This window comes from Mesorhizobium sp. WSM4809 (assembly GCF_055811655.1).
This window is the reverse complement of sequence record NZ_JBVVQW010000004.1, coordinates 398,741-514,083: the sequence shown is the minus strand read 5'-3', so window position 1 is coordinate 514,083 and position 115,343 is coordinate 398,741. Positions and strand designations below refer to the sequence as shown.

Below are 115,343 nucleotides of genomic sequence, written 5' to 3'. Positions count from 1 at the left end.
GACGGCCGGCCCTAGGAGCGCTCCCGCGTGGCTGGAAGGCACCGGCGTTGCCGTTTCACGCGCGTCGGCGCAAACGCCGGAGATCAGTGCTGTGAGCGCGGCGACGGCTTATCACGAGGCCATCGAAGCGATGCGCTGGGCGCGGCGCCTGCTCGCTTCTGGCGTGTCGCCATCCGAGATCGCCATCGCGACCACGTCTCCCGCCGAGTATGACGATCATTTCCTGGCCCTGCGCGCCGACGCCAATATCGACCTGCATTTCGTCCACGGCGTCCGAACCGTGACCACCCGCGAGGGGCAGGCGGCTGCGGCGCTGGCCGACATCGTCGTTCGCGGATTGTCGCAGTCGCGCCTACGGCGCCTCGCGGCACTGTGCCGGGACACGGGCCCTTTCGAGGTGCTGCCTGAAGGCTGGCTGCGCGTCCTGCCGGCAGATGCCCCGCTCTCGACGACCGGCGCCTGGAACCGCTTGCTGGCCCGGCTGACGCCGGAAGACTGGCCCGGCGGCACGGACCATGCCGCGGCGCTGCGCACAGCGGTCGAGACGTTGGCAAAAGGACCGGACGCCGCCAGCGAGATCGGTGACGTCTTCCTCAAGGGCCGCGCGCTCGCAATATGGCGCAAGGCGTTGCTCGCCGGCCCCGCCGCCTCGATCGACGCGACACTGCAGACATTGAAACGGGACGACGGACTGGAAGCGTGCGTTTCTGTCGCCTGGATGCCGGCCAGTGCGCTCGCGGCGTCGCCCCGCCGCTTCATTCGGCTCCTCGGGCTCAATTCCTCGCGCTGGCCGCGAGGGCTTGCCGAGGACCGGCTGATCCCGGACCACATCATCCCGACCTCCGTGCTCGATCCGCTTCCGGTGAATCTCGCCGACCGCCGCGACTTCGAGACGATCCTCGCAACGACGGCTGCTGAAGTCGTCCTCTCTCGTGCCCGGCGCGACAGCGACGGGCGCCTCCTGGGACGCAGCCCGCTGCTCGCTGGACATGGCGATGAAACCTACCTTCGCCGCAACGCGACGCCGGTTCATGCCTTCAGTGAGACCGACCGCCTCATGGCCCGGCCTCAGGAGTTCGCCGCCGATCCGCAATCTATCGGCGCACAAGGCTGCTGGCGCGACTGGCGGCAGTCCCAGATCACCCCCCATGACGGGCTCGTGCGCGCGGACCATCCGCTGGTGCTCGCCATCCTTGGTCGCACCCAGTCGGCCAGCTCGCTTCGCCGCCTGCTGCGCAATCCTCTCAGCTTCGTGTGGGTCTATGCGTTCGGATGGCGCGAACCGCACAGCACCGCCGAACCGCTCGTGCTCGACGCGCTCGGGACCGGTGATCTTGTCCACATGGTTCTCGACCGTGCGCTGAGGGACCTCGAAGCCGGAGACGGACTCGCATCCGCCGGTGCGGAGACCGTCGAAGCGGCGGTGGCCCGTGCCGCGCAAGCGGTCGCCGCCGATTGGGAAAGCTCGCGGCCGCTTCCTCCCGCCGTCATCTGGGGCCGCAGTCTCGAGGATGCCCGCGTGATGGCTGGCCGAGCCCTGTCCTATGGCGACGATGTCTTGCCCGGCGCGCGCTCTTATGGGGAAGTCCCCTTCGGCGGCTCGGCACCAAAATCCGACGCAAAGACGCCGTGGGATGCGAGCGCGCCCGTCACGATCCCCGAGACCGGCTTCAACATCGCCGGCTATATCGACCGGCTCGACATCTCGGGCGACGGTAAGCGCGCGCTTGTCCGCGATTACAAGACCGGCCGCCCGCCGCGGGGTGACATCCGGCTCAACGGCGGTCGCGAGCTTCAGCGCTGCCTCTACGCGTTCGCCGTAAAGGCGCTCCTCGGCGACGACGTCGCCATCAGCGCCTCGCTGCTCTACCCGCGCGAGCCCGTCGATCTGCAGCTCGACGATCCCGAGGCCGTGCTCGCGGAGATTACGGGCTATCTCAGCGCGGCAAGGACCAGTCTTGCTGGAGGTGCGGCCCTGCAAGGCCCCGACACCGGGGGCGATTATGACGACCTCGCCTTCGCCTTACCGGCCAATGCCAGCGCCACCTATTACAAACGCAAGATGGCCGCCGCGACAGAACGGCTTGGCGAAGTCGCTCAGGTCTGGGAGGTGGAATAATGAGCAAGTTGTCCAAGAAGCTGAAGGATGACGGCGCGCGCCGCGATGCGATCAGCCTTCATGATCGTTCGATCCTGGTCGAGGCCGGCGCGGGTTCGGGCAAGACAGCCGTCATGGCCGGCCGCATCGCCGCCATGCTCGCAGAGGGCGTCTCGCCGCGTTCCATCGCCGCCGTCACCTTCACCGAACTCGCCGCGAGTGAGCTGCTGTCGCGTGTCCGTGAGTTCGTCGCCGACCTCTCGGCTGGCAAGATCGCGACAGAACTGCGCGTGGCGCTGCCCGATGGGCTGACCCAGGCCCAACGCGACAATCTCGCTGCAGCCAGCGCCGCGATCGACGAAATCACCTGTTCCACCATCCACGGCTTCTGCCAGCGTCTGATCAAGCCCTATCCAGCGGAGGCCGACATCGATCCCGGCGCCAGCGTCATGGATCGCAACCAGGCCGATCTCACCTTCTTCGAAATTGTCGACGGTTGGCTGCGCGAGAGCCTGTCCGGCAGCCAGGGCGGCGTTCTTGCCGAGATGGTGTTGCACAGCCCCGGTGAAACCGTGGCGCTCCTCCACAAGATCGCCGAGAATCTGCGCCGCCGCCGCACGCTCATGGCTCCGCCCGTCTCGCAGCTTGACGACCATCTGCAGGCGTTCCGGCGGGCCGCGGCGGATTTCGCGGGTTTCATGGGCGCCACGTCGGCGGCCGAGCCGGAAACGGTAGTGATCGTCGAGCGGCTGACCGAGATGGCAACCGCCTTGGCAAGCGGTTCCGATCCCGCAACGCCCATGGGCCTCGTCCGGCTCCTGACCTCGCGTCCACACCCGGGCCTGTGCACCAAGGCTGGTGCCTTCGCCTCCTACCGGAAGAAGGGCAAATGGCTCGCCGCGGCAAAGCAGGCTGGTCTCTCCAAGGCCGACGGCGACCGGCTGAACAACGCCGCCGACGCCCATTACACCGGATGCTGCGACGCCTGGGTTTCGCTTCTTCAGGCTGCGGCAGGTCAGGGTCTGAAGGCGCTGATCGAAGAAGCGCGTCCGATCCTGCAGCGCTATCGCGACCACAAGCGTGCAAGCGCCCAACTCGACTTTGACGATCTGATTTTCGCCGCGCGCGATTTGCTGCGCGATCATGACGCCGTACGCCGCGCACTGGGCCAGCGTTTCGCCCATGTGCTCGTCGATGAGTTCCAGGACACCGATCCACTGCAAACCGAGATCTTCTGGCGGCTGTGCGGCGAGCCCGATCGCGATGACGACTGGACGCGGTTCCGAATCCGGCCGGGAGCGCTCTTCCTGGTCGGCGATCCCAAACAGGCGATCTATCGCTTCCGGGGCGCCGATGTTGGTGCTTATGTGCAGGCACGCAACGCCTTCCGCGCCCAGGACCCCGACAGCCTCCTGTCGATCTCTACCAATTTCCGCTCCTGTGCCTCGATCCTCACCTTCGTCAACGAGCGCTTCGAGGCCGTGCTCTCGGCTGAAGGGCAGCCAGGCTTCTCCGCCCTGGACCCGTTCCACGACGATCGCGACGGCCTGTGCGTGGCGGCCCTCGACATCGCGGTCGCCGACGAAAACGGCAAGGCCGGCCCCGAGCAGCAGCGTGACGCGGAGGCCGACGCCATCGCCGATCTCTGCGCCCGGCTGATCGACAGCTACGCCATCATCGACAGGCGCAGTGGAGCGGAACGCCCTTGCCAGCCGGGCGACATCGCCTTGCTGGCGCCGACTGGCAAGGATCTGTGGCGCTATGAGGAAGCCTTGGAACGCCGCGGCATTCCGGTGGCGACGCAGGCCGGCAAGGGACTGTTTCGCCGCCAGGAAGTTCAGGACCTGATCGCACTGACGCGCGTCCTCGCCGATCGTCGCGACACACTCGCGCTGGGCGCCCTGTTGCGCGGACCCCTGGTCGGCCTCACGGAAGAAGAGCTGCTGGACGTCGTTTGGGGACTGCCGCGCTCCGAGGAAGAACCTGCTCGGATTCCGCGCCTCGACCTTGGCGTCGATCCTGCTGCCATCGGGCACCCGCTCGCACGCGAGATCATCGAGAGACTGCAATCCCTCTACCGGCGCGGCAACAGCACGACACCGCACGAGCTGCTCTCTCAGGCCGTGGATGTGATGCGCGTACGCCCTCTCCTGCTTGAGCGCCACCGTGGTCAGGCCGAGCGCGCTCTGGCCAATGTCGATCTCTATCTCAGCCTGTCGACCGGCTACGCTGTGCGCGGCCTCCGCGCCTTCGCCGAGGCGATGACGGCAGCTTGGGCCGACGAGGCGCGCGCCGTCGAGGGCCGGCCCGACGCACAGGAAGAAGCCGTCGCGCTCTTCACCATGCACGCGGCCAAGGGGCTCGAATGGCCGATCGTTATTCCGGTCAACACCATGACCGGCGTCATGGCGCCCGACAGCGCGATCACCGACCGCCAAACGGACACCTTCTATTGCCCGGTCTTGGGCGTCGCGCCGGACGGTTACGAAGCCGTGCGGCAGACTGAGAAAGACGAGCTGGATCGGGAGCGCATACGGCTCTGGTACGTGGCCGCCACGCGCGCCCGCGAACTTGTCGTCCTGCCCCGGCTCGACACAACGCCGTCGAAGTCCGCGTGGATCGGTCTCGTAGATCTGTCGCTGGCCGAACTCCCCGGCCTGGATCTCTCGCATCTGCCCGCCGACGTCGCGACGGCTGGCATCGGGGCGGCCAATACCCAGACTCGCGCGATCTTCGCCACGGAAGCCGAAGCCATTGCCGCGCGGCAGGCGCGACTGATCTGGCTTGCGCCCAGCCGCGATGAGAACGCCGCGGGAGCCGTGCTGCAGGAAGAAGAGGCCAGGATCTGGACCGGATCGGCTGATGGCCAGCCACCCGAACTGGAAGCCGCTGTTCTGGTTCAGGGAGGCCGCGAACGCGGACTGATCCTACACAAGCTCATGGAAGAGGTGCTGACCGGCGAAACCCATGAGGCCGAGGCCGCCCTTGCCGAACGGGCCGCCGAACTCATCCGTGCCCTCGGCCGGACCCCGGTCGCCGATCCGGTTACAGGACTGTCGGCCGACGAGCTGGCGGGCTGTGTTGTCCGGACCCTGGCACTACCCGCCATCGTGGTCTTACGGCCGGATCTCCTGGCCGAGTTTCCCGTCTATGCCGCGTATGCGGCCGACGGGGCGGAAACGGCAACGGCCGGGATCTCGGACGCCCTAACTCTGACGTCTGAAGGCCGTCCCGTCGTCATCGTGGATTGGAAGAGCGATGTGGCGCCCGATCCCCAGACACTCGACCACTACCGCGCGCAGGTTCGGGCCTATCTCGACATGACCGGAGCCGAGCGCGGTCTGATCGTGCTGATGACCACAGGTGCGGTGATCGGTGTCGGGCCGATAGCCCAGCCGATGGCGGCCTGATCGGAGGGACTGTGCATGCCATCAGCGTCTAGCGACGGTCGACGCATATGGGCTTGCCGCCGCTTCGGCGATCTGATGGCCTCCTCTCGGTTTTTTCTGGCGAATGCAAAGGCTCAATACCGGCTGCCGTGATCTCACTGATTGGCTGAGTTCTGTCGCAGATCCCCACGACGGCGGACTTGAAAAGCAACAGATACATTAGCATGAATTGATTGGTTGGCTAAACCAGGCCTCAGTACGCCGTCGGTAAAAGGCATGAAGACTGGGTATATTTGGGGGAGCGATTTGGCAGGCAAAATCTATGTCATCATGACGGGGAACGAAAACAGCCTTTGGTCTCGGTGCCTCAGCGAGAGCCTCGTAGCCCTCGAATTTGGCAAGACCTATTTTGATCCATGGCGCGCAGAAGACCACGATAGCTATCTGGAGGTTACGAAAGCTGACGCCGCCAAAGACGACTCAGAGGCCGACGTCAAAGGTCGGGCGACGCTCTGGTTCAATCGAGGTAACGACCTGACGCGCAGCGAAGGCGATTTCTGGCTCCACAGAGACAAGAACAGCGATAGTCTCTATTGGGCCCAGACGACGAGTGCCGATCCGGTTTTTGATCACTCCGATCCCGACAGCGTTATGCTCGCGAAGCCCGTCACCAAGTGGTCCCGCCATGACAAGAAAAAAAAGCCGTTGTCATGGAAGACGATCCATCCCATCGCGAAGGACTATATCTCCTCAATGGCAGCCATGTTCAGCGTCGCCAATGCGGATATGAAAGGCTATGTACAGGCGCTCATCGACGGAGGTGACCTGACTCCGTGGCATTCGCGCCCAAAGTGGGAAGAACGCCTCGGCGCGCACAAAGGGAAGACCCTCGGATCGAGCGTGTCGCTGCATGAGCTCACTCTCGCAAACCTCATGCTCTCGATCACGGGCGCCGTTGCGAATTCGAATGGCCAGAAGGTCTTCAAAACCTTGAAGAACAAGGAACTCCTTTGTTCCGAGGCCGAGATGAAGGCTCATCTTGCCAACCTCTACGAGGAGCAGAAGGGGAAATGCGCCATCACCGGCCTTACGATGCATCTGCATGGGCAGGACGATTGCGATAGCGATATGCTCGTTTCTCCGGACCGGATTGACAGCTACGGCCACTATTCGATCGGCAATGTTCAGCTCGTCTGCCGTTTCGTAAATTTCTGGAAGATGGCCCAGGATAATAACCGCTTTGCCGAACTTCTGGACCGTGTGGTGGCCAACCGGCTCGCAGATTCGTTGTAGCCGCGCGCATCGACCCCTCCTGTCTCCCACGTTCAAGATGACAAGGCGCTGTTCATTATCGTTCCGCAGGAAGTGACCGTCGAAAGTAGCCAAGCGTTGGTTTCCGACGTCGAAAATTGGACGATCACAAAGGGATTTCGAGATTTGGTACGACCTTCAAAACGTAGCAGGCATCTCCTCTCGACGCAGCGGCGTCAGACGGGCATTCTTGTGAATGTTCATACCCTGAGAATCACTGAAATTTTGGCAACCTCAGCTTTCTCGGTCGGAGCCGAATGGACAACCTCCTGAAAGCTCACAGCTAGGTCGTAAGCCGCATGCAGATTCCAGACAAGGTTCTCGAACTGATCGAACGTTTCCACCAGCACGAAGACGCGTATACCAGTCACCGGTACAACGAGGCTCAGACCCGACAGGAATTTATCGATCCTCTATTTGAGCATCTCGGTTGGGATATGGGCAACCTGCAGGGATTTGCAGAAGCTTACAAGGATGTGGTGCACGAGGACGCCATCAAGGTCGGCGGATTGCACAAGGCACCCGATTACAGCTTCCGTGTCGGCGGCGTCAGAAAGTTCTTCCTTGAAGCGAAAAAGCCCTCCGCCTCGATCAAGGACGACGCGCAGGCGGCATTCCAACTTCGTCGATACGGCTGGTCGGCGAAGCTTGGTCTATCTCTGTTGACAAATTTCCGGGAGATTGCTGTTTACGACTGCCGGGTCCAACCGACGAAGACTGACAAGGCTTCGACGGCACGTGTCAAGCTGATACGCTTTGATGAACTGCCGGAGAGATGGGAAGAACTCGCCGCCATCTTTTCGAAGCAAGCTGTTTACAAAGGCTCGTTCGACGCGTTCGATACCGGAAAGGTCGGAAAAAAGAAGGGTACGACCGAAGTCGACGCCGCATTTCTTGATGAGATTGAGCGCTGGCGTGACGAACTGGCCCGCAATCTCGCTTTGCGCAACAACGCCCTGAATGCCCGCGATCTCAACTATGCGGTCCAGGTCACGATCGATCGAATCGTATTTCTTCGAATCTGTGAGGATCGAGGGATTGAGCGCTATGGACGGCTCAGAGATGCCGCCGCCAAGAAGAACGTTTACAGCGAGCTCCTCGACCTGTTCCGGGAAGCTGACGCGCGATACAACTCGGGGCTGTTTCACTTCAAGCGTGAAAAGGATGTCATAGAACTACCTGATACGCTGACACCATCTCTTTCAATCGACGATAAATTGCTCAAGGGGATAATCAGAGACCTTTACTATCCCGACTGTCCCTACGAATTCTCGATGGTGCCGAGTGAGATTCTCGGCCAAGTTTACGAGCAATTCCTCGGCCGCGTGATCCGCATTACAGGGCGCCGCCGCGCGGTTGTCGAGGAAAAGCCGGAAGTCAAGAAGGCCGGGGGCGTCTACTACACGCCGGCGTATATCGTCGACTACATTACTCAGCAGACGATCGGGGAGCTGGTTCGCGGCAAATCACCCGCAGATGTGAGCAAGCTGCGCGTCGTTGATCCGGCCTGCGGGTCAGGGTCTTTCCTGTTGGGCGCCTATCAATTTCTGCTGGATTGGCACCTCAAATGGTATGTTTCCAATTCGCCGGAGAAGCACAAAAAGGCGCTATATAAGTCTGCGTCTGGCGCTTGGAAACTCAGCATTGATGAGAGGAAGCGTATCCTCCTGGGTAACATCTATGGTGTCGATATTGACCGCCAGGCTGTCGAGGTCACCAAGCTATCGCTGCTGTTGAAGGTACTCGAAGACGAAACCGGTGACACGCTAAAGCGGCAGTACGAGCTGTTCCGACAAAGGGCACTGCCTGATCTGAGCGCCAACATACGCTGTGGAAACTCCCTAATTGGGCCGGATTTCAGGACGACGGTGCAGCTCGACCTGCTCAACGACGATCAGCTGACCGACGTCAACGTTTTCGACTGGCACCAAGCCTTCCCGAAGGTGTTCGCCGACGGTGGCTTCTCTGCCGTGATTGGCAACCCACCTTATGTAAACGCGTGGACTCTGTTTGAGTCGGCACCCCACATCCGCGACTACATTAATTCTTCCACGCTCTTTGAGTCAGCGGATCGGCATTGGGATCTCTACGTCCTGTTCATTGAAAAGGCGTTGGAGATCTGTCGACCGAACGCGCTGATTGGAATGATCATTCCCTACTCATATGCTATCCAAAAATACGCGGTGCTATCACGAAAGCATCTTCTAACTCGAACAGAAATTCGACGGGTCGCAGACCTGCGAACGGTCAAGGTCTTCGGCAAAGTACCAGTGATCACGATGATCCCGATCGTGCAGAAGAGGACGCCTAGGCTGCGGCACGTCATTCAGATTGATGGACCGTCTGATGCCGCCACGACATATCACCCAGGTACAATACAGCCTGCGCACCAAGTCGCGCAGGCTCGATTGCAGACCCTGCCAGAGGCCATGCTCCGCATAGACTTCACCGAAGGGGTTGCGAGCTTGGTCGATAAGATCGGAAGGCTCAGCGTCCAGCTCGGCGAATTGACCCACGTGAACTACGGAGCTCAGATGTCGAGCAAACGGAAGGGTGGCTTCGGAAAGGAACATGTCCTGCGAAATACCCAGGCAACTGCGACCTGTCGCAGGACAGTCGGGGGGCGCGATCTCTATCGCTATCAGGCTACATGGAATGGAAAGTACGTCGAATGGGGACTGGCGCCCGAGATGTACGGCCCACGGGCACCCTGGTTCTTCGAGGGGCCCAAAATTATGATTCGGGACATCACCGGCACTCACCGCATTGAGGCCGCATTGGACCGGACTGGACTCTACTGCGATCACACCATTCTTTGCGCGCATCGGCTCGCCGACATTTCATCGACTAGAATTTATGACCAGAGTGAGATCGACACCTCCGCTCGCTATTCGCTCGCACTGCTTCAGGGTCTCGTGGCCAGCCGCTTGGTTTCCGCGTATTACTATTGGACTTTAACTGGGGAAGGCGTGCGCACCGGGGGCGGATTCCACACTTATCCGACAACGGTACGCGCTCTTCCAATTGCCTCGCTGAAACTCCTTGAGGAGCCAGCGAACGCAAGCACGGTCGCCGAAGTCGAGCGACTGGCGATGCGATTGGCGGAAACCGCAGCTGAGTTGACGAACGAAAAATCACCTTCGAGGCGAAACCAGCTCACAACTCGCTTCGATACAGACGACGCGCGCCTTGATGCATTGGTTTATAAGCTCTACGGACTGGGCAGGGACGAGATCAAGCTCATCGAGGCGGCGACCCCGTAGCGTCAACAAACCATCTGCGCAAAGCGCTCGGTCAATGATGGGCTCTGTCGCGGTTCACGATCCCGATGACCGGCTGCCGCGCGACCATTCGTCCTGGTCCTGAGTTATCGACTGTCTCTGTGGTCGCAACGCGACAACGCTCGCTCACGACACCCGGGCCTCAGCGACATCGTCCTCGCCCTCTCTGTCAGCCAAATCGGCTGGAATACCGCCGGCCAGCAGCTTCTCCTTCGACAGCAGCCCTGCGTCCTCGAGCGCCTCGAAGTCCGGCAGCTGGCGCAGCGTGTCGAGCCCGAACTGCGACAGAAAATTTTTGGTCGTCACATAGGTATAGGGCGCGCCCGGCTGCGGGCTGCGCGGCCCCGAGGCGATCAGCTCCTGCGCGCGCAGCACGCCGATCAAGTCGCGCGACACCTCCTTGCCGAAAAAGCTCGACAGCTCGCCACGCGTGATCGGCTGGAAATAGGCAATGCACATCAAAACCAGCGCCTCCGCCTGCGATAGTTCCTTTGCCTCTTTTGCCCCCTCGCCCGCTGCCGTGCCGAAGGCGGCGCGGATGGCGTCGCCAAAAACCTTTCTGGTCCGGTGCTGCCAGCCGCCGGCGACCGCGACCAGTTCATAGGGGCGGCCGGTGAGTTCGGCGCGGATGTCGTCGATGATCAGCTCGAGATTGCAATTCCTTCCCACCACCCGCGCGAGGACACTACGTGTCACCGGTTCATTTGCCGCAAAGATCACCGCTTCGACGCGGCCCATCCATTCGCGCCAGCGCAGCTCCGGCGGCAGGTGGTCCAGTTCCGTGTCGAGCAGCACAGGCTGTTCGTTCGGCTTGCGGCGGGCGGACGCTTCGCTCATCGCTACAGCCCAAACAGCCGAAAAGCGGTGCGGCCGGAGAGCTCGCGCACGGCATCCAATTGTAGTAGCCGGTCGAACAAGCGCCGCGCCGCAAAACGCGACAGGTTTTTGGTCGTCAGCGAGCCCGAAACGGCGTCGTCGTCGAGCAGTCTTTGGATCACATCGCCCGCCCCCTTTGCCCTGAGCTTCGGTGCGATGGCGATGAGCCTTTCGGCACGGCGCGACAACTCGGCGGCCAGCCGGCAGGACTCCACCGCCGCTTGAACCAGCGCAACACAGACCGCGCGCTCAAACCCTTTTTCGCCCGGCCGAATGCGCTTGCCGCCGCCGTCGGGGCGAAAAGCCGGACCAAAGGCCTGAGCCATCAGCAGCGGCAGCGACTGCGGCCAGCGCAGGCTGTGCGCCAGCACCAGATCGGCGAGCCACCAGGCAAAAAGCTCGCAGTTGGGGCGTACGGCGACGACGTGAGCGGCAATCGCCGCGGCGGCGAACGGCGCCGGCCGCTGCAACCCCGCCAGTTTCTCGATCTCCGTGCAAAGGTCGGCGAGCGCTGTAACGTCCCAGTGCAGCCCCAGCTGGTCGACGATCTTTTCGAGTCGATCAGCGCTGGTGGCGGGCGGCTGCACAGCCAACTGCCGCCAGCCGCCAAGGATGGCGCCGGCGGGACCGGGATCGGCTCCGGCCGGGCGCAGGTACCAGGCGTCGCGCAGGGCGGCTTCGTCCTCGGCGCGGCCGACCAGCCGCATGCTGGCTGCGGCGCATTTCAGCGCCAGCCGCTGCCGCCAGGCCCCGGCCCAGCTGGCCTGCGCGCGGGCCAATGTGTCCAGGGACGCCAGGGCGGCGCCGGCCCGGAAGGCGGCGTCGGTGTCGCTGAGGGTGCCAGCGCTTGCGAGCGCCCAGGCCGGGACAGCTGGCGGCGCTTTAGGGCTGGCGGTCGCGGGATCGAGACGAATCATGGTTTTGGAGGATAAAGTGGCTGTGCGCTTTGCGCCATCAGTTTTGCACCAAAACGCACAACCTGTCGGCAACCCATAACGAACGATAATGTTGCATTATCAGCCGTTTAACCCTACACTTTTCATTGCAACAAGTTAGACGGCTAAGACCGCTGCGGGCAACACCTAGACGACGGTTCGGTGTAGCCACTCACGTCAAATCCGGACAGTTCCGTCTTCTCGTCTCGACATCGCGGTCCCCGGATGATCACGGCGACCTGCTTCCGAGACACCTTTCGAAGAGGCCGAACTCGGATCACCAACTCTACTCCGCGTCATTAAACCCTCCGTCAACTGTGCAGCGGCCAGAAGCCGCCCCAGCCAAACCGTCACAGCGCCCGCCCAATCGAACCTGAATCATACCGGCCGGCGGACTTGCACGGGGTCGGCCAATTTTGCACGCGGCCAGTGGAGCAGGCGATGAAAGAGCACATGAATAGGCATGCCGCCAATATTTTGGCATTGCTTTAATCGATTGTAGTTGTGAAGAGCTATTTTCAGCCCATTTACTTGCGGCTCAAGTCACACATAAAGAAATGTAGTACCGATTCGGTGGCTTATCCCCCTGTCTTTCGCGCACCCGCGGTCGTGGCGCCGAGCGGACGATTGAAGACCGCCGGTCTCACTAGCAGTGGGCACAAGGGCTCGGGGGCGGGTTGGCAAGCCACAGGAGTAGGACAACAATGTCTAAGGATTCGGGTAAGGGCGATAATCACGGCGGCGGGCCAGGCAAGATCGCGATCACGGTGGTGGTGAACGGCCAGCCCACGCAAGTCGAAGCCAATCCTAGCCAGCCGCTTCACGTCATTCGTACCAAAGCCCTTGAGAACACGCAGAACGTCGCCCAACCGGCCGAGAATTGGGAATTCAAGGACGAGGCCGGCAACTTGCTCGACGTCGAGAAAAAAGTTGGCGATTTCGGTTTCGCGAACATTGTGACCCTATTCCTCAGCCTGAAGGCGGGCGTCGCAGGTGCCTGAAATCCAAACTGTGGACCCTGCGGTCTCGCGAGCGAAGTTCGATCGGCAGCTCGGCTGGTTCCAAACACAGGCAGGTCTTTACCGGGCTCAGGGTTGTTTCCTGATCGAGGCGAGCTTTCCTACGGCCTTCTTCATCTTCGCACCGCCCAAGATAAAGCCACAGATTCTCGGTGCAGCCGTCGAGATCGACTTTTCCAATTACGACCTCCGACCTCCGTCGGTGGTCTTCGTCGACCCCTTTACGCGCCGGCCGATTGCCCGGAAGGATTTGCAAGCGGCCGATGCCATCAACGCGCTGACTCGTGATCTGATGCCGATCTGCCGGCTCGTAACACCCAACCTGGTCGAGCTGGCTCGATTGACCGGATCGGCACCGATCGCGGACGAAGAAGGGGCTTGTCGTCAGGCCCAAGAGCTATCGAGGACGGTGAGGGCCGCCGTACTGGTCAAGGGCGGCCATGCACAAGGAACGCGTTGCGTCGACGTGCTTGGGCAGCCGAACCAACCTGCAGTTCGGTTCGAGGCGCCCCGCTGGCCGCGTGAGATGCGCGGAACGGGTTGCATGATGGCCAGCGCAGTCGCGGCCTCACTTGCTCTTGGAGCGTCGCTGGAAGCGAGCATGCGCCAAGCCAAGCAACATGTTTTCGATGCGCTTGCCGGATCGAAGGACTTCGGGGCCGAAAAGCTGATCGTGCCGAACGCATCCAACGCTCCGATCAAGTCTGGGAGGCGATCCTGGTCTAGATTTTTAGTCCCATACATGACGCCCTATCCGAGCGGTGACTTGCGAAAAGCTCCCCTATTCCCTGCGTCGTAAGAGTGCTGGTCTGTAGGTCCACAGCTGTGCAGGCGGAACGTTGCGAACGACGAAATCATGGTGAGACACTTTATCGGTCCGGCGTTTTGATCACTGGTGACAGAGGACCGTTAGGTGATTTGCATCACGGGTCTTCCAGCAAGGATGCGGGCCAGCAAATCCTCGAGCAAGGCTCTGCGCTGCTCCATCTGAAAGCTAGTATTGCCTATGACACAGTCGAACTGCTCCCGCCCTGCTCCGCCAAGACCCCACTCAGCGCGAACGCATCGCCCAATCGAAAATTCACGCCCGGAAAACCTCGCGACAGGGCGCCGATAGAACCTTGGTATATTCGACCGACACCAGCTGCTGCGGCTTGATGCCTCTTTCCAGGGATGTCACATTCGAGTTCGGGCGCTCTCGCCGTTCGAGCACCAGGCTGGGAAGACCATGACGCAGAGGTGCCGCCGGCGCTCCGCTCTTACTTGGTCAGAACTGGCCCTGCAGGAGAAGAAGGTGATGCGGCTGTGATTGAGCGGAAGGACATTGCTCTGCCTTCATACATGAGATGGGAAAGCGCTATTCGGCCTTGTTTACCGGCAACGGACTTCGATAAAAACGCAGTGGCTCTTGTTTATGATTGGATCGGTCAACGGCACAGCTGCTGAATTCTGGGAGGCGATTTGTGTGGCTCTCAACGCCTCACAGAATCAGTTGCTCGATCGAAGTGCTCGTCTACCTGATCGAAACGGGTGCCAATGCCCTCGAAAGGCTGGCCTCGCCGCGGCCGTAAGTCGCCGGATTGTAGTTGACGAGCGTGTCGGTCCTAGCGGTGTCCAGCAACTGATTAGTAATCTGTGTCGGAGTTGCAGACGTGAACTTGCTGCCAAGTATGGCGGCATAGCCTGCAACCACAGGTGCCGCATAAGACGTGCCGTATAGGCCAGTGTTGTCACCCTCGACACCCACGGTCAGGAACTGGTTCCGCACCTCGGCGTTTGAGCCGGGATAATTCGAGTATCGGGCCAGCCGCGTCTTGTTCCCGGGAGTGCCATTGTGGTCGAGCGCACCCACGAAGATTGCCGATGGCGCCCCGATCAGCCCGAGGGTTAGCTCATCGAAATCCCCTTCATGCGGCCTACCTACCTCGTTGCTGCGGTTGTCGGCACTCTTTGCGACGATGGCAGTGCCCGCCCAGGCGGCATCGACGATCGCCTGCTCGCGCGGATGCTGGCTCAGTGGCTCTATAGTGCGGTAGCTCGCATTGATGATATTGAGGCCGTCCTGCAGCCCGATCGAAGGCCCCTCGAGATAGTCGTACTTGAATATGTTTGCGCCAGGGGCGACCATGCCGGCAATTTCAGCGACCCAATCTCCATGTCGCTGCCTCTGCGTACCGCGACCGAGGTCTGCATCAAATGGCTGTTCCTTGAAATCATCTATGACATTTATCGATACGCCGGAACCGATAAAGCCTGATGTCCATGCTTCACCAATGTCTGGGCTCATCCAGCAGAATGTGCCGTCGGCATTTTGTGGACAGCCCGAGCTACTGCTTTCCGCGGCTGGATTACCGGTCGTTCCTTTGCGGCTGATACCGGCATCGAGATCACCTGCGAAACCGGGTGCAGCCAACAGGCATGCTATAAGACCGACAACGAAACCTGCCGGGAACAATTGTGTTTTGTGCATAATCAACTTCCTGTCTGATTGTTCTTCATCAATGAAATTTACGGCCTTGCCTTTCACCATCGCTAAAATTCACCCCTGAACCGAAGGTCGAGTTTCCATCGGCTTGGCTTGAGGTTTGTCATGTATTTCAACGTGTCCGAGGGCCGCAGTTGCGAGGCGGCCAGACGGCAATTCACTGTATGGAAGCCGCCGAGGGCGCCATAGTCAGCCGTGCAAGGTCGTTCCGTCAGGTTCCCGCCCAAAATCGAACTGACGGTGAGAGAAAGCGTCGTGGACGGCGTCGGTCGCTTTTGCAGAATAAAGCCGAGTTTCACACCTGGGTCGATTCGGACCTTTTCGGCGCGTTGGCCGGTGCTCGCGCCCCACAGGAGACCGAAATCATCCGACAGCTGCGTCAACATTTCAAATCGCATGTCGATCCATCTGCTGTGGTACCACTTGTCGAAAGACACTTTGGTACCACCCGACAGCTCGTATCCGCCTTGCCCCAGATGGTTGGCGGCCGCGGTTAGCTCCGAACCCTGGTAAATGCCGACAAGGCTGGTCTCCTGTCCGTTCGCAGTCATAGCGCTGACGAAGAATGCCGTCACGAACAGGACGTAGCTCGCCAACCGTATGCACATCTGCAGCGCCCATTGTTGGACCCGCCAGCAAATCATGTAAACCCTCGCCGCATCTTCAACCGCACGGAGGCTCTAGCCGCAGACGCAGGGCCGCCAGCGGGCAACGTATTCATTCGCAACAAATCTGTGATCCTCCGTCCTTCAATTTTGTCGAGCCATCTCTTCGCTCTTCCCTGGCAAGCTGCTCCCGCCCTATCGACGAAATTTAGCAAAATTCGTGCCAATCTATATGACGGTGTAAGGGGAATGGATTATACGTTTGTTTTCAGCGGCTTAGCCAAAAACGTCCAAGATGCCGGCCAACCAAGGCTGTGTCGTCAAACCGACAAAGCCGACACAATTGTCGGATGCCGCCGAACACGCGGAGTGTGAACCTACCCGCATGGGCGCAGCAAAGCTCCCTTCGCGCTCCGGCCATCGGAGAGCCCTCGAGCCGGCCTTCAGATTACTTCGACGCAATTCTCTTCAGCTGGGCATCGCGCCGCCCAATTTGCAGTTCTGAACGCGAGTACGTCTGAAAAAACGAGGTGCATGGGCTACTGCCGGCGCACCTCGTGCGAAGTGCCCGCATGCCGATCTGTTCAACAGTCGGGGTCGCGCCTAGCTCGAGCGGCAGGTGCTTCCCGAGTGCCTGTCGCCGCCACATCCGATCGCCTTGTAGCCGCATAACAATTATGCTGTAGGAGTGTGAAAGAGCAATATTTTCAGAATGACAGGCGCGAATCGAAAGATGCTCCTCTCCGCGATCTTGAATTGGTGAGCGATCAGAGGTCAGCAAATCGGAGTCAGCGGACCTGCGATTTTCCCACGGCAACATGCAATGCGATCGAGAGGGGTTATATGGACCCAACTCGAGTAACGACAGCAATGGCCTTTTGAGATAGGTTTGGGACACCGTGGTATTGCGCGAACAGAGTGTGTCGAGGAACCGAACCAATCCACAGAAATATTTTGTTGGTATTTTTGTTGGCCAGCCCGGCTATAGCGTAGGCCTAACAATTTGGAAACAGAGCGAGTTTTCCGTCGCTTGGATTCCGCCTCTGGGCACCATTTTCCCAAGGTCCGTTCTGGACACACCCCATCGCGTCGCCGCCTGCATCGCCAAGTGGAATCACTTTGCGCACATTAGCCCGCAGACGGATTTAATTTGCTTGGCCACCCCTCAACCCTAGGGCAAACTGCCTGCCGGGGCTGCAGGAGGTGAAATGAGAGCACGCGCAGCAACGCTTGGGGATCTGGAGGATGTCTTTCGCGGTCTGTCCAAGCGGATGTCGGACGAATACGCGGCGGCCGGCAAGGACAGCAAGATCGCCTACGACAATCTGATGATGAATTTGAAGGAGGGCCGCGCGCACGCGCTTGTCGAGGGCGACAAGGCCGTGGCAATTATCGCCTGGCATGAGAACAGCGACGCCGCCGACACGCTGTTCGCCGCACGGGAAGACTTCTTCCGTGCCGCGACCGTTCGCTTCTGCAAGCGGCATATCAAGCACATCCAGGCGCTCGCCGGCAACCTCGCCATCCACTCGCGCAGCTGGCTCCAGGGGCCGGATGTCGCAAGATGGTTCGGCGTTATCGGCTATGTCGAGCGCGGCCGGGAGAACGGCGCCACTTTGTTCGAGCTGCCGCCGGCTCGCGGATAGGCAATCGCGGGATATTGCCTGGCAAGCTTGCAGTTTCGAGCGCTCTCCCAGGAGGGCGCGAAGAGACTCTGCCACCAGCCGTCCTGGCAGAAGCTGTGAGACGTGCTGCCGTTGATTTCCAGATGTTTCCTGCGACTATCGGCACGCACGCTCGCGATGGATAGAGGTCGAAACAATGCATCTGGACTACTCCGATCACGTCTTCGTCGACCTCGTGCCCGAGCAGTTCGGCGCGTCGGAAACCATCGTCGCGCGTTATCGCGGGCTTGTCGCCACCGCCTTTCGCTACCGATCCGGCGTTGCCGGGCTTCGGATCAGCAACGCGAAGGGCGAAATCGTCATGCTGCCGTTCCAAGGACAGCAGATCTGGGACGCGACCTTCCTCGGCCGCTCCCTGACCATGCGCTCGATGTTCGATGAGCCGGTCGCGACCCGCGACTATCTTTCCAACTACGGCGCGTTCTTCATCCACTGCGGCGCCACCGCAATGGGAAATCCGGGTTCGGATGACCGCCACCCGCTTCACGGCGACCTGCCCAATGCGCCTTATCAGGATGTGCAACTGATCGCCGGCAGCAATTCCGAAGGGCCTTTCATGGCGCTGACGGGGCGCTGTCGACAGACCGTCGCTTTCAGCCATGACTATGTGATGGAGCCCACCGTACGGCTGCAACTCGACGCCAGCAGCCTCGCCGTCGACATCGTGATCGAGAACCTGAAACGCTCGGCCATGGAGTTGATGTACCTGGCGCACATCAATTTCAAACCGGCCGATGGCGGGCGCCTGGTCGACACCGTAGCGGATGATTCCGCGGACATTGTCGTGCGCCAGACGCTGCCGCCCTTTTTCACGCCGAGCGAAAGCTACCTTGCCTACCGCGATGCCGTTGTCGCCGATCCTTCGCGGCATCGCCTGCTGACCAAGGGCGAGCCGATCGACCCAGAACTCGTGCTGACGATGAGGGCTAAGGCGGACCCCCAGGGCTGGGCGCACGCCTTGCAGGTCCATCCGGACCGTACTGCGGATTTCGTCAGCTTTCGCCCCGACGAGCTCAATTATGCCGTCCGCTGGATCACACGCGGCGCCGACCAGGACGCGCTTGGCCTCGTGCTGCCGGCCACCGCCGAACCAGACGGCTATCTTGCGGCCAAGGAAAGAGGCCGCCTGGTTCGCGTCGCACCCGGGGAAAAATTCCGCTGTGCCCTGCGTTTTGGCGCTATGGACGCGGACGCAGCCACACAACGAGAACAAGCCATTGCAGCGTTGAGAGGTGAAGGCCGTTAGTCGCAAGCCCTCACCGCAAACGCTGCCTGAACCGCGCGATTGACCGTGACCGGCAGGATCGACATGTGGTTTTCGCCAGCGTGCAGCTCGAAGCGCGCACGCACGCCCGGGAGAGCATCAAGCCGCTGCGCCATTGCCCGCGCGAATTCGTCGGTGCGTGTTATCTTCTTCTGCTGCAGGCGCTTTTCCTCGTCCTCGGCGCCAATCTGGAACGGCGCCAGCTTCTCGGTCTCGTACTCGCCGGCCGACAGGATCACGGTCGCCGCCAAACCAGCGGGGATGGCGGCCTCGAAGGTTTCGAGAAAGCGGTCGATGGCACGCTCTTCCCAATAGATGGCGGGGCTCGCCGCGATCCAGGTCTGGAAGGCAGACGGCCGCGTGAACAGGGCATAGAGCGCAAACAGACCACCGAAAGAATGGCCGTAAAGCGCCTGGCGGCTAGCGTCGACCGTGATCCGACTGGCGACCCACGGCTTCAACTCGTCCTCGATGAAGGCAAGGAACTCCCCTGCCCCACCGGTCCGGACTTCGGGCGTGCCCTCATAGAAGGGCGGATAGGTCTTGCCCGGCGGCGGGCCGAGATCCCATGAGCGGCGCAGCGGGTCATAGGCGCCCTCGACGGGATAGCCGATGGCGACGATGACGCCCCAGCCGACATTGCTGCCCGTTGGATAGAAGGCCTGCGCGCGCATGGCGTCGACCGCCGTGCCGATGACGGCGTTGCCGTCGGTCATGTAGAGCACAGGCCAGCCGGCTTCTGGCACCGGCCCGGACGGCACATGCAGGAATATCCGCCAGGGGGCGCCGACCTGCGCCGGGACAAGATCGTGGACCGTGGTGTCGGCGATCAGAGCTGGCGTCGACTTGGGCATCGATATCTCCACAAGGGCAAAACGGTCAGCGGCGGCGCAGCAGCCACATCAGCACCGGGCCGTCGATCAGTGTGGCGACGAGACCGGCCGGGACCTGGCGCGGGAAGATGGCGGTGCGGCCCACCCAATCGGCGGCGACCATGATCAGCGCGCCGGCGAGCACCGCGCCCACGGCCTGCGGCAGCGCACGGGAGAGGCCAAGGCGACGGGCAAGGTGCGGCGCGATCAGGCCGATGAAGGTCAGCGGACCGACGATCAGGGTCGAGGCTGCGGTGAGTGCCGCGACCACCAGCAGCACGAGAAGCCGCGTCCTCTTCAGGTCAATGCCAAGGCCCTGCACAGCGGCGGGGCCAAGCGGCAGGATGTCGAGCCAACGCATGAAGAAAGGCGCGAGCGCGAAGAGGCAGACGGCGATGCCACCGGTGAGCAAGGCGTCACCGACATCGACGCCATAGGTCGAACCGGTCAGCCAGTTGAGCAGCAGCATGGCACGCGGATCGCCGGTGGCGGTGAGCACCAGGATCAGCGCGTCGAACAAGGCCGTCAGAGCAACGCCGGCGAGCAGCAGCCGCTCCGGCGCATAGGCGGCACGACGGCCGATCGCCAGCGTCACCAGCAAAGCGGCGAAGGCGCCGATGGTTGCCGCCGCCGTCTGAACCGGGCGCCCGGCATCGGAGAGCGCAAACAGCGCCACCATCATGCCGAGCGCAGCACCGGCGCTGATGCCAAGCACTTCGGGGCTCGCCATCGGATTGCCGGTCAGCCGCTGCATCATCAGCCCGGCAAGCGCCAGCATCGCCCCGGCGCTCAGCGCGGCAAGCACGCGGGGCCACCGCCACGACAGCAAAGGCTGCAGCTCGTCGCCGAAGGCGAAGGTCCAGCCATGCGGGCCCGGTCCATAGAGCAGGGCCAGCCCGAGCAGCAAAAGCAAGGCCAGGCCGATCGCCGTCAGCATAAGGCCGGGCCGGCTTGCGCGCGGCAGGCGCGCGGCCATCAAGGTCGGGGCTTCCGAGCCCAGAGCAAGGCGCGGCAGCAGCCAGAGAAGCAGCGGCGCGCCGAGAAGTGCTGTAATCGCTCCGGTCGGCAGCAGGTCGCCTTGCGGCCCGGTGGCGATCTGCACGGCCTGGTCGGCAGCCCACAACAGCGCCCCGCCGATCAGCGGCGCCATCACCAGTTGCTGGCCCAGCCGCCGGGCACCGCCGATGCGCGCGAGCGTCGCCGCGGCCAGGCCGACGAAGCCGATGACGCCGACAGCGGCAACGACAAACGCGATCAGCGCGACGGCGGCCGCCAGTCCGGCGAAGCGATAGGCGCCGAGCGGCACGCCAAGACTGCGCGCGCCTTCATCGTCGAGGCCAAGCAAGGTCAGTGGCCGCACCATGAAGAAGATCGCAAGCGCAGCAGTGCCGATGCGCGGCAACAGCCACAGCGTCGTCGACCAGTCCTGCTGGCCGAGCGAACCGGCGCCCCAGATGAACAGGCTGGCCAGCCATTCATGCCGCAGCACAATGAGAGCGGCACCGATGGCGCCGGCATAAAGGCTGACGACAAGCCCCGCTAGCACGACCGAAAGCGGTGACAGGCCTTTGTGCCAGGACAGAGCTATGACGGCGGCAAGGGCAACGAATGCGCCGCCCAGCGCCACCCATTCGCGGCCAAAGGCAAGCAGCGACGGCGACAGAAGCGTTGCTAGTGCCAGCGCCAGATAGGCGCCGGCCGAGACGCCGACCGTTTCGGGCGAGGCAAGCGGGTTGCGCAGAACCTGCTGCAGGACGGTTCCGGCAAGCCCGAGCGCCGCACCGCACAGAAGGCTGACGGCAAGCCGAGGCAGGAAAGCATAGTGGACGAGCACCTGCCGCATGTCGGCGATGTCGGGGGCGGCGAGCGATTGGAGCCAGAGCGCCGATGGTAGCTGCACGGTGAGGTTTGAGACGGTTGCCGCTGACGCTGCCGCGAGCAGCACCGCGCAAAGCAGGATCGCGCCTACCGGCTGATTCCTGAAAAAGCTCCACGCGGAGGCCCGGCCGGCCGACGCATGCTTCCCCCCTTGGGCAATGGCCGCAGCATCCTCAGCCACGGGCGGCCTCCACAGTCATCGCAGACGCCAGGACCCGAGCAAAACGGGTGGCGGACGGAAGGGCGCCGAACATATGGACGGCGGGAAGACGCATGATCGAGCGGTTGCGCACGAAAGGCATGGCGTTCCAGACCCGACTTTCGGTCAGCGTGCCGCCCGCGCCCTCGGGCAAGGGTTCGAGATAGGCGAGGCGAGCGTCGCTGGATGTCGCCAGCCCGTCGATACCGACGGTCGAAAACCCCCAATAATTGGTCTCGGCCGTCCAGGCGTTGGCGAGCCCGATGCGATCGAACACCTCCTGAAACAGACTCTTCTTGCCGTAGACGCGCACATTGCGCGGATCCATGAAGCTGACGACATAGATCGGCCGCGCCGAAAGCGGCGCCAGCTGCCGGCGGACTTCCGAAAAATACGCATCTGTCGCCGCGATCAGCGCTTCGCCTTCGCTTTCCTTGCCGACAAGCCTGGCAAGCTGGCGCGTCGCCTCGAGCGCGCGCTGATAGGGCTGCCCGGCCTCGGTATAGAGCCCGATCGTCGTCACCGGCGCCACGCGTTCGAGCAGCGGCTTGATGCCGTCGAGATACGGCATGGACAGGATGATGTCGGGCCTGAGTTGCTGCAGCAATTCGAGATTGGGTTCGAGCAGCGTTCCGACATCGGCGATCTCAGGCGGCAGCGGCGGTTCGACCACCCAGGTCTCCCAGATGTCGCGACCGGCAATGGCAACCGGGCTGACACCGAGCATGAGCAAGGTCTCGGCCAGGCCGTCATCCAGGCAGACGATGCGCAACGGTTTCGCCGTGGCAGATGGCGATGCAATTGCGGCAAAGGGCAGAACGAAAAGTCCCAGCGCGCCGCGCCGGGTGATCCGACCGCGGAGACGGTCGGCCCTGTGGGATTCAAGGGCTGCCATCATCGCGCAGCGCCTGTGCGGAAAGCCGGCTGGGCGTGGATTTCAGGCACGGGTTTTCTCCAAAACGACGCATTCAAAAATCTGGCTGCCGGCAGCCGATGGTCGGTTGACTATGAAACATGACTTCCATAGTCAACATTGAAGATGACCAACCGAGTCAACAAATTTAAATTGGCGCAAGGCGAAACGGTCCTGCGCGCATTGCGGGCAGTGAGGGTATCAAGATGCGGTTGAGTGCATATCGTGCGGCGCGGCGGCGAAGCCGGACCCGGGGCCTCGTGGTCGCATCGCTTTCGACCCTGCTTTGCACCCAGGCCCTTGCGCAGGAAGCCGCGACCGAGCTCAACCCGATCAATGTCGAGGGACAGAGCGACAGCCCGGTCGGACCGGATGACGGCTACATCGCCAAAAACACCACCACCGGCTCGAAAACCGACACGCCGCTGAAGGAAATTCCACGCTCGATTTCGGTGGTGACCCGCAAGCAGCTCGATGATCGCCAGCTAGGGCAGCTTGAGGACGCCTTGTCCTATCTCGCCGGCGTTACCATCTCGCCATGGGGCGTCGACGATCGCTTCGACCAATGCCTGATTCGTGGGTTCGACCTCTGCACGTCGGCGATCTATCGCGACGGGCTGCCGCAGAAAGTGATCGATTTCTCAGGCTTCAAGATCGAGCCCTACGGGCTGGAGCGAATCGAAGTCTTGAAGGGGCCATCCTCGGTGCTCTACGGCGAGAACGAGGCTGGCGGCATGGTCAATGCCGTCACCAAGCGGCCGACGGACAAGCCGATCTATGACGGCTTCCTCAGCTATGGCAGCTTCAACACCGTCGAGGCCGGGCTGGATATAGGCGGCCCGATCGACGATGCCGGCGTATGGTCCTACCGGCTGACCGGCCTGGTTCGCAACGGCGCGCTCGAAACCGACTATTCCCGCAACGACCGCATCTTCGTCGCGCCGGCGCTCAAGTGGCAGCCGGATGCGCAGACCTCGCTGACCATCCTGGCCAACTACCAGTGGGACAGGCTGACGACGAATCAGTTTCTGCCGGCGCAGTATGGCAATCTGCCGCGCAATTTCTTCACCGGCTCGCCCGACTTCGACCGCTTCGATGCCAACCATGGTTCGATCGGCTACCAGTTCAGCCATGAGTTCGACGACCATTGGACGGTGCGGCAAAACCTGCGCTACTCGCAGCAGGAAACCGACTACCGGCAGCTCTATTTTGGCGAGTGGCTTGGCGGCCCATATATCGGCGCAGACGAACATACGGTGCAGCGCACGCTGTTCACCGTGGATGAGACGGCAAGGCTGTTCAACGTCGACAACCAGGCCGAGTACAAGGCTGACTTCGGCGTGGTCGAAAATAAGCTGTTGTTCGGTCTGGGTTACAGCAGACAATCGGTCGACGGGCGCAACGGCTACGGGGCGGGTCCGCCGCTGGACACCCAGAACCCGGACTACTCGATCCCTGTCACGCCGCCGAGCCTCATCATTACGGATCGCGTGGAGACGATCGGCCAGGTCGGCCTCTATGCACAAAACCAGTCCAAGATCGCCGACCACTGGGTCCTGACAATCGGCGGCCGGCAGGCCTGGATCGACCACACCAATTTCAACCGACTCGACGGTGCAGGCAGTTACGACCAGAAGGACCATGCCTTCACCGGCAATATCGGCATCGGCTATCTCTTCGACAACGGCCTGACGCCCTACGCCAGCTATGCCGAATCCTTCACCACCAATATCGGCCCGACCCAGTCCGGAGACGCGCTGCTGCCCTCGTTGGGCAAGCAGTATGAAGTCGGCTTGAAATACGAGCCGACCTTCTTCCCCGGCTTCATCACCGCTTCGCTGTTCGACCTGCGCAAGACCAATGTGCCGACGGCAGCAGCCAATCCCGTCTACCAGGTCCAGACTGGAGAAGTCCGCCATCGCGGCCTGGAGATCGAGGCCAACGCAGATCTGGCATCCGGCCTCAGCATGACGGCGGCCTACACCTATCTCGACGCGGAGATAACCAGCGATGCCGCCGCCGTCATCGATAACCGCCCGGCCAGGGTGCCGGAACACCAGGCATCGCTGTGGGCCAACTATGAGGTTGGCAGCGGCGTGCTCCAGGGCCTGAGTGTCGGCGCCGGCGTGCGCTATATCGGCGCCAGCTTCGGTGACAATACGAACACGGTTAACGTGCCCGGCCACACGCTGGTCGACGCGGCACTGCGCTACAAGAAGAATGGCTGGCAGGCAGCGCTCAATGTCTCCAACCTGTTCGACAAGACCTACTATTCGACCTGCTATGAGGCCGGCAGCAATGCCGACCTCAGCTGCATCTATGGCGAAGGCCGCGTCATCAAGGGCAGCCTCAGCATGAAGTTCTGATGCATGCCGCTCGGCTGCCTCGGCTGGCAGTGATCTGGCATGCAGGATCTGAAGCGCGCCGCATGAACCTGTGACGACGCGCGTCCAGAGCCGCGATTCGACGCGGTCCTGTCCTCCGTCCGGATGGCGGCAAGACGATTCGCACCGTCACGGTGGGCGTGCGACGTCCCGCTCGCCAAAAATCACGGCCCGCGAAACTCAATCCGCGCCCCGCATCATTTTTCCTCCACGAATGCATGCCAGGATGGATGGTCCCACACCCGCCATCGGGGCAGGCCGCTCTGGATTGGATTGCCTGAAAAGGCAACGAATCAAAAAACCGGCGGCGGTCGTCGCCAGAAGGTGTAGAAGACCGTACCAAACGCATTGAAGGGAGTGCGATCGGGTTGCGCTCGGCAAGGCTTGATGGTTTGTTGCCGCTATACGGAGAATGAATGATGCGAGAGCCTGCCGGTCAAGACGAATACGGGTCGACGAACCCTTTCGATCCGGACGATCTGCCAACCTTGAACGCAATCGGCCCGAGCATGGGAAGCGGCAATGATTTCGAGAGATATGCCGTTGCCGTGATCATCGTGTTCGGTGCGCTGATCATTGGAGGGCTGATGGCCGCATCGATGGTCTTCGGGCACCGCAACGGCTTCCTCTTCGCGCTTGGCGGCGCCACGTCCGCCTGGATATCCGGAAACGCGCTGCTGCTCGACCGGCCGCGTATCTATGCGCTGTTCGTCGGCATTGCCGCCTTGATGCTGGTTGCGTCCACTCTCACGCTGGTCTTGTGACGGCCAAATCGGTGTGAGCCGATCCACTTGAGCAGCGGGCGATCAACCCGAATCGCCACGCTGCACCAAGTTTTTCCTCCGAGCTATCAGTATCCGAGCGCCTCGCCAGAGGCCGCGCGGCTGTCGATGGCGCCGTTGTAGCGCGCGCCGCCGCCCTTCTCGATTTCCGCCAGGCTCTTGCCGCCGACCAGGATGCCGGCCGCCTGCCCCCAGGTCTGGTCAGCGAGATCGAGGTGATATCCCATGCCGGCCAGCAGCTTTTCTGTGTCCGGCGACAGGCCGAACGGCTCGACATAAACCTTGTCGGGCAGCCATTGATGGTGGATGCGAGGCGCGTCGATCGCCTCCTGGATGTTCATGCCGTGGTCGATGACATTGACGATCGCTTCCAGCGTGATCGTGATGATGCGCGAGCCACCCGGGCTGCCGATGACCATGAACGGTTTGCCGTCCTTGGCGACCACGGTCGGGCTCATCGACGACAGCGGCGTCTTCTTCGGCTGGATGGCGTTGGCCTCGCCCTGGACAAGGCCGTAGAGATTGGGCACGCCGGGTTTCTGGGTGAAATCGTCCATTTCGTTGTTGAGCAGGATGCCGGTGCCGTCGGCGACGACGCCGGCTCCGAAGGAGCCATTCAGCGTGTAGGTGACCGCGACCGCATTGCCTTCATCGTCGATGATCGAATAATGCGTCGTCTCCTTGCTCTCGCCAAAGCCCTTCGGCATCAGATCCTGCGACACGCCGGCCCGGAACGGGTCGATCTTGTCGCGGATATCCTTGGCATAGGCCTTATCAAGCAATTTCGAGACCGGATTGTCGACGAAATCGGGATCGCCGAGCGCGGAATTGCGGTCGACATAGGCGTAGCGCATCGCCTCGACCATGACGTGGACCGTCTCAGCCGAACCGGCACCGAGGTAGGACAAGGGATAGCCCTCCAGAACGTTGAGGATTTCGCAGATGATGACGCCGCCGGAGCTGGGCGGCGGCGAGGAGGTGATCTCATAGCCGCGATAGGTGCAGGTCACGGGCTTGAGTTCGCGCACCGCATATTGCTCGAAATCCGGTTTGGCGAGAATGCCGCCCTTGGCGCCGCTCGCCTTGACGATGGCATCGGCGATGGCGCCTTTGTAAAAGGCATCCGTACCCTCTTCGGAAATGGCGGCGAGCGACGCCGCGAGGTCGGGCTGGACCAGCCGCTCGCCGATGCCATAGGGCTTGCCGTCGGGTTTCAGGAATATGGCGGCGGCCGCGGGGTCCTTCGCCAGCCTGTCGGCGCTGCCGGCAAACGAGGCGGCGTCGCCCTGGTTGAGGATGAAGCCGTCCCTGGCATAGCCGATTGCCGGCGCCATCAAATCCTGGCGGGACAATTTGCCGTATTTTTCGCGGGCCATCTCCAGACCGGCCACCGAACCCGGCACGCCGACCGCAAGATAGCCGTCGAGACTGGCCCCCTTCACCGGGTTGCCGTCCTTGTCGAGATACATGGTTTTTGTCGCCGCCAGCGGCGCCCGCTCGCGAAAATCGAGAAAGGTCGATTTGCCGTCCTTGAAGCGGATGGTCATAAAGCCGCCGCCGCCGATATTGCCGGCATTGGGGTAGACGACCGCGAGCGCATAGCCGACGGCGACTGCGGCATCGACAGCATTGCCGCCCTTTTTCAGCACCTCGATACCGACTTCGGACGCCAGATGCTGGGCCGTCACCACCATGCCGTGCTCGCCCTTGGCTGGCGCAGGCGATGCGGCGAAGACCCCCGTCAATGGCGCGAGGGCGAAGGTGATGGAAAGACTGGCGGCGATCAATGTCCGACGGTTGAGAGGCATGGCAGTTCTCCGGGCGGGGACGCCTAGAAGACCGTGTTGGACTGATCGAGTCCACTAACAATTAAGGGAGCGTGAGAAAGAGCCCCCTCACCCGGATTGCCAACTGAATTGCGAAGCGCAATTCGAGGCAATCCGACCTCTCCCCGAGGGGAGAGGAGGTTGTCAGCGCTGACGTCAGTCTCTTCTCCCCAGCGGGGGTGAGGCGTGGTCCGCGCAGCGGGCCAAAAGCCAACTGCTTGGCTTTTCGAACAACGAACGCCCGGAGGGCGGTGGCCGCAAAGCGGCCGGATGAGGGGCCCGGCTCGGCCTCAGACAATGCCGCCCGAGCCACCGGCGACCGCGGGACGTTCCGCCGCGACCTTGGCGCGGTAACCCGCCGCACGATACGCCGCGACCGGATCAATGGCGCCGCCAGTCTTCAGCCGCGCCATGGCGAGGATCGGCTCGACATCGGTGCGGTAGGCGGCTTTCAGCGTCTGCGTCGCCATCAGCGCGTCGTTCAAGTCCTGAAAACCTTCCAGCGCCTTGCGGTCGACCAGCAGCGCCTGCGCATAGGCGCGCTGCACCTCGACCGCCGACAGCATCAGGCTTTCGATCGGGTCGGTGACGTTATGGCTCTGGTCGAGCATGTGCGCCGGATCGAAACCTTCGGCGCCGGACAGTTCGGCATCGACCAGTTCGTTGAAGACGAGGAACAGCCGGTAGGGGTCGATCGAACCGGCATCGAGATCGTCGTCGCCATATTTCGAATCGTTGAAATGGAAGCCGCCGAGCTTCTTGAACTGGATCAGCCGCGAGACGATCATCTCGATGTTGACGTTGGGGGCATGATGGCCGAGGTCGACGAGACAGAACGCCTTGTCGCCTAACTCCTGCGCGATCATGTAGTTGGTGCCCCAGTCCTGCACGACGGTGGAATAGAAGGCCGGCTCGTACATCTTGTGCTCGCTGAACAGCTTCCAGCCGGCGGGCAGTCCGGCGTAAACCTCTTTCATGGCGTCGAGATAGCGCTCGAACGCCTTGGCGAAATTGACCTGGCCCGGGAAGTTCGAACCGTCGCCGATCCACACCGTCAGCGCCTTGGAGCCCAGCGTCTTGCCGATCTCGATACATTTGAGATTGTGCTCGACCGCTTGCCGCCGCGTGCCGGCATCGGCATGCGACAGCGAGCCGAATTTGTAGGAAAGCGCCTGGTCCTTCGCGTCGGAAAAAGTGTTGGAGTTCATGGCGTCGAAGCCGAGGCCAAAGCGCGAAGCCGCCTGCTTCAGCCGGTTCGGGTCGGCCTTGTCCCACGGAATGTGCAGGGAGACGGTGGGCGTCGCCTGCGTCAATTGCTGGATGACGGCACAGTCCTCGATCTTGTCGAAGATGTCGCGCGGCTCGCCGGCGCCGGGAAAGCGGGCAAAGCGGGTGCCGCCGGTGCCGACGCCCCAGGACGGGATCGCCACCGCGAATTTCTCGACCTTGTCACGGATGGCGTCGATGGCGATGCCGCGACGGTCGAGGCGCTCGCCGAGCGAGGCGTAGTCGCGCTCGAGGTCGGCCTTGCGCGCGCCGTTGTCCTTGTCGACGAGGTCGGCGGAGATGATGGATTCGGACAAGTGCTGGTTCCTCCCAAAATATATGCGGGCAGCGCTGCCCTCATCCGCCTGCCGGCACCTTCTCCCCGTATAGTGACGGGGAGAAGGGCGAAGCGGCTAGCGCGTAAAGCTCTGGGCGTTGCCCGCGTCGACATTGATGATGTTGCCGGTCGACTTGGCCGACATGTCGGACGCCAGGAAATAGATCGCTTCGGCGATGTCTTCCGGGAAGACCGAGCGCTTCAGCATCGAACGCGAGCGATAGTGCTCCTCCAGATCGTCGGTCGACATCTTGTAGGCGGCGGCGCGCTGTTCCTTCCACTCGCCGGTCCAGATCTTCGAGCCGCGAAGCACCGCGTCCGGGTTGACGACATTGACCCTGATCTGCGCCTCCGCGCCCTCCAGCGCCAGGCAGCGGGCGAGATGGATCTCGGCGGCCTTGGCGGTGCAATAGGCGGCGGCGTTGGGCGATGCGGCAAGGCCGTTCTTGGAGGCGACGAAGACGACGTTGCCGCCGATCTTCTGCGCGCGGAACAGCCGGAACGCTTCCCGCGAGACCAGGAAGTAACCGGTCGACAGGATGTCCATGTTCTTGTTCCACAGCGCCAGCGTCGTCTCCTCGATCGGCGCCGAGGAGGCCAGCCCTGCATTCGACACCAGAATGTCGATGCCGCCGAACTCGACCGCTGTCTCGGCAAAGCCGGAGATAACCTGGTCCTCCGACGTGACGTTGATCAGCACCGGGCGGACGAAATCCTTGCCATAGACCTTGGCCAGTTCGTCATTGGCGCTGGCCAGCGCTGCCTCGTCTATGTCGGCCAGCACCACGCAGGCGCCTTCGCGCAGCAGCCGGTTGGCCGTGGCGCGGCCGATGCCGCCGGCGCCACCCGTGACCAGCGCGATCTGGCCGGCAAGCGACTTCGGCTTCGGCATACGCTGCAGCTTCAGGTCCTCGAGCAGCCAGTATTCGATGTCGAAGGCTTCCTGTGCAGGCAGGCCGACATAGGACGAGACGGTCGAGGCGCCGCGCATGACGTTGATGGCGTTGACATAGAATTCGCCCGAAATGCGCGCCGTCGCCTTGTCGCCGGCGAAGGTGAACATGCCGACGCCGGGCATCAGGTAGACGACGGCATTGGGATCGCGGATGGCGGGCGAGTCCGGATGCTTGCAGCTGTCGTAGTAGGCCTGGTAGCCGACGCGATAGGCTGCGATGTCGTCGGCAAGCCGCGCAATCACCGCATCGACATCGGGCTTGGCCGGATCGAATTCGATGACCAGCGGGCGGATCTTGGTGCGCAGGAAATGGTCGGGGCACGAGGTGCCGAGTGCCGCCAGCGGGCGCAGATCCCTGGAATTGACGAATTCGAGCACGGCGGCGGAATCGTCGAAATGGCCTGTTTTGTGGCTCTTCTCCGAGATCAGGCCCCGAATCCTCGGCATCAGTTTGGCCGCGATGGCACGGCGCTCGGTGGCGTCGAGTGCCTTGACCACTTCACCGCCGAAGATAGCGACACCTTCGGAGCGGCGCTCGAACCATTCGATCGCCTGGTTGATCACCGAGATCGTCGTCTCGTAGCATTCCCTGGGGGTGTCGCCCCAGGTGAACAGGCCGTGGCTTTCCAGGATGACACCCTTGGCATCGGGGTGTTCGAGGCAGAATTTCTCCAGCCACAGGCCGAGTTCGAAGCCCGGGCGCTTCCACGGCAACCAGCCGATGGCGTCGCCGAAGATTTCTTTCGTCAGCGCCTTCGAATCCTTCGCGGCGGCAATGGCGATGATGGCATCGGGATGCATGTGGTCGACAAAAGGCTTCGGCACGTAGGCGTGCAACGGCGTGTCGATAGAGGCCGCGCGTGGATTGAGGTTGAAGGTGCAGTGCGGCAGGAAGCCGACCATTTCATCTTCGTGCTCGACGCCGCGATAGAGACCTTTTAGCGCGCGCAGCTTGTCCATGTAGAGCGTGGCAAAGCCGTCCAGCTTGATCGAGGCGCTGTCGCCGCCTGATCCCTTGACCCACAGCACTTCGACATCCTCGCCGGTGAGCGGATCCTTCTGCCAGATCTTCGACGACGTGTTGCCGCCGCCATAGTTGGTGACGCGCTTGTCGGAACCAAGTGTGTTCGAACGGTAGACCAGAAGTTCCGGCCCGCTCATAGCGTGAGCCTTGGCCTCATCCCACAGATTGGCGAGGCGCGCGCCGGTGCGCTTGTCGAGCATATGCAATCCTCCCAAAGGCACGCAAAAGGCGCGGCCATTTGGTCCGAATTTCCACGGAAGCAGCCGGCTTGTCAATCACAAACGATCAATATCGATCATATTGCACTGCACAATGAAATTATATGATCGGAAATGATTGACACTGCGCGTTTTGGGTGCCTAGATGCTCAGGCAGGGAGGAACCATGCACGAAAAAGAGCGCCACAGGATCATTCTGTCCGCCGTCCAGGAAAAGCCTGTGGTGACGGTGCAGGAGATGGTCGACCTGACGGAGTCCTCCGAGGCGACGATCCGGCGCGATATCGCGGCTCTCCACGTCCAGAAGCGGCTGCGGCGCGTGCGCGGCGGCGCCGAGGCAATCTCGCCGCCGCAGTTCATCGGGCTGGCCGGCCGGCCCTTTTCCGTCAACGAAACGATCAACGCCTCGCAGAAGCGGTCGATCGCGCGTGAAGCGGTAGAGCTGTGCAAGGACGGCGAACCAATCATCATCAATGGCGGCACCACCACGTTCCAGATGGTGCATTTCCTGACCGGCCGCCGCATGCCGATCTTCACCAATTCGTTCCCGATCGCCGAGCACCTGCTCAAGCACTCCAAGAACACGGTGATGCTGTCGGGCGGCACCATTTATCGCGAGCAGAACATCATCCTGTCGCCCTTCGACAATGACGTGACGCGCAATTTCTATGCGCGCCGCATGTTCATGGGCGCGCAGGGTCTGGGGCCGCTCGGCCTGATGGAGGGCGATCCGCTTTTGATCCAGGCGGAGCAGAAACTGATCGACCAAGCCGACGAGTTGGTGGTGCTGGTCGATTCCTCGAAATTCCGCAAACGCTCCAGCCTGATCCTGTGCGGCCTGTCGCGCATCGCCACCGTCATCACCGATGACGGCATCGAGGATCGCGAAGCCAAGATGCTGGAGACCGCGGGGGTGACGCTGATCGTCGCCCGCACATCCGCGACCAACAAGGAAGAATCTTCACTGCAGGCCTGAGGCCAACTCGCGCTCGCAGCGACGATGGAATGCAACGCTCAAGGGAGGAAATTCGATGAGCTTCTTGAAGAAATTGATGGTGACGGCTGCATTCTCAGCCGCCATGTTCGTGAATGCCGCCTATGCCGAAAACGTCAAGATCGCACTGGTGGTGAAATCGCTCGGCAACGGCTTCTTCGATGCCGCCAACAAGGGCGCCGAAGAGGCGGCCAAGGAACTCGGCGATGTCGACATCATCTACACCGGCCCGACCAAGGCGACCGCCGAAGCGCAGATCGAAGTGGTCAATTCGCTGATCGCGCAGAAGGTCAACGCCATCGCCATTTCGGCCAATGACGCCGACGCCTTGGTGCCGGTGCTGAAGAAGGCCATGGAACGCGGCATCACCGTCATCTCGTGGGATTCGGGCGTCGCTAAGGAAGGCCGCCAGCTTCACCTCAACCCGTCCGATACCGGCCTGATCGGTGAGACCATCATCAAGCTTGCCGCCGACCACCTGCCGGAAGGCGGCGAGGTCGCCATCCTGTCGGCCTCCTCGACCGCCACCAACCAGAACGCCTGGATCGACGCGGCCAAGAAAATCCTGCCGGAGAAGTTCCCCAAGATCAAACTCGTCGCCACCGTCTATGGCGATGACGATTCGGCCAAGAGCACCGACGAAGCCAAGGGCCTGTTGAAGTCCTATCCGAACCTCAAGGCGATCATCGCGCCGACCACCGTCGGCGTCGTCGCCGCCGCCCAGGTCGTCACCGACGAGAACCTGATCGGCAAGGTCAATGTCACCGGCCTCGCGCTGCCGTCCGAGTTCAAGAAGTTCATCGACAACGGTTCCAGTCAGGCGGTTGCCCTGTGGAACCCGATCGACCTCGGCTACTCGGCCGTCTACCTCGCCCATGATCTGGCGGTGAAGAAGGAAGAGGCGAAGCCCGGCGCCACGCTGTCGATCGGCCGCGTCGGCAAGGTCACGCTCGACGACACCAACTCGGCTGCGATGGCTCCGCCCTTCCAGTTCGACAAGTCGAACATCGAAAAGTTCTCCAAGATCTATTGATCTGGAGTTCTCTAGAGCTGACGCGGCGGGGCTCACGTCCCGCCGCGACTTTAAACGAACCTTGTTTCAGGGCTTGATACGATTATGGACACGACAGCCCAACACGGCGCGGTGAAGGAGCGGCCTCCGGCCCCGGCTCCACGCCTGACGCTGTCCGGCATCTCAAAAAGCTTTCCCGGCGTGCGCGCGCTGCACAATGTCAGCCTGTCGCTCTACCCCGGCCAGGTGACGGCGCTGATCGGCGAAAACGGCGCCGGCAAGTCGACGCTGGTCAAGATCATGACCGGCATCTACCAGCCCGACGGAGGTACCATCAGCATCGACGGCCAGGCCGTCACCCTGCCCAGCGCGCATGCCGCCTTTGGCCATGGCGTCACCGCCATCCACCAGGAAACCGTGCTGTTCGACGATCTGAGCGTCGCCGAAAACATCTTTCTCGGCCATGCGCCGCGCACGCGTTTGCGCACCATCGACTGGCGCACGATGCGCAAAAATGCGCGCGAAGTGCTCGACACCATGCATGCCGGCCATATCGACGCCGACGCGCGGTTGAAGGACCTCGGCATCGCCAACAAACATCTGGTCGCCGTCGCGCGCGCCATGTCGATCGACGCGCAGATCGTCATCATGGACGAGCCGACCGCCGCGCTCTCGATGAAGGAGATCGAGGAGCTCTTTTTGCTGATCGAGTTCCTCAAGAGCGACGGAAAGGCGATCCTGTTCATCAGCCACAAGTTCGACGAGATCTACCGTATCGCCGACCGCTACACGGTGTTCCGCGATGGCGAGATGGTCGGCGAAGGCCTGATCAAGGATGCCGGCCAGAGCCAGATCGTGCGCCTGATGGTCGGCCGCGCGGTCGATCACATCTTCCCGCAGCGCAAGGCCGAGATAGGCGCGCCGGTGCTCTCCGTTTCCGGCCTGTCGCATCCGACCGAATTCAACGACATCGGCTTCGAACTGCACAAGGGCGAGATCCTCGGCTTCTACGGCCTGGTCGGCGCCGGCCGCAGCGAGGTGATGCAGGCGATATCGGGCATCACCCGCACATCAGCCGGCACGATCACGCTGGAAGGCAAGACGCTCGCGCCGAAATCGGCGGCGGATTCGATCGATGCCGGGATCGTCTACGTGCCCGAAGAACGCGGCAAGCAAGGCGTGGTGATCGGCCTGCCGATCTTCCAGAACGTCTCGCTGCCTTCACTCAAGCGCACATCGAAGTCCGGCCTGCTGCGGCTGTCGGAGGAGTTCGATCTGGCCCGCTCCTACACCGAGCGGCTCGACCTCAGGGCCTCCTCGCTCAGCCAGGACGTCGGCACGCTGTCGGGCGGCAACCAGCAGAAGATCGTCATCGCCAAATGGCTGGCGACGTCGCCCAAGGTGATCATCCTGGACGAGCCGACCAAGGGCATCGACATCGGCTCGAAGGCCGCCGTGCACGGCTTCATGGCCGAGTTGGTGGCGCAAGGCCTGTCGGTGATCATGGTGTCCTCCGAGCTGCCCGAAATCCTCGGCATGTCCGACCGCGTCGTGGTCATGCGCGAGGGGCTCGTCGCGGCGGTCTACGACAACAAGGGGTTGGACGCCGAGACGCTGGTTCGGACGGCAGCGGGGATCGCGGCATGAAGGCTTTCCTGAAATACCGTGAAATCTGGCTGTTGGCGGCCATCGTCGTGCTGATCGGCCTGATTTCGACGCGTTTCCCGGCCTTTGCCGACCCCGGCAATCTGCGTCAGGTGTTCAACGACACCTCGATCCTGATGATCCTGGCGCTCGGCCAGATGGTGGTCATCCTGACCCGGTCGATCGATCTGTCGATGGCGTCCAATCTCTGCTTCACCGGCATGGTGGTGGCGATGCTGAACGCCGCGCATCCGGCGATCCCGATCCCGCTGCTGATCGTCATTGCGCTGGCCGTCGGTCTGGCGCTCGGCGCCATCAACGGCCTTTTGGTCTGGCGGCTGAACATCCCTTCGATCGTGGTGACATTGGGCACGCTGACCATCTATCGCGGCGCGACCTTCGTGCTGTCCGGTGGCGCCTGGGTCAATGCCGACAAGATGAGCCCGGACTTCATCGGCTTTCAGCGCGCCGCCTTCCTCGGCATTCCGGTGCTGTCGTGGATCGCCATCCTGGTCATTGCGCTGTTCTTCGTCCTGATGACGCGCACCGCGCTCGGCCGCTCGATCTATGCCATCGGCGTAAACCCGACGGCTTCCGTCTATGCCGGCATCGATGTCGGCCGCACCAAGTTCATCGTCTTCTGCATCTCCGGCATGATCGGCGGCCTGTCAGGCTATCTCTGGATCTCGCGCTATGTGATCGCGTCGGTCGAGGTCGCCAATGGCTATGAGCTCAACATCATCGCCGCCTGCGTCATCGGCGGCATCTCGATCGCCGGCGGCATCGGCTCGGTCGGCGGCGCGGTGCTCGGCGCATTGTTCCTCGGCATCATCTCCAACGCGCTGCCGGTCATCAACATCTCGCCCTTCTGGCAGATGGCGATTTCTGGCAGCGCCATCATCCTGGCCGTCGTGCTCAATGCGCGCGGCGAACGCCAGCAAGGCCGCATCATCCTCAGAAAGGTGGAGGCGTGACCGACATCCCTGCCCCGCGCCACATTCCCGACCGGCTCGACAAGCCGTTCCGTTCGGCGATCTTTTCCTGGGAAGCGCTGCTGGTCGTTGTGGCCGTCGCCATCTTCGCCATCAACAGCTTCGCCTCGCCCTATTTCCTCGACCCGTATTCGCTGTCCGATCTCACCTTCAATTTCACAGAGAAAGGCCTGATCGCCTTCGCCATGGCGCTGCTGATCATCTCGGGCGAGATCGATCTGTCGGTGGCCGCCATCATTGCGCTGGCGTCGACGATGATGGGCATGGCGGTGCAGGCCGGCGCCGGCACGCCGGTGCTGGTAGCGATCGGCATCGTCGTCGGGCTCGGCTGCGGCGCCTTCAACGGTCTGCTGGTGACAAGGCTCGGTCTGCCGTCGATCGTCGTCACCATCGGCACGATGAGCCTGTTTCGCGGCATCGCCTTCATCATCCTCGGAGACCAGGCCTACAAGGGCTATCCCTCAAGCTTCGCCTTCTTCGGCCAGGGCTATGTCTGGTGGGTGGTGTCGTTCGAGCTGGTGCTCTTCCTCATTGCGGCCGTCGTCTACTGGTTCCTGCTGCACCGTACGAGTTTCGGCCGACGCGTCTTCGCCATCGGCAACAATCCGATAGCTGCGCAGTTTTCCGGCGTGCGCGTCGGCCGCACCAAGTTCATCCTGTTCTGCCTGACCGGGCTGATGTCGGGCATCGCCTCGGTGCTGATCACCTCGCGGCTCGGCTCGACGCGGCCATCGATCGCGCAGGGCTACGAGCTGGAAGTCATCACCATGGTGGTGCTCGGCGGCGTCAGTATCCTCGGCGGCGCCGGCAGCATTGTTGGGGTCGTGCTCGCAGCCTTCATCATGGGACTGGTGACCTTCGGGCTCGGCCTGCTCAATGTGCCCGGCATCGTCATGTCGATCTTTATAGGTCTGCTGCTGATCATCGTCATCGCCTTGCCGATCGTCTGGCGGCGATTGCGCGGAGGGCGCTGATGCCGCAGAAATACGCGTTCAAAATGAAGCTGAAGCCCGGCATGAAGGCCGAGTACAAGAAGCGCCACGACGAGATCTGGCCGTCACTGGTCGCGCTGCTGAAGCAGGCCGGCGTCTCCGATTATTCCATCCATCTCGACGAGGAGACCAATATCCTGTTCGGTGTTCTGTGGCGGCGTGACGACCACGGCATGGACGAATTGCCCGGATATCCGGTGATGCAGCGCTGGTGGGCTGAAATGGCCGACATCATGGAAACCAGGCCGGACAACGAGCCGGTGGCCGTGCCGTTGGAAACCGTGTTCCACATGGCATGAGTGCGATGCGCCACATCGCCGTCATCGACATCGGCAAGACCAACGCCAAGGTGGCGCTGGTCGACCTCGCGACGTTGAGCGAGGTGGCGCTGCGCCGCATGTCCAATGCGCCGGTGCGACAGGCGCCCTACCCGCATCACGATGTCGAGGCCTTGTGGGCATTCATCCTCGAAAGCCTTGCCGGTCTCAACCGCGAACAGCGCATCGACGCCATTTCGATCACCACCCATGGCGCGACCGGCGTGCTGGTCGACGCGGCGGGTGAACTGGTGCTGCCTGTGCTCGACTATGAGTTCGATGGCCCTGATAGACTGGCACCGGATTATGACGCGATCCGCCCCCCTTTCGCCGAGACCGGCACGCCGCGCCTGCCGCTCGGCCTCAATCTCGGAGCACAATTCTTCTGGCAGCAGAAAAGCTTCCCGGCGGAATTCGCCAGGGCCGCCGCGATGCTGATGTATCCGCAATACTGGGCGTTGCGCCTGACCGGTGTCGCCGCCAACGAGGTGACTTCGCTCGGCTGCCACACCGATCTGTGGAACCCTTGGACGGCGGATTTTTCATCATTGGTCGACAGGCTGGAATGGCGCGGGCTGATGGCGCCGGTGCGGCCGGCCAGCGACCGCCTCGGCCCGATCCTGCCCAGTGTTGCGATGCGAACCGGACTGGATCCGCAAACGCCGGTGTTCTGCGGCCTGCATGATTCCAACGCCTCGCTGCTGCCGCATCTTCTCTCCGACAAACCGCCTTTCTCCGTCGTCTCGACCGGCACCTGGGTGGTGTCGATGGGGGTCGGCGGCAAACAGATTGCGCTGTATGCAGCGCGCGACACGCTGGTCAATGTCAACGCACTCGGCGATCCCGTTCCCTCGGCGCGCTTCATGGGCGGCCGCGAGTTTTCCGTGCTGACAAAGGACCAGCCGGAGCAGTGGACCGAGGATGATGTCGGCGCCGTGCTGGCGCGAAAGATGCTGCTGCTGCCGTCGACCCAGCAAGGCTCGGGGCCGTTCCCGCACCATGCCGCGGCATGGGTCAATGCCGACGGCCTGAACAGCGGCCAGCGCTTTGCCGCCATCTCGTTCTATCTGGCATTGATGACGGCAACCTGCCTCGAGTTGATCGGCGCGGACGGCCCGACCACGGTCGAAGGCCCCTTTGCCCGCAACCGGCTCTTTGTCGGCATGCTGGCGGCAGCCACGGCGCGCGCCGTTGTTGGGTCCGAGGCCGCCACCGGCACCAGCATCGGCGCCGCGCTGCTGGCATCCGATCGGCCGGCGACGCACGGCAAGGGCGAAAGAATAGAACCGCCTGTAGACCCGGCCTGGGCCGACTATGTCAGCGCATGGCGGGGGGCAGTCGAAGCGCAGGGCTGATCAGAGAATCCGTTTGCCGAAAGCCGACATGACGAAGTTGACCGCGTCGGTGCCGATCCGCGGCTCCAGATCCGCCGTCAGGCCCGAAACATCCATCGACAGCAAGCCACCGGAGAGCGCGATCGCCTCCATCGCCTGGTGCGTTTCGCGCACGGTCAGCCCGCCGGAGCCCGCAGCCCAGCCGGCGAATTCGGTTGCGGTCGGCGAATAGCTGACATGAAAGCCTTGCGTGCCTGAGGTGGCGATGCGGATCGCTTCATGCATCAGGTCGCGCATGCCCATGGCGTCGATGTCGGTCATGGTGAAGGCCGACACGCGCGAATCCTTCAGCACCCGCGCCTCGGCCGGATCGGCGTGGCGCAGGCCGACGATGACGACATTTTCCGGCGACAGCTGCGGCTGCAGCGCGCCGGCCTTGTGATCGAGCCCGAGCGATCGCGCCAGGACCGAACATTCCGGCAGGTCGATGCCCTCCTCGTCCTCTGGCATCAGGGCGGCGATGGAATCGATCCAGATCAGGCCGAAAGAATGCGTCGCGCGCGCCGTCGCGGTCAGCGCCTTGTGGGCGATGCGACGATCGACGCCGGCAATCAGCCGGACCAGCCCCGATGGCGGCCGCTCGACATCGGCGAGTTCCACCACGTCGAAGTTCATCGCTTCCAGCCGGGCGCCGGTGCTTTCCCGGGCCAGGATGCCGGCGGCCCCCTGCCCGGCCGTGATCTGCACCATCTTACGGCCGGAAAAATCCTCGACGTCGTGCATCGGGGCCTTCTCGACATATTCCGAGGTCATCGCCAAAAGCATGGCGCCATAGCTCATGCGGAAGGCGACGCGGTCGCCGACGGAGGGCCTCGGGTCGGCATCGGCGACATCCAAAAGCAGATGATCGCTGGAGGCGCCGAGCACCCTTATCCCCCTGGCGATCGGCGTCAGTCCCTCGACCAGCACATCCTCACGGCCGATATTGGCGATGGCGCGCAGCCTGTCGCCTTCGTCGGGGAAGACCGGCTGGTTGCCGAAGGCGTCGTAACCCGATTGGCCGATCGGCCGTGACGGCTTGAGCTTGACCTCGATGATGTCGCTTGTCAGCCGGCAGGCATCGGGTTCGAGCTCCGCCCACGGCGTGTCGCGGAAGGTCTCGACACCACCCTGCAGGATCGCCTCGCCGACCCGCAGGTTGTTGATGCCGGCCGGCAACCTGCCTTCGAGCAGCAGCGGCAGCGACGACGAGGCGCCGCCGGAGATCACGTCGAGGCTTCTGCCGGACAGGCGCTCGGTCTTGTAGGCGTGGGCAACGAGCTGGCCGAGATTTTCCGGCGTCGGCATGATGGCGCCGAAGCAGCCGAGATTGGTGCCGATGCCAGCAATGCGAACGCCCTTGAACTGCAGTATCTGCTCGACGGTCGGGATCAGGTCGTTCGGCCAGATGCCTTCGCGCAGATCTCCGAGATCGATCATCAGCATGATGTCGTGGATGCGGCCCATGCGCTCGGCGATGCGCGATATCTCGCGGATGGTGGCGAGTTCCGACTGCAGACTGATGTCGACGGTGCGCACCACCTCCTCGACACGCGCCATCGGCGGGCTGCGCAACAGCATGATCGGCGCGTTGATGCCGCTGTCGCGCAGCCGGCGGATGTTCTCGAAACGCGATTCGGCGATGCCGGCGACACCGCCGCGCAACATGGCGCGCGCCACTTGCGGCATGCCGCAAGTGCCCTTGGTGACGCCGAACACTTTTATGCCCGACAGCGCGCAGCGCTCGACGATTGTGCGCGCATTGCGCTCGATGCGGCCAAGGTCGATAGCGACTTGCGGTCCCGACATCACTACCCCCCGTAGACCAGCCCCTGCGGGTCGATCTCCGGCTTGCGGCCGGAAACGAGGTCGGCAAGGATTTTCCCCGAGCCGCAGGCCATGGTCCAGCCGACATGGCCGTGGCCGGTGTCGAGATAAAGATTCTTGTAGCGAGCCTGGCCGATGACCGGCACCGAGTTGGGCATCATCGGCCGCAGACCCGCCCAGAACACAGCCTTCTTCTCGTCGAAGGCACCCGGAAAAAGATCCCTGCCGGTGCTGATGATCGTCTTGAAATCGGCGGGCTTGAAAGTTCGGTCGAAGCCGGTGAATTCAGCCGTCGAGGACATCCGCAAGCGGTTGCCCAGCCTGGAATAGCCGATCAGCCGGTCCTCGTCGGCGCCGCCCATGGTCGGTCCCTTGCTTTCGTCCTCCAGGGGAATCGTCGCGGTATAGCCTTTTACCGGATAGACAGGCAGGTCGATGCCGTAGCGGCGCCCGAGCAGGCCGCTCTCCGGTCCCATCGAGATGACCACGGCATCGCCGGCGACCGGGCCGGCCGACGTCATCACCGCGCGCACATGATCGCCCTCGATGTCGAGGCCTTCGACTGTCGTGCCGAACAGGAATTTGACGCCGAGCTTCTCGGCAGCATAGGCGGCCAGCCTGTCGACAAACTGCTTGGAATCTCCGGTCTGGTCGGTTGGCGAATAGACGCCCCCGGCAATCTTGTCCTTGACGCCGGCAAGGCCTGGTTCCAGTTCGACCAGCCGGTCGCGGCCGACGATTTCGATCGGCAGGCCGTGCTTGGCAAGATAACGGTAATTGTCGGTACCGGTGTCGAGGCTCTTTTGCGAGCGGAAGAAATAGAGGATGCCCTTCTTGCGCTCGTCGTAGTGGATGCCGGTCGCTTCCGAAAGCGCATTGATGCAGTCACGCGAATAGAGCGCGAGCCTGAGCTTGATGTCGGTGTTGGCGCGCAGGCGCGCCACCGTGCACTGGCGCAGGAAACGCAGGCTCCAGGCGAGGAAATAGGGATCGAGGCGCAGCCTGACCTTGATGCCGAGATCATGGTTGTAGAGCCCGCGCAGGAAAGTCTTCAAAGCCGCCGGCGAGGCCCAGGCGGTGGCGTCACCCGGTGACACCAGGCCGGCATTGGACTGGCTGGTGCCTTGTGCCGCCGCCGGATGGCGCTCGATCACTGTCACCTCATGGCCGTCGCTGGCCAGATAATAGGCGGCCGCCGTACCGACGACACCGGCCCCGAGCACCGTTATTTTCATGCCATCCCCCAAGAGCTCCTCGCGGCGCGGCGCCTCCGCACCTTGCCGCGAACGCCTTCAATAGCGCTTCGCTGCCCGCCTTGCGAGCCCTTGGGAGAACCCGGCTCAGCCGCGCGCGGAGTTCTTGCCGGTCAAGATGCGCTCCCAGGCGAGCGCGTCGGCGACGATCTGGTCGAGATCGTCGCGTTGCGGGGTCCAGCCGAGTTCAGCGCGGGCGAGATCCGAATTGGCGACCACCGCCGCGGCGTCGCCGGGACGGCGATCGCCCATCTTCACCTCGAAATCATGGCCGAAGGCGCGGCGCACGCTGTCGATGACCTCGAGCACCGAGTAGCCATGGCTGTAGCCGCAATTGGCGACGAGGCTTTGTCCCCCGGCACGCAGCCGCTGCAAGGCCAGGCGATGCGCCGCCGCCAGGTCGCTGACATGGATGTAGTCGCGCATGCAGGTGCCGTCCGGCGTCGGATAATCGGTGCCGAACACCTGCATGAACGGCCGCTTGCCAAGTGCCGTCTCGCAGGCGACCTTGATCAGATGGGTGGCGCCCGGCGTCGACTGGCCGGTGCGGCCCTTCGGGTCGGCGCCGGCGACGTTGAAGTAGCGCAGCGCGGTATAGCGCAGGCCATGCGCGATCGACGCGTCGCGCAGCATCCACTCACTCATCAGCTTGGACAGGCCATAGGGCGATTCCGGCGACAGGCGGGCGTCCTCGCGCACCGGCTCCAGCCCGGCCCCGCCATAGACGGCGGCGGTCGATGAAAAAATGAAATTGGGCACGCCTTCGCGCACCGCGGTTTCGATCAGCGTGCGCGTCTTCGAGGTGTTGTTCTCGTAGTAGCTGAGCGGGTCGGCGACCGATTCCGGAACCACGATCGAGCCGGCGAAATGAATGATCGCGTCGACCTTGTTCTCCCTGATGACCGAGCCGACCAATTCCCTGTCGGCGACGTCGCCGACGACCAGCTTCGCCTCCGGCGCCACCGCCCATTCAAAACCGGTGGAAAGGCGATCGAGGACGACCACGCTCTCGCCGGCATCAAGCAACTCCCAGACCATGTGGCTGCCGATATAACCGGCACCGCCTGTAACCAAAACCGTCATCCGCGTCCTCGCTTATCCAAGATTTATCGGAAACTGTCTCAACCCCCGCTCTACTGGAAAGCCCGCCGCATAACCATTGAAACCGTGGTAACCGGCATCGCCGGCTAGGGGCATCGTCCTGAAACAAAGTTGATCCACATCAAGGGAATAGGCCACGATCCGTGATCGTTAGGAACAGGTCCGGGGCGTGGCATTTTGACCAAAAAGGCCAGGTGGACGACCAACAGGCCAATGATTATGATCCCGCGCAAAAATTGGGAAGCCTATATGAACTATCAGCGGTTCTTCGAGGAAGCGATCGACCAGCTCCATGCCGAGCGTCGCTACCGCGTTTTCGCCGACCTGGAGCGGATCGCGGGCAAGTTCCCGCGCGCCATCTGGCGTTCCAATGGCCGCGCCGAGGAAATCACCGTCTGGTGCTCCAACGACTATCTCGGCATGGGCCAGCATCCCGACGTCATCGCCGCGTTCCAGAATACCGCTGGCAAGATGGGTTCGGGCGCCGGCGGCACCCGCAACATTTCCGGCACGTCGAACCCGCTGGTCGAGCTCGAGGTGGAGCTTGCCGACCTGCACGACAAGGAAGCGGCACTGGTCTTCACCTCCGGTTTCGTCTCCAACGAAGCCTCGATCTCGACCATCGCGAAGCTTTTGCCCAACTGCCTGATCATCTCGGACGAACTGAACCACGCCTCGATGATCGAAGGCGTGCGGCGTTCCGGCGCCGAGAAGAAGATCTTCCGCCACAACGACGTCGCGCATCTGGAAAGCCTTTTGCAGGCGGCTGGACGCGAACGCGCCAAGCTGATCGTCTTCGAAAGCGTCTACTCGATGGATGGCGACATCGCGCCGATCAAAGAGATCGTCGAGCTCGCCGAGCGCTACAACGCCATGACCTATATCGACGAGGTCCATGCCGTCGGCATGTACGGGCCGCGCGGCGGCGGCATCACCGAGCGCGAAGGCCTGGCCGACCGCATCGACATCATCGAAGGCACGCTGGCCAAGGCGTTCGGCACGCTGGGCGGCTACATCACCGGCACCAGCGCCGTGATCGACGCCGTGCGTTCCTATGCGCCGGGCTTCATCTTCACCACGGCACTGCCGCCGGCGATCGCGGCTGCCGCGACCGCGTCGATCCGCCATCTCAAGCGCTCGCAGGCCGAGCGCGACGCCCAGCAGCAGCAGGCGAGCCGAACCAAGCAGATCCTGTCGGCCGCCGGCCTGCCGGTGATGGACTCGCCGACCCACATCGTGCCGCTGCTGGTCGGCGATCCCGAGGCCTGCAAGATGGCCAGCGACCGCCTGCTCGGCGTGCACGGCATCTACATCCAGCCGATCAACTACCCGACCGTGCCGCGCGGCACCGAGCGGCTGCGCATCACGCCGACGCCGTTCCATTCCGATGCACTGATCGCCGAATTGCAGGATGCGCTGGTCGAGACCTGGGATGCGCTCGGCATCCCCTATGGCTCCGCCGGGCGGCCTTCGGTGGCCAAAAGCGACCGCATCATTCCCCTGCTGGTCCCCAAGTCAGGTGGCTGAAGCCGTTTGAAACTCTACTCCGGCGGCTATCTGGCTCGCCGGAGCGATTTTCAATCCGCGCTTCGTTGACGGCTCAAACTACCTTCATCCACTTCGCCAGCCGGTGTGCCGCTTCCTCGACCTGATCGAGGCGGCGGTGGAAACACAACCGCAAAAACGCCTCGCCGCCGGGGCCGAAAGCGGTGCCTGGCGCCAGGCCGACATTGGCCTTGTCGACAATGTCGAAGGCAGCGGTGCGTGAATCGGTGATGCCGTCGACAGTGAAAAACAGATAGAACGCGCCCTGCGGCACCGTGAACCGGGCGCGGCCGGTGGCGCCGAGAATGCCGCAGACAAGGTCGCGCGCCTTGCGCGCCCGCTCCACCTGTTCGGCAACGAAGGCATCGCCCTCGTCAAGGGCGGCGGCCGCGCCGCGCTGCATGAACTGGGCGACGCCGGAGTTCGAATACTGGATCAGGTTCTCGAACACCTGCTGCAAGCTCGGATGCGTCTTGATCCAGCCGACGCGCCAGCCGGTCATCGCCCAGTTCTTGGAGAAGGAGTTGACGTACAGGATGCGGTCTTCCGCCGACGCGATGTCGAGGAAGGACGGCGCGCGGCCGTGGCCATAGTGGAAAAGCGAATAGATCTCGTCGGCGATGATCCAGAGGTTTTTCGCGCGTGCCAGATTGAGGATGGCCTGCAAGGTCTCATGATCGGCGGTCCAGCCGGTTGGGTTCGACGGCGTGTTGATGAACAGCGCCTTTGTGCGCGGCGTGATCGAAGCCGCGATCTTCTCGACGTCGCAGGACCAGCCATTGCCGGAATGATCGAGCGTGACCGCGACTGGAATGGCTCCCGCTATCGCTGCCGCGGCATCGAAATTCGGCCAGGCCGGCGACAGATAAACCACCTCGTCGCCCACGCCGGCGAGCGCGTCGAGCGCCAGCTGGATGGCATGCATGCCGGAGCCGGTGACGATGAATTCTTCCTCCGGGAAGGTCTTGCCGAAATGCCTGGCATAGTATCGGGAGAGCGCCTGCCTGAGATCGGGGATGCCCCTTTGCCAGGTGTAGAATGTCTCGCCGCCGGCCAGCGCCTTCGACGCGGCATCGGTGATGAAGGCTGGCGTCGGCAGGTCGCCCTCGCCGGCCCAGAGCGGAATCATGCCTTCGCGCAGGCGGCCGTAATTGACGACGGCGACAATGCCGCTTTCGGGTGCCGCACGGGCCTCGGTACGCAAGCTGTCGATCAGGGTCATTGGCGGGTCCGTTTTGATCTGCGGTTTTCGTCAGCGGTCCTTACCAGATGCGAAAACAGAAAACCCCGGCCGCGAACGACCGGGGTTTTGGTCCAGCAAATGCCGCCCGTGGTCAGCGCCTGGCGAGCAGATCGCGAATTTCAGTGAGCAGCGCGACGTCGGCGGGCGGCGGAGCGGCCGGTGCAGCGGGCTTCTCGCGCTCAAGCCGCTTGCGCATGTTGTTCACCGCCTTGACCATCAGGAAGATGATGAAAGCGAGGATGAGGAAGTTCAGCGCCACGGTGATGAAGCTGCCATAGGCAAAGACCGCGCCCTGCTTCTTGGCGTCCGCCAGCGAGGTCGCGTTGACGGCTGAGGACAGTCCGAAGAAATAGTTGTTGAAGTCCAATCCGCCGAAAATTGCACCGACGATCGGCATGATGATGTCGTTGACAAGGGAATCGACGATCTTGCCGAAGGCCGCGCCGATGATGACACCGACGGCCAAGTCCATCACATTGCCCTTGGAAATGAATTCTTGGAATTCTTTCAGCATTCGACCCTCCTTGTCGTGACCGGCCGAACTGCCGTTTCCGTCCTTGCGGCATCGACCTGAGGCAACATAACAAAAACCTGCGGTTGCAACATCGGCAAAAAAGAGAAAGCAACCGGTTTCTCCTTACCCGGCGGCAGTCCCGGAAACCGCGGCCTTCATGCACCCAAAGCCGTGATGGACTCGGAAGCCAAGCTGTGATTGCGTCTGGGCAAGCCGGGTTGAAATTCGGCACAGGGAGGATCTTGCCGGCGTGCAGGGCTTGTTCATCGTCATCATCGCGATCGCCTATGTGACGCTGCTGTTCGCCATCGCCAGCCTGGGCGACCGCCGCTCGGCCATTTCAGGGCCGAGTCGAGCCCGGCCCTTCATCTACGCGCTCAGCCTGGCGATCTATTGCACGTCCTGGACCTTCTTCGGTTCGGTCGGCCTCTCCTCCGAGCGCGGCCTCGAATTCCTCGGCATCTATACCGGCCCGGTGCTGGTGTTCGTGTTCGGCTTTCCGCTGCTCAACCGCATCGTGCGGCTGGCCAAGGCCGAAAAAATCACCTCGATCGCCGACTTCCTCGGCGCCCGCTACGGCAAGAGTTTTACCGTCGCGGCGATCGCGACGCTGATCGCCACCATCGGTGCGGTGCCCTATATCGCGCTGCAGTTGAAGGCGATCTCCGGTTCGGTCAGCCTGATGGTCGAGCACTATACGGGATCGCCGCCCTCCTTCGATCCCTTCGTCAGCGACATCTCGCTGGTCGTCGCCATGTTGCTGGCGCTGTTTGCGGTGCTGTTCGGCACACGCCACGCCGACGCCACCGAACACCAGGACGGGCTGGTGCTGGCGGTGGCCGTCGAAACCGTCGTCAAGCTCGCCGCCTTCCTGGCGATCGGCCTGATGGTCACCTTCCTGATCTTCGGCGGCCCGGGCGACATGGTCGACAAGCTCGCCCAGAATGCACAGGTTCGGCAGGCGATGAGCTACAACACCTCGCTCGCCACCTGGCTGGTGCTGACGTGCCTCAGCGGCTTTGCCATCATCATGCTGCCGCGGCAGTTCTACGTCACCATCGTCGAGAACCGTGGCGAGGCCGAGTTGCGCACCGCGACATGGGTGTTTCCGCTCTACCTCGTGGCGATCAACCTGTTCGTGCTGCCCATCGCCTTTGCCGGCCTGTCGCTGGTCGGCACCGCGACCAGCAGCGATCTCTACGTGCTGTCGCTGCCCTTGTTCAGCGGCCATGACGTGCTGGCGATGGCGGCTTTCATCGGCGGGCTGTCGGCGGCGACAGCGATGGTGATCGTCGAGAGTGTGGCGCTGTCGATCATGATCTCCAACGACCTCGTCATTCCGCTGTTCGTACGCCGCCTGCTCAAGACTTCGACGTCCGAGACCGAAGACTGGTCGACGCTCATCCTCAATGTGCGGCGCGGGGCGATCTTCATCCTGCTGTTCATCGCCTTCCTCTACTATCGCGAGAGCACCGACAGCGCGCGGCTGTCGTCGATCGGCCTGATGTCGTTCGCGGCAGTCGCACAGTTTGCGCCGGCGCTGATCGGCGGGCTGATCTGGCGCGGCGCCAATGGCCGGGGTGCAGCACTTGGCATGGTCGCCGGCATCCTCGTCTGGGGCTACACGCTGTTGTTTCCATCGCTTGCCGCACCCGATACCGGCATCATCGTGCACGGGCTGTTCGGCTTCGAGGCGTTGCGGCCGCAGGCTCTATTCGGCACAGCCGCCGAACCGCTGAACCACGGCGTGTTGTGGAGCCTGTCGATCAACGCGGTGTTCTTTGTGCTAGGTTCCCTCTCGCGCGCATCGGTGCCTCTGGAACGCATCCAGGCGTCGATCTTCGTGCCGCGCGATGCCGGCCCGATGCCCAGCCTGCGCCGCTTCCGCACCGCCATCACCGTCAACGACCTCAAGGACACGATCGGGCGCTATCTCGGCGTCGAGCGCACCGAGCGCTCCTTCCAGTCGTTCGAAAAGACCAACGGAACCTCGCTGCACGGCAACGAGCAGGCGAGTATGGACGTCATCCGCTTTTCCGAGCAGTTGCTGGCCAGCGCCGTCGGCTCCTCCTCGGCGCGGCTGATCCTGTCGCTGCTGTTTCGGCGCCACGACCGCGAATCCAGGGACGCCTTCCGCTTGCTCGACGACGCCACCGAGGCGCTGCAGCACAACCGCGACCTGCTGCAGATCGCGCTCGACCAGATGGAGCAAGGCATCACCGTCTTCGACCGCGATTTCCGCCTGATCTGCTGGAACCGCCAGTACCGGGCGCTGTTCGACCTGCCCGACGAGATGGGCCAGGTCGGCGTCTCGCTCGACAGCATCCTGCGCCATCTCTCGGAGCGCGGCGACATTCCGGCGGAGCAGCGCGTGGCCATGCTCAACCGGCTGACCAGCTTCGTCAGCCCGTGGCAGATGGAGCTGAAGACCAGCGGCCGCATCCTGGAGCTGCGGTCCAACCCGATGCCGGACGGCGGCATCGTCGCCACCTATGCCGACATTTCCGGACGCGTCGAGCAGGATCTGGCGCTGAAACGCGCCAATGAATCGCTGGAGCAGCGTGTCAAGACCCGCACCGTCGAACTGACCCGGGTCAACGAGGAGCTGGCGCAGGCGCAGATGCTGGCCGAGGAGGCCAATCTCGGCAAGACGCGCTTCCTTGCCGCTGCCGGCCACGACATCCTGCAACCGCTGAACGCCGCCCGGCTCTATTGCTCGTCGCTGATCGAGAAGGCCGGCAAGGGGCCTGCCGGCAAGGCAGCGGTCAACATCGAATCCTCGCTGGAATCGGTCGAGACCATTCTCGGCGCCGTGCTCGACATTTCCCGCCTAGACGCCGGTGCGATGAAGCCGGACGATACCGCCTTCAACCTCGACGGATTGCTGCGCCAGATCGGCAACGACTTCCGACCGCTGGCCGCCGAGAAGAAGCTCGAGCTGACGATCATGCCGTCGTCGCTAACCGTGACGACGGATCGCAATTTGTTGCGGCGCCTGATCCAGAACCTCGTCTCCAACGCCATCAAATACACGCGCCACGGCCGTGTGCTGGTTGGCGTCAGGCGGCGCGGCGAACTGGCCGAGATCCAGGTGATCGACACCGGCATCGGCATCGCCGGCGACAAGCTGAACACCGTCTTTCACGAATTCACCCGGCTCGACGAAGGCGTGCGCGAGGCCGAGGGCCTCGGCCTCGGCCTCTCCATCGTCGACCGCATCGCCCGGGTGTTGCGCCTGGAAATCCGGATCTTTTCCAATCCGGGCAAGGGCACGCGCTTCTCCGTCATCCTGCCCGTGGCGGCTGTGCAGGAACCGCGACGCGAGATCGACGCCAGGGTTCCTGCCCGCGCGACGGCTTCGCTGGCCGGGCTGCACGTGCTGTGCATCGACAACGACGCCCGCATCCTAGAGGGCATGCGACTCCTGCTCGAAGGCTGGGGTTGCAACGTCGACACCGTGTCCGGTTCAAAGGATCTGGAAAGCGTGGTGACACACCGCCCGGACATCGTCCTTGCCGACTACCATCTCGACGGCGAAACCGGTCTCGATATCATCGTCAGGCTGCGCGCGCTCCATGGTGACACCCTGCCGGCCGTGCTGGTCACCGCAGACCGCTCCAATGAGGTGCGCACGGCCGCCGGCGGGCTCGAGATTGCGGTGATCAACAAACCGCTCAAACCAGCGGTATTGCGCTCGATGATGGCCAGGGTCAGGCCACTGGCACCGGCGGCCGAATAGCATCAAAGGCGCCCGGTCTCAGCCCTGGTGTCCGAGGTTGGAGTCCTAGAGCATTTCACCGTTTCACGGAAACGGCGATCTGCTCTAACTCTTTGTTTTAACGCAATTCTAGACGGAAAACCGCTTCACACTTTTCCAAGAATTGCTCTAGGCCGGGCCGTCGACCATCTGGGAACTGCGGAACCGGGGCCGTCCGGCATTGCCCGCCACAGGCGGACGATGCTCGCGAAAGGCCATTGCAAGCGTCCTCAGCGCCTCGCGGGACTTGGCGTCCGTCAGCGTCGAAAGCAGCACGATCTCGGAAGGCGGCAGCGCCGGCAGCCCGAATTTCCGGCTGACCTCGATGGTGCCGGACGGGGCAAGCCGGCAGGAAAATACCGAGGCTGCGAGGCCGGCCGAGACGGCCTCGGCAACGGCGAAGGAGCCGCAGCCGAGGAACACCTCCGTCCATGGTATTCCGACAGCGTCGAGCGCGCGGGTGGTGATGTTACGAATACCGCAGGATGGCGAGGATGCCGCCAGGCGCAGCGGCTCGTCGGCCCGGTGGACGAAGCCGGGCGCGGCGTACCAGCCGAAATGTTCGGGCGCCAGCACCTCACCATCGCGCCGGTCATCCTCCCGGCGGATGATCGCCGCGTCGATCTCACCGCGATCGAAAGCGTCCAGCAGGTCGCGCGAATCATCGAGCCGCACTTCGATGGTGAGCGCCGGGTCATGCGCATTGAGCCGCGCCAGCAATGTCGGGACTTCCGCGCCTCCGACATGGGTGGCGATGCCCAGCGTGAAGCGACGGCGCACCGAAGACAGGCTGGCAATGGCGCGGTCGTGCGCGGCAAGGAAATCGCGCGCGGGCTGGAGAAACACCGCGCCCTGCGCCGACAAGCGCACCAGCCGAGGCGTGCGCTCGATCAATTTCTTGCCGACGCGCTCTTCCAGCCGCTTCAGCTTCACGCTGATTGCCCCTTGCGTGCTGCCAAGAGCCTCTGCCGCACGCGTAAAGCTCTGAAGATCGGCGATGGCGACGAATGTTTTCACAGCGTCTACGTCCAGCGTCATGTCAGCTATCCGCACTTGTTGTCTCTGAAATAGCCAACCATGCAATTCTAATATGATCAAGCCTCGCCTACCCTGGGGCATACGCGCACCGGGCGAGCTGCAATGGATTCGCCGACTGCCGACAATACGAGGTTGAACCATGCCCACTGTAGTGACCCGCCGAGGCATCATTGTTCTGTTTGCCGCCTGCCTGGCGTGCCTGATGTTCGGCCTGGAGATTTCAAGCGTTCCCGCGATCCTGCCGACACTGGAGCAGGTGCTGCACGCCGACTTCAAGCAACTGCAATGGGTGATGAACGCCTATACGATCGCGGTCACGACGGTGCTGATGGCGGTCGGCACGATCGCCGATCGTTACGGGCGCAAGCGTGTCTTTCTGGTCGCCATCGCCGCCTTCGGCCTGACATCCCTGATCTGCGGCGTCGCCGAAAGCGTCTCCACGCTCATCGTCGCCCGGTTTCTGCAGGGCCTGAGCGGCGGTGCGATGCTGATCTGCCAGCTTGCCGTGCTGTCGCATGAATTCCGGGAAGGGCGCGAACGCGCCGTCGCATGGGGCTGGTGGGGCGTCATCTTCGGCACCGGCCTCGGCTTCGGCCCCATCATCGGCGGCGGCATCGTCGCGGTCTCGAGCTGGCAATGGGTGTTTCTTGTCCACGTGCCGGTTGCGGCGCTGGCGTTCGCCCTCGCTCTGATGGGCGTCCACGAATCGAAGGATCCACAGGCGGGCAAGCTCGACGTAGCAGGCATCCTGACGCTGTCGCCGTCGGTTTTCTGCCTCGTTTTCTACATCATCCAGGGGCCGGATCTGGGTTTCTCCAGCCCTGCCGCGCTGGCGATCCTCGGTATCTCGATAGTGAGCTTCATCGCCTTCCTCATTGCCGAGAAGGTCAGCCAGCGGCCGATGTTCGATTTCTCGGTCTTCCGGATCCGGCCCTTTTCGGGCGCCATCGTCGGCTCTGCCGCGATGAACCTCAGCTATTGGCCTTTCATGATCTACCTGCCGATCTGGTTCCACGCCGGGCTCGGCTATGACACCGTCTCCACCGGCCTTGCCCTGCTTGCCTACACGCTGCCGACGCTTGTGCTGCCGCCGTTGGCAGAGCGCTTTTCGCTGCGTTATCGGCCCGGCATCATCATTCCGGCGGGCCTCGTCATCATCGGCGTCGGGTTCATCCTGATGAAATTCGGCAGCGCCGCCGCGCAACCGGACTGGCTGACGATGCTGCCCGGCTGCCTGATCGCGGGGATGGGTCTGGGAATAACCAACACACCTGTCACCAACACGACGACGGGTTCCGTTTCGAGCGATCGCGCCGGCATGGCCTCCGGCATCGACATGAGCGCGCGCATGGTTTCATTGGCGTTGAACATCGCGGTGATGGGCTTCATCCTGGCCAGCGGTGTGCTGGCGCATCTGGGGCATGCGCTGCCCGACCTCGACACTGCCCAATTGCGTCTTCTCGCCGAAGCTATCGCTGCTGGAAACCCCATCTCCGGGCTCGCCGGGACCGTCGCCCAGGATGCGCTACGCAACGGCTTTGGCTGGGTCATGCTCTATGGCGGGATCGGCGTCTGGATCATGGCCGCCATCAGTTTCGCAAGCTTCAACGGCCGGCCGGTGCGGCGGACGGAGGTTCAGTGCTCTGATTGAACACTATTCTGATTGAACAGGCGCCCTGGCGATCAACCCGCCGGCTGCAGCGGATCGCTGCCGATCTTGGACAGCAGGATCACCGCCTGCGTGCGGCTGTCGACGCCGAGCTTCTGCAGAATGGCGGAGACATGCGCCTTGATGGTAGCCTCCGATACACCGAGTTCATAGGCGATCTGCTTGTTGAGCAGGCCCTCGGCCAGCATGCCCAGCACCCGTGTCTGCTGCGGCGTCAGAGCCTGCAGCCGCTTGATGAGGTCCGATATTTCGGGATCGCGCTCGATGCCGAGATCGACGCCGGCTGGTGCTGCGATGTCGCCGGCAAGCACCGATTGCACCGCGCTGCGGATCTCCTCCATGCTGGCCGACTTGGAGATAAAGCCGGAAGCGCCGAGATCGAGCGCCCGCCTGATGGTCGCCGGATCGTCATGCGCCGACACCACGACCAGCGGCACCGCCGGATGGATGCCGCGCAGCGAGACCAGGCCGGACAGGCCGCTGGCGCCCGGCATCGACAGGTCGAGCAGCACCAGATCGACGTCCTCGTTGGCCACGACCAGCGCCTTGGCGCTCTCGAAATCGCCGGCTTCATGGATGGCGGCGACGTTGCCGATGCCGGCGAGCGCTTCGCGCAGCGCACCGCGAAACAGCGGGTGATCGTCGGCGATGACGAAAGAATAGCCTGCCGGCAAATGTCCCTCCCCAAATCCCCGATGATTTTTGGCTTTTCGGGTTCAATTGGACGATTATGAGGGGCTGCGCGCTGTTTTCAAGCGGCAAAGCCAGCGCGCCGCCTCCCCTGGTTGAAGCGCTCAGGTCTTCTGGGCGCCGTCGTCCTTGTCCATATCCTTGACGATGCCCATGAAGCCGCGCAGGAAGCGCTCCATGTAGCTCATGGTCTTGTTGAAATCCTCCTCGCTCGGCAGTTTCGATTCGAGGCGGGCGGAGAGCGAATTCTCGAGCTTGGTGACGCGCTCGTCCATCGCCTTCATCGAGGTTTGCAGGCGGTCGACCTCGTCCTGGAAAGCAGCGCGTTCGTCGGCCGCCATCTTGCAGACGAGCTGGCCCGAACGTTCCTCGCAAATCGACATGGCGCCGGTCTGCGTATCGATACGGACAAAGCCGCTATCGGACTTTTCCAGGCGGTAGCGGTCGGTCTCTTCCGAATAAGCTGAAGCCGCGACCAGCGAAACGAGCGCGGCGGGGATCAAGATGTGCTGCAGACGCATGTTGTCCTCCATGGCCAAGGCCTCAGATATCGCATGTTTGCGCCGGAAATGGGGAAGACCCTTGGCATGGCCTTTCCCGAATGGCTGGTTCGGACTATAGCGCAACCATGTCTCAGATTATCTACAAGATAACCCCGCAAGCGCCTTGGCGCGAGGCCGAAACGCATGGTCGCTTCACCGGCGCGCCGATCGATGTCGCCGATGGCTTCATCCATTTCTCAACGGCAGCACAGGTCAGGGAAACGGCGGCAAAGCACTTTGCCGGCCAGACGGACCTTCTGCTGGTCGCCATCGACGGCGCCAGCCTGGGCGCTGCGCTGAGATACGAGGTCTCGCGCGGCGGCGCGCTGTTTCCGCATCTGTATGGCGTGCTGGACCTGAAAGCAGTGCTGTGGGTCCGGCCACTGCCGCTTGGCGCCGATGGTGTGCACCAGTTCCCGGCACTGGAGGGGCAATGAGCGTGCTCGACCGGCTCGGCCAGAAGCTGCTGTTCGCCTTCGATCCGGAAACGGCGCATGGCCTGTCAATCGCCGCCTTGCGATGCGGCGTTCCGGTTGGTGCACCGGCGGTCCGCGACGACAGGCTGAAGGTCAGCGTCTGCGGCCTCGATTTCCCCAATCCGCTCGGCATGGCGGCCGGCTATGACAAGAACGCCGAGGTTCCGGACGCGTTGCTTGGCCTGGGCTTTGGCTTCGCCGAGGTCGGTACCATCACGCCGTTGCCGCAGGCCGGCAATCCGAAGCCGCGTATCTTCCGGCTGACTGCCGACGATGCGGTGATCAACCGATTGGGCTTCAACAATGAAGGCCATGCAGCGGCCGAAAAGCGCCTTGCCGCACGTAAGGGCCGCTCCGGCATCGTCGGCGTCAACATCGGCGCCAACAAGGACAGCAGCGACCGCATCGGCGACTATGAGCGCGGTGTCGCCCGGTTTGCGCAATACGCCAGCTATCTCACCGTCAACATCTCCTCGCCCAACACGCCGGGCCTGCGCAACATGCAGGCGCGCGAGCAGCTTGGCGAGCTCTTGTCGCGGGTCATGGCCGCGCGCGCCACGGCAACGGCGCAGCCGCCAGTGTTCCTGAAGATCGCGCCGGATCTGGTCGAGGCAGAGCTGGAGGACATCGCCGCCGAGGTCACCGAAAAGCAGGTGGACGGCGTCATCGTCTCCAACACCACCATCTCCCGACCGCCGTTGCGCAGTAGCGACACCGCGCGCGAGACCGGGGGACTCTCCGGCAAGCCGCTGTTCGAGCGTTCGACCATCGTGCTGGCGAAGATGCGCAAGCTGCTCGGACCGGACCGCGCCATCATCGGCGTCGGCGGCGTCGATTCCGCCGATACGGCGCTGGACAAGGTCCGTGCGGGTGCTGATCTGGTCCAGCTCTACACCGGCATGATTTATGCCGGGCCTTCACTGCCAGGCCGTATTCTTTCCGGAATGGTCCGTTTCGTCGAAAAGGAACGGCTGAAGTCGATTTGCGAGTTGCGCGACAGCCGCCTCGACTTCTGGGCGTCCAGGCAACTCTGAGCCTGCTCTCAGGAGCGTAGATTGCGACTGACGGCCCGCTCGCAAATGGCGCCGCCGATGGCAGGCAACACGCCGAAGAGAAGCAACTGCGCGGTGCCGCCGATGCCAGAAACCGCGGAGAGAATGAACGCAGCGAGCAATCCCAGCGCCGCGCCCAAGACATATGGCAGGTAGCTTCGCATAAGCTCGCCCTGGAACAATTGGTGCATCAAGTCTGTTGGAAATCGACTGAAAGTGCAAGTGCATCCGACCGCACAGCAGGGCAACGAACTCGGTTTAACGGGTTGCTTCGGAGCCTCGCCGGCGCATTGGCTGACGGAGCATCAAACGAAAAACCCGCCTGTGCGGCGGGCCACTGGCGCAAATCAGCACCATGGCCAAAAATGTACCATAGCTGAGGTCACCGAGTCAAGAAAAAATTCCTATCGCGAACAGGTGCCGTTCGGTGCCTGGACGGCGCAGGGCCTTCCGGGGCACCGTCTAAAACGCCGTCCGCACCCTGAGCCGCAGGATCGTCAGCAGGCTGAAGCCTCGCACCAGCAGGAAGACGTGCAGCGCCGCCCACAGTCCATTGTTGCCGAAGGCGGGCGCAAGGGTCAGCAGCGCGGCCGCGAAAACCAGGAACGACAGCAGCATCATGTTGCGCATGTCGCGGGACCAGGTCGCGCCGATGAAGACGCCATCCATCTGGAACGCCAGCACACCGCTCAGCGCCGTGAATGCCGCCCATGGCAGGTAGATGTCGGCCACCGAACGGACTTCCTCCGATATCGTCACGAGAGCGACCAGATTGGCGCCACCAGACAGCATTACCAGCGTCGCGGCTCCCGCCAGTCCGAAACCCCAAAACAGCGTCAGCCGCACGGCCTGGCGGAACGGTGCGGCGGCACGTGCGCCGACGGCACGGCCCGCCAGCTGTTCGGCGGCGGTGGCAAAGCCGTCGAGGAAATAGCCGGCGACGAGGAAGAAGTTCATCAGCACGGCGTTGGCGGCCAGCGTCACCGTGCCGAACTGCGCGCCCTGGCGGGTGAACAATGCGAAGGCGGCGAGCAGCGAGAACGAGCGGATCATGATGTCGCGGTTGAGCGACATCATGCGCAGGAAGGCGGCCATGTCGAGCAGGCGGTGGCGCGGCAAGGATGGGGCGGCCCGGAACCGGCGGATCACGATCGCCAGGCCGAGCAGCATGGCCAGGAACTCACCGGTGACGGTCGCCCAGGCCACGCCGGCGACACCCCAGCCAAGTTCCAACCCAAGCAGGAAGCAGAGCGCGATGTTGATGCCGTTCAGCACCAATTGCAGCATCAGCCCAAGCCCGCCCTCGCCGCGCCCCAGCACATAGCCGAGGATGGCGTAGTTGATCAGCGAGAACGGCGCCGCGAGCAGCCTGATCCTGATGTAGACGCCCATCGCCTCGCTGACGCGCGGTTCGGCGCCCATGAACTTTTGCCCGGCGATGGCGACCAGCGGCGCAAGGGCAGCGAGCACGATGCCGGCGACGACCGCGATCAGCACGGCGCGCCAGAACACCGCCTGTTCCTCCAGGGCATCGCCGCGCCCAAACGCCTGTGCGACGAGCCCGGTGGTGCCCGAGCGCAGGAAATTGAAAGAGGTGAAGACGACGTCGAAGATCAATGCGCCGGCCGCCAAGCCGCCAAGCAAGGCGGCATCGCCGAACTGGCCGATGACAGCCGTGTCGACCAGGCCGAGCATCGGCGTCGTCAGATAGGCAAGCGTCATCGGCACGGCGATGGCGAGCACGGAACGATTGGTGACGACAAATGATCCGGGGTTGATTGGGGATCTGGCGTCGGCTGGGGTTGCACCCTGGTCCAAGGATTGCTGCCTTGCTGATTGCGGCTTGATCGAACTGCCGATGTGCCCCATTTTCCAGCCACCGCGCAATCACTCTTCCCGTGACGGCCAACCGAAATCCCCGGCCTGGCGCGAGCCGCCGGATCCAGTTCATGCCCCTGCAGATCGTCCATCATCCCGACTACGACGCCGGCTTCGCCGTCAACCATCGCTTTCCGATGAGCAAATATCCCTTGCTGATGGGGGCGCTGCGTACACGCGGCCTCGCAGGCCCCAACGCGCTCAGCACCGCCGAACCGGCACCGGCGTCATGGCTGGAGCTTGCCCATACGGCGGACTATGTCGACCAAGTCGTCAACTGCTGCGTGCCCGAGAAGATCGAGCGCGAGATCGGTTTTCCGATCGGACCCCGCGTCTCGCTGCGCGCGCAGCTTGCCACCGGCGGCACCGTGCTGGCGGCGCGGCTGGCCTTGCGCCACGGCATTGCCTGCAACACCGCCGGCGGCAGCCATCATGCGCGGCGCGCGCAAGGAGCGGGCTTCTGCACCTTCAACGATGTCGCCGTCGCCGCGCTGGTCCTGCTCGCCGAAGGCGCGGCACAAAACATCCTGATCGTCGACCTTGACGTGCATCAGGGTGACGGCACGGCGGATATTCTCGCTGATGATCCGCGCGTGTTCACCTTTTCCATGCATGGCGACCGCAACTACCCCGTGCGCAAGATCGCCTCCGACCTCGATGTCGCGCTGCCCGACGGCACGGGTGACGCCGCTTACATGAAGAGGCTCGCCGCCATCCTGCCGGAGCTCTCCGCCCAAGCCCATTGGGACATCGTGTTCTACAATGCCGGCGTCGACGTCCATGCTGAGGACCGGCTTGGCAGGCTGTCGCTATCGGATGACGGCCTGCGCGCCCGCGACGACATGGTGATCAGCCACTTTCGCACGTGGGGCGTTCCGGTCTGCGGCGTCATCGGGGGTGGCTATTCGACTGACGTGCCCACGCTTGCCGCGCGCCACGCCATCCTGTTCGAGGTGGCCTCGGGCCACGCCCGATAGCACGATCTTGTCCAAAAAACCGGGTGCCAGGGTTCGCTGACGCGGACCTTCGGTTCGGATCATGCTCTACTTCCGGTAGTTGGCGAGCCTCAACAGGATGAACGCCGGCACGACGATAGCCGCGCCCAGCAGGATATAGCCGAGGAAACGGTCGATGGCGTGGAAGCCGAGATTCCACAGGTCCATGAAGAATTTGCGGATGCCGTAGAGCACATCCATCGGCGACCAGCCGAAGGCGTTCATGACCAGGCCGACGAGGAAAGACACCACCAGCAGTTTCAGGATCACCTTAAGCGGCGAGTCGCCAAGAAAGCGCGTCAATGCGGACAAGGCCCGTCTCCAGATTGAGGTACCCTGGCTAGAGGGCGTCAGCCAGACATACGCACTTGGCTTGTCCGCTTCAAGCCGGGAGTTCTGCGGGGTAGCGAGACACCGAGCATAGTGTGGCCGCAAGCCGAGCCCAGGCGCATGGCAGACTGCCGGCTACTGCCGCAGCGATCCCGCTGGCTTATCTGTTTTCTAACCAATTGCCGCTATTCCCAATCGGATAGCGGGAGCAAGGCTTTGGTGGAGACGGAGAGAAACACCGCGCGACGCGGCGTCATGCTGTCGGTGGTCATCCCATGCTACAACGAGCTGGATGGCGTGGCCGAACTGCATCGGCGGGTAACGGCCGCATGCCTTGAACAAGGCCCTTCCTACGAGATCGTCCTTGTTATCGATGGCGCGACCGACGGCACGCGCGAGGCCATTCTCCAGCTGGCCGAAAAGGACGACCATGTCGTCGCCATCGACCTTGCCCGCAATTACGGCCACCAGATCGCGTTGAGCGCCGGGCTCGAATTCTGTCGCGGCCAGCGCATTCTCATTCTCGATGCCGACCTGCAGGATCCGCCTGAACTGCTCGGCGCGATGATGACGAAGATGAACGAAGGCTTCGATGTGGTCTACGGCCAGAGGCTGACGCGCGATGGCGAAAGCTGGTTCAAGCTCGCCTCCGCGTCCATGTTCTATCGCTTGCTGCGCCGGATGGTCGACGTCGACATAGCCCCCAATACCGGAGATTTCCGGCTGATGAACCGTCGCGCGCTCGACCATTTGAACGCGATGCCAGAGCGTTACAGGTTCATTCGCGGCATGGTGAGCTGGATCGGGTTGAAACAGGTGGCCTTTCCCTATGAGCGGCACCGCCGCTTTGCCGGAACCACCCATTATCCGCTGAAGAAAATGCTTCTTCTGGCGGTCGACGCGATGACCAGCTTCTCCATCGTGCCCTTGCGGTTCGCCTCGCTGCTCGGAATGGTGTTCGGGCTTCTGGGGCTGGTCGTGCTCGGCTACACGCTGCTCGAATGGTCGGTCGGAAACGTGTTGCCCGGCTGGACCAGCCTTGCCGCGATCGTGCTGATCCTCGGCAGCGTCCAGCTTATGGTGCTCGGAATCTTCGGCGAGTATCTCGGGCGCATGTACATGGAGACAAAGCGGCGGCCGCTCTACTTCGTCAACGAGATCGTTTCGCGCAGCCAGGCAGTGGAGGACGGCGAATTGCCGGTCCATCGCCTGCAGGAGATGGCAAAGAGGGCCGCACGTGCTTGAGGCGGAGTTCGACCGGTTTGCGCGGGAATATCAGGAGCAGCATGCCGCAAGCATAAGGCTGAGCGGCGAAAACCCGGATTTCTTCGCCAGGTACAAGATCGACGACGTCGCCGCGACGCTGCGGCGGGCTGGTGTCAAACCGCGACGAATACTGGATTTCGGCGCCGGCGTCGGCAATTCGCTAGGCCATATGCGCAACGCGTTTCCCGACGCGGAGATCACCTTGCTCGATCCTTCGCGGGAATCGCTCGACATCGCCAGCAAGCGCTTTCCCGGCCAGGCCGCCTTCACGCATTTCGACGGCAAGACAATTCCCTTTGCCGACGGCAGCTTCGACCTGGCCTTCGCGGCCTGCGTCTTCCACCATATTCCCGAGAACCTGCAGATCGGGCTGTTCGCCGAGATCGGCAGGGTGCTGGCCGATGGCGGCAGCTTCTTCGTCTTCGAACACAATCCCTGGAACCCGCTGACCACGCACGCGGTGAGAAACTGTGCCTTCGACGAAAACGCGGTTTTGATAAATTCGCGCGAGATGCGCGGGCGCATGGCCGAGGCGGGCCTTGCCAACACGAGGATCGTCTACCGGATTTTCTTTCCTCGGATGCTTGCGAGACTGAGGCCGTTCGAGCGCTTCCTCACCAAGGTACCTGTCGGAGCCCAATATTTTGCGCATGTGGTCAAGCCTGCCGTTTGACTTCCCGAGGATGCTGCGATTTGGCGCCGTCGGTCTGTTGAACACGGCGCTGGGATACGCGGTCATCCTGGCCGGGCTTGCGCTTGGTCTGGGCGACATCCTTGCCAACGCCACGGGCTATGCCGCCGGCCTTGTCCTCGGCTTCTTCCTCAACCGCCAATGGACCTTCAGCAGAGCCGACGGCTTCCAGCCCGGAACCGCGCTGCGCTACGGGGGTGTCTTTCTGGTCGCCTACAGCATCAATCTGGCCGTCGTGATCGCCGCCCGTTCGGCAGGCATCGTCGAAAACCCGCTGGTCCACCTCGCGGGAATCTGCGTCTATTCGGTGGTTTTCTATCTTGGCTCGGCCCGCTTCGTGTTTGTGGGACGTGGGGACGACAGCACCGACCGCACAGTTCGGGTGGCCGACAAGCCTCGGCGGCAGTCCGCCAGTCCAACACCTTGAACCCAACTGTCACCGGAACCGATCAGAGGCGGCGCATCATGAACGACGCTCAGGCCAGTGTGGCGGCCGCGACGTACAACGAGCGGAACAGGCTGATCTTCTGCCTGCTCGCGGCCTTGGCGATGGCGGGTGCGTTGGCTGCCCAGGCAGGCGCCACCCTGCAGGATCCCGACAGCTGGTGGCAAGTGAAAGTCGGTCTCGATTTCCTGACAAACCGGACATTTCCGACCGTCGATCCTTACTCCTACACGTTTGCCGGCCAGCCCTGGATTGCCAAGGAATGGCTGGGGCAGGTCCTGCTGGCTCTTGCCTACCGGGCGGGCGGCTGGAACGGGGTCGTCACCGCGATCATCGCCTCGATCTCCCTGATGGTTTTCCTCATGGGGTGGTTTCTCAGCGCATGGCTGAAACCGATCCTGGCGATTACACTGGCCTTCGCGGCGGTGTTCCTGATCAACCCGATCTTCACGGCGCGTCCGCATGTCTTCACCTTCCCGATCATCGTCATCTGGACGGCGGTGCTCTTCGGTGCGGCAAGGGAAGAACGGGCGCCGCCCTGGTGGCTGCTTGTGCTGGTCGTATTATGGGCGAACCTGCACGCCACCTTCACCTTGAGCTTCGTCATCGCGGCTTTCGCCGGTCTCGATCTGCTGGCGCGCACGGGCCTGTCAAAACCGGCCCTGCTGGCGAAGTGGATCGCGTTCGGCCTGCTTTGCCCGCTGGTCAGCCTGTTCCACCCGTACGGCGTCCAGGCCATCCTGGCGACGCTCGCCGTGGCTTACGGCAATGAGGCAGTGTCGCTGATCATGGAATGGAAACCGTTCAATCCGCCGGACAGTCCCGTCCAGGAAGCGGTGATGCTGCTGGCGCTTTTCGGGCTATTGGTGTCCCGATTGCGAATTGGCTGGGCCAAGGCGTTGTTCGTCGTCTTCACCTTGCATGTCTATCTCGCCCATGTGCGCTTCATGTATCTGTTCTTCCTGCTGATTCCGCTGGTGATGGCGGCCGAGGTCGCACAGCAATATCCCTCGCTTTCAGCTACCGCATGGCTGGCCGAAAAGCGCGACGGGCTGGAGAGATTCTTAGCCAGACGGTTCTACGCCATCTGCGGCACGGCAGCCGTTCTGCTGATTGGCGGGGTCGCTGTGCTCGGCAGCGTCTATCAGGTAGCGCCAAGTCCGAAGACATCGGCCAGCGGGGCGCTGGCATTCGCGCAAAGCCATCATCTATCCGGCAACGTGCTGAATTCCTACAATTTCGGCGGCACGCTGATTTTCCACGGGTTCAAGACCTATATCGACGGACGGACGGACCAGCTGTTCCTCGGCGGTTTCACAAAGAGCGATAACGACACCGGACGCGGCGACGGCAAGCCGCTCCTCGAAGCCCGCCTGAAGAAATACGCAATAGATTGGGCGCTGCTATCGGCCGACGACAGCCGCATTCCCTTCTTCGACCAGTTGGGCTGGAAACGGGCCTATTCGGACGACTACGCGGTAATCTATCTGCCCGGCGCCTGATCCCGGTGCGTTCCTGGCGAATTTCGCGACAGCAATATATGCCTTGACACCCATGTTGCAGCGCAGCAAAATTGCTGCCTGAGGGTAAGCCTGTGAGATCGACGAGCCGGGATTTTCAGCACGATCGACGACATCGCCGCATGAGCGTGTCGGGTGCGGCCGCACGGATCCTGGTGGTCGCGCGCGGGCCGGCCGGATGAACTACCGGCGCGACATCGACGGTCTGCGGGCCGTTGCGGTGCTGCCTGTCGTGCTCTTCCATTTCGGCGTGTCTGCCATTCCCGGCGGCTTCACCGGTGTCGACATCTTCTTCGTCATATCGGGCTATCTGATCAGCGGCAGCCTGCTCGATGATCTTGAGCGGGGCCAATTCTCGATCGGCCGCTTCTACTGGCGCCGCGCACGGCGCATCCTGCCGGCGCTGACCTTCGTCATCCTGCTCGCGAGCATTGCCGCCTGGTTCATCCTTCTGCCTTCGGATCTCCACGAATTCAGCCTCAGCGTGATCGCTGCCTCGACCTTCTGGTCGAACATCTATTTCTGGAAAACGACGAACTATTTCTCCATCGACGCCGAACTGCGGCCGCTCCTGCACACATGGTCGCTTTCGGTGGAAGAGCAGTATTACATCTTCGCGCCGATCCTCCTTTATCTGATCTACCGATACGTCTCGAAGCGCTGGCTGACGGTACTTCTGCCGATGGCCATCGGCAGCTTTGCCCTGGCAGTCATAGCAACCTCGCTGGCACCGACGGCAGGGTTCTATCTCTTGCCGACGCGCATATGGGAGCTGGCGCTGGGCGCCATGCTGATGTTGCGGAAGCCTCCGGTCCTAGCCAGTCGGCTGGCGGCGGACCTGATCGGCCTCGCCGGCTTTGCCCTCATTGCATTTGGCTTTGTGATGATTTCGGACAGCGATCCGTTTCCCGGCTACAATGCCCTATTCCCCTGCATAGGAACAGCTCTGCTGATCTATGCTGGCCAGGATAGCGCCGACAGGCCGGCACCTGTCGCCACTCGCGTGCTTCGGTTGGCGCCGCTGGTCTGGGTCGGCCTCATTTCCTATTCGCTTTACCTCGTCCACTGGCCAATCAACTCCTTCGTCCATTATCTCTCCCTGAAGACTGTCGGTGTGCCAACGATTATCGCGATGACGGTTGCCAGTTTCGCCTTGGCGGCATTCTCCTGGAAATACGTCGAGCAACCCTTCCGCCACAAACGAGCCTATACCGCCCCGCTGCCCATCTTCGCCTTTTCGGCGACGGCAATCGTGCTGCTGTGCGCCGGTGGTTTGGCCGGCGCACTGGGCAACGGTTTCCCGCAACGGTTTCCGGATTTCTCGACAGAACGTATCCGGGTCGGCGACTGGCGCAACGGCATCTGTTTCAACGAAAACGGGACCCGCATCGAAGACTGGAACCTTGCCGACTGCACCCGGACAACGGGCTTTGCCACCAATGTGCTGCTGTGGGGCGATTCTTTCGCTGCCCACTATGTTCCGGGACTTGAGCCCAACGCCCAGAAAATCCAGGCCAATGTCATCCAATACACCTATGCCGGCTGTCCGCCCGACCTGACCTATTTTTCCTATGCTCGGCCCGCCTGCACCCGCTTCAACGAACGGGCCTTGTCGATCATTCGCGACGCCAACATCCAGGCGGTGATCCTGAGCGGCCGATGGACCGACTACCAGGCCAGGGGCTTCGACGGCCTGCAGAAGACGATCGATCGGCTTCGCGGGATGGGGGTCAAGGTCTATACCGTCGGCCAGTCTCCGGAATTCATCGCCGACGTCCAGAAGATCGCTTTCTTGGTGAGACGGGAGCATGCCGGAACCACATCCTGGCCGATGGCTATGGATCCGGACATCAACGCACGGGTTCTGCCGTTCACCAAAGGGGCCGATTTCATAGATCCGCTGACGTATCTGTGCGACTCGGCCGGTTGTTCATACGCCGACGCCACGACCAATGAATTTCTCTACTTCGACTATGGCCACTTCTCTTCCGCCGGCGCGACGCTGGCCATCTCGAAATACTGGCCAAGCTTCGCCACCAGCAATGAGGTCGCGGAGGCAAAACGGCAATTCACGGCCGCGGGCGCGCCGTGATCCGCAACACGACCGTCGTGCGACAGACCGCTTTGCGATTGCCCGAAGGCTAACCCTCATGGTAACGAGGGCGCACGCGGGTATGATGTAATGGTAGCTTGTCAGCTTCCCAAGCTGAACGCGAGGGTTCGATTCCCTCTACCCGCTCCAGTATATGCCGCAAGAGTTTGCGCCTGATTTTGAGCAAGCTAAAGTGGGTGGTTTTTACAGGCAGTTTTACAGCTTTCGTTCCGCTTTTGGTCGAGTCGCTCTCCTGGACGCTACAGCGCGCGTCCGACGACGACCTCATAGGGTGTGCAAATGTTGGTGTTCTGCTGGCCGTGGCAGGAAGCAAAAAGATGCACGAGGACTGTCAGCCATTCTCCGCGACGTCGAAAATACAAACTGTGCAACTCCCGTGTCGCAAGACGTTCGGGGGTTTCGGTGTTCCCAACGAAATTGTAAACGTCGTGACGGTTTCCGAGGAGTAGGTCTCTGATGTTCTTGGCGTCGAAGTATGTTTCGCCATATTCCGCCATCGTGTAGCAATAGGCGATCTTTGCCAACATCATGGCGAAGGGACCATTTATCATTGGCGCTCTAGTAGTCACATCCGGGGGGTCTTTATCCGACCCGAGGTTGAAATTTTGTACGCGAAATTGTCTCAGGTCTGAGCCTCGATTAATCTGAGAAAGAATTCCAGGAGGCTGGAATTGCACTAGGCTAAATTGCTGAGGGTAGTCGTCCCTTGATAATTCAATATCGAGAGCGCCTCCGCCGTCAACGACGTTTCCCAGAGCGACCGGTGGCAAGGCTGCGGACTTTGACTTGCTCCCTCGGCGCCGCGATTTCAATTCGAGCAGCCTTCTTGCGATCAACAAGTCGTTATTCAGGGCGGCTGCTTCATAGCTGGTGTTTGAGCGCCGGGCGCACGGCTTGCATGCACCGTCCCGGATCACCAACGTGCCGTTAAGCGAAAGAGGAATTATGTGTTCGTCGGTTCTGTCGTCGGGAACCAAGCCATCCAAGTTCAATCGACAGTAAACGCAACGACCGTCTAGCCGATAATCATGCTGGCGCATGCGCAGAGAACGCATCAAATCACCGCTCTCATTTGAGTTTCTTCACCTCGTTTAGCTTGCGAATCCGTTCCTTGATCGCGTCGCTTCGGCCGACGTAGCGGCGGATGATGCGTGCGACCTGGTCCTCTTCCCAAGCCATGATCTCCGCAATCTCGCGCTCGGTGAGGCCAGCGATATAGAACTTCGTCGCCGCTGTGCCGCGTAGGTCGTGGAAGTGCAGATCGCAGCCCTCGGGCCACGCATCCTTCTTGGCCTGCATGAATGAACTGCCGAGGCCATCCTTGTTCCATGGCCTCCCCTTGCTTGAGGTGAGAATGACGGGCGAGCGAAAGGGAATGCGCTTCAGCAGCGCGCGCAGATCATCGCAGAGTGGGATGATGGCCTCGCGGCGGTGGCGGCTCTTGCCGGTGGTTACGATGATCGCGTCCTCGCCGACATGCGACCAGGACAGCCTCGCCAGGTCGCCGGCGCGTAGGCCGGTGTGGGCGGCAAGGTCGATCGCGTGCTGCACCTCGATCGAGGCGTGCGGCCGGATGCGGGCAAGATCGGCATCGGTCCAGATGATCTCCGAACGCGAACCGCTGTAGAGTTGTTTGATGCCCTCGCATGGATTCAAGGCGATCTCGCCGCGGTCAACCTCGAACGACAGGACCCGCGATAGCACCTGCATGCCATAATCCGCCGCGCGTGGAGTTCCCTCGAACTTGGCGCGCCAAGCCCGAATCCTTGGTCTGATCTTCTCCGGCCGGTCGAATTGGCGCACTGACAGATTGCCGAAGTGGTCGGAGATGCGGTCGAGCCAAGGGCCCCAGTTGCGACGGGTGGAATCGGCTAGCTTCTTGTAATCCTGGCTCGCTTTGTAGCGGATAATGCTGCCGGCGAACTTGCTGCCGTCGGGCGCGTTGCGGCTGGCGATGGCTTCATTGTAGGAGGCCTGAAACGCTGGCGTGCCCGGTTCGCCTTTGACGCCCGGTCCGCCGCGCCATGCGTAATAATAGACCTTGCCGTTGGCCTTGACCGTGTGCAATCCCTTCAGTTCAACCATGACCATGTTTCGCGTCGAACTCCGCCAGCTCCTTGTCGAGGTCATCTTCATCAGCATTGGCGGGTTTCGTAAAGTGCCAGCGATGCGTGCCGTCCGGCAGCACGTCGAGTGTGCAGGGTTGCACGCCGGCCTGCTTGAGCGCGGCCAGCGCATTAACCAAGTCGGACGGACGAAGGGCGGGGCGGCGTGACATTACTCGTTAGCTCCGATCGACGCTGCCTTCTTTGTTTGTAGGGTTTTATCTATACATGTCTCTTCAGACTGTTGGCGGAGGCGAAATGGACTCGGGAACCTATCAGTTCGTAAGATCGATTTTGGGCTCGAACCATTATCGTCCAGGTGGTGCCAACTCGCGAGAGGCAAGCCTCCATTATCAAAAAGAGCAGATTAATCTGTATCGAACTGTCCTCACTAATCTTGCGGCTTTCTCTGATTCGCGTGCAGGAGCCGACTCCAGCTATACTTCGCGAGTACGCAGTTTTGGCGACCAGATAATTTCGAATGCGACCTCCAATTCGCCAGCATCGATCGAATTTGAGCAAGGCGAAGCCACTCTCGCTGCAGGCATTCCTGTGCTCACAAATGACAGCGTCGCGATAAGTGAGTCTTGGTTGAAGCAGCTGGAAACGTCGAGTGAAGTGACAGTTGACGACCCTCTCGCCGCCTTCATCGGAGGCGCGATATGTGAAATGAAGAACTTCATCAGAATGATTACCGATCCGCGCTACATTCCCATCGAAGTTGAGGTGGCCAGCTATGCATCTTGGCGCGCGCTTGATGAGGCGCCTTTGGCGGGTAGCGGCAAGACCGCTGATAGGCTCGCCCATTTGACTGCGGAGATGGAATCTCTGCTCGCCGACGTCCGCGACAGGGCGGCCGCCTCCGCTACCTCTCTCAACAAGTCGACTGAAGGCCTGAACATCCGGGCGGCACAGGCCATCGAAGCTGCTGAGACTGCGGCCAAGCAAGCGGGAGAATTTTCCACATCCGCTTCGGATCTCAATTCGAAGCTGTCGACGTTCTCGAAGGAAATTGACAACAAAGTAGCTGAGGCGGATAGCAAGCTGGCCGGCTTTTTGGATGCCGAAAAAACACGTTCCACTTATGAAGGAGTTCGGATTTACTGGACCGACCGAGCGGAAGCGGCAAGGCGAGCCTTGGCGATCTCCAGCGCCCTGCTCTTTGTGTTGCTCATCGTGGCGCCGGCGGCTGCGATTTGGGAAAACGACGCCGTGATCACGTTTCTCAAACACCTTACAGAGGCTGCTGGAGTTGACGTTGCCAATCAACAAAATCCCATCGTACTGACAGTTGCGACGGTCAGTCGATTGGTTGCGATCACCATCCCGATCGCGTTGTATTTTTGGCTGATCAAACTTGTCGTTCGTTTCAACATCCGTTCTATGGTGTTGATGACGATGCCCGCCAAAGAGCCACTATTATCGAGACTTACTACAAGATGATCGAAATGAGCGCGGCGATGGTTGAAGATCGCGCTTTGATTTTGCAAGCGCTGTGTCGCCCTGCGCCTGGCCACGGTCCCGACGGTGTGGATCCGCCTAACTTCACTGAAGTGATCGACAGAGCGATGGGAAAGTAGGTTGGGCGGCCCGGCCATCAGCGCATTCCCGCAATCAGAAGGCCGGCGCCGATGATGGCGACGGCGGCGATGAGGCCATTCAGGATCCGCCGCGCCGTGGGCGATTCCGCCGCCGGGTGGTTGGTGCAGTCGTCGCCGCAGCCGCAAGTTGGCCAGTTGTGGCAAACGATCCGTACCGTGCCGTGCGGCGGTATCGTGATGCGTTCATAGTCGAGGGGGTGCTGCATCACAGCCCCACGGCGACGCTGACGAAAGCCAGCGCGAAGGTGAAGGCCGATGCCAGCGCCAGGCGCGTGAGCACGTTGGCCAAGGCGGCGCAGGCGCCGTCGAAACCGCCCTGCCCGAGTTCGGCCAGGATCTGCGATGGCTTCTGGCCGGCCATAAGCTGGCGCGAAATCCAGGCTTCCATCTCGGCGGACTGGCCGGCCACCGCGATCAGACGTTCGGCGACGCTCTGCATGGCCGTCAGTCCAGCCTGTGAACGGCGCGCGACTTGGCGAGGTCGGCCGCTTCGTGGCCGTGTTCCTCGATCTGGGCGCGGGTGAAGTTGGAATGTTCGGCCAGGCTGTCAGCAGTGACCGCCGTGCCGTTCATGCCCATTTCCAGCATCTTGTCGGCCATCAGCTCGACGATGCCTTGGGTGATGACTGCGGGGGAAGTGGACAGCGAGCCGACGAGACCAAGGATGAAGCGGTGGTTGGCGTCGAGGTCGCCTATACCCGGCGAGTCACGGGGGCGGACCTGCCACGATAAGCTATCTGGGGAAACGAGCATCGGGCAGTTTCAACTTTGGCCGCTTTTGCGCGAATTCGACGTCCGCAAGAAACGAAACCCAGCGTTGGACGCCTTGTGATTTTCACTGGCCTGTCACACCGGCATTCTAACCGTCCGACGGTTTTACATTTAGACGGTAACCCATTGATTTCAAAAAAGCGCTATTTGCCCCATTTTACACCGAAGTCGTTGGAATCCGGTCGAAAGGACTAGCTTCCCAAGCTGAACGCGAGGGTTCGATTCCCTCTACCCGCTCCAGTCTAAGGCGTCAGAACCATTTCCGCGCCTGCCTGTTCGTCGAACACAACCGAGCAGCCTCGCGCAAGCGCCACCGTCGCGAGGGCGTTTGCCGCCACGTCATCCGATGAAACGAAATCGCCGGTCAACACCCGCAATTCTTCCACGCCTTCAGCCATGGAAACGAAATTCCCGACTGATCGATCGTGCTTGCAGGCCTCGATCACGCAAAGCAGATCGATGATTTCGAAGCTGCGCATGTTCAGCCTCCAGAAGAAATCGTCCCTTGCAAGATCATGAACGCATCGGCGGGAAATAATGTTCCCAGTTCGCTTTCGTCAGCCTCGGCCTGGCGGTGCTTTCGCCGGACAACCTTACCCGAGCGAGCCATCATCCCACTTCTCTCAGGATGAAGTCGTGCAGCATCTTGGCGGCCGGCGACAGCGCGCGATTCCTGACCGTGATCAGGCTGTAGGGCCTGACCTCGATGTCGAATTCGGTCTGGACGACGTCGATGGCGCCGGCCAGCCCGTCAGGGTTCTGGATGAATTTCGCCACCTGGATAGAGACCGGTGCGATGGCATCGGATTGCGCGACCATGACCAGGGTCAGGAGCAGCGAACTGGTGTTCAGGATACGGTCCGGCAAAGCGATGTTGCGGTTGAGGAAGTTGCTCTCCATCGCCTGGCGCAAGGGCGAGCCGCCAGACTGGAAGACCCAGTCATAGGCGGCGGTCTCTTCCAGCCGCACCGCCTCGCCCTTGGTGAGCGGATGGCCCCGGCGCACGATCAGGCAGGCCTTCTCGACGCCGATGACGCGCGACTCGAACAGCCGCGGATTGAGATCGTCCGGGATGCGCGCGATGATGAAGTCATGGCGCGTGGCGATCAGCTCGCGTGCCAGCACATTGGAGGTCTCGACCTGCATGGTGATCTCGATGCGCGGATAGATGCGGCGGATTTCACGAATCGCCGGCACCGCCAGCTCGATTGCCGGCGCGGTCACGGCACCCAGGAAAACCGAACCACCCTTGCCCGCCTTGAGCTCGGAAATCTCGCGGTCCACCTCGCGCATCTCCAGCAGGATCGAGCGCGCCCGCCTGGCCAAAGCCTTGCCGTATGGCGTCAAGGTGATACCGCGCGGCAGCCTCTCGCACAGCTTGACCTCCAGCACCGCCTCCATCTCTGCGATCATGCGCGAGGCCGCCGGCTGCGAAATGTTCAGAACCTGGGCTGCCGCGCTGACCCGGCTGTGGTCGTCGAGCGCGACGATCATGCGCATGTGACGCAGACTGAGACCGCTGCGCAGCAGGGTTTCGCCATCGCCCGGCGCTTCTCTGTAACCATTTGAAGCTGTTGTCGGATTCCCGGGCCGCGCCATCGCTTTTCCCTGCCTTCTGCTCGTGTAAGGCCGACCTTGGAGTCAGCCCGTCACGTCCCAATACATATACCAACCATGATATAGCAACCATCAAAGATCGCATTTGACAGTTATGGCAAAGACCCACACCCTCCGCGCGTTCCAAGACGTGACGGTCGCTGACGAGAAAAATCGTATCGATTGAATCAGCGTCTCGGGGCCATGGGAGGATACCGGAGATCGATATGACGGCAGCAGTGCCCTTGGCGCTTCTGCACGATTGCGCGGCCCGCGACCCCCGGGGTGCCGCGTCCATCAAACAGGGAGAGTTAAAGTGAAAATCATCAAGACACTGGCCGCCGTCGCGGCCCTTGGCATCGCTGCCATGACCTACTCGGCGCACGCAGCCGACAAGGGTCTTGTCGGCGTGCTGATGCCGACCAAGACCTCGCAGCGCTGGATCAATGACGGCGACGCCGTCAAGTCCCAGCTCGAGGCTCTCGGCTACACCGTCGACCTGCAATACGCGCAGGACGACATCCCCAACCAGCTCAGCCAGCTGGAAAACGAAATCACCAAAGGCCCGAAGGCGCTGATCATTGCTTCGATCGACGGCACCACCCTGTCGGATGCTCTGCAGAAGGCCGCTGACGCGGGCGTCGTCGTCGTCGCCTATGACCGCCTGATCAAGAAGACCGCCAATGTCGACTACTACACCACCTTCGACAATTTCGGCGTCGGCGTGATCCAGGCGAATTCGCTGGTCAAGGGCCTCAAGGAGCGCTTCCCGAACACCAAGCCGTGGAACGTCGAACTGTTCGGCGGCTCGCCCGACGACAACAACGCCTTCTTCTTCTACGACGGCGCCATCTCCGTCCTGCAGCCGCTGATCGACGACGGCTCGATCAAGATAAAGTCCGGCCAGACCGGCATGGACAAGGTCGGCACGCTGCGCTGGCTCGCCGCCACCGCCCAGGCGCGCATGGACAATCTGCTGTCGGCCAACTATTCGGACGGCAGCCGCGTCGATGGCGTTCTGTCGCCCTATGACGGCCTGTCGCGCGGCATCACCGCCTCGCTGCGCGCCGTCGGCTACGGCACCGAGGCTCAGCCGTGGCCTGTTGTGACCGGCCAGGACGCCGAGACCGCCTCGGTCAAGCTGATCATCACGGGCGAGCAGTACTCGACCGTGTTCAAGGACACCCGCGAACTGGCCAAGGCCACCGTCGAGCTCGTCGACAAGGTGCTCTCGGGCGGCAAGCCGGACGGCCTCGATGAAAAGACCTACAACAACGACGTCAAGGTCGTTCCCTCGATCCTGTTGACGCCGCATGAGGTCGACAAGTCGAACTACCAGGCACTGGTCGTCGACTCCGGCTACATCAAGGCCGACGAACTGAAGTAACCCCGGTTACAAAGTCAGGGGTCCTGCGCAACGCAGGGCCCCTTTTCGTTCACCAGCGAGCCCGGTATTGTCGCCGACCTCGCCGGCAATGTTTGCCGACCTCTCAAGGAGCGGTTGTCCCATGGCCTCGACGATTTTGGAGATGCGCGACATCACCAAGACGTTCCCCGGCGTGAAGGCGCTGTCGAACGTCAACCTCAGCGTCGAGGAAGGCGAGATTCATGCCGTGGTCGGCGAGAACGGCGCCGGCAAGTCGACGCTGATGAAGGTGCTGTCGGGCGTCTATCCCTCAGGAACCTATGACGGCCAGATCATCTTTAACGGCGGGGAATGCCAGTTCAAAGGCATCCATGACAGCGAGCGCAAGGGCATCGTCATCATCCACCAGGAACTTGCGCTGGTGCCGATGCTGTCGATCGCCGAAAACATCTTCCTCGGCAACGAGCACGCCAGATACGGCATCATCGACTGGAATTCCAACGAGGCGCGCACCAGCGCCCTGTTGAAGAAGGTGGGCCTCAAGGAGGACCCCAAGACGCTGATCACCAATATCGGCGTCGGCAAGCAGCAGCTGGTCGAAATCGCCAAGGCGCTGAGCAAGGAAGTCAAGCTCCTGATCCTGGACGAGCCGACGGCGTCGCTCAGCGAAAAGGACAGCCAGGCGCTGCTCGACCTTCTGCTCGAATTCAAGCGGCAGGGCATGACCTCGATCCTGATCTCGCACAAGCTCAACGAGGTGAACCGGGTCGCCGACAAGGTCACGGTCATTCGTGACGGGCGCACCATCGAGACGCTGGCCAAGAAGGACATCTCGGAAGATCGCATCATCACTTCGATGGTCGGCCGTTCGCTCGACGACCGCTATCCGCCGCGCGAGCCTGACATCGGCGAGGTCGTATTCGAAGTGAAGAACTGGTCGGTCTATCACCCGCTCCATGCCGACCGGCATGTGATCAAGGGCATCGACATCAACGTGCGCAAGGGCGAAGTGGTGGGCATTGCCGGGCTGATGGGCGCTGGCCGCACCGAATTCGCCATGAGCCTGTTCGGCCGCTCCTACGGCCGCCGCATCTCCGGCGAGGTGCTGCTCAAGGGCAAGCCGGTCGACGTATCCTCGGTGAGCAAGGCGGTCCAACACGGCATCGCCTACGTCACAGAGGACCGCAAGACCTACGGTCTCAACCTCATCGACCATATCAAGCACAACATCACGCTGGCCAATCTTGGCGGCGTCTCGCGCCACAGCGTGATCGACGACATGCGCGAGCTCGCCGTTGCCAACGACTATCGCAAGAAGACCAATATCCGCGCTTCCAGCGTCTATCAGATGACCGGCAATCTCTCCGGCGGCAACCAGCAGAAAGTGGTGTTGTCGAAATGGCTGTTCGCCGACCCGGACGTGCTGATCCTCGACGAGCCGACGCGCGGCATCGATGTCGGCGCCAAGTACGAAATCTATACGATCATCGCCCGTCTCGCGGCTGAGGGTAAGGCGATCGTCGTCATCTCGTCGGAAATGCCGGAATTGCTTGGCATCACCGACCGCATCTACGTCATGAACGAAGGGCGCATTGTGGGCGAAATGCCCGCCGCGGAAGCAAGCCAGGAAAAAATAATGCGCGCCATCGTTCGTGGAGAAGGAAAAGCAGCATGAGCACCGAAAGCGCCCCCGCCCCGCAGGGCAACGTCGCCGAAGAGCAGCGCCCACGCATCGCCGTCTCGGCGCTGACGACGAACCTGCGCGAATACGGCCTGATCCTGGCGCTGATCGCCATCATGGTGTTCTTCCAGTTCACCACGAACGGAACGCTGTTCAAGCCGGTGAATCTTAGCAACCTGGTGCAGCAGAACTCGTTCATCATCGTGATGGCGCTGGGCATGCTGCTGGTCATCGTCTCCGGCCATATCGATCTAAGCGTTGGCTCGGTCGCTGGCTTCATCGGCGCGCTGGCGGCGATGATGATGGTCATCTGGCCGCTCGGTCCGTTCAGCAATCCGCTGCTGGTGTCGATCATCTGCCTGATCGTGGGCGGCGCGATCGGCGCCGCGCAAGGCTATTGGATCGCCTATCACCGAATACCGAGCTTCATCGTCACGCTGGCCGGCATGCTGATCTTCCGCGGCATCTGCCAGGCCCTGCTGGGCGGCGGATCCTCGGTGGGGCCGCTACCCGATGGCTTCAAGGCGCTCAGCTCCGGCTTCATCCCGGATGTCATCGGCCCGCTGACGCTGATCCCGCCTACGGTGAACGCGGCCGGCAAGACCATCATGGGCAGCGGCCTGACGCTGCACATGACGACGATCGTGCTGGGCCTGATCGCTGTGCTGGCCTACGCCTATTTCGGGGTGAGGACGCGCCGCAAGCGCGAACGCCATGGCTATGAGGCCGAGCCCTTTGCCCTGTTCGTCGTCAAGACGCTGGTCGGCAGCGCGCTGGCGCTGTTCCTGGTCTACCAGTTCGCCAGCTACAGGGGCCTGCCGGTGGTGCTGCTCGTCATGGGCGTGCTGATCTCGCTGTTCGTCTTCGTCACCAAGCGCATGACCATCGGCCGCCGTATCTATGCCATGGGCGGCAATTCCAAGGCCGCGCAGCTGTCAGGCATCAACACCGAGCGGCTGACGCTGATGGTGTTCATCAATATGGGCGTGCTGTCGGCGCTCGGCGGCCTGATCATCGCGGCGCGACTGGGACAGGCGGTGCCGGCCGCGGGCCTCGGCAGCGAGCTCGACGTCATCGCCGCCGTCTTCATCGGCGGCGCCTCGGCGATGGGCGGCGTCGGTCAGGTCATCGGCGCGGTGGTCGGCGGCTTCATCATGGGCGTGATGAACAACGGCATGTCGATCATGGGCGTCAATGTCGACTGGCAGCAGGTGGTCAAAGGCCTGGTGCTGCTCGGTGCCGTGATCTTCGACGTCTACAACAAGAACAAGGCTTGAACGGGCTTAAGAGCAATTCCAAGGAAAAGTGTGAAACGGTTTTCCGCCTGGAATTGCGCCAAGACAATGAGTTAGAGCGGTTCGCCGTTTCCGTGAAACGGTGAACTGCTCTAGGCGAGGCAAGCAGGAGGCATACGATCGCGGCGCTGCCGGCAACCCGCCGGTAACAGAAGTCCCTGAGGGACCAGGCCCGCGAGCGCAATCCGAACTGAGAATTTAAACCGTGGCATGGACGAGGTCCCGGCCGCGCTGAGTAAGGTCTGCCGTTTTGGCAGTCCTGCCAAGGCAAATGAGAGAGGATTCATCATGCTGATCTCCCAGATCCTCGACGACGCCGAGACCATCCGCGTCGTCGCCCGCAATGGCGGCAAGACCCGGATCATCAATGGCGCCCGCAGCGTCTATTCGCTGGCGATGGAGGCCGCCCGCACCGGCGTCGGCCTCGTCGCGCTGATCGAACGCAAGGGGCTTGGCGAGACGGTCGATCTCGAGGCCGCTTACAAGAAGGGGCGGCTGCTGTCGCCGATCAATCATCCTGATCCGGCGCATCTGCACCTGACCGGCACCGGGCTGACGCATCTCGGCTCCGCCGCGACGCGCGATTCCATGCACAAGAAGCTGAGCGCCGACGGCGAGGAGCAGCTCACCGATTCCATGAAGATGTTTCGCATGGGGCTGGAGGGCGGCAAGCCGGCGAATGGCCAGATCGGCGTGCAGCCGGAATGGTTCTACAAAGGCAACGGCACGATGGCGGTGGCGCCAGGTGCCGCACTTCTGTCACCGGCCTTTGCCAAGGACGCCGGCGAAGAGCCCGAGGTGGCCGGCATCTATGTCATCGGCGACGACGGCGCACCTTTCCGCGTCGGCTTCACGCTGTCGAACGAGTTTTCCGACCACGTGACCGAGCGCGTGAACTATCTGTTCCTCGCCCATTCCAAGCTGCGCAACGCCTCGTTCGGTCCGGAAATCCTGATCGGCGACCTGCCGCCCGATATCCGCGGCACCTCGCGCATCGTGCGTGACAGCGAGGTGCTGTGGGAAAAGCCGTTCCTGTCCGGCGAAGCGAACATGTCGCACACCATCGCCAATCTCGAACATCACCATTTCAAATACGCGGCCTTCCGCCAGCCGGGCGACGTGCATGTGCATATGTTCGGCACGGCCACGCTCTCTTTCGCCGACGGCATCAGGACCGAGGCCGGCGATGTGTTCGAGATCGAGGCCGGGGACTTCGGCCTGCCGCTGCGCAACCCGCTGGAGATCGAAAAGCCGGTGAAGGTGGCTGTGAAGGCGCTTTGAGGTAGCGCCTTTTTCCTTCTCCCCTTGTGGGAGAAGGTGGATCGGCGCGTTAGCGCCGAGACGGATGAGGGGTGTTCCAGCGAAATAAGACGTTGGCGTTCCCTGGAACACCCCTCATCCGTCGCCTTCGGCGACACCTTCTCCCACAAGGGGAGAAGGGAAGAAGCGCCAGCCTCAATAAATATCGAAGTCGAAATATTTGGCCTGGATCTTCTTGTAGGTGCCGTCGGCAACGATCGCATCGATGGCCGCGTTGAGCTTGTCGCGCAGGGCCGTGTCTTCCAGGCGCACGGCAATGCCGGCTTGCGTTTCGGTGCCCTTGACGTCGCCGACCAGCTTGCAGCAGCCGTCGCTTGCCTTCTTCAGCCAATCCATCAGCACGAACTTGTCAGAGATCACGGCGTCAAGACGACCGTTGGTCAGGTCGGTGATCGCCTCTTCCTGGGTCGGATAGAGTTTGGCCTCCGCGCCCGCCTTGCCATATTCATTCTGGGCATAGTCGGCCTGCGTGGTCGAAGCCTGGGCGCCGACTGTCTTGCCGGCAAGCGCCGCCGGTTCGGTCGAGGTCAGGTCGCTGTCCTTCGGCGCCACCAGAGCCAGCGGTGTCGTATAGTATTTGTTGGTGAAGGCGACCTGCTTCTTGCGCTCCTCGGTGATGCTCATCGAGGCGATGATGGCGTCGAACTTCTTGGCCTGCAAAGCGGGAATAATGCCGTCCCAATCCTGGGTGACGATCTCGCATTCGACCTTCATCTGCGCGCACAGCGCATTGGCGATGTCGATGTCGAAGCCTTCGACCTTGCCGTCGGCGGTAATGGTGTTGAACGGCGGATAGGCGCCCTCGGTGCCGATCTTGATTTTCTCCGCCGCCTGCACCGACAGAGAGCCGGCCAGTGTTGCCAGCATGGCAGCGCCTGCCGCCGATATGACCCATTTCGAAAATCGCATTTTCTTGGTTCCCCTTGAACGCCGCCAGCTTGACGGGCGGCAAGGCAGCCAAGCATGGCGAGCCGGTACAGGCAAGTATTTTGCCTTGGGGCAATGGGGGTCAGCGCGCGGCGCGAAAATGCTTGGACAGCTTCAGACCCTGCGCCTGATAGTTGGAACCGAGATCGGTGCCATAGAGCGCCTGCGGCCGCTTCAGCATATGCTCGTAGACCAGCCGGCCGACGATCTGGCCGTGGTCGAGGATGAACGGCACTTCGTGGCTGCGCACCTCCAGCACCGCCCGGCTGCCGGTGCCGCCGGACGCGGAGTGGCCGAAGCCCGGATCGAAGAAGCCGGCATAATGGACGCGGAATTCGCCGACCAGCGGATCGAAGGGCGTCATCTCGGCAGCGTAGAGCGGCGGCACGTGCACCGCCTCCTGGCTGACGAGGATGTAGAACTCGTCGGGATCGAGCACCAGTTCGCCGGCGCCGCTCTTGTGGATCGGCTCCCAGAAGTCGACGACTTCCTGCGCGGCGCGCTTGTCGACATCGACGAGGCCGGTGTGATGCTTGCCGCGGTAGCCGACCAGGCCGTTTTGGTCGCCGTTGAGGTCAATCGACAGCGCGATGCCGCCGCCGGAAATGTTCGGCGGCTCGGTAGCGACCAGCATCTCGGCGCGATGCAGGGCGTGCAGCTCGACTTCGGAGAGCAGCGCATTGCCGGTGCGGAAGCGGATTTGCGACAGGCGTGAGCCGGTGCGCACGACGATCGGGAAGGTGCGGGGGCTGACTTCCAGAAACAGCGGGCCGTGATAGCCGGCAGCGATCTTGTCGAACTCGTGGCCGCGATCGGTCATAACCCGGGTGAAGATGTCAAGCCGCCCGGTCGAGCTCTTCGGATTGGCCGAGGCCGAAATATCAGCCGGCAATGCCAGGCTTTCAAGCAAGGGCACGATATAGACGCAGCCGGTCTCCAGCACCGCGCCCTCGGCAAGACTGATCTCGTGCAGCTGCAGCCGGTCGAGCTTTTCCGAGACCTTGTGGTTGGGGCCGGGCAGGAAGGAGGCCCGCACCCGCCAGGCCTTGTCGCCGAGCCTGAGATCGAGACTGGCCGGCTGGATCTGGTCGGCGTCGAGCGCACGCGCCGACTTCAGCGCGCCGGACTGGAACAGCGCCGATATGTCCTGATCGGGAAGAATGCCTGTCTGCCGCAAGGCTCCACTCCTAGGTCAGACGTTTTTCTTGTCGCAGGTTCTGGTCGCAAAACCGTGGAACACTTTTGCGGAACCTGCTTGGTACAAACCTCTTAATGAAGCCGGCAATTGACGCAAGCGTGGCGCGGGTCTAAAGGGTCGTTATCCCGTGGTGATTTGGCCGGTCGGCTTGCAGCCACGTTAAACAAGTCGCTAAAGGACCGTCGGGCCGCAAGGCCGTATGGACCGGTTGCGACTTTCGCGGCCGGTTTTTTTGTGTCTGGAAGAAAAGCGATGAGCACCAAGAAGCACAACTGGAAGCCTCAGACGGCACTCGTGCACAGCGGAACGCTGCGTTCCGGTTTCGGCGAAACGTCGGAAGCGATCTACCTCACCCAGGGCTATGTCTACGAAACGGCGCAGGCCGCCGAAGCCCGTTTCAAGGGTGAGGAACCGGGCTTCATCTATTCGCGCTACGCCAATCCGACCGTCGACATGTTCGAAAAACGCATGTGCGCCCTGGAAGGCGCCGAAGACGCGCGCGCCACCGCGTCGGGCATGGCGGCGGTGACGGCCGCCCTTCTGTGCAGCGCCAAGGCCGGCGACCATATCGTGGCGGCACGTGCGCTGTTCGGCTCCTGCCGCTGGGTGGTCGAGACGCTGGCGCCGAGATACGGCATCGAGGCGACGCTGGTCGACGGCACCGACATCGCCAACTGGGAAAAGGCGGTCAAGCCGAACACCAAGCTGTTCTTCCTGGAAAGCCCGACCAATCCGACGCTGGAAGTGGTCGATATCGCCGCTGTCGCCTCGCTTGCCAATTCGATCGGCGCAAGGCTGATCGTCGACAATGTCTTCGCCACGCCCCTGCAGCAGAAGCCCTTGCAGCTCGGCGCCCATATCGTCGTCTATTCGGCGACCAAGCACATAGACGGCCAGGGGCGCTGTCTCGGCGGCGTCATCCTGTCGGACAAGAAGTGGATCGACGAGAACCTGCACGATTATTTCCGCCATACCGGTCCAAGCCTGTCGCCGTTCAACGCCTGGACGCTGCTGAAGGGCCTGGAGACGCTGCCGCTTCGTGTGCGCCAGCAGACGGAAAGTGCCGGCCGGATCGCGGATTTCCTGGCCGAGCGGCCGGAAATCGCCCGCGTCATCTATCCCGGGCGGGCCGACCATCCGCAGGCCGACATCGTCAAGAAGCAGATGTCGGGCGGCTCGACGCTGATCTGCCTCGACGTCAAGGGCGGCAAGCAGGCGGCCTTCGCCTTGCAGAACGCGCTCGACATCGTCTTGATCTCCAACAATCTCGGTGACGCCAAGAGCCTGATCACCCATCCGGCGACGACGACGCATAAGAATTTGAGCGACGAGGCGCGCGCCGAGCTCGGCATCGGGCCGGGCACGCTCAGACTTTCGGTTGGGCTGGAGGACACCGACGATCTGCTCGAGGACATCGCGCAGGCGCTGAAGGCCAGGTAGCGCGCGCGAGCGTCGTCACAGGATTACAGGCCGACCGCCTTGCGCAGCACTTCGTTCATGCGGGTCTGCCAGCCATCGCCAGCGGCCTTGAAGCGGTCGAGAACGTCGGCGTCGAGGCGTAGCTGTACGGCACGTTTGGGCCGGGCAAGCGGCGGCCGGCCAACCTTGCGGCGCGAAACGGCATCGGTTGGCTGCGCATCCGGATCGGCTTCGGCCGCAGCGGTGATCTTGGCATCTTCTTCGTCGGTCATCGCGGCAAGCGCCTTTTTGGCCAACGCCAAAGCGTCAGCACGTGACAGCTGGGGCGCAGCAGCCTCACGGCGTACGATCGTCTTAGAGGTTTTCGACATAGTCCGTAATTTCCTGCCTTGTGGCCTTGCGCAGCGAAATAACGCGGATGGCGTATCGTCGCTCGACATAAACCATCACATGGACGCCAGTTCCGATCAGACCGATGGCAACGAGGCGGTCCTCGCCAAAGTCCTCGCTGTCGTCGAGCCTGATAGCGGCGTTGGCGAAGTCGAAGGATGGTGCGATCGCAAAATCCACGCCATGCTTGGCCCTGTTCGTCCTGGCCTTGTTTTCATCCCACTCGAACTGCATCGCCGCCGGTGCGTTCCCATAAATTATGTATACACAAAAATAGAGCCTAACGCAACATTTCCGTATATACGATAATTATTCCAGCGGTCAAACCTAGCTGACGCCTTCAGGCGCCGGACGGCGTCTCTTCCAGCTCGGCCGTCTTGGTGCCGATGGTCATCGCATTGCCGCGCCAGTCGACGGCGCCGCCGAGCCAGCCGCGTCCCCACATCGCCGGCAGGATCAGGTCGCGCGCCATGATCGCGGCGACCATGCGTGGCGACAGGTACCAGCCCTTGGACCAGGCCAGGGCGCACTCCGGAAGGTAGAAGGCCGCCAGTACGGCAATGGCGGTTGCCCAGAGGCTGAAACCGGCACTGGCTGCGGCAATCAGCGCAAGCACCAGCGGCACCAAGGCGCCGGTCAGGATTTCGGGTGCGAAGAACAGCGGGAAAGTGACGCGGCGCAGGCGCGCCCAACGGGCCTGACGCGACCAGATCTCGTCAAACGAGCGCCGGCCAAGCGGCTGCTCGAAGGGGGCGGCGACGAGATTGACGCGCAAGCCGAGGCTGTTCACCAGCTTGGTCGCGGCGGCGTCCTCGGCGATCTCGGCGGCCAGCGCGCGGATGCCGCCATTGGCGTCGAGCATCGGCTTGTTCCAGAGCATGCTCTTGCCCTGGGCAAAGCCAAGGCCGAGCGCCTCGCCGGCATATTGCCAGCGCGCCTGCAGCGTGTTGAGGAAAGCGCATTCGACCTCGGCCCAGAAGCCGGCAGGCCGGGAGCCGATCGGCGTCGAGCAGACAAGGCCGGTGCCGGACCGCCAGGCAGCCATCAGGTGCTGGACGTAGTCTCTCGGCATCAGCACGTTGGAATCGGCCAGGACGACCCAGTCGTGCCGCGCCGCTTCCCAGCCCTTGACGCAATTGTTGAGTTTCGGATTGGCGCTGATGCGGTCGTCGCCGATAAGCAGCCGGGCTGGCACTTTCGGAAACCGGACGATCGTCCTGTTTATCAATTTGACCACCGGATCGTCGGCATGGGCAACGCAGAAAATCAACTCGTAGCGCGGCCAATCGAGCGAGAAGGCGCGTTCCAGCGTCTCCTGCGTGAACGGCTCGACGCCGCGCGACGGCACGACGATCGACACCGGCCGCGGCTTGGCGGCCGGCGGCCCAATGGTGTGGCGCCGTTTCAGACGCGAAGCGGCGAGCACGATGCTGGCGAGATTCGAGAGGATGAGGACAGTTGAAAGCGTGGCGGCTATGAGAGTGAGTTCCATCGAGATCCGGTCACTCCAGGAAAACCGGTCCACAAGATGGCCGGTTTCAACAGTTCAGCAGAGCGCCCGAGTCGCGCATCACCAGTCCGCGCACACCATCATTGTCATATGTCACTTAAATGACATTCTTTGTCGGCACCTGCCCGCGAGGTCGGCCAGAGGAGGCTTCGGTCGGTTGACCTAACCGCACAGAGCGCCGAAAGTTCCGCTGGAACCGTTTTTTGGAGCCGCTTATGTATAGCGCCGTCACGCGCAACATCGAAGTGCAGGTCAGGCCATTCTATCTGGAGGACCGTTCGGATCCCTCGGAGAACCGCTATGTCTGGGGCTATCAAATAACGATCGACAATCAGTCGGACGACTTCGTGCAGCTTCTGTCGCGCTATTGGCATATCACCGACGGCACTGGCCGCGTCGAGGAAGTGCGCGGCCCCGGCGTCGTCGGCGACCAGCCCGAACTCAATCCCGGCGACAGCTACCAATACACGTCCGGTTGCCCGCTCTCGACACCATCCGGCATCATGGTCGGGCACTACACGATGCGCAACCAGCAGGGCGAGACGTTCGACATCGCCATTCCGGCGTTTTCGCTGGACCTGCCGGGGACGCGGCGGACGGTGAATTAGCGCCTTTCTCCCCGTTCTACGGGGAGAAATGCCCGGCAGGGCAATGAGGGGCGGCACCGAACTCGTGAGATTATCTCCCAAGCACGACAACGTCTGAGTGGACACACGCGGCCATTCGCCAAAGTTCGCGCTGCCCCCTCATCCGCCCTTCGGGCACCTTCTCCCCGTAAACGGGGAGAAGGAAAAACCCTGCTACTGAGCCGCGAATTCCGCCGGGTCGAAGTCATATTGCTTCGAGCAGAATTCGCAGGCGACGTGGATGCCACCATCCTCGGTGCTGTCCTTGATCTCCTGCGCGGAAAAACCCTCGAGGATGCCGCGGATCTTGTCCTTGGAGCACGAGCACTGGTCGGCGACCGGGACGCCGCCGAAGACGCGCACGCCATGCTCGTGGAACAGCCTGTAAAGCAGCCGCTCGGCACCGATCGTCGGGTCGATCAGTTCGGTCGGTTCGATCGTGCCGAGCAGCGCCAGCAACTCCTGCCAGGAATTGTCGACCGGGTCGTGGATCTCCTCGCGCGGATCGCCATCGCCACCCGGCAGGTCCGGGACGCGCATGCGCTCGGGCGACTGCGGCAGGAACTGCGCCAGGATACCACCGGCGCGCCACTGCTCGCGGGCACCGCCAGGACCGGGCGTCAAAAGCTTGGCCACCGACAGCCTGAGATCGGTCGGGATCTGTTCCGACTGGCGAAAATAGGTGCGTGCCGCATCTTCCAGCGTCTCGCCGTCGAGTTGGACGATGCCCTGGTAGCGCTGCGTGTGAGCGCCCTGGTCGATGGTCAGCGCCAGCACGCCGCTGCCGAGCAGCGTCTGCTGGGAAGTTTCGCCGGCCGCGACAAGCGCTTCCAGCCGGTCGGCGTCAAAACGCGCATAGGCGCGCAGCGCCGAGGGCGTGGAAAAATCCGCGACCAGCATGTCGACAGGCCCGTCGGTGCGGGTCTGCAGGATAAACTTGCCCTCGAACTTCAGCGAGGTGCCGAGCAGCACGGTCAGCACACAGGCCTCTGCCAGCAGGCGGGCGACCGGCTCGGGATAATCGTGGCGGCCGAGGATGGCGTCGAGCATCGGCCCGAGTTGGACGGTGCGGCCCCGCACATCGAGCGGGCCGACCTCGAACGGCACGACATGATCGTCGCCGGCATAGCCAAATTCGCCGAGTTTGGGGTGATGTTCAGTCACTTGATAGGTTTCCAACATGACAAAGCTCCAGGGCGCGGCCATGCCGCCCTCCGGGGCGCATGCGTCGAAACGCGCTTGATTTGCGTGATGCGGCGCAAATAGGCATCACACCCTCGCAGATCAAGCTCCCGGGGATCAAGCGCCCAGACACTTCAAGCGCCGAGACACTTCAAGCGCCGAGACACCAGGCAAGCACGGCCTTCTGGGCATGGAGCCGGTTCTCGGCCTCGTCGAAGACCACCGAATGCGGCCCGTCGATGACGTCGTCCGTCACTTCCTCGCCACGATGCGCCGGCAGGCAATGCATGAACAGCGCGTCCGGCTTGGCCTTGGCCATCAGCTTGGCGTTGACCTGATAGGGCGAGAACACATTGTGGCCGCGGGCGCGATGCTCCTGGCCCATCGACACCCAGCAATCGGTGACGATGCAGTCGGCCTGATCGACGGCTTCCTCGGGCGAGCGGGTGAAGTGCAGCTTGCCGCCATGCGCCTGCGACCAGTCGATATGCTTCTGCGCCGGCTCACTGCCCTCGGGCACGGCGACGTTGAGGTTGAAGCGGAACCGGGCCGAGGCCTCAAGTAAGGAATGCAGCACATTGTTGCCGTCGCCGGTCCAGGCGATGGTCTTGCCGGCGACCGGACCGCGATGTTCCTCGAAGGTCATGATATCGGCCATCAGCTGGCAGGGATGGGTGTCGTCGGTCAATCCATTGATCACCGGCACGGTGGCGTTCTCGGTCAATTCCAGCAGGCGCTCATGCGAGGTGGTGCGGATCATGATCGCATCGACATAGCGCGACAGCACCTTGGCGGTGTCGGCAATGGTCTCGGAGCGGCCGAGCTGCATCTCGGTGCCGGTCAGCATGATGGTCTCGCCGCCGAGCTGCCGCATGCCGACGTCGAAGGAGACGCGCGTGCGCGTCGACGGCTTGTCGAAGATCATTGCCAGCACCTTGCCTTCGAGCGGTTTGGTGCGTTCGCCGGCCTTGAGGCGCGCCTTTCGCACCACCGCATCGTCCAGCATCAAGCGCAGATCGCCTTCGGAAACGGTGGAAAGATCGGTGAAATGGCGAACTGACATCTGCAATGGTTCCGGGATTACTTCGCCGCGGCGGAAGCGATCGCCTCCGCCAGGCCCTTGGCGCCGGCGCGGATGCGGTTGAGCGCGTCATGGATCTCGGCGTCGGTGACGGTGAGCGGCGGCAACAGGCGAATGACGTTGTCGCCGGCCGGAACCGCCAGCAGGTGCTGGTCGCGCAAGGCCATGTTCACCTTGGTGTTGGGCATGGCGCATTTGAGGCCGAGCATCAGCCCGGCACCCCTGATGTCCTCGATGATTTCGGGAAACTCGTCGGCGACCGACGCCAGTCCCTGCTTCATCAGCAGCGCCTTGCGCTGGACATCTTCGAGGAAGCCGTCTTCCAGCACGACATCGAGCACGGCGTTGCCGACCGCCATGGCAAGCGGGTTGCCGCCGAAAGTGGTGCCGTGCACGCCAGCAGTCATGCCTACGGCCGCTTCATCCGTGGCAAGGCAGGCGCCCATCGGGAAGCCGCCGCCAATACCCTTGGCGATCGCCATGATGTCTGGCGTGACACCTGACCATTCATGCGCGAACAGCTTGCCGGTGCGGCCGATGCCGCACTGGACCTCGTCGTAGATCAACAGCAGGCCGTGCTGTTCGCACAATTGCCTGAGCCGCTTCAGCGACTGCGTCGGCACCGGGCGGATACCGCCCTCGCCCTGCACCGGCTCGATCAGGATCGCGGCCGTCTCCGGCGTGATCGCCTTTTCGGCGGCGTCGATATCGTCGAAGCCGACCTGATCGAAACCTTCGACCTTAGGGCCGAAGCCTTCGAGATATTTGTACTGGCCGCCAGCCGCGATGGTCGCCAGCGTGCGGCCATGGAAGGCGCCCTCAAAGGTGATGACGCGGAAGCGCTCGGGATTTCCTTTGACGAAATGGCAGCGCCGCGCCGTCTTGATCGCGCATTCCAGCGCCTCGGCGCCGGAATTGGTGAAGAACACCTTGTCGGCGAAGGTGGCGTCGGCCAGCCGCTCGCCAAGCCGGCTCTGCCCCGGAATCTCATAGAGGTTGGAAACATGCCAGAGCTTGGCGGCCTGCTCGGTGAGTGCGGCGACCAGATGCGGATGGCTGTGGCCCAGCGAATTGACGGCGATGCCGCCGGCGAAATCGAGATATCGCTCGCCCTTGTCGGTAACCAGCCAGGTGCCTTCCCCGTGGTCGAAGGCCAGGGGTGCGCGAGCAAAGGTCTCGTAAAGCGCCGAACCGCTCATTATATGCGTCTCCGGTACCGGAAAATCAAAAAAGCCGCCAAAGCGGCGGCCTGTGCGGCTTATCCCGTTTTTCGGCCATGAAGTCAACGAAAACGTCGCGTAGTGGCGCGCGGCAAGCCCTCCGACGGGACGCCGGCTCATCAGCGACCGGGCAAGTTGGGGAAAACCGAAAAAACCGATTCGTGTTGCACTTGGGACTCTTGTCACCGAGTCAGCGCATAGAGTAGTTGTAGTTGAGAAATAACTAGATTTCGTGCGGCGGACCTAATCACCAGATATATGTGGTGTCTGCCCTGGCAAATGTTGCCGGGTCGGGAGAAGGATTCCGATTGCCGCACGCTTAGAGGAGCGCGGTCTCATGAACTGGACTGACGAGCGGGTAGAACTCTTGAGAAAACTGTGGTCGGAGGGTCTGAGCGCAAGCCAGATTGCTGCGCAGCTTGGAGGGGTCAGCCGCAACGCGGTCATCGGGAAGGTGCATCGGCTGAAACTGTCGGGCCGCGGACGCTCGACCGCCACACCGGCACGCCAGAAGAAGGCAGCGCAAGGATCGACCGTCCAGAAATCGGTATCACGCGCTGCAACCACGGCACGCCATGTCACGACATCGATCGGCGCGACCGCCTTGCAGACGCAGTTCGACGCCGAACCCGTGGCACGCCATTACATCCGTCCGGTCGAGAATGTCGTGCTGCCGATCTCGCGGCATCTGCAGCTGGTCGAGCTGACCGAGCGAACCTGCAAATGGCCGAACGGTGACCCGCTTTCAGAGGACTTCCATTTCTGCGGCAACGAAGCCGCCGAAACCGGACCCTACTGCAAATATCACGCCCGCGTGGCGTTCCAGCCGGCATCGGAGCGGCGGCGGAGTCGCTGAGCGAATAGCGAATAGCGAATAGCGAATAGCGAATAGCGAATAGCGAATAGCGAATAGCGAATAGCGAATAGCGAATAGAAACGGCTTGCCTTCCGTCACAGGAAGCAAGCCGTTTTTGTGTTCGCTATTCGCTACTCCCTATTCGCTCTCTTCTCACAGCCAACCGTTCTTCCTGAACCGCCAGTAGAGAAACGTGCAGATGAGCGCGATAGCGCCCAGCACCACCGGATAGCCGTATTCCATCTTCAGTTCCGGCATACTGTCGAAGTTCATGCCGTAGATGCCGGCGAGCGCCGTGGGCACCGCCAGGATCGCGGCCCAGGAGGCGAGTTTCTTGGTGTTCGCCGTTTCCTGACTCTGGCCGACCAGGAGGCTGGCCTCGAAAGCGAACGCCAGCACTTCGCGCAGGCTGTCGATCTTCTCCTGGACGGTGCGGATGTGGTCGGTCACGTCGCGGAACAGCGGGTGCATGGCGGTATGTATCTGCGGCAGCTCGGCGCTGGTCAGCCGTCGGCAGACTTCGACCAGCGGAAGCGCGGCATTGCGCAGGCGCAGGAGATCGCGGCGCAGCATATAGAGCCGTTCGATGTCGGGAGCGGTCATTGGCTTCAGCAGAACCTTGTCCTCGATCGCCTCGACTTCGTCCTCGATCTGCTCGAGCACCGGCATGTAATTGTCGACGATGAAATCGAGAATGGCATAGAGGACGAAATCCTCACCCTTGGCCAGCGAATGCGGGCAGCTTTCCCAGTGCTGACGAACGGCGGCATAGGACGTCGAGGGACCGTGCCTGACGCTGACGATGTAGCCTGAGCCGACGAACAAATGGGTCTCGCCGAAGGTGACCCGGCCGTCGATCAGCTGTGCGGTGCGGGCGACGATGAACAAGGCGTCGCCATATTGCTCGATCTTCGGCCGCTGGTGCGGGTGCTCGGCATCCTCGATCGCCAGTTCATGCAGGTGAAACTGCGCCTGGACGCGCAGCAACAGGTTACGGTCGGGCTCCAGCAGGCCGATCCAGACGACATGGCCGGATTTTTTTGCCCATTCGCCGGCTTCCTCGATGGGAATGTCGGCGATGCGGCGCCCGGCCGTGTAAACGCCGCAAGCGACAATGCCGGATATCGACGCAGGCGCCGGGGTCAGGTTCCGAACATTTTCCATCACGACCTCCCGGAGCAAATCCACGGACGAGGATAGAGGCAAGGCCCGGAAAGCTTAGCGTAAATCGGATGGCGGTTCGAGAGGCGCGTTCACTTCACCGGCTGCGTCTCGGAAAGGCTGATCTTGTCGGTCTTGTCGCCCTTGGGCCGCTCAGCCGGCAACTGATCGCCGGTGACGATGTAGTAGATGGTCTCGGCTATGTTGGTGGCGTGATCACCGATACGCTCGATGTTCTTGGCGCAAAACAGCAGATGCGTGCAGGGCGTGATGTTGCGCGGATCTTCCATCATGTAGGTCAGCAATTCGCGAAACAGCGATGTGTACATGGCGTCGATCTGGTCGTCACGATCGCGCACGAAGCCGATTTTCTCCACCGAGCGAGACGCGTAGACGTCGAGCACTTCCTTGAGCTGGGTCAACGCCAGGTTGGACAGGGCCTCGAGGCCTCGGAACAGGCTGGTCGGCTGGCGTCCGTCGGTGACGGCGACCACCCGCTTGGCAACGTTCTTGGCGAGATCGCCAACCCGTTCGAGGTCGGCGGAGATGCGAATGGTCCCGACGATCTCGCGCAAATCCGACGCCATCGGCTGACGCTTGGCGATGATGATGATCGCCTTGTCGTCGATTTCGCGCTGGCCCTCGTCCAGTACGGTATCGTCGCGGATGACCTTCTGGGCAAGGCCTGGGTCGGCATTGACGAGAGCGGTGACCGCCTGCTCGACCATGCGCTCGGCATGGCCTCCCATCGCGGCGATGCGCTTCGACAGATATTTCAACTCCTCGTCATAAGCGCTGACGATGTGCACGGACTGCATGGCAAAATGCCTTCCCACGGGGTGTTTTGATTTTGAGTCGTTTCCTCGAATCCCCGCTGATACGCTAGCCGGATGACAGAAAAAAGAAACAGTCCCCTTGAATTAGGGCGATATCAGTGCGTCGGCAAATGAACCGAGAATGCCGCGCCGTTGCCGACTTCGGACTTGATCGAAAGCCGGGCGTTGTGGCGCGTCAGTATATGCTTGACGATCGACAGGCCGAGGCCGGTACCCTTCTGGGTCCGGCTGGTCTCGACGTCGACGCGGTAGAAGCGCTCGGTAATGCGCGGAATGTGCTCCTCGGGAATGCCAGGGCCAAAGTCCCTGATCGTCACGTCGATGCCCGGTTCTGATCCGGCGTCGCTATGGGCTATGAATACAACCACGCGCTCACCCGACTGCCCGTATTTGCAGGCGTTTTCCAAGAGGTTCTCGAAAACCTGGAAAAGCTCATCGCGATCGCCAGGCACATGAAGCGGCCCATCGGCGTAGTGCCGCTCGATGGCAACGGCGTTTTCGCTGGCCAGCGGTCCGAGCGAGTCGATGACGCTGTCGACTGTCTGCCGCAGATCCACCTCGGTTCCCGGCTTCAGATAGGGTTTCATCTCGAGCCGCGACAGCGACAACAAATCGTCGATCAGACGCGCCATGCGACCGGTCTGGCTCTGCATGATCTGCAGAAACTGGTCGCGCGCCGCCGCGTCGTTGCGGGCTGGCCCGCGCAGCGTTTCGATAAAGCCGGCGATGGAGGCGAGCGGCGTGCGCAGTTCATGGCTGGCATTGGCAATGAAATCGGCGCGCATACGGTCGATCCTGCGTGCTTCGCTCTGGTCCTTGAACACCAGCACATAGAGATCGGTGGCGTGACCGACCGAGGACACACTCACCCGGTAGGCCCGTTCGACCGGCAGCTTCTCCATGTAGTCGACGACATCGGAGGCGATATCGCCTGATAGCACGCCGTCCAGCAGGGTCTGCATCTCCGGCGCCCGGAATTTCAACGACAGCGACATGCCTGGCGCGATGCCACCGAAGGCGGCGAAGGCGGCGGCGTTGGCATGGACGATGGTGGCGGTCCGATCGAAGATGATCAGCGGATCGGCGACGGCGGCGGCCAGATATTCACCAGAGAGCCGCTGCAGGCCGATGGCCTCGATGGCAGCGCCGCTGCCGGTGGATTGGCGCGCGCCAGTGGCCGGCAGTATGGCCGCTGCAAGCAGCAACAGCAGCGCCGCGAGGACGACATAGGCTGAAATCCCGGCCAAGGCATAGACGGCGACGACCGCGGTGACGCCGGCCGCAAGCAGCCAGCGGCTATGCCACAGCCGTGCGGCCATGGTTTGCGTCATGCCTCTCTGCTCTGTGTCCAGGTCAGCCATTCGCTCGTGGACCTGCCCCCATGTCTTCGCACCCGGTCGCACGGTGGCGGAAAACTTCCACTAGACCGCTTGCCGCATGACCCCGAAAATCGGGATCGATTTTCGGAAAGGATCATGCGCAAATCAAAAGTGCTACAGCGTCCTTTGCGCATCCAAACGGACGCGCGACGCTGTAGTGGCTCCCCATAGCATGAGTCCGGAAGCTGGAAAGGGTTCGTCTCGATGAAAAAAGCCAAAGAAAGTCCCGCCGCGCCAACTTCGGGGCCGCTGAAGATCAGGATCGGTGGCAAGGAGAGGGAGTTCGACATCGAGAATCCCGTGCTTCCCGACTGGGTCGAGGACAACAAGCTGACCGCTGGCGGCTATCCCTACGACAAGAAGATGAAAAGCGACGAGTATGACGAGATACTCGAGAAGCTGCAGATCGAGCTGGTCAAGGCGCAGGCTTGGCTGCAGTCGACCGGCAAACGGGTGATGGCGCTGTTCGAGGGCCGCGACGCTGCCGGCAAGGGCGGCACGATCTTCGTGGTGCGCCAGTACCTCAATCCGCGCACGGCACGCAACGTGGCGCTGACCAAGCCGACCCCGACCGAGCTTGGGCAATGGTACTACCAGCGCTATGTCGACCACTTCCCGACTTCAGGCGAATTCGTCACCTTCGACCGCTCCTGGTACAACCGCGCCGGTGTCGAGCCGGTGATGGGTTTCTGCACCCCGCAGCAGCACGAGCAGTTTCTCGACGAGACACCGCATTTCGAGCGGATGATCTCCAACGAGGGCATCCACTTCTTCAAATTCTGGCTGAACATCGGCCGGGAAACGCAGCTCGAGCGCTTCCATGACCGTCGCTACAGCCCGCTGAAGAGCTGGAAGTTTTCGCCCATCGACGTTGCAGGCATCACCAAGTGGGACGACTACACCAAGGTGCGCGACACCATGTTCGAGCGCACCCACAAGGAATTCGCGCCGTGGATCATCGTACGGGCCAATGACAAGCGGCGCGCGCGGCTGGCGATCATGCGGCGCGGAACTTGAGGCTTTCGCTCAGGCCGCGAGCCGGGCGATGCGTTGCAATCGCCGCAGCGTGGTGTCGTCCTGCAGCGCCTGCTGGAAAAGCGAAATCTCCTGATCGATGCGGTCGCAGAGGGCCTCGGTGTTCCCTTTCAGCAGGCCGCGCGTCTGCAGCAAGGCGGCGACCGGCTTCTTGACGAGCTGTCTTGCCCGGCCGAGGGCCGCCTCCTCGACGGTGCCTCCCGGCACGATCTCCGCGACCAGGCCGAGCGCCCTGGCGTCCTCGGCGCGAAGCGTGTCGCCGAGGCAGAAGAAGCGGAAGGCACCGGCATAGCCGAGCTTCTGCGGCGCCAGGATGCTGGTCGCCGCGTCCGGCACCAGGCCGAAATCGACGAACGGCACCCTGAACGTGCTCTCATCGGACGCGATCACCATGTCGCAATGGAACAGGATGGTGCAGCCGACACCGACGGCATCGCCGTCGACGCAGGCAAGGATGGGCTTGGGAAACGTCGCCAGCGTGCGGAACAGGTCGGTGACGGCGGCAATCAGTTTCTGGTGCTTGGTGGCGTCGAGGAATTCGGAGAAGTCGCCGCCCAGACAGAAACAGCCTGCCAGGCCGCGCAGCACGACGACGCGAACCTCCTCATTGTCGGCGGCTTCATGGAAGGTCCTTGCCAGGCTTTCATAGGCTCTCCTGTCCAGCACCGGCCGGCCGTCGCTCGACGACACGGTGACGACCAGCGTGTGGTTGCGAAGTTCAGGTTGCGGGTGTGTGCTCATGGCTGTCTCCGATCTCATGACGCACGCCTTTGCCCGAGCATGTCAGGATATCCCCTGGCCAGCACGGGAGCAAAATGATTGCGGCGCGACCGCACCACATCGAGGGTGTGTTCGTTGAAGGTCAGCAAGGTGGCGACGACCTGCTGGTTGCCATAGGTGCGCTGATAGCCCAGCGGGGAAGCCAGGAAATGCAGTTGCAAGGCGCGCAGCACCCACATCGGCTCGAACTCGATGATCACCTTGTCGACGCCGCGCTTCAGCCCCCACTCGACGAAACCGGCAATCAGTTCGGTGCCGACGGTCGAAACGCCGCGACGGCCGTCACGAAAACCGGGAGCCACCGCGTAGCGGGTCAATTCCCAGATGTTTGGACCCGATGGCGGCGTTCCTTCGGAAAGATCGGTCAAGACCTCGGTCAGCAGATGTGGCCGCGTCGTCGGCAACATCCTCTGATAACCCGCCACTTCACCGCCCCTGATGACGATCTGATGGACCGCCTCGTCGTGATCGAACTGGTCAAGTTCGAGCCCGTCGGGACGCCTGAGGTCATCCCACCCCATCTCTTCGACGAATATCTTGTAGCGCAACCGATGGACGGCCTCCCAAAGGTCGGGACGTTCCATCAATTCCTGGGTTGTAAGGGAAAAAAGCATTCCGCCGTCTCCTGCGTTCAGAGGAAGATACGGCCGTGCTTTGATGAGAAAATTGCGTGATCGCGTAGGCAAAAATTCCAGGTCGGCACGGCCGACCTAACTAATGTAGCCGCGCCGTATCGCTTCCGCGACGGCCTGCACCCTGTTGACGGCACCTAGTTTGCTTTTGGCGTTAAGAAGATGTTTCTCCGAGGTGTGTTCGGAAATGCCGAGGATTTGCGAAATCTCCCATTCGGACTTGCCGACGGCGGCCCATTGCAGGCATTCGCGCTCGCGCGGCGTCAGCACGATATGATCGATGGTGTTGCTCGCCATGGTGTGGAGTTGCATGGCGCGGCCAACCGCATAGGTCGAGACCAGCGACACCTGGCCAAATTCGGCGGCGGACAATTCCACAGCCTCGCCGCCGAGCGACACCATGACGATCTGGCCGTCAAGCGTGATCAACGGAAAGGCCAACCCATCACGCAATTTGAAGGCGCCGGCATCGCCCATCACCTCGCCGCTGCTCTTGTCTATGCGGATGCCCTGCGACGCCTCGTGCCACTGGAAGGGCGCCTGCAACTGTTTCATGTGGCTGACGACCGGGTCGTGGTCGACATAGTTGCGCGCGACATAGCGCTCCAGCCACTCGCCCGGCCAATCGCAGAGAAGCACATGCTGCTTTTGCTGGCCGGCCGGCGTGCCTGGCTGCGGTACAGTTCCCGCCATCAGTGCGGTGAGGCCGAAATCCGATGTTATGCCCAGCAGCCTTTCACAGACCGCCGCCGCCGTCGCGGCGTGCTGCAGTTGGTCTATGTATTCCAGCGTGCGATCGAACTGACCCATCGCAACATCAACCCCATGTTGCCTCGTGCATTGCGGCCAATGATGCGTGCCTGATTTACACTTCGCCACCGACCACGGATTGCAAATCGCATACTTATTTTGTGGCTCCCTCTCACGAGGCGACCGAAGCTGATTTGCAAACCGGCTAAATCATATCCTGAAATCGGCGGGTTGAAATCAAAAACCATTGTGCCTGTACCATTTTCGTACCAAAACCGGTGCGAGCACGACTGTGGCGGAGTTTTATCTTGGCGTTCCGGTGGAGGTCCTTCGCCCTTGCGATGCTGATCGGCTTGCTGTCGTTCGCCGACGGCGCGCGCGCCGCGGCGCCTCAGGTTCCGGTGCTGTGGGATGCCAAGGAGCGGCTGCCCAAGCCAGACCTTTCGACGCTGCCCCGGCTGAGGTTCCTGACCACCACGGACTTCCCGCCCTTCAACTTCCTTGACGGCGCGGGAAAGCTGTCCGGCTTCCATATCGATCTGGCACGCGCCATCTGCGCCGAGCTTGGCATTGTCGAAAAATGCCAGATCCAGGCCCTGCCCTGGGCCGAGCTGGAAGGCGCACTGCGGAAAGGCGAAGGCGAGGCGATCATCGCCGGCATCGCCGCAACACCGGAATCGCGCGCGACCTACGCCTTCTCACGCTCCTATCTGCAGTTTCCAGCGCGCTTCATCATGCCGAAAGGCAAGGCGCTGACCGAGCCCATCTTTGACAAATTGCACGGCAAGCGTGTCGGCGTAATATCAGGCTCGGCGCATGGACGCATGCTGCGCGACTATTTCAACACGGTTCAGGTCGTCCCTTTCGACAGGCCGGAGGACCTCTATGCCGATCTCAAGGCCGGCAAGGTCGACGCCGCCTTCGGCGACGGCATGCGCCTGGCCTTCTGGCTGGGCGGCTCGGACGCGGCGGGCTGCTGCCGCTTTGCCGGCGGGCCCTATCTGGCGCCTGAATATCTGGGCTCGGGCATGGCCATTGCCACCAAAGCGGACAATCCGGCGCTGGCCGCCGCGATCGATTACGCGCTGCAGGAGATTTCGATGAAAGGCACGTTCGCCGAATTTTATCTGCGCTATTTCCCGGTCAGCTTTTTTTGATCCGGTTCCGGTCAGCTTTGCCGGCCTGACCTGAATCTCAACAGCGTCCGGCCAAGGACTTCAGGTCAGCGTGCGCAGCCTCGCCTTGGCCGCGCGGCCGATGGCAGCAACCGTCAGCGTGTCGAGATCGAGCTGACGCCGGATCAGCTGCAGCACCCGTACCTCTTCCATGCGCATTTCGAGGTCAACGGCGGCAACCTCGAAGGCAGCGGCATAGGCGGTGTCGCGCAGCCGCTCAGGCAAGACCTCGGCGACTTCAGCCAGCACACCCTCCAGCCCGTCCTTTTCGTGCAGGCGCTTCTGGCAGTCCTGGGCAACGCCGACCAGCCTGTCGTGGTTGAAGTCCTCGAACACCGGCCAGGAGCGGACGACCTCGCCGATCCGCGCCAGTTCGACATCGGTCATGTCGCGGTCGGAGGCCGAGGTGATGACCATCAGATAGATCAGGGCTTCATGGGGTGTCGGCAATTTTTTCTCCTTGAACCGGGCCTCGAAGTTAGGAACGCCCATTCTGCACCGCAAGGAAAAAGCGCCGCACGCGTTGACGCTCCGGCGCTGCACGCCTAGAGACCGGTTGAAAAAGCCTTGCCGCGGCCCGTCTTCGGGCCGGCAAATGATTTGGAAAACTGTGACATGACGGGATCAAACATCATCGATCTCAACCCCGAGCTGCTGGCGGCTGCGACCGAAAGCAAGGCGTGGCCGTTCGAAGAGGCCAAAAAGATCATCGAGCGCTACAAAAGCGCCGACTTCCCGCAAACAGTCCTGTTCGAGACCGGTTACGGACCGTCCGGCCTGCCGCATATCGGCACGTTCGGCGAGGTGGCGCGCACCTCGATGGTGCGCCATGCCTTCCGTGTCCTGACGCAGGATAAGGTCGCGACCAAGCTGCTGTGCTTTTCCGACGATATGGACGGCATGCGCAAGATACCCGACAGCGTGCCGGACCGCGCCGCACTCGAGCCGCATCTGCACAAGCCGCTGTCGTCGGTCCCCAACCCCTTCGGCGGCGACTATGCCAGCTTCGCCGACCACAACAACGCGATGCTTTGCCGCTTCCTCGACACGTTCGGCTTCGACTACGAGTTCGCCAGCGCGACGCAATACTACAAGTCCGGCCGTTTCGATGCGATGCTCAAGCGCGCCGCCGAACGCTATGAGCAGATCATGGCGGTGATGCTGCCGACGCTCGGGCCTGAGCGGCAGGCGACCTACAGCCCGTTCCTGCCGATCTCGCCGAAGAGCGGCCGCGTGCTTTACGTGCCGATGAAGCATGTCGACGCCAAGGCCGGCACCATCACCTTCGACGACGAGGGCACCGAGACCACGCTTTCGATCACCGGCGGCCGCGTGAAGCTGCAGTGGAAGCCGGATTTCGGCATGCGCTGGGCAGCGCTTGGCGTCGATTTCGAAATGTTCGGCAAGGACCACCAGACCAATGCGGTGGTCTACGACCGCATCTGCAACATTCTGGGCGGACGGGCGCCGGAGCATTTCGTCTACGAACTGTTCCTCGATGAGAACGGCCAGAAGATTTCGAAGTCGAAAGGCAACGGGCTGACCATCGACGAGTGGCTGACCTATGCGCCGACCGAAAGCCTGGGGCTCTACATGTACCAGCGGCCGCGGCAGGCCAAGAAGCTGTATTTCGACGTCATCCCGCGGGCCGTGGACGAATACTATACGTTCCTCGCCGCCTATCCCCGGCAGGACTGGAAGGAACGGCTGGGCAACCCGGTCTGGCATATGCATGACGGCAACCCGCCCGCGATCGACATGCCGGTGCCGTTCTCGCTGCTGCTCAATCTGGTCAGCGCCTCCAACGCGCAGAACAAGGATGTGCTGTGGGGGTTCATTTCACGTCATACGCAAGGCGTGACGCCAAAGACGCATCCCGAGCTCGACCGGCTGGTCGGCCATGCGATCCGCTATTTCGACGATTTCGTGAAGCCGACGAAAACCTTCCGGCCTGCCGACGAGGTCGAGCGCGAGGCGCTGGCAGCCCTCGACGAAGCGCTTGGGGCGCTGCCGGCCGACGCCAACGGCGAAGCGATCCAGAACGCCTCGCTCAACGTCGCGCGCAGGATCGAGCGCTATCAGGATCATTCCAAGCAGAGCCCGGAGGGTGGCCCCGGCGTATCGGGCGCCTTCTTCCAGATGATCTATCAGGTGCTGATCGGCCAGGAGCGCGGCCCGCGCTTCGGCTCGTTCGCAGCGCTCTACGGCGTTGCCGAGACACGTGCGCTCATTGAGCGGGCGCTGGCTGGTCAGCTGGCTTGAGCACGCCGTCGACCTCTTCCAGGATCGAACCCGGCGCCTGAGGCGCCTGGCGTGGCGCGGCCGGCATCGCCGGCATGCCGGACAGATCGGGCGCCGATCCGAAAATGCCCTTCTTCGCCGTGCGTGCCATGTCGCCAGCCTCGACATAGGGTCCGCCCTTGGCGGCGCGCGCCCAGCCATTTTCGACCAGCCACTGACCGACATCCTGCTTGCCGATCCGGCACTCGGCTGCGATCAGGTCGCGGCCACCTTCCGGCGGCACGGTGCAGACCACCGCGCGGCCGCGCAGGAAGGCGCGGAACGCCGTCCGCGCCCGGACACCGCACGGCCAGGGTTTGCCGTCCTCGCTGCAGGTCTCATCCTGCCTGACGATATCGATGCCGGAAACCGCGACCGAGTAGCCCTTAGCCTCGATCAGTCCGGCGGCCGGCGCAACCGGCTGGAACAGCTTTGTGCCGTTCCAGTCGTCGGGCATTTTCGGCTTGGGCGGCACGGCCAGCGCGAGCTTGCTCAACGGCTCGCGCGGCTCGACCCGTTCAAGCCCCTCGGCGGGCAGTTCCGGGGGCGCGACGATTTCGGGATCGATCGCCCTCGAATGCGGCGCCGGCTTTGGCGGCTGCGGGGCTGCTATGGCCGATGTGGCCGGCTCCTGCGGCACCGTCCCGGCAGCCTGCTGCGCCATCGTATCGGCGCCCGGATCAAGCTGGTCCACCGTGATGACGCTGTCGCTTCCCTTCAACGTGCGACCGCCGGCGACGACCATGGCCGCCATCACCGAGACCATCAGAACCGCCAGGGCATGACGAAGGAGCCGCACCAGCCGGACCTACTGGCTAGCCCAGACAATCCGCGCCACCCACTCGACATCGCGCATGGGAATGTCGCGGTCGGGATGATCGGGATTGAGCGAGACCAGCGCAATCGACTTGACGGTCTGGCGCTCGAGCACCTTGGCCATCACCTCGCCTGATGTGGTCTTGACGACGACGCGATCGCCCTTGCGGGTGACGGCGCCCGGTTCGACGATGAGGACGTCGCCATTGCGGTAGAGCGGCAGCATGGAATCGCCTTGCACCTGCAGCGCGTAGGAACTCTCGGTCGATTGCGCCGGCAGTTCGATCAGATCCCAACCCTGCCCGACTGGAAAGCCGGCATCGTCGAAGAAGCCGCCGGCGCCGGCTTGGGCAAAGCCGAGCAACGGCACGGAGCTTCTGCGGGCGACCGAAGCGGCATGGCTGGTCGAAGCACCATTGCTGATCCCGGGCCGGCCTTCGATCAGACCGGTGAATTCGTCGAGTGAGGCGCCCGTCGCCTCGATGATCTTGGCCAGCGATTCGGTCGAGGGCCAGCGTGGTCGGCCATCCGACGACAAACGCTTCGACTTGTTGAAGGCAGTGGAATCGAGCCCCGCACGCTTGGCCAAACCCGAGGCCGAAAGCGAATAACGCTTGGCAAGAGCATCGATGGCAGCCCAGACTCGGTCGTGCGAGAGCATGCTCGCTCTCCTTCGGTGCAGGAAAAAATACCTTTCCCTTCTAGTCTTGGAATGTCGTTTTGTCCACCGGTCGTGGAGTGGTTGCAAACGTTTCCGTCGATCGCGGAAAGTCCGACTACCGGGATCGAAGCTGCGCAGACCCTGGTGCGATGTCATGAAAATCCGCTCCGTTTGCGTCGGTGGCCGCGGGTTCACGGCACGACCAAGTGCCGCAACGACCTCGCCAATCTCAAGAAAGTTGCGAGCCTTGCGATCGTAGACGCCGGCTGTCGTCAGGATCAACGCGGCCGTCTCGCCATTGTCGAGGACGAAGCGGTGCTTGCCGACAACCTGGGTGCCTTCCCAGGTCTCGATCGAGGACACCACTTCGAAGCGGCGCCACAGCCTGATCTCGCGTGCATAGACCGCTTGTAGTCCGCCCATCATCGGCGCCCAGCCATTCTTCCTTGCCAGCGTGATGAGGCCTGCACGAACAAACAGGTCGATGCGGCCGAGATCGGCCAGCATCATGTAGCGCGCATTGTTGAGATGGATGTTGAAATCGATGTCGGTCGGCAGGCAGCGGAAAGCCAGCCGGCCTTCGCCGCCCATCACATAGGGGCCACGGCTGTGTGCCGTGGCCATCATGCGCACCATGCGCGCCCAGACATACATTACAGCGCCCCATGTCCTCTTGGACGCGCAAAGGTCGCTGCAAGACGCTTGATTTTGCCCATGCGTCAGGCTGCCTGCTTCACGTCGCCTTTCGCATAGGGATCGAAGCGCTGGTAAAAGGTCTCGCCTTTCTCGGCCATGTCGAGCAGCAGCTTGGGTGCCTTGAACTCGGCGCCGTATTTCTTCTGCAGGTTCTTGGCGATCTTGACGAACGCCTTGGCGCCGATGCCGTCGATGTAGGACAGCGCACCGCCGGTGTAGGGCGCGAAGCCGAAAGCGAGGATCGAGCCGACATCGGCCTCGCGCGGGTCGGTGACGATGCCTTCTTCCATCACCCGCGCCGCTTCCAGCGCGATGGTGACCAGCAGCCGCTGCTGCAGTTCCCCATAATCGACCTTCTCGGGTGCAAGCTGCGGATAGAGCCCCCTGAGGCCCGGCCACAGCTTCTTCTTGGCGGGCTTTGCCGGGTAATCGTAAAAACCCTTGCCGTTCTTGCGGCCGAAGCGGCCGTGATCGTCGACCATGGCGTTGATCAGCGCCATCTGCTTGGGATCGACCGCCTTGTCGCCCAGATCCCTGATGGTCTGCTTCATGATCTTCTGGGCAAGGTCGATGGCCGTCTCGTCGGTCAGCGCCAGGGGGCCGACCGGCATGCCTGCCGCCTTCGCCGCGTTCTCGATCATCGGCGCGGGAACGCCTTCGATCAGCATCTTGTAGGCTTCCGACATGTAGCGCAGCACGCAGCGATTGACGTAGAAGCCGCGCGTGTCGTTGACGACGATCGGCGTCTTCTTGATGGCGCGAACGAAGTCGATGGCGGTGGCCAGCGCCTTGTCGCCGGTCTTCTTGCCCAAAATGATCTCGACCAGCATCATCTTGTCGACCGGCGAGAAGAAATGGATGCCGATAAAGTTTTTCGGCCGCGCAGAATTCTTCGCCAGGCCGGTGATCGGAATGGTCGAGGTGTTCGACGCGAAGATCGCCGATGGCTTCAGCACGGCTTCCGCCTGTTCGGTGGCGCTCTTCTTCACGCTCGAATCCTCGAAAACGGCCTCGACCACCAGATCGCAGCCGGCAAGGTCGGCATAGTCCGCCGTCGGCGTGATCAGCGACAGCAGTTTGTCCTTGTCCTCCGGCTTGGCGCGGCCCTTCTTGACCTGATCCGAGATCAGGCCGTCGGAATGCGCCTTGCCCTTGGCAGCCGACTCCAGATCACGGTCGAGCAGCACCACCGGGATGCCGGCCTTGGCGGTGACATAGGCGATGCCCGCGCCCATGAAGCCGGCGCCGAGAATGCCGATCTTCTTGAACTTGGTTTCGGGCACGCCGGCCGGGCGGCGGGCGCCCTTGTTCAGTTCCTGCAGCGACACGAACAACGAGCGGATCATCGCCGCCGCTTCCCTGGTCTGCATGATCTCGGTGAAATAGCGCTGCTCGATGCGCAAACCGGTGTCGAACGGCACCAGCAGGCCTTCATAGACGCATTTGAGGATCGCGGCGGCGGCCGGATAGTTGCCGTAAGTCTCACGACGCAGGATGGCGATGGCCGGCGGCCACAGATTGAAGCCGGCGGGCGAATAGATCTGGCCGCCGGGCAGCTTGAAACCTTTCTCGTCCCATGGCGCCACCGGCTTCAGGCCATTCCTGATCATCGCCTTGGCGGTCTCGACGAGCCTGGCCGGCTCGGCGATCTCATGGATCAGGCCCATAGACTTGGCCTTCTGCGGCGACAGTGTCTGGCCCGAGGTCAGCATCTGCAGCGCTTGCTGCTGATCGGTCAGCCGCGGCACGCGCTGGGTGCCGCCTGCGCCCGGGAAGATGCCGATCTTCACCTCGGGAAGCGCCATCTTCACCTTGTCGCTGTCGGCGGCGACACGGCCGTGGCAGGCGAGCGACAATTCGAAGGCGCCGCCCATGCAGGTGCCGTTGATCGCCGACACCCACGGCTTTCCGCAAGTTTCCAGCTTGCGGAACAGGCCGGTCATCATGCCGGCATTGTCGAACAGCGCCTTGGTCGCCCTTTCGGCGTCCTTGCCTTTTTCCGCGGCGAAGGTCGTCAGCATCTTCTGCAGCAGGGTGATGTCGGCACCGCCGGAGAAGGTGTCCTTGCCGGAGGTGATCACTGCGCCCTTGATGGCGGCGTCACCAGCCACCTTGTCGACAATGGCGTTCAATTCCCGCATCGCCTCTTCGGTGAAGACGTTCATCGAGCGGCCAGGCATGTCCCAGGTGACCAGCGCAATGCCGTCGGCGTCGATGTCGAGGGTGAAATTGGTGTAGCTCATCGTTTCTCTCCCCGTCAGACGCGTTCGATGATGGTTGCGGTCCCCATGCCGGCGCCGATGCACAGCGTCACCAGAGCCGTGTTGAGATCGCGGCGCTCGAGTTCGTCCAGCACCGTGCCGAAGATCATCGCGCCGGTGGCGCCGAGCGGATGACCCATGGCGATAGCGCCGCCATTGACGTTGATCCTGTCGTGATCGATGTCGAACGCCTGCATGTAGCGCAGCACCACCGAAGCGAAGGCTTCGTTGAGCTCGAACAGGTCGATGTCCGAGAGCTTCATCTTGGCGCGCTTCAACAGCTTCTCGGTGACGTCGACCGGGCCGGTCAGCATCAGCACCGGCTCGGAGCCGATGTTGGCGAAGGTGCGAATTCGCGCGCGCGGCTTCAGCCCCATCGCCTTGCCCGCCTTCTTCGAACCGAGCAGCACGGCGGCGGCGCCGTCGACGATGCCGGACGAATTGCCGGCATGATGGACGTGATTGACCTCTTCCACCTCAGGGTGCTTCTGCACTGCGACGGCATCGAAGCCGCCCATTTCGCCTGGCATGACGAAGGACGGGTTGAGCGAGGCCAGCGACTGCATGTCGGTCGATGGGCGCATATGTTCGTCATGGTCGAGGATGGTCAGGCCGTTCTGGTCCTTGATCGGGATGACGGAGTTCTTGAACCGGCCATCGGCCCAGGATTTGGCGGCGCGCTTCTGGCTCTCGACCGCATAGGCGTCGACGTCGTCTCTGCTGAAGCCGTATTTGGTGGCGATCAGGTCGGCCGAGATGCCTTGCGGCACGAACCAGCCGGGCAGGCCTACGGACGGATCCATGAACCAGGCACCGCCGGAGGCGCCCATGCCGACACGCGACATCGATTCGACGCCGCCGGCAATGACGATCTCATCGGCGCCCTGGGCGATCTTGGCGGCGCCGAAATTGATGGCGTCGAGCCCGGAAGCGCAGAAGCGTGAGATCTGCATGCCGGGCGCCTTGGTGTCGTAGCCGGCCTCGAAGGCGGCGGCGCGCGGAATGACCGAACCGGCTTCGCCGACCGGATCGACGCAGCCGAAGATGATGTCATCGACAGTGCCGGTGTCGAGCCCATTGCGATCGCGCAGCGCCTCAAGCGTCTTGGCGGCAAGCCGCACCGCCGGCACCTCGTGCAGCGATCCGTCCTTCTTGCCCTTGCCGCGCGGTGTGCGCACGGCGTCATAGACATAAGCTTCAGCCATTTGCTTGCTCCTTGGGTTTGCCTGATGTCGCTCTCAGAGAGAGCGGCCGATCAGCAATTTCATGATCTCGTTGGTGCCGCCGTAGATGCGCTGGACGCGGGCGTCGCGGAACATGCGGGCGATCGGGTATTCATTCATGTAGCCATAGCCGCCATGCAGTTGAAGGCATTCGTCGACGACTTTTCCCTGCAGGTCGCTGAGCCAGTACTTGGCCATCGACGCGGTCACAGGATCGAGGCCGCCGGCGATGTGGCGGGTGACGCAATCATTGTAGAAGACGCGGCCGACGGTGGCCTCGGTCTTGAGTTCGGCCAGCGTGAACTGGGTGTTCTGGAAATCGATGATCGCCTTGCCGAACGCCTTGCGTTCCTTGACATAATCAATGGTCAGCGCCAGCGCCCGCTCGATCATGGCAATGGCGCCGGTGCCGATCTGCAGCCGCTCCTGCGGCAATTGCTGCATCAGTTGGACGAAGCCCTGCCCTTCCTCGTGGCCGAGCAGGTTGGAGGTCGGCACGCGCATGTCGTTGAAGAACAACTCCGACGTGTCGTTGGCCTTGAGCCCGATCTTGTCGAGGTTGCGGCCGCGCTGAAAACCTTCGACCTCGTCGGTCTCGACGACGATCAGCGAGGTGCCCTTGGCGCCCTTCTCCGGATCGGTCTTGGTGACGACGATGATGAAGTTCGCAAGCTGGCCGTTGGTGATGAAGGTCTTGGAACCATTGATCTTGTATTGGTTACCATCCTTCTGCGCCCGCGTCTTGACGCCCTGCAGGTCGGACCCGGCGCCAGGCTCGGTCATGGCGATGGCGCCGATCAGCTCGCCGGTCGCCAGCTTCGGCAGCCATTTCTTCTTCTGCTCCTCGGAGCCATAGTGGAGGATGTAAGGGGCGACGATCGAATTGTGCAGGCCGATGCCGAAACCGTCGACGCCGACATGGCCGATGGCCTCGATGATGGCGCTCTCATGCGCGAAGGTGCCGCCGGAGCCGCCATATTCCTCCGGCATAGAGGCGCAGAGCAGGCCGGCGGAGCCTGCCTTCAGCCAACTCTCGCGATCGACCATCTCGTTCTTCTCGAACTCGTCGTAGCGCGGCGCGATCTCCTCCGACATGAAGCGATGCGCCATGTCGTAGAGCATGCCGACCTCGTCCGCCGCCCAAGCGGGCTTCGGAAGGCCAAGGATTTCAGCTGGGTTGGTCATGCTGGTATGATACTCCTCCCGACATGCATCATCGAAACTGAGGCCGGCGCACTGCCGCAGCGACCCCTCCCGACCCTTCGGGCCACCCTCCCCTCAAGGGGGAGGAGGACGCCGATCATCTTTAGAACGCTTCCGCCGGCAGTGCCATCAATGTGTCGGCGCCGCTCGAAATGCGGGCGAGATGCGCCGACGTCTCCGGCATGATCCGCTCCATGAAGAAGCGCCCCGTCACGACCTTGTTGTCGTAAAAAGATTGCGCGCCATTGGCGTCCGTCTTGCCAAGTGCCACCTTGGCCATCTGCGCCCACATATAGCCCAGAGCGACCAGGCCGAAGAGATGCATGTAGTCGGTCGAGGCGGCACCGGCATTGTCGGGCTTGGCCATGCCGTTCTGCACCAGCCACATGGTGGCGGCCTGCAAATCGTTGAGACCTTTCTTCAGCGCCTTGGTGAATGGCGCCATCTTCTCGTCGGAGCGGTTCTCCTCGCAGAACTCACCGACCTCCTTGAAGAAGGCCTGCACGGCGCGGCCGCCATTCAGGCCGAGTTTGCGGCCGACGAGGTCGAGCGCCTGGATGCCGTTGGCGCCTTCATAGATCATGGCGATGCGGGCATCGCGCACGAACTGGCTCATGCCGTGCTCTTCGATATAACCGTGACCGCCGAACACCTGCTGCGCCATGACGGCGTGGTCGAAGCCCTTGTCCGTGAGCACGCCCTTGACCACCGGTGTCATCAGGCCGGTGTAATCGTCGGCGGCCTGGCGGTCCTTGTCGTCGCCGGAGCGGTGGGCAATGTCGGACTTGATCGCCGTCCACAGCGCCAGCGCGCGGCCGGCCTCGTTGAAGGCTTTCATGGTCATCAGGCTGCGGCGGATGTCGGGATGGACGATGATCGGGTCGGCCTTCTTGTCCGGCGCCCTCGGCCCCGACAATGAGCGGCCCTGCAAACGGTCCTTGGCGTAGCCGACAGCGTTCTGATAGGCGATCTCCGACAGCGACAGCCCCTGCAGTCCCACACCAAGGCGCGCCTCGTTCATCATCGTGAACATCGCCTTCAGGCCGCCATTGGCCTCGCCGAGCAGCGTGCCCTCAGCCTCGTCATAGTTCATGACGCAGGTCGAATTGCCATGGATGCCCATCTTCTCCTCGATCGAGCCGCAGGAGACGGTGTTCCTGGTGCCCGGATTGCCCGACGGGTCGAGCTTGAGCTTCGGCACGATGAACAGCGAGATGCCCTTGACGCCTTCCGGCGCACCCTCGATGCGGGCCAGAACCAGATGGACGATGTTGTCCGACATGTCGTGTTCGCCGGCCGAGATGAAGATCTTCTGGCCTGAAATTTTATAGGTGCCATCGCCGTTCGGCACCGCCTTGGTCCGCAACAGGCCCAGATCCGTGCCGCAATGCGGCTCGGTCAGGTTCATGGTGCCGGTCCAGGCACCCTCGATCATCCTCGGCAACCATGTTGACTTCTGCTCGTCGGTGCCGTGGGTGATGATCGCGGCGATCGCGCCTTGCGTCAGGCCCGGATACATCATCAAGGACATATTGGCCGAGACCATATATTCGGCGACGGCGGTATGCACGGCATAGGGCAGGCCCTGGCCGCCGAACTCGACTGGTGCGGCCAACCCCATCCAGCCGCCTTCGCGATACTGGTCGAAGGCCTCCTTGAAGCCTTTCGGCGTGGTCACCGAGCCATCGTCGTGACGCACACAGCCTTCCATGTCGCCGACACGGTTCAGCGGATGCATGACGTTTTCGGCGAGCTTGGCGCCTTCGGCCAGGATCGCCTCGAGCACATCGGGCGTGGCGTCGGCAAATCCGGGAAGGTTCGAATAACGCTGATAACCCAGAACCTCGTTGAGCACGAACAGCGTGTCCTGGACCGGAGCCCTGTATGTCGGCATGCTTTTTCTCCACCCTGCAAACCCGGTCCGAATGCCCCGAAGACAAGCCAGGGGCGGCATGCGGACCCATATTGGGAGCGGGATAGCAAAAATTGACGTTTGCGTAAACGTCAATTTTTTCGATGCGACAAGATTCCCCGCCCACTGGAGCAATGAGCGTAGCGGCGCGACGTTGCGCAAGCCAGCGCCGAAAGGCCATGAGAGTGGGCCAGGACAACGAAAAGCCGCGTGGCAGGCCACGCGGCTCGACAGAACTCAGACAATCAGCAGACGACTTGGTCTGCCGCAAATCCGAACGGTTGTTTTAGCTGGCGGCGCTCGCCTGCGGCGCCGAACGCTCGCTCAGCATCTGGCGCACCGCCGACATCGAGCCGCTCAGCTCGTTGATGGCGTCGTCGATCAGCGCCCTTTGCTTCTGCAGGCGGGCAAGCTGCTTTTCTGACTTGTCCAGCGCGAGCTTGAGCTGCTTGGTGTTTGAACCGGTCGGATCGTAGAGATCCATCATCTGCTTGACGTCACGCAGCGAGAACCCGACCTTGCGGCCGAGCAGGATCAGCTTGAGGCGGGCCTTGTCGCGGCGCGTGTAGAGACGGGTCGACCCGTCACGCTGCGGGTTGAGCAGGCCTTTGTCTTCGTAGAAACGCAGCGTGCGCAGCGTCACTCCATATTTTTTCGCCATCTCGCCGATGCGGACGAGGTCCTCGCCGGCTTCGGCAGATATATTGGTATTGGCCGCGGTCTCGCCGGCCGAGATAAGCTTCATGGTCACTGGCTTTCCCCGTCTGGTGGCGTCGCGGTCTCGGACCGTGCGTCGCCTGACTGGAAGCGGGGGCCTGCTTCCAGTCGTGGTTTCAACAAACAAATCGCAAACATGCGCCCAATGCGCCTTTTACGTTTACGTCAATTCTATACCGATTGCCGCATGATGACGCAAGGGCGTTCTGCGCGCCGCCCTTTATGCCGCACCGTCAGGCCGGCAGCCGGCATCCTTTCAATTTCTTAAGTTTGGTTAACGCGTTGTTTACCACGTTGGGGGAAATGTGGGCGCGTCGGCTACCCGTGTTTATCCTGTATCGAATTTTTCACGGTTTTTCGGAGCGCGGGCGAGAGCCCGGGAAGCTCGTCTTCCGCCGCGGCATCGCCGCCGGTCGCCTTCGTTCCGATAGGGACCTGGGGGAACTGGCCGCGAGCCAGCCATTCTGAAAGACGGACGCACCGATGAACAGCAAGCGGTCCTATCTCGACACACTCAATGCCGGCAGGCAGCGCAGGCCGCAGACCACGCTCGAGCAGTTGAACCAGTCGCTGGAGACACTGGAGCAGCGGCTGGAGCGGACGCGCGAGGATCCGGTGGCACGTCCCGAACTCCGCCAACCCGATCCACGCCAATATGGTGCCGATGCGCGCTATCCCGCAGCCCGGCCCGCTGGCCAGCAGCGCTGGTACGAGGACCCGCAGCCCGCGTTGCGTCCGAAGAGCCCGATTCAGGGAGCCGCCGCTTTCGAGCAGAACTATCAGGCCATTGCCCGCGACATTGATCGCGTGCGCGGCCAGGAGGACGGCGTTGCCATGGTCGGCAAGATCGCCGGCGAATTGCGCGGCATGCGCGAGGAATTGCGCCACCAGATGACCGCAGGCCTGCAGCGGGAATTCGAAGCGCTGCGCAAGGACATCGAGCGGGCTTTCCAGTCAGGGGCAAGGCCCGGTGCTTCGGCCAAGGGCAGTGCTGAACTCGGTCTTGAGTTCGAGCGGCTTTCGGGCGCCATCCAGACACTGGCCGAGAAGAGCGACGACAGAAGCGTCAACATGCTGCGGCTCGAACTCGAACAGGTCAAAGCCGCACTCGAAACGCTGGCACGCGAAGAGAGCGTGCAGAAGGTCGACCGCCGCTGGGACGATTTCGATCGCCGCTGGACGGCGTTCGAAGACCGCGTCGACGCCGACCAGCGCAAGCGGTCGGACGACCCGGGCCTGTCTGCTCTGACCGCCCGGCTGGAGCAGATCAGCAATGCCGTCAACAATTTGCCGGAATCGTTGTCGCTGCGATCGCTGGAGGAGAAGGTGCGCACGCTTGCCGGCGCTGTCGACCATTTCGCCAGCCACCAGGACAATCGCGGCAGCGACACGCTTGGCATGATCGACGAGCGGCTGGATGAGATTTCCCGCGCCATCGTCGCATCCACGGTCGCCGCGCAAGCCAATTCATTCGACCACGAGGCTTTCGAGCGCATCGAGAGGCGGATCGACTCGCTTGCCAGCCAGATCGAGGAAGTGGCGCAGGATCGTCCAGGCAACGCAGTCATGGACCGGCTGAGCACGCTGTCCGGTCGGGTCGACGAACTCGCCGGTCGCGCCAATCTGCCGGAGCAGGCGATGGAGCGCCTGGCCAAGCAGATCGCACTCATCGCCGACAAGATCGACCAGGCACCAGCCATGCCTGACGCCGACTACATCTTCCATGGGCTGGAGCAGCGCTTCGACGTGCTGTCGAGCATGATGGAACGCCGCCAGGGTGACGCCATCGAACAGGGCAACATGCTGTTCCGCGATCTCGAGCGCAGGCTGGATGAGGTTGCCGACAGGCTCGACCAACGCATGCCGCAGATCGACAGCGCCGGCATCATGGACGCCATCGATGCCCGCTTTACGGCGCTCGCCAAGCGTATGGAAACGCGTGTACCGGATCCCGCGGGCGAAGCCGCAATCCGCGGCCTGGAGAGCCGGCTCGAAGACATTTCAAGCCGGCTGGATGCGTCGGCCGCGCAGGTGGCCGGCATCGATCCGGCGCTGATCCGCAGCCTGGAAGCACAGGTTGCCGGCCTGTCCGCCCATCTTTCCAGGCCCAGCACCCCGCTGCCGGAATTCGAGGACATCAGCCCGCGTCTCAACGAAATTGAAAAGTCGCTCGCAGGAACCCGCGATTCCATCCTTGGCGCAGCGCGCGAAGCCGCCGAGAACGCAGTCCAATCGCTGGCCGGTTCGAGCGCCAATACGACCGCGGTTTCCGGCCTCGCCCAGGATTTGAAGACGCTTGAAACGCTTACGCGGCGCTCCGACGAGCGCAATTCGAGAACGTTCGAGGCCATCCACGACACGTTGCTCAAGATCGTCGACCGGCTGGGCTCGCTCGAACCCGGCGAGCCGGTCGAGGCGATGAGCGAATTGCTGGACGCGGCACCGGTCGAGCCGAGCAACTGGCGCGGCGCGCGGCGACCCAAGATGGCCGTGGACGCGCCATCGATGGATATCGATCAGCCCCTGCCATTGACTGGGGACTTGGCCGATCGCGATGGCCGTGCCGCCGCCATCCTGCGCAACGAGCCGGGTGCTCGTAGCGATCTGGGCGGCCTGGGTATGGGAACGCGCACGCCGGCCGAAGCCGCAGCGGCTGCGGCCATGGCTGCTCTCGGCTCCGACACAATTGTCGAGAAGAACGAACAGTCGGGCGGCCGCAGGTCGATGTTCGGCGGACTGGCCCGCGCCTTCAAGGGCAAGAAGGAGGCGGACATCCCGCCACTGGCCGGCTCGGCGCCGAGTGCCCCGATCCCGAGCGTCGATCTCGACGAACCGCTCGATCCGAAAATGGCCAACCGGCCGCTGGAGCCCGGTTCCGGCGCACCTGACCTCAACGCCATCATGAAGCGCGTGCGCGACGAGCGCGGCCAGCCGGCCAAGCCCAGCGACACCGACGCCGCGAAGTCGGATTTCATCGCCGCTGCCCGGCGCGCGGCGCAGGCCGCGGCCGCCGAGGCCGATGCGCTGAAGCGCCAGTCGACGGTGACCGGACCGGTGAAGGCACTGCGGATCGGCGACCTGCTCAAGGCACGGCGCAAGCCGATCCTGATGGGGACAACCGCGATCCTGCTGGCGCTGGGCGCCCTGCAACTGGGCAAGGCCTTCTTCGCCGATCCGGCCCAGGTGGCGAGCAACGATGTTGCGCCGATCGTCGCCTCACAGCCGGTGCAGACCGCCTCGCTCGATCCCGCCGGCCAACCTAAGATGGACGCGCAGCCCGCGGCAGTGGAAAGTGCGCCTGACCACACCGTCAGGCAGGCCGAGCCGTCCGCACCGGCAACCAAGGACGACATGGCCGCGCAAAGCATGATTGCCACGCCGCCAGGCGCCGAGCCGTCGATGAGTGCCGCGCCGACCGCAGAGCCGGTTCCCGCGCCCGTCGCCTCGGTTACATCGGCTGATGCGAACCAAGCGGTGTCTGGGGAGACAGCCTCGGCTGCGCCGGCCTCGACCGTTCCGGTCGCCGCGGAAGCTGCCGACACCGGCGCCCAGCCTATGGCGGCTGAGCCGATCACCGCCAAGGACACCACGGGCGCGGTCCCCCCAGCGGACGCCTCGCCGGCGATGACGACGAAGTTCGACATTCCCGCTGACGCCGGCCCGGCCGCCTTGCGCGATGCCGCCGCCAGCGGCGACGCCAAGGCGCTGTTCGAAATCGGCTCGCGCTATGCCGAGTCACGCGGCGTCAAGGAAGACATGGCGGCAGCCGCCAAATGGTACGAGAAATCGGCGGAACTCGGCTTCGCGCCGGCCGAATACCGCATCGGAAACTTCTACGAAAAGGGCATCGGCGTCGCGCGCGACATCAAGAAGGCGAAGACCTGGTACCAGCTTTCCGCAGCACAGGGCAACGCCAGCGGCATGCACAATCTGGCCGTATTGTTCGCCATGGCGGCAGACGGCGTGACCGACAATGAATCGGCCGCGCACTGGTTCCAGGCGGCCGCCGACGTCGGCGTCAAGGACAGCCAGTTCAATCTCGGCATCCTCGCCGCCAAGGGCGTCGGCATGAAGCAGAACCTCGAGGAATCCTACAAATGGTTCGCGCTCGTCGCCAAGACCGGCGACAAGGATGCCGCTGCCAAGCGTGACGAGATCGCCAATGCGCTGCGGCCCGAGCAGCTCGAACGCGCCCGCGCCGCGACCGAACTGTGGAAGGCCAAGCCGCTGGATGCAGCGGCCAATTCGGCCGACATTCCCGAGTCCTGGCAGGACGGCACACCGCAGACGACAGCCAGCATCGACATGAAGAAAGCCGTCCAGAACATCCAGCGCATTCTCAACAAGAACGGCTACGACGCCGGCGGCGCCGACGGCAAGATGGGCCAGAAGACGAAGACCGCGATCATGGCTTTCCAGACCGACAACAAGATGCCGGCGACCGGCGAAGTCGATGAAAAACTGGTCAAGGCACTGCTGGCGCGCAAATAACGGCAGAGGCGTCGTTTCCACGACGCCCTTGCCACACATTCGCCTGTTAACTGATTGAGATGTTTTTTGTTTCGGTGGCGTAGCGCGGTTTGACTTCGCAGCACCTCCGGCGCAAGAACGAATTGGCTTGTCGGGCCAAGATGCCCGCAACGGTTGCATTCGCCGACAGGCAGAACTGATCGAGACTGACGGGTGGGCATCTATCTCCCGATCGCGGAAATTTCCGTCAATATCTTCGTCCTGCTGGCCATGGGCGCGGCGGTGGGTTTCCTGTCGGGCATGTTCGGCGTCGGCGGTGGCTTCCTCATCACGCCGCTGCTGATCTTCTACAACATACCCCCGGCGATCGCGGTCGCCACGGGCGCCAACCAGGTCATCGCCTCCTCCGTCTCCGGCGTCCTTTCGCACATGAAGCGAGGGACGCTCGACTTCAAGCTCGGCGGGGTATTGCTGGCCGGCGGCATTGTCGGTTCCACCGGCGGCATCTACGTCTTCGCCTTCCTGCGCAGGCTCGGCCAGCTCGACCTGTTCATCTCGTTGCTCTACGTCGTGCTGCTCGGCACCGTCGGCGGGCTGATGCTGGTCGAAAGCGTCAATGCGCTGCGCGCCACGCGCAGCGGTGCGGCGCCGGTGCTGAAGAAATCCGGCCAGCACAACTGGATCCACCGCTTGCCGCTGAAGATGCGGTTCAGGGCGTCAAAACTGTTCGTCAGCGTCATCCCCGTCCTTGGCCTTGGCGCCGGCATCGGCTTCCTGTCGTCGATCATGGGCGTCGGCGGCGGCTTCATCATGGTGCCGGCACTGATCTATCTGCTGAAAGTGCCGACCAACGTCGTCATCGGCACCTCGCTGTTCCAGATCATCTTCACCTCCGCCTATACGACGCTGGTCCACGCCACCACCAACCAGACGGTCGACGTCGTGCTGGCCTTCCTGCTGATGGCGGGCGGCGTCGCCGGTGCGCAGTACGGCGCCAAGGCAGGCCAGCGGCTGCGCGGCGAGCAACTCAGGGCCTTGCTGGCGCTGCTGGTGCTGGCGGTGGCGATACGATTGGCGATCGATCTTTTCGTCACCCCGCCCAACCTCTATTCGCTGTCTGCCGCGGGCCTCAACTGATGATGGCTCGCAACACATTCGCAACCGCCATTGTCCTGACGCTGCTTGCGGCCGCCGTGCCGGCGAAGGCACAGGTCCCGCTGACCGAAGGCATCCAGATCGGTCTCTCCACCGATAATGTCTCGATCACCGCCGGCTTTTCCGGGGCCGACCTGACCATTTTCGGTTCGCTGGAAAACCCGGATCCACTTGTCGCGCGCCAAGGCCGTTACGACGTCATCGTCGTGCTCGAAGGTCCGCCCAAACCGGTGGTGGTGCGCCGCAAGGACAGGGTGCTAGGCGTCTGGGTCAATCTGGATTCCGAGACCTTCGAGAACGTGCCGGTCTCCTATTCGGTGGCGACGACGCGGCCGCTACAGGACATCACCGAACCCAACAGCTACAAGCAGCTGTCGCTCGGCGCCTCCAACCTCTACATGCAGCCCGCCGATGCCGGCGACAGCCCGGCGACGATCGAGGAGTTCACGGCGGCACTGCGGGAGCGCAAGTCGGCGACCGGCCTCTACAGCGAGAATGTCGGCGGCGTGCAATTCCTGTCGCAGAACCTTTTCCGCGCCACAGTGAGGCTGGCGCCAAATGTGCCAGTTGGAACCCATAAAGCCCGCGCGTTCCTGTTCAAGAGCGGCTTGTTCATCAAGGAAAGCTCGGCCCAGCTCGAAATCCGCAAATCCGGTTTCGAACAGTCGATCTTCCGTGTCGCCCACAATTATTCCTTTCTCTACGGCGTCTTCGCGATATCGCTGGCCATGCTGACCGGCTGGCTCGGAAGGCTGATCTTCCGGCGGGATTAATGCATGTCGCCCAAAAGTGGCCCGGTTTTGGGCGAGCGACATGCATCGAATCAAGACCTGAAGTGCGTCGCGTGAATCCACTCAAACGCGACGCACTTCAGAATTTTTCCCGAAAAGTGGTTTCCCTTTACCGGGGCATGCGGTAGACCGCGCTCCCCAGCCAAATGGCAGACACAAACAATTCGGTTCGGCAGCGCAGCCCGTCCCCGGGCAGCGCGCGATTTCTCGGCGCCTGTCGGCTCGCCGACGACAAATACAGGAACTTGTCATGCGACCAGCCTTCGGCGGCATCGACTTCGGCACTTCGAACTCCACCGTTGGCGTGGTCCGCAACGGGCAGCCGCGCCTCGTCGCCTTGGAGGACGGCCAGGTGACACTGCCCAGTGCCGTGTTCTTCAACTTCGAGGACAACCGCACCTGCTTTGGCCGTCACGCCATCGCCAACTACACCGACAGCATCGAAGGCCGGCTGATGCGTTCGCTGAAGAGCGTGCTCGGCAGTTCGCTGGCCCATGAAAAGACCCGCATCAAATCGCGGTCGATCGGCTTCATGGACATCGTCGGCATGTTCCTCGGACATCTCAAGATGAGGCTGGAAGCAGATGCCGGCGATACGGTCGAGACCGTCGTTCTTGGCCGGCCGGTGCAATTCGTCGACGACGATGCCGAGGCCGACGCGAAGGCGCAAAGCGAACTCGAGAACGCCGCCCGTGGCCAGGGCTTCAAGCACATCGCTTTCCAGTTCGAGCCGATCGCGGCGGCGCTCGACTACGAACAAAAGGTGACATGCGAGGAACTGGCGCTGATCATCGATATGGGCGGCGGCACGTCGGACTTCTCGATCGTGCGCGTCTCGCCGCAGCGCTCCCGCTCGCTCGACCGCAAGGACGACATCCTGGCCAGCCGAGGCGTCCATATCGGCGGTACGGATTTCGACCGGCTGCTGAGCATCGCCCATGTGATGCCGCAACTCGGCTATTTGACGCCGACCAAGGACGGCAAGCGCAATCTGCCGGCAAGCTACTTCATCGACCTCGCGACATGGCAGCGCATCAACCTGGTCTACACCGCCAAGGCGATGACGCATCTGCGCCAGATCCGCTACGAGGCCGAGCGCGCCGACCTGGTCGACCGTTTCATCCACATCGTCGAACACCGCTATGGACACGCGCTGGCCGCACTTGTCGAAAAAGCCAAGATAGAGCTGACCGACAGGTCATCCGCAGAGGTCGTGGTGAAGCTGCCGGGTGCGGAGTTCGCCGCCGAAATCACGCGCAACGGGCTGGATGCCACGATCGCCAGGGACATCGAGCGGGTCACGGCGACGGTAGCGCAGACCATCCGGGACGCTGAGGTGAAGCCATCCGATATCACCGCGGTGTTCCTGACCGGCGGATCGACCGCGATCCCGCTGGCAAGGCGAGAAATCCTGTCGCTGGTGCCGCAGGCATCCGTCATCGAAGGCGACATGTTCGGCTCGGTCGGACTTGGCCTGGCGCTGGATGCGCAGCGAAAGTTCGGTTGACCGGGTCCATTGATATTCAGGATGCCGGCCTGCAAGTGGCTGATACCTGCGCTTCCGGTGCTCACGTACTTTAAGTACGCTCCGCTCCGGTTCTCGGCATCAGCCATTTTCGACTCGGCCTGACCTGAATCTCAGCGAACCCTCACCGTTGATCCGACGTACCCAGATGCGCCTTGAGCGCCATCTGGGCCAGGCTTGCCTGGCGATCGCGATGGGTGATCATGGCGAAGTCGCGTTTCGGCAAGTCGAGCGGCACCGATTTGAGACTGCCTTCGGCGACGGCGCGCGCCACGACAAGTTCGGAAATGATGGTGGCGCCGGCCCCCGCCTCGACGGCCTGGCGAATAGCTTCATTGCTCGGCAGCACCAGGAATATCTGGAGGTCGGCGAGCGAAATCCCTTCGTGGCGCGCCAGATCCTCCAGCACCTCGCGCGTACCCGAACCACCCTCGCGGATGATCCAGCGCAGGCCCGTGATGTCAGGGCGGCCGGGCGCGATTTCGGGGATCTCCGGATGCGCGCTGGCAACCACCAGGATCAGCCTGTCGACGTCGACCTTGGTGCGGCGCAATATGTCGGACTCGGTGCGCCCCTCCACCAGGCCGAGATCCGCCGCGCCATCGAGGACATTGGCCTCGACCTGCCTGGTGTTGCCGATGGAGACGCTCAGCCTGACGGCCGGATAGGCTTCGTGGAAGGAAGCCAGCCGGCGCGGCAGCCAGTAGCTGGCGATGGTCTGGCTGGCGGCGATCGAGAGGCTGCCGGTGACGGTCTGCGAGACATGCTCCAGCACATTGCGCGCGGCGGCGGCCCGCTCGAGCACGGCCTTGGCCTCGGGCAGGAACCGGTGGCCGGTCTGGGCAAGCTCGATGTTGCGGCCGACGCGGT

General features: G+C 62.6%; 95 protein-coding genes, 1 tRNA gene, 1 pseudogene and 1 riboswitch (2 of these 98 running past the window's edge). Of the genes and pseudogenes, 44 read left to right on the top strand and 53 right to left on the bottom strand.

The features are described from left to right. From AC0L24_RS13630 to AC0L24_RS13615, 4 genes are all read left to right on the top strand, one after another. On the top strand, positions 1–2,119 hold the 3' portion of the coding sequence (locus tag AC0L24_RS13630; RefSeq protein ID WP_473563806.1) for a PD-(D/E)XK nuclease family protein. 536 nt of this gene lie to the left of the window's left edge; the window shows 2,119 of its 2,655 coding nt (coding positions 537–2,655); its start codon lies beyond the left edge, outside the window; its stop codon occupies positions 2,117–2,119. After that, on the top strand, positions 2,119–5,508 hold the full coding sequence (locus AC0L24_RS13625; RefSeq protein ID WP_473563805.1) for a UvrD-helicase domain-containing protein: 3,390 nt from the start codon (positions 2,119–2,121) through the stop codon (positions 5,506–5,508). The genes AC0L24_RS13630 and AC0L24_RS13625 overlap by 1 nt, the downstream gene beginning before the upstream one ends. A 285-nt stretch (positions 5,509–5,793) precedes the next feature. Continuing rightward, positions 5,794–6,780, top strand: a complete 987-nt coding sequence (locus AC0L24_RS13620; RefSeq protein ID WP_473563804.1) for a hypothetical protein — start codon at positions 5,794–5,796, stop codon at positions 6,778–6,780. A 317-nt stretch (positions 6,781–7,097) separates the two neighbouring features. Next, the gene (locus tag AC0L24_RS13615) at positions 7,098–10,061 is read left to right on the top strand and encodes an Eco57I restriction-modification methylase domain-containing protein (protein ID WP_473563803.1); all 2,964 of its coding nucleotides are present in this window, start codon (positions 7,098–7,100) and stop codon (positions 10,059–10,061) included. Positions 10,062–10,205: 144 nt separating this feature from the next. Here the strand turns inward: AC0L24_RS13615 and scpB are convergent, their stop codons facing one another. After that, a complete protein-coding gene (gene scpB / locus AC0L24_RS13610; RefSeq protein WP_473563802.1) occupies positions 10,206–10,916 on the bottom strand; it encodes an SMC-Scp complex subunit ScpB in 711 nt (236 codons plus the stop codon). Between the two features lie 2 nt (positions 10,917–10,918). Then, entirely contained in the window at positions 10,919–11,872 is a 954-nt protein-coding gene (locus AC0L24_RS13605) for a DUF1403 family protein (RefSeq protein WP_473563801.1), read from the bottom strand. Between the two features lie 722 nt (positions 11,873–12,594). On the opposite strand from AC0L24_RS13605, the gene AC0L24_RS13600 reads away from it, so the two are divergent. Together AC0L24_RS13600 and AC0L24_RS13595 are read left to right on the top strand one after the other, a co-directional pair. Further along, positions 12,595–12,891 carry a DUF2604 domain-containing protein gene (locus AC0L24_RS13600; protein ID WP_473563800.1) on the top strand — a complete coding sequence of 99 codons (297 nt, stop codon included), beginning with the start codon at positions 12,595–12,597 and terminating at the stop codon, positions 12,889–12,891. Then, positions 12,884–13,708, top strand: a complete 825-nt coding sequence (locus AC0L24_RS13595; protein WP_473563799.1) for a PfkB family carbohydrate kinase — start codon at positions 12,884–12,886, stop codon at positions 13,706–13,708. The genes AC0L24_RS13600 and AC0L24_RS13595 overlap by 8 nt, the downstream gene beginning before the upstream one ends. Before the next feature lie 714 nt (positions 13,709–14,422). Here AC0L24_RS13595 and AC0L24_RS13590 read toward each other — a convergent pair. Together AC0L24_RS13590 and AC0L24_RS13585 are read right to left on the bottom strand one after the other, a co-directional pair. Next, positions 14,423–15,439 carry a S8/S53 family peptidase gene (locus tag AC0L24_RS13590; protein WP_473563798.1) on the bottom strand — a complete coding sequence of 339 codons (1,017 nt, stop codon included), beginning with the start codon at positions 15,437–15,439 and terminating at the stop codon, positions 14,423–14,425. 2 nt (positions 15,440–15,441) lie between these two features. Then, positions 15,442–15,990 (bottom strand): hypothetical protein, encoded by a 549-nt coding sequence (locus tag AC0L24_RS13585; protein ID WP_473563797.1) that lies wholly within the window; start codon positions 15,988–15,990, stop codon positions 15,442–15,444. Positions 15,991–17,207: 1,217 nt separating this feature from the next. On the opposite strand from AC0L24_RS13585, the gene AC0L24_RS13580 reads away from it, so the two are divergent. Then, positions 17,208–17,645 carry a hypothetical protein gene (locus tag AC0L24_RS13580; protein WP_127396933.1) on the top strand — a complete coding sequence of 146 codons (438 nt, stop codon included), beginning with the start codon at positions 17,208–17,210 and terminating at the stop codon, positions 17,643–17,645. 175 nt (positions 17,646–17,820) lie between these two features. Beyond that, a complete protein-coding gene (locus AC0L24_RS13575) occupies positions 17,821–18,930 on the top strand; it encodes a DUF4432 family protein (RefSeq protein ID WP_473563796.1) in 1,110 nt (369 codons plus the stop codon). Here AC0L24_RS13575 and AC0L24_RS13570 read toward each other — a convergent pair. Genes AC0L24_RS13570 through AC0L24_RS13560 form a run of 3 tightly spaced genes read right to left on the bottom strand, consistent with a single transcriptional unit; the run spans position 18,927 to position 22,669 of the window. Continuing rightward, positions 18,927–19,802, bottom strand: coding sequence for an alpha/beta hydrolase (locus AC0L24_RS13570; protein WP_127398639.1), 876 nt, complete (start codon positions 19,800–19,802; stop codon positions 18,927–18,929). The genes AC0L24_RS13575 and AC0L24_RS13570 overlap by 4 nt on opposite strands. A gap of 25 nt (positions 19,803–19,827) precedes the next feature. After that, positions 19,828–21,879 carry a Fe(3+)-hydroxamate ABC transporter permease FhuB gene (gene fhuB / locus AC0L24_RS13565; protein ID WP_473563795.1) on the bottom strand — a complete coding sequence of 684 codons (2,052 nt, stop codon included), beginning with the start codon at positions 21,877–21,879 and terminating at the stop codon, positions 19,828–19,830. Beyond that, positions 21,872–22,669, bottom strand: a complete 798-nt coding sequence (locus tag AC0L24_RS13560) for an ABC transporter substrate-binding protein (RefSeq protein WP_245486816.1) — start codon at positions 22,667–22,669, stop codon at positions 21,872–21,874. The genes fhuB and AC0L24_RS13560 overlap by 8 nt, the downstream gene beginning before the upstream one ends. Positions 22,670–23,070: 401 nt before the next feature. Here AC0L24_RS13560 and AC0L24_RS13555 point away from each other — a divergent pair, with 401 nt between their 5' ends. Both AC0L24_RS13555 and AC0L24_RS13550 read left to right on the top strand, forming a co-directional pair. Continuing rightward, positions 23,071–25,176, top strand: coding sequence for a TonB-dependent siderophore receptor (locus tag AC0L24_RS13555; RefSeq protein ID WP_292681497.1), 2,106 nt, complete (start codon positions 23,071–23,073; stop codon positions 25,174–25,176). 434 nt (positions 25,177–25,610) lie between these two features. Further along, the gene (locus tag AC0L24_RS13550; protein WP_032808338.1) at positions 25,611–25,958 is read left to right on the top strand and encodes a hypothetical protein; all 348 of its coding nucleotides are present in this window, start codon (positions 25,611–25,613) and stop codon (positions 25,956–25,958) included. 86 nt (positions 25,959–26,044) lie between these two features. Here the strand turns inward: AC0L24_RS13550 and ggt are convergent, their stop codons facing one another. The 3 genes from ggt to AC0L24_RS13535 all read right to left on the bottom strand — a co-directional run bounded on the left by ggt (position 26,045) and on the right by AC0L24_RS13535 (position 31,584). Next, positions 26,045–27,784 (bottom strand): gamma-glutamyltransferase, encoded by a 1,740-nt coding sequence (ggt, locus tag AC0L24_RS13545; RefSeq protein ID WP_127807912.1) that lies wholly within the window; start codon positions 27,782–27,784, stop codon positions 26,045–26,047. A gap of 308 nt (positions 27,785–28,092) precedes the next feature. After that, positions 28,093–29,385 (bottom strand): L-rhamnose catabolism isomerase, encoded by a 1,293-nt coding sequence (rhaI, locus tag AC0L24_RS13540; RefSeq protein ID WP_127807913.1) that lies wholly within the window; start codon positions 29,383–29,385, stop codon positions 28,093–28,095. 96 nt (positions 29,386–29,481) lie between these two features. Continuing rightward, positions 29,482–31,584 carry a bifunctional rhamnulose-1-phosphate aldolase/short-chain dehydrogenase gene (locus AC0L24_RS13535; protein WP_127807914.1) on the bottom strand — a complete coding sequence of 701 codons (2,103 nt, stop codon included), beginning with the start codon at positions 31,582–31,584 and terminating at the stop codon, positions 29,482–29,484. A 184-nt stretch (positions 31,585–31,768) separates the two neighbouring features. Here AC0L24_RS13535 and AC0L24_RS13530 point away from each other — a divergent pair, with 184 nt between their 5' ends. The 7 genes from AC0L24_RS13530 to AC0L24_RS13500 all read left to right on the top strand — a co-directional run bounded on the left by AC0L24_RS13530 (position 31,769) and on the right by AC0L24_RS13500 (position 38,908). Then, positions 31,769–32,578 carry a DeoR/GlpR family DNA-binding transcription regulator gene (locus AC0L24_RS13530; RefSeq protein ID WP_127397397.1) on the top strand — a complete coding sequence of 270 codons (810 nt, stop codon included), beginning with the start codon at positions 31,769–31,771 and terminating at the stop codon, positions 32,576–32,578. A 55-nt stretch (positions 32,579–32,633) separates the two neighbouring features. Further along, the gene (gene rhaS / locus AC0L24_RS13525) at positions 32,634–33,629 is read left to right on the top strand and encodes a rhamnose ABC transporter substrate-binding protein (protein WP_013533599.1); all 996 of its coding nucleotides are present in this window, start codon (positions 32,634–32,636) and stop codon (positions 33,627–33,629) included. 84 nt (positions 33,630–33,713) lie between these two features. Continuing rightward, complete coding sequence (locus AC0L24_RS13520) at positions 33,714–35,255, top strand: sugar ABC transporter ATP-binding protein (protein WP_127807915.1); 1,542 nt, start codon at positions 33,714–33,716, stop codon at positions 35,253–35,255. Then, the gene (locus AC0L24_RS13515; RefSeq protein WP_127807916.1) at positions 35,252–36,226 is read left to right on the top strand and encodes an ABC transporter permease; all 975 of its coding nucleotides are present in this window, start codon (positions 35,252–35,254) and stop codon (positions 36,224–36,226) included. The genes AC0L24_RS13520 and AC0L24_RS13515 overlap by 4 nt, the downstream gene beginning before the upstream one ends. Further along, the gene (locus AC0L24_RS13510; protein ID WP_127396711.1) at positions 36,223–37,218 is read left to right on the top strand and encodes an ABC transporter permease; all 996 of its coding nucleotides are present in this window, start codon (positions 36,223–36,225) and stop codon (positions 37,216–37,218) included. The genes AC0L24_RS13515 and AC0L24_RS13510 overlap by 4 nt, the downstream gene beginning before the upstream one ends. Further along, positions 37,218–37,535: an L-rhamnose mutarotase gene (gene rhaM, locus AC0L24_RS13505; protein WP_127330852.1), complete on the top strand. Its 318-nt coding sequence runs from the start codon at positions 37,218–37,220 to the stop codon at positions 37,533–37,535. The genes AC0L24_RS13510 and rhaM overlap by 1 nt, the downstream gene beginning before the upstream one ends. After that, positions 37,532–38,908, top strand: coding sequence for an FGGY-family carbohydrate kinase (locus AC0L24_RS13500; protein ID WP_473563794.1), 1,377 nt, complete (start codon positions 37,532–37,534; stop codon positions 38,906–38,908). The genes rhaM and AC0L24_RS13500 overlap by 4 nt, the downstream gene beginning before the upstream one ends. Here AC0L24_RS13500 and AC0L24_RS13495 read toward each other — a convergent pair whose 3' ends face one another. The 3 genes from AC0L24_RS13495 to galE all read right to left on the bottom strand — a co-directional run bounded on the left by AC0L24_RS13495 (position 38,909) and on the right by galE (position 43,089). Further along, positions 38,909–40,735, bottom strand: a complete 1,827-nt coding sequence (locus AC0L24_RS13495) for an alanine racemase (protein WP_127271726.1) — start codon at positions 40,733–40,735, stop codon at positions 38,909–38,911. A gap of 2 nt (positions 40,736–40,737) precedes the next feature. Further along, positions 40,738–41,988, bottom strand: a complete 1,251-nt coding sequence (locus tag AC0L24_RS13490) for a D-amino acid dehydrogenase (protein ID WP_127807918.1) — start codon at positions 41,986–41,988, stop codon at positions 40,738–40,740. 105 nt (positions 41,989–42,093) lie between these two features. Next, on the bottom strand, positions 42,094–43,089 hold the full coding sequence (gene galE, locus AC0L24_RS13485; RefSeq protein ID WP_127320762.1) for a UDP-glucose 4-epimerase GalE: 996 nt from the start codon (positions 43,087–43,089) through the stop codon (positions 42,094–42,096). Between the two features lie 267 nt (positions 43,090–43,356). Here galE and hemA point away from each other — a divergent pair, with 267 nt between their 5' ends. Beyond that, complete coding sequence (gene hemA / locus AC0L24_RS13480) at positions 43,357–44,634, top strand: 5-aminolevulinate synthase (RefSeq protein ID WP_127270796.1); 1,278 nt, start codon at positions 43,357–43,359, stop codon at positions 44,632–44,634. A gap of 73 nt (positions 44,635–44,707) precedes the next feature. On the opposite strand, the gene AC0L24_RS13475 is transcribed toward hemA, so the two are convergent. Further along, positions 44,708–45,874: a pyridoxal phosphate-dependent aminotransferase gene (locus tag AC0L24_RS13475; RefSeq protein WP_127399275.1), complete on the bottom strand. Its 1,167-nt coding sequence runs from the start codon at positions 45,872–45,874 to the stop codon at positions 44,708–44,710. A 112-nt stretch (positions 45,875–45,986) separates the two neighbouring features. Further along, positions 45,987–46,409 (bottom strand): large conductance mechanosensitive channel protein MscL, encoded by a 423-nt coding sequence (gene mscL, locus AC0L24_RS13470; RefSeq protein ID WP_027038576.1) that lies wholly within the window; start codon positions 46,407–46,409, stop codon positions 45,987–45,989. A gap of 250 nt (positions 46,410–46,659) precedes the next feature. On the opposite strand from mscL, the gene AC0L24_RS13465 reads away from it, so the two are divergent. Further along, complete coding sequence (locus AC0L24_RS13465; RefSeq protein WP_473563793.1) at positions 46,660–50,148, top strand: PAS domain-containing hybrid sensor histidine kinase/response regulator; 3,489 nt, start codon at positions 46,660–46,662, stop codon at positions 50,146–50,148. Positions 50,149–50,295: 147 nt separating this feature from the next. On the opposite strand, the gene AC0L24_RS13460 is transcribed toward AC0L24_RS13465, so the two are convergent. Beyond that, positions 50,296–51,204 (bottom strand): LysR substrate-binding domain-containing protein, encoded by a 909-nt coding sequence (locus AC0L24_RS13460; protein WP_164873709.1) that lies wholly within the window; start codon positions 51,202–51,204, stop codon positions 50,296–50,298. Positions 51,205–51,343: 139 nt separating this feature from the next. On the opposite strand from AC0L24_RS13460, the gene AC0L24_RS13455 reads away from it, so the two are divergent. Further along, complete coding sequence (locus AC0L24_RS13455) at positions 51,344–52,855, top strand: MFS transporter (protein WP_127807920.1); 1,512 nt, start codon at positions 51,344–51,346, stop codon at positions 52,853–52,855. Positions 52,856–52,887: 32 nt separating this feature from the next. Here AC0L24_RS13455 and AC0L24_RS13450 read toward each other — a convergent pair whose 3' ends face one another. Both AC0L24_RS13450 and AC0L24_RS13445 read right to left on the bottom strand, forming a co-directional pair. After that, a complete protein-coding gene (locus tag AC0L24_RS13450) occupies positions 52,888–53,547 on the bottom strand; it encodes a response regulator transcription factor (protein ID WP_023813893.1) in 660 nt (219 codons plus the stop codon). Between the two features lie 120 nt (positions 53,548–53,667). After that, positions 53,668–54,084 carry a hypothetical protein gene (locus AC0L24_RS13445; RefSeq protein WP_127266720.1) on the bottom strand — a complete coding sequence of 139 codons (417 nt, stop codon included), beginning with the start codon at positions 54,082–54,084 and terminating at the stop codon, positions 53,668–53,670. 107 nt (positions 54,085–54,191) lie between these two features. Here AC0L24_RS13445 and AC0L24_RS13440 point away from each other — a divergent pair, with 107 nt between their 5' ends. Both AC0L24_RS13440 and AC0L24_RS13435 read left to right on the top strand, forming a co-directional pair. Next, the gene (locus AC0L24_RS13440) at positions 54,192–54,542 is read left to right on the top strand and encodes a DUF952 domain-containing protein (RefSeq protein ID WP_164873710.1); all 351 of its coding nucleotides are present in this window, start codon (positions 54,192–54,194) and stop codon (positions 54,540–54,542) included. After that, on the top strand, positions 54,539–55,615 hold the full coding sequence (locus tag AC0L24_RS13435; protein ID WP_127807922.1) for a quinone-dependent dihydroorotate dehydrogenase: 1,077 nt from the start codon (positions 54,539–54,541) through the stop codon (positions 55,613–55,615). The genes AC0L24_RS13440 and AC0L24_RS13435 overlap by 4 nt, the downstream gene beginning before the upstream one ends. A gap of 8 nt (positions 55,616–55,623) precedes the next feature. Here the strand turns inward: AC0L24_RS13435 and AC0L24_RS13430 are convergent, their stop codons facing one another. Beyond that, positions 55,624–55,824, bottom strand: a complete 201-nt coding sequence (locus AC0L24_RS13430) for a hypothetical protein (protein ID WP_127408637.1) — start codon at positions 55,822–55,824, stop codon at positions 55,624–55,626. A gap of 271 nt (positions 55,825–56,095) precedes the next feature. Beyond that, complete coding sequence (locus AC0L24_RS13425) at positions 56,096–57,451, bottom strand: MATE family efflux transporter (RefSeq protein ID WP_127807923.1); 1,356 nt, start codon at positions 57,449–57,451, stop codon at positions 56,096–56,098. Positions 57,452–57,582: 131 nt separating this feature from the next. Here AC0L24_RS13425 and AC0L24_RS13420 point away from each other — a divergent pair, with 131 nt between their 5' ends. Continuing rightward, positions 57,583–58,488 (top strand): histone deacetylase family protein, encoded by a 906-nt coding sequence (locus tag AC0L24_RS13420; RefSeq protein ID WP_473563792.1) that lies wholly within the window; start codon positions 57,583–57,585, stop codon positions 58,486–58,488. 66 nt (positions 58,489–58,554) lie between these two features. Here AC0L24_RS13420 and AC0L24_RS13415 read toward each other — a convergent pair whose 3' ends face one another. Next, the gene (locus AC0L24_RS13415; protein ID WP_013533620.1) at positions 58,555–58,818 is read right to left on the bottom strand and encodes a DUF6460 domain-containing protein; all 264 of its coding nucleotides are present in this window, start codon (positions 58,816–58,818) and stop codon (positions 58,555–58,557) included. 273 nt (positions 58,819–59,091) lie between these two features. On the opposite strand from AC0L24_RS13415, the gene AC0L24_RS13410 reads away from it, so the two are divergent. The 6 genes from AC0L24_RS13410 to AC0L24_RS13385 all read left to right on the top strand — a co-directional run bounded on the left by AC0L24_RS13410 (position 59,092) and on the right by AC0L24_RS13385 (position 65,000). After that, a complete protein-coding gene (locus tag AC0L24_RS13410; protein ID WP_473563848.1) occupies positions 59,092–60,081 on the top strand; it encodes a glycosyltransferase family 2 protein in 990 nt (329 codons plus the stop codon). Continuing rightward, positions 60,074–60,775 (top strand): class I SAM-dependent methyltransferase, encoded by a 702-nt coding sequence (locus AC0L24_RS13405; protein ID WP_127266715.1) that lies wholly within the window; start codon positions 60,074–60,076, stop codon positions 60,773–60,775. The genes AC0L24_RS13410 and AC0L24_RS13405 overlap by 8 nt, the downstream gene beginning before the upstream one ends. Next, a complete protein-coding gene (locus AC0L24_RS13400) occupies positions 60,753–61,220 on the top strand; it encodes a GtrA family protein (protein ID WP_256745971.1) in 468 nt (155 codons plus the stop codon). The genes AC0L24_RS13405 and AC0L24_RS13400 overlap by 23 nt, the downstream gene beginning before the upstream one ends. A 38-nt stretch (positions 61,221–61,258) precedes the next feature. Beyond that, positions 61,259–62,740, top strand: a complete 1,482-nt coding sequence (locus AC0L24_RS13395) for a hypothetical protein (protein ID WP_473563791.1) — start codon at positions 61,259–61,261, stop codon at positions 62,738–62,740. A 196-nt stretch (positions 62,741–62,936) separates the two neighbouring features. Next, positions 62,937–64,850, top strand: a complete 1,914-nt coding sequence (locus AC0L24_RS13390; protein WP_127330890.1) for an acyltransferase family protein — start codon at positions 62,937–62,939, stop codon at positions 64,848–64,850. A gap of 76 nt (positions 64,851–64,926) precedes the next feature. Continuing rightward, positions 64,927–65,000: transfer RNA gene (locus AC0L24_RS13385), tRNA-Gly, on the top strand. 110 nt (positions 65,001–65,110) lie between these two features. On the opposite strand, the gene AC0L24_RS13380 is transcribed toward AC0L24_RS13385, so the two are convergent. The 3 genes from AC0L24_RS13380 to AC0L24_RS13370 are packed head-to-tail and all read right to left on the bottom strand — an operon-like array spanning position 65,111 to position 67,149. Then, the gene (locus AC0L24_RS13380; RefSeq protein ID WP_473563790.1) at positions 65,111–65,926 is read right to left on the bottom strand and encodes an HNH endonuclease; all 816 of its coding nucleotides are present in this window, start codon (positions 65,924–65,926) and stop codon (positions 65,111–65,113) included. A 13-nt stretch (positions 65,927–65,939) separates the two neighbouring features. Beyond that, entirely contained in the window at positions 65,940–66,962 is a 1,023-nt protein-coding gene (locus AC0L24_RS13375) for a tyrosine-type recombinase/integrase (RefSeq protein ID WP_473563789.1), read from the bottom strand. Further along, complete coding sequence (locus AC0L24_RS13370) at positions 66,949–67,149, bottom strand: hypothetical protein (RefSeq protein ID WP_473563788.1); 201 nt, start codon at positions 67,147–67,149, stop codon at positions 66,949–66,951. The genes AC0L24_RS13375 and AC0L24_RS13370 overlap by 14 nt, the downstream gene beginning before the upstream one ends. A gap of 85 nt (positions 67,150–67,234) precedes the next feature. Here AC0L24_RS13370 and AC0L24_RS13365 point away from each other — a divergent pair, with 85 nt between their 5' ends. Then, complete coding sequence (locus AC0L24_RS13365) at positions 67,235–68,419, top strand: hypothetical protein (protein WP_473563787.1); 1,185 nt, start codon at positions 67,235–67,237, stop codon at positions 68,417–68,419. A gap of 154 nt (positions 68,420–68,573) precedes the next feature. On the opposite strand, the gene AC0L24_RS13360 is transcribed toward AC0L24_RS13365, so the two are convergent. From AC0L24_RS13360 to AC0L24_RS13340, 5 genes are all read right to left on the bottom strand, one after another. After that, positions 68,574–68,783, bottom strand: coding sequence for a hypothetical protein (locus AC0L24_RS13360; protein WP_473563786.1), 210 nt, complete (start codon positions 68,781–68,783; stop codon positions 68,574–68,576). Then, positions 68,783–69,016, bottom strand: coding sequence for a hypothetical protein (locus tag AC0L24_RS13355; RefSeq protein WP_473563785.1), 234 nt, complete (start codon positions 69,014–69,016; stop codon positions 68,783–68,785). Before AC0L24_RS13355 ends, AC0L24_RS13360 begins: the two co-directional genes overlap by 1 nt. Before the next feature lie 5 nt (positions 69,017–69,021). Beyond that, a complete protein-coding gene (locus AC0L24_RS13350) occupies positions 69,022–69,330 on the bottom strand; it encodes a hypothetical protein (protein ID WP_473563784.1) in 309 nt (102 codons plus the stop codon). A gap of 260 nt (positions 69,331–69,590) precedes the next feature. Continuing rightward, on the bottom strand, positions 69,591–69,827 hold the full coding sequence (locus AC0L24_RS13345; RefSeq protein WP_127266711.1) for a hypothetical protein: 237 nt from the start codon (positions 69,825–69,827) through the stop codon (positions 69,591–69,593). A 130-nt stretch (positions 69,828–69,957) separates the two neighbouring features. Further along, positions 69,958–70,947, bottom strand: coding sequence for a LysR family transcriptional regulator (locus AC0L24_RS13340; protein ID WP_473563783.1), 990 nt, complete (start codon positions 70,945–70,947; stop codon positions 69,958–69,960). Positions 70,948–71,260: 313 nt separating this feature from the next. On the opposite strand from AC0L24_RS13340, the gene chvE reads away from it, so the two are divergent. The 4 genes from chvE (at position 71,261) to araD1 (ending at position 76,567) form a co-directional block, all read left to right on the top strand. Next, positions 71,261–72,331: a multiple monosaccharide ABC transporter substrate-binding protein gene (gene chvE / locus AC0L24_RS13335; protein WP_127395812.1), complete on the top strand. Its 1,071-nt coding sequence runs from the start codon at positions 71,261–71,263 to the stop codon at positions 72,329–72,331. Positions 72,332–72,452: 121 nt separating this feature from the next. Continuing rightward, on the top strand, positions 72,453–73,985 hold the full coding sequence (mmsA, locus tag AC0L24_RS13330) for a multiple monosaccharide ABC transporter ATP-binding protein (RefSeq protein ID WP_473563782.1): 1,533 nt from the start codon (positions 72,453–72,455) through the stop codon (positions 73,983–73,985). Then, complete coding sequence (gene mmsB / locus AC0L24_RS13325; protein ID WP_127395811.1) at positions 73,982–75,268, top strand: multiple monosaccharide ABC transporter permease; 1,287 nt, start codon at positions 73,982–73,984, stop codon at positions 75,266–75,268. Before mmsA ends, mmsB begins: the two co-directional genes overlap by 4 nt. Positions 75,269–75,574: 306 nt before the next feature. After that, positions 75,575–76,567, top strand: a complete 993-nt coding sequence (gene araD1 / locus AC0L24_RS13320; protein ID WP_127266707.1) for an AraD1 family protein — start codon at positions 75,575–75,577, stop codon at positions 76,565–76,567. A gap of 174 nt (positions 76,568–76,741) precedes the next feature. Here the strand turns inward: araD1 and AC0L24_RS13315 are convergent, their stop codons facing one another. Both AC0L24_RS13315 and AC0L24_RS13310 read right to left on the bottom strand, forming a co-directional pair. Then, positions 76,742–77,515, bottom strand: coding sequence for an ABC transporter substrate-binding protein (locus AC0L24_RS13315; RefSeq protein WP_127415834.1), 774 nt, complete (start codon positions 77,513–77,515; stop codon positions 76,742–76,744). A 100-nt stretch (positions 77,516–77,615) separates the two neighbouring features. Next, positions 77,616–78,710: a 2'-deoxycytidine 5'-triphosphate deaminase gene (locus AC0L24_RS13310; RefSeq protein WP_127807929.1), complete on the bottom strand. Its 1,095-nt coding sequence runs from the start codon at positions 78,708–78,710 to the stop codon at positions 77,616–77,618. Positions 78,711–78,848: 138 nt separating this feature from the next. Next, positions 78,849–78,926: riboswitch (SAM riboswitch) on the top strand. A gap of 57 nt (positions 78,927–78,983) precedes the next feature. Between AC0L24_RS13310 and AC0L24_RS13305 the strand changes: the two genes are divergently transcribed. After that, on the top strand, positions 78,984–80,171 hold the full coding sequence (locus tag AC0L24_RS13305; protein WP_023811337.1) for an O-succinylhomoserine sulfhydrylase: 1,188 nt from the start codon (positions 78,984–78,986) through the stop codon (positions 80,169–80,171). Positions 80,172–80,194: 23 nt separating this feature from the next. On the opposite strand, the gene AC0L24_RS13300 is transcribed toward AC0L24_RS13305, so the two are convergent. The 3 genes from AC0L24_RS13300 to AC0L24_RS13290 form a co-directional block, all read right to left on the bottom strand. Beyond that, entirely contained in the window at positions 80,195–80,521 is a 327-nt protein-coding gene (locus AC0L24_RS13300) for a BrnA antitoxin family protein (protein ID WP_236383388.1), read from the bottom strand. Beyond that, positions 80,505–80,774, bottom strand: a complete 270-nt coding sequence (locus tag AC0L24_RS13295) for a BrnT family toxin (RefSeq protein ID WP_127399269.1) — start codon at positions 80,772–80,774, stop codon at positions 80,505–80,507. Before AC0L24_RS13295 ends, AC0L24_RS13300 begins: the two co-directional genes overlap by 17 nt. A gap of 106 nt (positions 80,775–80,880) precedes the next feature. Next, complete coding sequence (locus AC0L24_RS13290; RefSeq protein WP_127276809.1) at positions 80,881–82,032, bottom strand: ceramide glucosyltransferase; 1,152 nt, start codon at positions 82,030–82,032, stop codon at positions 80,881–80,883. 233 nt (positions 82,033–82,265) lie between these two features. On the opposite strand from AC0L24_RS13290, the gene apaG reads away from it, so the two are divergent. Beyond that, on the top strand, positions 82,266–82,658 hold the full coding sequence (gene apaG, locus AC0L24_RS13285) for a Co2+/Mg2+ efflux protein ApaG (protein WP_127319328.1): 393 nt from the start codon (positions 82,266–82,268) through the stop codon (positions 82,656–82,658). A 192-nt stretch (positions 82,659–82,850) separates the two neighbouring features. Here the strand turns inward: apaG and AC0L24_RS13280 are convergent, their stop codons facing one another. The 3 genes from AC0L24_RS13280 to AC0L24_RS13270 all read right to left on the bottom strand — a co-directional run bounded on the left by AC0L24_RS13280 (position 82,851) and on the right by AC0L24_RS13270 (position 86,138). Beyond that, complete coding sequence (locus AC0L24_RS13280) at positions 82,851–83,882, bottom strand: Hsp33 family molecular chaperone (RefSeq protein ID WP_127807930.1); 1,032 nt, start codon at positions 83,880–83,882, stop codon at positions 82,851–82,853. Between the two features lie 127 nt (positions 83,883–84,009). Next, positions 84,010–84,921 carry an ornithine carbamoyltransferase gene (argF, locus tag AC0L24_RS13275; RefSeq protein ID WP_127807931.1) on the bottom strand — a complete coding sequence of 304 codons (912 nt, stop codon included), beginning with the start codon at positions 84,919–84,921 and terminating at the stop codon, positions 84,010–84,012. Positions 84,922–84,938: 17 nt separating this feature from the next. Further along, entirely contained in the window at positions 84,939–86,138 is a 1,200-nt protein-coding gene (locus AC0L24_RS13270) for an aspartate aminotransferase family protein (RefSeq protein ID WP_127807932.1), read from the bottom strand. A gap of 358 nt (positions 86,139–86,496) precedes the next feature. On the opposite strand from AC0L24_RS13270, the gene AC0L24_RS13265 reads away from it, so the two are divergent. Further along, positions 86,497–87,015 carry a GcrA family cell cycle regulator gene (locus tag AC0L24_RS13265; RefSeq protein ID WP_127267146.1) on the top strand — a complete coding sequence of 173 codons (519 nt, stop codon included), beginning with the start codon at positions 86,497–86,499 and terminating at the stop codon, positions 87,013–87,015. Positions 87,016–87,168: 153 nt separating this feature from the next. On the opposite strand, the gene AC0L24_RS13260 is transcribed toward AC0L24_RS13265, so the two are convergent. The 3 genes from AC0L24_RS13260 to AC0L24_RS13250 all read right to left on the bottom strand — a co-directional run bounded on the left by AC0L24_RS13260 (position 87,169) and on the right by AC0L24_RS13250 (position 90,373). Further along, complete coding sequence (locus AC0L24_RS13260) at positions 87,169–88,179, bottom strand: magnesium and cobalt transport protein CorA (protein ID WP_127807933.1); 1,011 nt, start codon at positions 88,177–88,179, stop codon at positions 87,169–87,171. Positions 88,180–88,268: 89 nt separating this feature from the next. Continuing rightward, on the bottom strand, positions 88,269–88,994 hold the full coding sequence (phoU, locus tag AC0L24_RS13255; protein ID WP_127807934.1) for a phosphate signaling complex protein PhoU: 726 nt from the start codon (positions 88,992–88,994) through the stop codon (positions 88,269–88,271). Between the two features lie 113 nt (positions 88,995–89,107). Next, the gene (locus tag AC0L24_RS13250) at positions 89,108–90,373 is read right to left on the bottom strand and encodes an ATP-binding protein (protein ID WP_473563781.1); all 1,266 of its coding nucleotides are present in this window, start codon (positions 90,371–90,373) and stop codon (positions 89,108–89,110) included. Between the two features lie 222 nt (positions 90,374–90,595). Between AC0L24_RS13250 and ppk2 the strand changes: the two genes are divergently transcribed. Then, complete coding sequence (gene ppk2, locus AC0L24_RS13245; protein WP_473563780.1) at positions 90,596–91,408, top strand: polyphosphate kinase 2; 813 nt, start codon at positions 90,596–90,598, stop codon at positions 91,406–91,408. Between the two features lie 9 nt (positions 91,409–91,417). On the opposite strand, the gene AC0L24_RS13240 is transcribed toward ppk2, so the two are convergent. The 3 genes from AC0L24_RS13240 to AC0L24_RS13230 all read right to left on the bottom strand — a co-directional run bounded on the left by AC0L24_RS13240 (position 91,418) and on the right by AC0L24_RS13230 (position 93,648). Further along, positions 91,418–92,167: an enoyl-CoA hydratase-related protein gene (locus AC0L24_RS13240; RefSeq protein WP_013533649.1), complete on the bottom strand. Its 750-nt coding sequence runs from the start codon at positions 92,165–92,167 to the stop codon at positions 91,418–91,420. A gap of 14 nt (positions 92,168–92,181) precedes the next feature. Next, a complete protein-coding gene (locus tag AC0L24_RS13235) occupies positions 92,182–92,820 on the bottom strand; it encodes an acyl-homoserine-lactone synthase (RefSeq protein ID WP_127807937.1) in 639 nt (212 codons plus the stop codon). Positions 92,821–92,916: 96 nt separating this feature from the next. Beyond that, on the bottom strand, positions 92,917–93,648 hold the full coding sequence (locus AC0L24_RS13230; protein ID WP_127267150.1) for a helix-turn-helix transcriptional regulator: 732 nt from the start codon (positions 93,646–93,648) through the stop codon (positions 92,917–92,919). A gap of 248 nt (positions 93,649–93,896) precedes the next feature. On the opposite strand from AC0L24_RS13230, the gene AC0L24_RS13225 reads away from it, so the two are divergent. Continuing rightward, on the top strand, positions 93,897–94,745 hold the full coding sequence (locus AC0L24_RS13225; RefSeq protein ID WP_127807938.1) for a transporter substrate-binding domain-containing protein: 849 nt from the start codon (positions 93,897–93,899) through the stop codon (positions 94,743–94,745). A gap of 60 nt (positions 94,746–94,805) precedes the next feature. On the opposite strand, the gene AC0L24_RS13220 is transcribed toward AC0L24_RS13225, so the two are convergent. Continuing rightward, positions 94,806–95,255 (bottom strand): tellurite resistance TerB family protein, encoded by a 450-nt coding sequence (locus AC0L24_RS13220; RefSeq protein WP_050596218.1) that lies wholly within the window; start codon positions 95,253–95,255, stop codon positions 94,806–94,808. Between the two features lie 123 nt (positions 95,256–95,378). Here AC0L24_RS13220 and AC0L24_RS13215 point away from each other — a divergent pair, with 123 nt between their 5' ends. Further along, complete coding sequence (locus AC0L24_RS13215) at positions 95,379–97,025, top strand: lysine--tRNA ligase (protein ID WP_127807939.1); 1,647 nt, start codon at positions 95,379–95,381, stop codon at positions 97,023–97,025. Here AC0L24_RS13215 and AC0L24_RS13210 read toward each other — a convergent pair. The 8 genes and pseudogenes from AC0L24_RS13210 to AC0L24_RS13175 all read right to left on the bottom strand — a co-directional run bounded on the left by AC0L24_RS13210 (position 96,991) and on the right by AC0L24_RS13175 (position 106,560). Continuing rightward, positions 96,991–97,842: a thermonuclease family protein gene (locus tag AC0L24_RS13210; RefSeq protein ID WP_348629728.1), complete on the bottom strand. Its 852-nt coding sequence runs from the start codon at positions 97,840–97,842 to the stop codon at positions 96,991–96,993. The genes AC0L24_RS13215 and AC0L24_RS13210 overlap by 35 nt on opposite strands. 9 nt (positions 97,843–97,851) lie before the next feature. Beyond that, entirely contained in the window at positions 97,852–98,520 is a 669-nt protein-coding gene (locus tag AC0L24_RS13205; protein WP_127268614.1) for a S24 family peptidase, read from the bottom strand. A 219-nt stretch (positions 98,521–98,739) separates the two neighbouring features. Beyond that, a pseudogene (locus AC0L24_RS13200) lies at positions 98,740–99,111 on the bottom strand (thioesterase family protein); the annotation flags it as partial. Positions 99,112–99,239: 128 nt separating this feature from the next. Further along, positions 99,240–101,459 (bottom strand): 3-hydroxyacyl-CoA dehydrogenase NAD-binding domain-containing protein, encoded by a 2,220-nt coding sequence (locus tag AC0L24_RS13195; RefSeq protein ID WP_127807941.1) that lies wholly within the window; start codon positions 101,457–101,459, stop codon positions 99,240–99,242. Positions 101,460–101,473: 14 nt separating this feature from the next. Continuing rightward, complete coding sequence (locus AC0L24_RS13190) at positions 101,474–102,682, bottom strand: acetyl-CoA C-acetyltransferase (protein WP_127807942.1); 1,209 nt, start codon at positions 102,680–102,682, stop codon at positions 101,474–101,476. A gap of 33 nt (positions 102,683–102,715) precedes the next feature. Continuing rightward, positions 102,716–103,885, bottom strand: coding sequence for an acyl-CoA dehydrogenase family protein (locus tag AC0L24_RS13185; protein WP_127807943.1), 1,170 nt, complete (start codon positions 103,883–103,885; stop codon positions 102,716–102,718). Positions 103,886–104,006: 121 nt separating this feature from the next. Further along, positions 104,007–105,797: an acyl-CoA dehydrogenase gene (locus tag AC0L24_RS13180; RefSeq protein ID WP_127807944.1), complete on the bottom strand. Its 1,791-nt coding sequence runs from the start codon at positions 105,795–105,797 to the stop codon at positions 104,007–104,009. Between the two features lie 304 nt (positions 105,798–106,101). After that, a complete protein-coding gene (locus AC0L24_RS13175; protein WP_127811260.1) occupies positions 106,102–106,560 on the bottom strand; it encodes a MerR family transcriptional regulator in 459 nt (152 codons plus the stop codon). A gap of 455 nt (positions 106,561–107,015) precedes the next feature. On the opposite strand from AC0L24_RS13175, the gene AC0L24_RS13170 reads away from it, so the two are divergent. From AC0L24_RS13170 to AC0L24_RS13155, 4 genes are all read left to right on the top strand, one after another. Beyond that, a complete protein-coding gene (locus AC0L24_RS13170) occupies positions 107,016–111,023 on the top strand; it encodes a peptidoglycan-binding protein (protein ID WP_127807945.1) in 4,008 nt (1,335 codons plus the stop codon). A gap of 192 nt (positions 111,024–111,215) precedes the next feature. Continuing rightward, the gene (locus tag AC0L24_RS13165) at positions 111,216–112,139 is read left to right on the top strand and encodes a sulfite exporter TauE/SafE family protein (protein WP_023811359.1); all 924 of its coding nucleotides are present in this window, start codon (positions 111,216–111,218) and stop codon (positions 112,137–112,139) included. After that, on the top strand, positions 112,139–112,930 hold the full coding sequence (locus AC0L24_RS13160) for a TIGR02186 family protein (protein ID WP_127807946.1): 792 nt from the start codon (positions 112,139–112,141) through the stop codon (positions 112,928–112,930). Before AC0L24_RS13165 ends, AC0L24_RS13160 begins: the two co-directional genes overlap by 1 nt. A gap of 268 nt (positions 112,931–113,198) precedes the next feature. Next, a complete protein-coding gene (locus tag AC0L24_RS13155) occupies positions 113,199–114,455 on the top strand; it encodes an Hsp70 family protein (RefSeq protein WP_127267782.1) in 1,257 nt (418 codons plus the stop codon). Between the two features lie 142 nt (positions 114,456–114,597). On the opposite strand, the gene AC0L24_RS13150 is transcribed toward AC0L24_RS13155, so the two are convergent. Further along, positions 114,598–115,343, bottom strand: partial view of a LysR family transcriptional regulator gene (locus tag AC0L24_RS13150; RefSeq protein ID WP_127397067.1) — the 3' portion only. It continues 145 nt past the right edge of the window; the window shows 746 of its 891 coding nt (coding positions 146–891); the start codon falls outside the window, past its right edge; the stop codon is at positions 114,598–114,600.

Excerpts from the sequence above, each read along its gene's own strand:
- AC0L24_RS13625 (WP_473563805.1), top strand. The coding sequence starts at position 2,119 with ATGAGCAAGTTGTCCAAGAAGCTGAAGGATGACGGCGCGCGCCGCGAT.
- AC0L24_RS13615 (WP_473563803.1), top strand. The coding sequence starts at position 7,098 with ATGCAGATTCCAGACAAGGTTCTCGAACTGATCGAACGTTTCCACCAG.
- scpB (WP_473563802.1), bottom strand. The coding sequence starts at position 10,916 with ATGAGCGAAGCGTCCGCCCGCCGCAAGCCGAACGAACAGCCTGTGCTG.
- AC0L24_RS13605 (WP_473563801.1), bottom strand. The coding sequence starts at position 11,872 with ATGATTCGTCTCGATCCCGCGACCGCCAGCCCTAAAGCGCCGCCAGCT.
- AC0L24_RS13600 (WP_473563800.1), top strand. The coding sequence starts at position 12,595 with ATGTCTAAGGATTCGGGTAAGGGCGATAATCACGGCGGCGGGCCAGGC.
- AC0L24_RS13590 (WP_473563798.1), bottom strand. The coding sequence starts at position 15,439 with ATGGTGAAAGGCAAGGCCGTAAATTTCATTGATGAAGAACAATCAGAC.
- AC0L24_RS13580 (WP_127396933.1), top strand. The coding sequence starts at position 17,208 with ATGAGAGCACGCGCAGCAACGCTTGGGGATCTGGAGGATGTCTTTCGC.
- AC0L24_RS13575 (WP_473563796.1), top strand. The coding sequence starts at position 17,821 with ATGCATCTGGACTACTCCGATCACGTCTTCGTCGACCTCGTGCCCGAG.
- AC0L24_RS13570 (WP_127398639.1), bottom strand. The coding sequence starts at position 19,802 with ATGCCCAAGTCGACGCCAGCTCTGATCGCCGACACCACGGTCCACGAT.
- AC0L24_RS13550 (WP_032808338.1), top strand. The coding sequence starts at position 25,611 with ATGATGCGAGAGCCTGCCGGTCAAGACGAATACGGGTCGACGAACCCT.
- ggt (WP_127807912.1), bottom strand. The coding sequence starts at position 27,784 with ATGCCTCTCAACCGTCGGACATTGATCGCCGCCAGTCTTTCCATCACC.
- AC0L24_RS13535 (WP_127807914.1), bottom strand. The coding sequence starts at position 31,584 with ATGCTCGACAAGCGCACCGGCGCGCGCCTCGCCAATCTGTGGGATGAG.
- AC0L24_RS13530 (WP_127397397.1), top strand. The coding sequence starts at position 31,769 with ATGCACGAAAAAGAGCGCCACAGGATCATTCTGTCCGCCGTCCAGGAA.
- rhaS (WP_013533599.1), top strand. The coding sequence starts at position 32,634 with ATGAGCTTCTTGAAGAAATTGATGGTGACGGCTGCATTCTCAGCCGCC.
- AC0L24_RS13520 (WP_127807915.1), top strand. The coding sequence starts at position 33,714 with ATGGACACGACAGCCCAACACGGCGCGGTGAAGGAGCGGCCTCCGGCC.
- AC0L24_RS13515 (WP_127807916.1), top strand. The coding sequence starts at position 35,252 with ATGAAGGCTTTCCTGAAATACCGTGAAATCTGGCTGTTGGCGGCCATC.
- rhaM (WP_127330852.1), top strand. The coding sequence starts at position 37,218 with ATGCCGCAGAAATACGCGTTCAAAATGAAGCTGAAGCCCGGCATGAAG.
- AC0L24_RS13500 (WP_473563794.1), top strand. The coding sequence starts at position 37,532 with ATGAGTGCGATGCGCCACATCGCCGTCATCGACATCGGCAAGACCAAC.
- AC0L24_RS13495 (WP_127271726.1), bottom strand. The coding sequence starts at position 40,735 with ATGTCGGGACCGCAAGTCGCTATCGACCTTGGCCGCATCGAGCGCAAT.
- AC0L24_RS13490 (WP_127807918.1), bottom strand. The coding sequence starts at position 41,988 with ATGAAAATAACGGTGCTCGGGGCCGGTGTCGTCGGTACGGCGGCCGCC.
- galE (WP_127320762.1), bottom strand. The coding sequence starts at position 43,089 with ATGACGGTTTTGGTTACAGGCGGTGCCGGTTATATCGGCAGCCACATG.
- hemA (WP_127270796.1), top strand. The coding sequence starts at position 43,357 with ATGAACTATCAGCGGTTCTTCGAGGAAGCGATCGACCAGCTCCATGCC.
- AC0L24_RS13475 (WP_127399275.1), bottom strand. The coding sequence starts at position 45,874 with ATGACCCTGATCGACAGCTTGCGTACCGAGGCCCGTGCGGCACCCGAA.
- mscL (WP_027038576.1), bottom strand. The coding sequence starts at position 46,409 with ATGCTGAAAGAATTCCAAGAATTCATTTCCAAGGGCAATGTGATGGAC.
- AC0L24_RS13460 (WP_164873709.1), bottom strand. The coding sequence starts at position 51,204 with ATGACGCTGGACGTAGACGCTGTGAAAACATTCGTCGCCATCGCCGAT.
- AC0L24_RS13455 (WP_127807920.1), top strand. The coding sequence starts at position 51,344 with ATGCCCACTGTAGTGACCCGCCGAGGCATCATTGTTCTGTTTGCCGCC.
- AC0L24_RS13445 (WP_127266720.1), bottom strand. The coding sequence starts at position 54,084 with ATGCGTCTGCAGCACATCTTGATCCCCGCCGCGCTCGTTTCGCTGGTC.
- AC0L24_RS13440 (WP_164873710.1), top strand. The coding sequence starts at position 54,192 with ATGTCTCAGATTATCTACAAGATAACCCCGCAAGCGCCTTGGCGCGAG.
- AC0L24_RS13435 (WP_127807922.1), top strand. The coding sequence starts at position 54,539 with ATGAGCGTGCTCGACCGGCTCGGCCAGAAGCTGCTGTTCGCCTTCGAT.
- AC0L24_RS13430 (WP_127408637.1), bottom strand. The coding sequence starts at position 55,824 with ATGCACCAATTGTTCCAGGGCGAGCTTATGCGAAGCTACCTGCCATAT.
- AC0L24_RS13420 (WP_473563792.1), top strand. The coding sequence starts at position 57,583 with ATGCCCCTGCAGATCGTCCATCATCCCGACTACGACGCCGGCTTCGCC.
- AC0L24_RS13410 (WP_473563848.1), top strand. The coding sequence starts at position 59,092 with ATGCTGTCGGTGGTCATCCCATGCTACAACGAGCTGGATGGCGTGGCC.
- AC0L24_RS13400 (WP_256745971.1), top strand. The coding sequence starts at position 60,753 with ATGTGGTCAAGCCTGCCGTTTGACTTCCCGAGGATGCTGCGATTTGGC.
- AC0L24_RS13395 (WP_473563791.1), top strand. The coding sequence starts at position 61,259 with ATGAACGACGCTCAGGCCAGTGTGGCGGCCGCGACGTACAACGAGCGG.
- AC0L24_RS13390 (WP_127330890.1), top strand. The coding sequence starts at position 62,937 with ATGAACTACCGGCGCGACATCGACGGTCTGCGGGCCGTTGCGGTGCTG.
- AC0L24_RS13380 (WP_473563790.1), bottom strand. The coding sequence starts at position 65,926 with ATGCGTTCTCTGCGCATGCGCCAGCATGATTATCGGCTAGACGGTCGT.
- AC0L24_RS13375 (WP_473563789.1), bottom strand. The coding sequence starts at position 66,962 with ATGGTCATGGTTGAACTGAAGGGATTGCACACGGTCAAGGCCAACGGC.
- AC0L24_RS13370 (WP_473563788.1), bottom strand. The coding sequence starts at position 67,149 with ATGTCACGCCGCCCCGCCCTTCGTCCGTCCGACTTGGTTAATGCGCTG.
- AC0L24_RS13365 (WP_473563787.1), top strand. The coding sequence starts at position 67,235 with ATGGACTCGGGAACCTATCAGTTCGTAAGATCGATTTTGGGCTCGAAC.
- AC0L24_RS13360 (WP_473563786.1), bottom strand. The coding sequence starts at position 68,783 with ATGCAGCACCCCCTCGACTATGAACGCATCACGATACCGCCGCACGGC.
- AC0L24_RS13355 (WP_473563785.1), bottom strand. The coding sequence starts at position 69,016 with ATGCAGAGCGTCGCCGAACGTCTGATCGCGGTGGCCGGCCAGTCCGCC.
- AC0L24_RS13350 (WP_473563784.1), bottom strand. The coding sequence starts at position 69,330 with ATGCTCGTTTCCCCAGATAGCTTATCGTGGCAGGTCCGCCCCCGTGAC.
- AC0L24_RS13345 (WP_127266711.1), bottom strand. The coding sequence starts at position 69,827 with ATGCGCAGCTTCGAAATCATCGATCTGCTTTGCGTGATCGAGGCCTGC.
- AC0L24_RS13340 (WP_473563783.1), bottom strand. The coding sequence starts at position 70,947 with ATGGCGCGGCCCGGGAATCCGACAACAGCTTCAAATGGTTACAGAGAA.
- mmsA (WP_473563782.1), top strand. The coding sequence starts at position 72,453 with ATGGCCTCGACGATTTTGGAGATGCGCGACATCACCAAGACGTTCCCC.
- mmsB (WP_127395811.1), top strand. The coding sequence starts at position 73,982 with ATGAGCACCGAAAGCGCCCCCGCCCCGCAGGGCAACGTCGCCGAAGAG.
- araD1 (WP_127266707.1), top strand. The coding sequence starts at position 75,575 with ATGCTGATCTCCCAGATCCTCGACGACGCCGAGACCATCCGCGTCGTC.
- AC0L24_RS13315 (WP_127415834.1), bottom strand. The coding sequence starts at position 77,515 with ATGCGATTTTCGAAATGGGTCATATCGGCGGCAGGCGCTGCCATGCTG.
- AC0L24_RS13305 (WP_023811337.1), top strand. The coding sequence starts at position 78,984 with ATGAGCACCAAGAAGCACAACTGGAAGCCTCAGACGGCACTCGTGCAC.
- AC0L24_RS13300 (WP_236383388.1), bottom strand. The coding sequence starts at position 80,521 with ATGTCGAAAACCTCTAAGACGATCGTACGCCGTGAGGCTGCTGCGCCC.
- AC0L24_RS13295 (WP_127399269.1), bottom strand. The coding sequence starts at position 80,774 with ATGCAGTTCGAGTGGGATGAAAACAAGGCCAGGACGAACAGGGCCAAG.
- AC0L24_RS13290 (WP_127276809.1), bottom strand. The coding sequence starts at position 82,032 with ATGGAACTCACTCTCATAGCCGCCACGCTTTCAACTGTCCTCATCCTC.
- apaG (WP_127319328.1), top strand. The coding sequence starts at position 82,266 with ATGTATAGCGCCGTCACGCGCAACATCGAAGTGCAGGTCAGGCCATTC.
- AC0L24_RS13280 (WP_127807930.1), bottom strand. The coding sequence starts at position 83,882 with ATGGCCGCGCCCTGGAGCTTTGTCATGTTGGAAACCTATCAAGTGACT.
- argF (WP_127807931.1), bottom strand. The coding sequence starts at position 84,921 with ATGTCAGTTCGCCATTTCACCGATCTTTCCACCGTTTCCGAAGGCGAT.
- AC0L24_RS13270 (WP_127807932.1), bottom strand. The coding sequence starts at position 86,138 with ATGAGCGGTTCGGCGCTTTACGAGACCTTTGCTCGCGCACCCCTGGCC.
- AC0L24_RS13265 (WP_127267146.1), top strand. The coding sequence starts at position 86,497 with ATGAACTGGACTGACGAGCGGGTAGAACTCTTGAGAAAACTGTGGTCG.
- AC0L24_RS13260 (WP_127807933.1), bottom strand. The coding sequence starts at position 88,179 with ATGGAAAATGTTCGGAACCTGACCCCGGCGCCTGCGTCGATATCCGGC.
- phoU (WP_127807934.1), bottom strand. The coding sequence starts at position 88,994 with ATGCAGTCCGTGCACATCGTCAGCGCTTATGACGAGGAGTTGAAATAT.
- AC0L24_RS13250 (WP_473563781.1), bottom strand. The coding sequence starts at position 90,373 with ATGGCTGACCTGGACACAGAGCAGAGAGGCATGACGCAAACCATGGCC.
- ppk2 (WP_473563780.1), top strand. The coding sequence starts at position 90,596 with ATGAAAAAAGCCAAAGAAAGTCCCGCCGCGCCAACTTCGGGGCCGCTG.
- AC0L24_RS13240 (WP_013533649.1), bottom strand. The coding sequence starts at position 92,167 with ATGAGCACACACCCGCAACCTGAACTTCGCAACCACACGCTGGTCGTC.
- AC0L24_RS13235 (WP_127807937.1), bottom strand. The coding sequence starts at position 92,820 with ATGCTTTTTTCCCTTACAACCCAGGAATTGATGGAACGTCCCGACCTT.
- AC0L24_RS13230 (WP_127267150.1), bottom strand. The coding sequence starts at position 93,648 with ATGGGTCAGTTCGATCGCACGCTGGAATACATAGACCAACTGCAGCAC.
- AC0L24_RS13220 (WP_050596218.1), bottom strand. The coding sequence starts at position 95,255 with ATGGGCGTTCCTAACTTCGAGGCCCGGTTCAAGGAGAAAAAATTGCCG.
- AC0L24_RS13215 (WP_127807939.1), top strand. The coding sequence starts at position 95,379 with ATGACGGGATCAAACATCATCGATCTCAACCCCGAGCTGCTGGCGGCT.
- AC0L24_RS13205 (WP_127268614.1), bottom strand. The coding sequence starts at position 98,520 with ATGCTCTCGCACGACCGAGTCTGGGCTGCCATCGATGCTCTTGCCAAG.
- AC0L24_RS13195 (WP_127807941.1), bottom strand. The coding sequence starts at position 101,459 with ATGAGCTACACCAATTTCACCCTCGACATCGACGCCGACGGCATTGCG.
- AC0L24_RS13190 (WP_127807942.1), bottom strand. The coding sequence starts at position 102,682 with ATGGCTGAAGCTTATGTCTATGACGCCGTGCGCACACCGCGCGGCAAG.
- AC0L24_RS13185 (WP_127807943.1), bottom strand. The coding sequence starts at position 103,885 with ATGACCAACCCAGCTGAAATCCTTGGCCTTCCGAAGCCCGCTTGGGCG.
- AC0L24_RS13180 (WP_127807944.1), bottom strand. The coding sequence starts at position 105,797 with ATGCCGACATACAGGGCTCCGGTCCAGGACACGCTGTTCGTGCTCAAC.
- AC0L24_RS13175 (WP_127811260.1), bottom strand. The coding sequence starts at position 106,560 with ATGAAGCTTATCTCGGCCGGCGAGACCGCGGCCAATACCAATATATCT.
- AC0L24_RS13170 (WP_127807945.1), top strand. The coding sequence starts at position 107,016 with ATGAACAGCAAGCGGTCCTATCTCGACACACTCAATGCCGGCAGGCAG.
- AC0L24_RS13160 (WP_127807946.1), top strand. The coding sequence starts at position 112,139 with ATGATGGCTCGCAACACATTCGCAACCGCCATTGTCCTGACGCTGCTT.
- AC0L24_RS13155 (WP_127267782.1), top strand. The coding sequence starts at position 113,199 with ATGCGACCAGCCTTCGGCGGCATCGACTTCGGCACTTCGAACTCCACC.